This is a genomic window from Algoriphagus sp. NF, assembly GCF_028823735.1.
GTDB lineage: Bacteria > Bacteroidota > Bacteroidia > Cytophagales > Cyclobacteriaceae > Algoriphagus > Algoriphagus marincola.
Genome location: NZ_JAPEIB010000008.1, coordinates 1 through 115,343 on the forward strand (window position 1 = coordinate 1; position 115,343 = coordinate 115,343).

Annotated in this window: 106 protein-coding genes and 1 riboswitch (1 of these 107 running past the window's edge); of the genes, 44 read left to right on the plus strand and 62 right to left on the minus strand. The window is 43.1% G+C overall.

What is annotated here, in order from left to right; translation table 11 throughout:
- Positions 1–187: 187 nt before the first annotated feature.
- The 4 genes from OU792_RS05245 (at position 188) to OU792_RS05260 (ending at position 6,323) form a co-directional block, all read left to right on the plus strand.
- Positions 188–649: a MarR family winged helix-turn-helix transcriptional regulator gene (locus OU792_RS05245; RefSeq protein WP_024284217.1), complete on the plus strand. Its 462-nt coding sequence runs from the start codon at positions 188–190 to the stop codon at positions 647–649.
- A 27-nt stretch (positions 650–676) separates the two neighbouring features.
- Positions 677–3,082 carry a 3-hydroxyacyl-CoA dehydrogenase/enoyl-CoA hydratase family protein gene (locus OU792_RS05250; protein WP_134200147.1) on the plus strand — a complete coding sequence of 802 codons (2,406 nt, stop codon included), beginning with the start codon at positions 677–679 and terminating at the stop codon, positions 3,080–3,082.
- Between the two features lie 167 nt (positions 3,083–3,249).
- Positions 3,250–4,425 carry a thiolase family protein gene (locus OU792_RS05255; protein WP_134200149.1) on the plus strand — a complete coding sequence of 392 codons (1,176 nt, stop codon included), beginning with the start codon at positions 3,250–3,252 and terminating at the stop codon, positions 4,423–4,425.
- A gap of 104 nt (positions 4,426–4,529) precedes the next feature.
- The gene (locus OU792_RS05260) at positions 4,530–6,323 is read left to right on the plus strand and encodes an acyl-CoA dehydrogenase family protein (RefSeq protein WP_134200151.1); all 1,794 of its coding nucleotides are present in this window, start codon (positions 4,530–4,532) and stop codon (positions 6,321–6,323) included.
- A gap of 54 nt (positions 6,324–6,377) precedes the next feature.
- On the opposite strand, the gene OU792_RS05265 is transcribed toward OU792_RS05260, so the two are convergent.
- Positions 6,378–7,502 (minus strand): DmpA family aminopeptidase, encoded by a 1,125-nt coding sequence (locus tag OU792_RS05265; RefSeq protein WP_274669667.1) that lies wholly within the window; start codon positions 7,500–7,502, stop codon positions 6,378–6,380.
- Between the two features lie 100 nt (positions 7,503–7,602).
- On the opposite strand from OU792_RS05265, the gene nth reads away from it, so the two are divergent.
- From nth to OU792_RS05280, 3 genes are read left to right on the plus strand one after another with little or no spacing between them, the layout of a single operon-like run.
- Entirely contained in the window at positions 7,603–8,274 is a 672-nt protein-coding gene (gene nth, locus OU792_RS05270) for an endonuclease III (protein ID WP_026946213.1), read from the plus strand.
- Positions 8,275–10,050, plus strand: coding sequence for an asparagine synthase (glutamine-hydrolyzing) (asnB, locus tag OU792_RS05275; protein WP_274669668.1), 1,776 nt, complete (start codon positions 8,275–8,277; stop codon positions 10,048–10,050).
- A complete protein-coding gene (locus OU792_RS05280; RefSeq protein WP_274669669.1) occupies positions 10,047–11,270 on the plus strand; it encodes a glycosyltransferase family 4 protein in 1,224 nt (407 codons plus the stop codon). The genes asnB and OU792_RS05280 overlap by 4 nt, the downstream gene beginning before the upstream one ends.
- On the opposite strand, the gene gldB is transcribed toward OU792_RS05280, so the two are convergent.
- Positions 11,233–12,237, minus strand: a complete 1,005-nt coding sequence (gldB, locus tag OU792_RS05285) for a gliding motility lipoprotein GldB (protein ID WP_134200159.1) — start codon at positions 12,235–12,237, stop codon at positions 11,233–11,235. The genes OU792_RS05280 and gldB overlap by 38 nt on opposite strands.
- A gap of 243 nt (positions 12,238–12,480) precedes the next feature.
- Between gldB and OU792_RS05290 the strand changes: the two genes are divergently transcribed.
- The 12 genes from OU792_RS05290 (at position 12,481) to OU792_RS05345 (ending at position 26,123) form a co-directional block, all read left to right on the plus strand.
- Positions 12,481–13,356 carry a radical SAM/SPASM domain-containing protein gene (locus tag OU792_RS05290; protein ID WP_274669670.1) on the plus strand — a complete coding sequence of 292 codons (876 nt, stop codon included), beginning with the start codon at positions 12,481–12,483 and terminating at the stop codon, positions 13,354–13,356.
- A gap of 115 nt (positions 13,357–13,471) precedes the next feature.
- Complete coding sequence (locus OU792_RS05295; RefSeq protein ID WP_274669671.1) at positions 13,472–16,060, plus strand: SLBB domain-containing protein; 2,589 nt, start codon at positions 13,472–13,474, stop codon at positions 16,058–16,060.
- A 2-nt stretch (positions 16,061–16,062) separates the two neighbouring features.
- Positions 16,063–17,130, plus strand: a complete 1,068-nt coding sequence (locus tag OU792_RS05300) for an exopolysaccharide biosynthesis protein (RefSeq protein ID WP_134200163.1) — start codon at positions 16,063–16,065, stop codon at positions 17,128–17,130.
- Positions 17,131–17,142: 12 nt separating this feature from the next.
- Positions 17,143–18,432, plus strand: a complete 1,290-nt coding sequence (locus OU792_RS05305; RefSeq protein WP_026946219.1) for an oligosaccharide flippase family protein — start codon at positions 17,143–17,145, stop codon at positions 18,430–18,432.
- Positions 18,416–19,339, plus strand: a complete 924-nt coding sequence (locus OU792_RS05310; protein ID WP_134200165.1) for a glycosyltransferase family 2 protein — start codon at positions 18,416–18,418, stop codon at positions 19,337–19,339. The genes OU792_RS05305 and OU792_RS05310 overlap by 17 nt, the downstream gene beginning before the upstream one ends.
- A complete protein-coding gene (locus OU792_RS05315; protein ID WP_134200167.1) occupies positions 19,330–20,730 on the plus strand; it encodes an O-antigen ligase family protein in 1,401 nt (466 codons plus the stop codon). The genes OU792_RS05310 and OU792_RS05315 overlap by 10 nt, the downstream gene beginning before the upstream one ends.
- The gene (locus tag OU792_RS05320; protein WP_134200169.1) at positions 20,717–21,058 is read left to right on the plus strand and encodes a hypothetical protein; all 342 of its coding nucleotides are present in this window, start codon (positions 20,717–20,719) and stop codon (positions 21,056–21,058) included. The genes OU792_RS05315 and OU792_RS05320 overlap by 14 nt, the downstream gene beginning before the upstream one ends.
- Positions 21,055–21,855 carry an O-antigen ligase family protein gene (locus OU792_RS05325; RefSeq protein WP_342453726.1) on the plus strand — a complete coding sequence of 267 codons (801 nt, stop codon included), beginning with the start codon at positions 21,055–21,057 and terminating at the stop codon, positions 21,853–21,855. The genes OU792_RS05320 and OU792_RS05325 overlap by 4 nt, the downstream gene beginning before the upstream one ends.
- Positions 21,852–22,976: a glycosyltransferase family 4 protein gene (locus OU792_RS05330; RefSeq protein WP_274669672.1), complete on the plus strand. Its 1,125-nt coding sequence runs from the start codon at positions 21,852–21,854 to the stop codon at positions 22,974–22,976. The genes OU792_RS05325 and OU792_RS05330 overlap by 4 nt, the downstream gene beginning before the upstream one ends.
- 3 nt (positions 22,977–22,979) lie before the next feature.
- Positions 22,980–23,870 carry a class I SAM-dependent methyltransferase gene (locus tag OU792_RS05335; RefSeq protein ID WP_274669673.1) on the plus strand — a complete coding sequence of 297 codons (891 nt, stop codon included), beginning with the start codon at positions 22,980–22,982 and terminating at the stop codon, positions 23,868–23,870.
- The gene (locus OU792_RS05340; protein ID WP_274669674.1) at positions 23,863–25,023 is read left to right on the plus strand and encodes a glycosyltransferase family 4 protein; all 1,161 of its coding nucleotides are present in this window, start codon (positions 23,863–23,865) and stop codon (positions 25,021–25,023) included. The genes OU792_RS05335 and OU792_RS05340 overlap by 8 nt, the downstream gene beginning before the upstream one ends.
- Positions 24,999–26,123 carry a glycosyltransferase gene (locus tag OU792_RS05345; protein ID WP_274669675.1) on the plus strand — a complete coding sequence of 375 codons (1,125 nt, stop codon included), beginning with the start codon at positions 24,999–25,001 and terminating at the stop codon, positions 26,121–26,123. Before OU792_RS05340 ends, OU792_RS05345 begins: the two co-directional genes overlap by 25 nt.
- A gap of 818 nt (positions 26,124–26,941) precedes the next feature.
- Here OU792_RS05345 and recG read toward each other — a convergent pair.
- A complete protein-coding gene (recG, locus tag OU792_RS05350; RefSeq protein WP_274669676.1) occupies positions 26,942–29,032 on the minus strand; it encodes an ATP-dependent DNA helicase RecG in 2,091 nt (696 codons plus the stop codon).
- Positions 29,033–29,105: 73 nt separating this feature from the next.
- The gene (locus tag OU792_RS05355; RefSeq protein ID WP_274669677.1) at positions 29,106–30,185 is read right to left on the minus strand and encodes a phosphotransferase enzyme family protein; all 1,080 of its coding nucleotides are present in this window, start codon (positions 30,183–30,185) and stop codon (positions 29,106–29,108) included.
- A 213-nt stretch (positions 30,186–30,398) separates the two neighbouring features.
- Here OU792_RS05355 and OU792_RS05360 point away from each other — a divergent pair, with 213 nt between their 5' ends.
- On the plus strand, positions 30,399–32,174 hold the full coding sequence (locus OU792_RS05360; RefSeq protein WP_274669678.1) for a sodium:solute symporter family protein: 1,776 nt from the start codon (positions 30,399–30,401) through the stop codon (positions 32,172–32,174).
- Here the strand turns inward: OU792_RS05360 and gldD are convergent.
- Positions 32,171–32,743 carry a gliding motility lipoprotein GldD gene (gene gldD / locus OU792_RS05365; RefSeq protein ID WP_222584346.1) on the minus strand — a complete coding sequence of 191 codons (573 nt, stop codon included), beginning with the start codon at positions 32,741–32,743 and terminating at the stop codon, positions 32,171–32,173. The two genes, OU792_RS05360 and gldD, sit on opposite strands and share 4 nt — an antisense overlap.
- 77 nt (positions 32,744–32,820) lie before the next feature.
- On the opposite strand from gldD, the gene OU792_RS05370 reads away from it, so the two are divergent.
- Positions 32,821–33,351: a DinB family protein gene (locus tag OU792_RS05370; RefSeq protein WP_274669679.1), complete on the plus strand. Its 531-nt coding sequence runs from the start codon at positions 32,821–32,823 to the stop codon at positions 33,349–33,351.
- 36 nt (positions 33,352–33,387) lie between these two features.
- Here OU792_RS05370 and OU792_RS05375 read toward each other — a convergent pair whose 3' ends face one another.
- The 4 genes from OU792_RS05375 to OU792_RS05390 are packed head-to-tail and all read right to left on the minus strand — an operon-like array spanning position 33,388 to position 37,220.
- Positions 33,388–33,996 carry a nitroreductase family protein gene (locus tag OU792_RS05375; protein WP_134200189.1) on the minus strand — a complete coding sequence of 203 codons (609 nt, stop codon included), beginning with the start codon at positions 33,994–33,996 and terminating at the stop codon, positions 33,388–33,390.
- A gap of 3 nt (positions 33,997–33,999) precedes the next feature.
- Positions 34,000–35,352 (minus strand): FAD-dependent oxidoreductase, encoded by a 1,353-nt coding sequence (locus OU792_RS05380; RefSeq protein ID WP_274669680.1) that lies wholly within the window; start codon positions 35,350–35,352, stop codon positions 34,000–34,002.
- A gap of 24 nt (positions 35,353–35,376) precedes the next feature.
- On the minus strand, positions 35,377–36,663 hold the full coding sequence (gene kynU / locus OU792_RS05385) for a kynureninase (protein WP_026946230.1): 1,287 nt from the start codon (positions 36,661–36,663) through the stop codon (positions 35,377–35,379).
- A 44-nt stretch (positions 36,664–36,707) separates the two neighbouring features.
- Entirely contained in the window at positions 36,708–37,220 is a 513-nt protein-coding gene (locus tag OU792_RS05390) for a 3-hydroxyanthranilate 3,4-dioxygenase (RefSeq protein ID WP_134200193.1), read from the minus strand.
- 100 nt (positions 37,221–37,320) lie between these two features.
- Here OU792_RS05390 and OU792_RS05395 point away from each other — a divergent pair, with 100 nt between their 5' ends.
- Together OU792_RS05395 and OU792_RS05400 are read left to right on the plus strand one after the other, a co-directional pair.
- The gene (locus tag OU792_RS05395) at positions 37,321–38,295 is read left to right on the plus strand and encodes a dipeptidase (protein ID WP_134200195.1); all 975 of its coding nucleotides are present in this window, start codon (positions 37,321–37,323) and stop codon (positions 38,293–38,295) included.
- Positions 38,295–38,903, plus strand: coding sequence for a thiamine pyrophosphokinase (locus tag OU792_RS05400; RefSeq protein ID WP_274669681.1), 609 nt, complete (start codon positions 38,295–38,297; stop codon positions 38,901–38,903). The genes OU792_RS05395 and OU792_RS05400 overlap by 1 nt, the downstream gene beginning before the upstream one ends.
- 174 nt (positions 38,904–39,077) lie before the next feature.
- On the opposite strand, the gene OU792_RS05405 is transcribed toward OU792_RS05400, so the two are convergent.
- The 4 genes from OU792_RS05405 to OU792_RS05420 form a co-directional block, all read right to left on the minus strand.
- Positions 39,078–39,560 carry a GAF domain-containing protein gene (locus tag OU792_RS05405; RefSeq protein ID WP_274669682.1) on the minus strand — a complete coding sequence of 161 codons (483 nt, stop codon included), beginning with the start codon at positions 39,558–39,560 and terminating at the stop codon, positions 39,078–39,080.
- The gene (gene ribD, locus OU792_RS05410) at positions 39,553–40,578 is read right to left on the minus strand and encodes a bifunctional diaminohydroxyphosphoribosylaminopyrimidine deaminase/5-amino-6-(5-phosphoribosylamino)uracil reductase RibD (protein WP_274669683.1); all 1,026 of its coding nucleotides are present in this window, start codon (positions 40,576–40,578) and stop codon (positions 39,553–39,555) included. The genes OU792_RS05405 and ribD overlap by 8 nt, the downstream gene beginning before the upstream one ends.
- Positions 40,578–41,378: a DUF4382 domain-containing protein gene (locus OU792_RS05415; protein ID WP_134200199.1), complete on the minus strand. Its 801-nt coding sequence runs from the start codon at positions 41,376–41,378 to the stop codon at positions 40,578–40,580. Before OU792_RS05415 ends, ribD begins: the two co-directional genes overlap by 1 nt.
- Before the next feature lie 127 nt (positions 41,379–41,505).
- Complete coding sequence (locus tag OU792_RS05420) at positions 41,506–42,066, minus strand: fasciclin domain-containing protein (RefSeq protein ID WP_134200201.1); 561 nt, start codon at positions 42,064–42,066, stop codon at positions 41,506–41,508.
- Positions 42,067–42,253: 187 nt separating this feature from the next.
- Between OU792_RS05420 and OU792_RS05425 the strand changes: the two genes are divergently transcribed.
- The 4 genes from OU792_RS05425 (at position 42,254) to OU792_RS05440 (ending at position 49,310) form a co-directional block, all read left to right on the plus strand.
- Positions 42,254–43,282 (plus strand): phenylalanine--tRNA ligase subunit alpha, encoded by a 1,029-nt coding sequence (locus OU792_RS05425; protein WP_134200203.1) that lies wholly within the window; start codon positions 42,254–42,256, stop codon positions 43,280–43,282.
- Positions 43,283–43,747: 465 nt separating this feature from the next.
- Entirely contained in the window at positions 43,748–45,814 is a 2,067-nt protein-coding gene (locus OU792_RS05430; RefSeq protein WP_274669684.1) for a T9SS type B sorting domain-containing protein, read from the plus strand.
- 897 nt (positions 45,815–46,711) lie between these two features.
- The gene (locus OU792_RS05435; protein WP_274669708.1) at positions 46,712–47,722 is read left to right on the plus strand and encodes a PorP/SprF family type IX secretion system membrane protein; all 1,011 of its coding nucleotides are present in this window, start codon (positions 46,712–46,714) and stop codon (positions 47,720–47,722) included.
- A 58-nt stretch (positions 47,723–47,780) separates the two neighbouring features.
- The gene (locus tag OU792_RS05440) at positions 47,781–49,310 is read left to right on the plus strand and encodes a cryptochrome/photolyase family protein (RefSeq protein WP_134200207.1); all 1,530 of its coding nucleotides are present in this window, start codon (positions 47,781–47,783) and stop codon (positions 49,308–49,310) included.
- On the opposite strand, the gene OU792_RS05445 is transcribed toward OU792_RS05440, so the two are convergent.
- The 4 genes from OU792_RS05445 to OU792_RS05460 all read right to left on the minus strand — a co-directional run bounded on the left by OU792_RS05445 (position 49,307) and on the right by OU792_RS05460 (position 52,904).
- Complete coding sequence (locus OU792_RS05445; RefSeq protein ID WP_134200209.1) at positions 49,307–49,690, minus strand: DUF2306 domain-containing protein; 384 nt, start codon at positions 49,688–49,690, stop codon at positions 49,307–49,309. The genes OU792_RS05440 and OU792_RS05445 overlap by 4 nt on opposite strands.
- A 9-nt stretch (positions 49,691–49,699) precedes the next feature.
- Positions 49,700–50,767 carry a porin gene (locus OU792_RS05450; RefSeq protein WP_134200211.1) on the minus strand — a complete coding sequence of 356 codons (1,068 nt, stop codon included), beginning with the start codon at positions 50,765–50,767 and terminating at the stop codon, positions 49,700–49,702.
- Complete coding sequence (locus tag OU792_RS05455) at positions 50,764–51,684, minus strand: mechanosensitive ion channel family protein (protein ID WP_134200213.1); 921 nt, start codon at positions 51,682–51,684, stop codon at positions 50,764–50,766. Before OU792_RS05455 ends, OU792_RS05450 begins: the two co-directional genes overlap by 4 nt.
- A gap of 110 nt (positions 51,685–51,794) precedes the next feature.
- Positions 51,795–52,904, minus strand: a complete 1,110-nt coding sequence (locus OU792_RS05460) for a TolB family protein (protein WP_134200215.1) — start codon at positions 52,902–52,904, stop codon at positions 51,795–51,797.
- Between the two features lie 74 nt (positions 52,905–52,978).
- On the opposite strand from OU792_RS05460, the gene OU792_RS05465 reads away from it, so the two are divergent.
- The 3 genes from OU792_RS05465 to OU792_RS05475 all read left to right on the plus strand — a co-directional run bounded on the left by OU792_RS05465 (position 52,979) and on the right by OU792_RS05475 (position 56,246).
- Positions 52,979–54,211 (plus strand): M28 family peptidase, encoded by a 1,233-nt coding sequence (locus OU792_RS05465; RefSeq protein ID WP_274669685.1) that lies wholly within the window; start codon positions 52,979–52,981, stop codon positions 54,209–54,211.
- A gap of 372 nt (positions 54,212–54,583) precedes the next feature.
- A complete protein-coding gene (locus OU792_RS05470; protein WP_274669686.1) occupies positions 54,584–55,786 on the plus strand; it encodes a glycoside hydrolase family 18 protein in 1,203 nt (400 codons plus the stop codon).
- A gap of 31 nt (positions 55,787–55,817) precedes the next feature.
- Entirely contained in the window at positions 55,818–56,246 is a 429-nt protein-coding gene (locus OU792_RS05475; RefSeq protein WP_274669687.1) for a GNAT family N-acetyltransferase, read from the plus strand.
- Positions 56,247–56,262: 16 nt separating this feature from the next.
- Here OU792_RS05475 and rpiB read toward each other — a convergent pair whose 3' ends face one another.
- The 3 genes from rpiB to OU792_RS05490 all read right to left on the minus strand — a co-directional run bounded on the left by rpiB (position 56,263) and on the right by OU792_RS05490 (position 58,903).
- Positions 56,263–56,700 carry a ribose 5-phosphate isomerase B gene (gene rpiB / locus OU792_RS05480; RefSeq protein ID WP_100628613.1) on the minus strand — a complete coding sequence of 146 codons (438 nt, stop codon included), beginning with the start codon at positions 56,698–56,700 and terminating at the stop codon, positions 56,263–56,265.
- A 65-nt stretch (positions 56,701–56,765) separates the two neighbouring features.
- Positions 56,766–57,617: a twin-arginine translocase subunit TatC gene (tatC, locus tag OU792_RS05485; protein ID WP_100628612.1), complete on the minus strand. Its 852-nt coding sequence runs from the start codon at positions 57,615–57,617 to the stop codon at positions 56,766–56,768.
- A 17-nt stretch (positions 57,618–57,634) separates the two neighbouring features.
- Positions 57,635–58,903, minus strand: coding sequence for a serine hydroxymethyltransferase (locus OU792_RS05490; RefSeq protein WP_026946249.1), 1,269 nt, complete (start codon positions 58,901–58,903; stop codon positions 57,635–57,637).
- Between the two features lie 195 nt (positions 58,904–59,098).
- Here OU792_RS05490 and OU792_RS05495 point away from each other — a divergent pair, with 195 nt between their 5' ends.
- Positions 59,099–59,473 carry a UDP-glucuronosyltransferase gene (locus tag OU792_RS05495; RefSeq protein WP_274669688.1) on the plus strand — a complete coding sequence of 125 codons (375 nt, stop codon included), beginning with the start codon at positions 59,099–59,101 and terminating at the stop codon, positions 59,471–59,473.
- Positions 59,474–59,503: 30 nt separating this feature from the next.
- On the opposite strand, the gene OU792_RS05500 is transcribed toward OU792_RS05495, so the two are convergent.
- A complete protein-coding gene (locus OU792_RS05500) occupies positions 59,504–59,731 on the minus strand; it encodes a hypothetical protein (RefSeq protein WP_026946251.1) in 228 nt (75 codons plus the stop codon).
- A gap of 101 nt (positions 59,732–59,832) precedes the next feature.
- Here OU792_RS05500 and OU792_RS05505 point away from each other — a divergent pair, with 101 nt between their 5' ends.
- Entirely contained in the window at positions 59,833–60,741 is a 909-nt protein-coding gene (locus OU792_RS05505; protein ID WP_274669689.1) for an AEC family transporter, read from the plus strand.
- Here the strand turns inward: OU792_RS05505 and OU792_RS05510 are convergent.
- From OU792_RS05510 to OU792_RS05560, 11 genes are all read right to left on the minus strand, one after another.
- Positions 60,733–61,536: an inositol monophosphatase family protein gene (locus tag OU792_RS05510; protein ID WP_026946253.1), complete on the minus strand. Its 804-nt coding sequence runs from the start codon at positions 61,534–61,536 to the stop codon at positions 60,733–60,735. The genes OU792_RS05505 and OU792_RS05510 overlap by 9 nt on opposite strands.
- A 30-nt stretch (positions 61,537–61,566) precedes the next feature.
- Positions 61,567–62,316: a 16S rRNA (cytidine(1402)-2'-O)-methyltransferase gene (gene rsmI, locus OU792_RS05515; protein ID WP_274669690.1), complete on the minus strand. Its 750-nt coding sequence runs from the start codon at positions 62,314–62,316 to the stop codon at positions 61,567–61,569.
- Positions 62,313–62,546 carry a 4a-hydroxytetrahydrobiopterin dehydratase gene (locus OU792_RS05520; protein WP_274669691.1) on the minus strand — a complete coding sequence of 78 codons (234 nt, stop codon included), beginning with the start codon at positions 62,544–62,546 and terminating at the stop codon, positions 62,313–62,315. The genes rsmI and OU792_RS05520 overlap by 4 nt, the downstream gene beginning before the upstream one ends.
- Before the next feature lie 182 nt (positions 62,547–62,728).
- Positions 62,729–63,046: a DUF493 domain-containing protein gene (locus OU792_RS05525; RefSeq protein WP_248602846.1), complete on the minus strand. Its 318-nt coding sequence runs from the start codon at positions 63,044–63,046 to the stop codon at positions 62,729–62,731.
- 18 nt (positions 63,047–63,064) lie between these two features.
- Positions 63,065–65,173 carry a peptidylprolyl isomerase gene (locus OU792_RS05530; protein ID WP_274669692.1) on the minus strand — a complete coding sequence of 703 codons (2,109 nt, stop codon included), beginning with the start codon at positions 65,171–65,173 and terminating at the stop codon, positions 63,065–63,067.
- Positions 65,174–65,258: 85 nt separating this feature from the next.
- Entirely contained in the window at positions 65,259–66,539 is a 1,281-nt protein-coding gene (locus OU792_RS05535; RefSeq protein ID WP_026946256.1) for a hemolysin family protein, read from the minus strand.
- Between the two features lie 6 nt (positions 66,540–66,545).
- Complete coding sequence (locus tag OU792_RS05540; protein WP_026946257.1) at positions 66,546–66,755, minus strand: hypothetical protein; 210 nt, start codon at positions 66,753–66,755, stop codon at positions 66,546–66,548.
- Positions 66,752–67,294 carry an LPS export ABC transporter periplasmic protein LptC gene (gene lptC / locus OU792_RS05545; RefSeq protein ID WP_133390892.1) on the minus strand — a complete coding sequence of 181 codons (543 nt, stop codon included), beginning with the start codon at positions 67,292–67,294 and terminating at the stop codon, positions 66,752–66,754. The genes OU792_RS05540 and lptC overlap by 4 nt, the downstream gene beginning before the upstream one ends.
- Positions 67,295–67,380: 86 nt before the next feature.
- Positions 67,381–68,685, minus strand: a complete 1,305-nt coding sequence (locus OU792_RS05550) for a tetratricopeptide repeat protein (protein ID WP_134200231.1) — start codon at positions 68,683–68,685, stop codon at positions 67,381–67,383.
- A gap of 39 nt (positions 68,686–68,724) precedes the next feature.
- On the minus strand, positions 68,725–70,008 hold the full coding sequence (locus tag OU792_RS05555) for a hypothetical protein (protein ID WP_274669693.1): 1,284 nt from the start codon (positions 70,006–70,008) through the stop codon (positions 68,725–68,727).
- Complete coding sequence (locus OU792_RS05560) at positions 69,992–70,714, minus strand: type III pantothenate kinase (protein WP_134200233.1); 723 nt, start codon at positions 70,712–70,714, stop codon at positions 69,992–69,994. The genes OU792_RS05555 and OU792_RS05560 overlap by 17 nt, the downstream gene beginning before the upstream one ends.
- Positions 70,715–70,814: 100 nt before the next feature.
- On the opposite strand from OU792_RS05560, the gene OU792_RS05565 reads away from it, so the two are divergent.
- The 3 genes from OU792_RS05565 (at position 70,815) to OU792_RS05575 (ending at position 74,929) form a co-directional block, all read left to right on the plus strand.
- Positions 70,815–71,885, plus strand: coding sequence for an anhydro-N-acetylmuramic acid kinase (locus tag OU792_RS05565; protein WP_274669694.1), 1,071 nt, complete (start codon positions 70,815–70,817; stop codon positions 71,883–71,885).
- Between the two features lie 98 nt (positions 71,886–71,983).
- The gene (locus OU792_RS05570; RefSeq protein WP_100628600.1) at positions 71,984–73,210 is read left to right on the plus strand and encodes a Glu/Leu/Phe/Val dehydrogenase dimerization domain-containing protein; all 1,227 of its coding nucleotides are present in this window, start codon (positions 71,984–71,986) and stop codon (positions 73,208–73,210) included.
- Positions 73,211–73,396: 186 nt separating this feature from the next.
- A complete protein-coding gene (locus OU792_RS05575; RefSeq protein WP_134200237.1) occupies positions 73,397–74,929 on the plus strand; it encodes a sodium:proton antiporter in 1,533 nt (510 codons plus the stop codon).
- Here the strand turns inward: OU792_RS05575 and OU792_RS05580 are convergent.
- Positions 74,906–75,508: a DNA-3-methyladenine glycosylase I gene (locus tag OU792_RS05580; protein WP_274669695.1), complete on the minus strand. Its 603-nt coding sequence runs from the start codon at positions 75,506–75,508 to the stop codon at positions 74,906–74,908. The two genes, OU792_RS05575 and OU792_RS05580, sit on opposite strands and share 24 nt — an antisense overlap.
- Positions 75,509–75,575: 67 nt before the next feature.
- Between OU792_RS05580 and alr the strand changes: the two genes are divergently transcribed.
- A complete protein-coding gene (alr, locus tag OU792_RS05585; RefSeq protein WP_134200241.1) occupies positions 75,576–76,748 on the plus strand; it encodes an alanine racemase in 1,173 nt (390 codons plus the stop codon).
- A 6-nt stretch (positions 76,749–76,754) separates the two neighbouring features.
- Here the strand turns inward: alr and OU792_RS05590 are convergent, their stop codons facing one another.
- From OU792_RS05590 to rfbC, 7 genes are all read right to left on the minus strand, one after another.
- Positions 76,755–77,492 (minus strand): shikimate dehydrogenase family protein, encoded by a 738-nt coding sequence (locus OU792_RS05590; RefSeq protein WP_274669696.1) that lies wholly within the window; start codon positions 77,490–77,492, stop codon positions 76,755–76,757.
- The gene (locus tag OU792_RS05595; RefSeq protein WP_134200245.1) at positions 77,492–78,424 is read right to left on the minus strand and encodes a DUF368 domain-containing protein; all 933 of its coding nucleotides are present in this window, start codon (positions 78,422–78,424) and stop codon (positions 77,492–77,494) included. The genes OU792_RS05590 and OU792_RS05595 overlap by 1 nt, the downstream gene beginning before the upstream one ends.
- Positions 78,425–78,476: 52 nt before the next feature.
- Entirely contained in the window at positions 78,477–79,247 is a 771-nt protein-coding gene (locus tag OU792_RS05600) for a phosphosulfolactate synthase (RefSeq protein ID WP_134200247.1), read from the minus strand.
- 26 nt (positions 79,248–79,273) lie between these two features.
- Positions 79,274–80,683: a tetratricopeptide repeat protein gene (locus OU792_RS05605; RefSeq protein ID WP_026946270.1), complete on the minus strand. Its 1,410-nt coding sequence runs from the start codon at positions 80,681–80,683 to the stop codon at positions 79,274–79,276.
- Between the two features lie 129 nt (positions 80,684–80,812).
- Positions 80,813–81,766 (minus strand): NAD-dependent epimerase/dehydratase family protein, encoded by a 954-nt coding sequence (locus tag OU792_RS05610; protein WP_274669697.1) that lies wholly within the window; start codon positions 81,764–81,766, stop codon positions 80,813–80,815.
- 7 nt (positions 81,767–81,773) lie between these two features.
- Entirely contained in the window at positions 81,774–82,520 is a 747-nt protein-coding gene (locus OU792_RS05615; RefSeq protein WP_024284293.1) for a tyrosine-protein phosphatase, read from the minus strand.
- Positions 82,521–82,523: 3 nt separating this feature from the next.
- Entirely contained in the window at positions 82,524–83,078 is a 555-nt protein-coding gene (gene rfbC, locus OU792_RS05620) for a dTDP-4-dehydrorhamnose 3,5-epimerase (RefSeq protein ID WP_274669698.1), read from the minus strand.
- A gap of 170 nt (positions 83,079–83,248) precedes the next feature.
- Between rfbC and hflX the strand changes: the two genes are divergently transcribed.
- Positions 83,249–84,511: a GTPase HflX gene (gene hflX / locus OU792_RS05625; RefSeq protein ID WP_026946274.1), complete on the plus strand. Its 1,263-nt coding sequence runs from the start codon at positions 83,249–83,251 to the stop codon at positions 84,509–84,511.
- Between the two features lie 77 nt (positions 84,512–84,588).
- Here the strand turns inward: hflX and OU792_RS05630 are convergent, their stop codons facing one another.
- The 5 genes from OU792_RS05630 to OU792_RS05650 form a co-directional block, all read right to left on the minus strand.
- Positions 84,589–86,976, minus strand: a complete 2,388-nt coding sequence (locus tag OU792_RS05630; protein WP_274669699.1) for a TonB-dependent receptor — start codon at positions 86,974–86,976, stop codon at positions 84,589–84,591.
- Between the two features lie 133 nt (positions 86,977–87,109).
- A riboswitch (TPP riboswitch) is annotated at positions 87,110–87,206 on the minus strand.
- A 69-nt stretch (positions 87,207–87,275) separates the two neighbouring features.
- Positions 87,276–87,533 (minus strand): Txe/YoeB family addiction module toxin, encoded by a 258-nt coding sequence (locus tag OU792_RS05635; RefSeq protein ID WP_274669700.1) that lies wholly within the window; start codon positions 87,531–87,533, stop codon positions 87,276–87,278.
- Complete coding sequence (locus OU792_RS05640; protein WP_026946277.1) at positions 87,530–87,784, minus strand: type II toxin-antitoxin system Phd/YefM family antitoxin; 255 nt, start codon at positions 87,782–87,784, stop codon at positions 87,530–87,532. The genes OU792_RS05635 and OU792_RS05640 overlap by 4 nt, the downstream gene beginning before the upstream one ends.
- Positions 87,785–87,876: 92 nt before the next feature.
- On the minus strand, positions 87,877–89,400 hold the full coding sequence (locus tag OU792_RS05645; RefSeq protein ID WP_026946278.1) for a magnesium chelatase: 1,524 nt from the start codon (positions 89,398–89,400) through the stop codon (positions 87,877–87,879).
- An 8-nt stretch (positions 89,401–89,408) separates the two neighbouring features.
- A complete protein-coding gene (locus OU792_RS05650) occupies positions 89,409–90,509 on the minus strand; it encodes a vWA domain-containing protein (RefSeq protein ID WP_100628588.1) in 1,101 nt (366 codons plus the stop codon).
- Positions 90,510–90,648: 139 nt separating this feature from the next.
- Between OU792_RS05650 and OU792_RS05655 the strand changes: the two genes are divergently transcribed.
- Genes OU792_RS05655 through corA form a run of 3 tightly spaced genes read left to right on the plus strand, consistent with a single transcriptional unit; the run spans position 90,649 to position 92,951 of the window.
- Positions 90,649–90,876, plus strand: coding sequence for a hypothetical protein (locus tag OU792_RS05655; RefSeq protein ID WP_100628587.1), 228 nt, complete (start codon positions 90,649–90,651; stop codon positions 90,874–90,876).
- Positions 90,877–90,896: 20 nt separating this feature from the next.
- Entirely contained in the window at positions 90,897–91,838 is a 942-nt protein-coding gene (gene queG, locus OU792_RS05660; protein WP_274669701.1) for a tRNA epoxyqueuosine(34) reductase QueG, read from the plus strand.
- A 3-nt stretch (positions 91,839–91,841) separates the two neighbouring features.
- Positions 91,842–92,951: a magnesium/cobalt transporter CorA gene (corA, locus tag OU792_RS05665; RefSeq protein WP_134200268.1), complete on the plus strand. Its 1,110-nt coding sequence runs from the start codon at positions 91,842–91,844 to the stop codon at positions 92,949–92,951.
- Here the strand turns inward: corA and OU792_RS05670 are convergent, their stop codons facing one another.
- From OU792_RS05670 to OU792_RS05680, 3 genes are all read right to left on the minus strand, one after another.
- Positions 92,952–93,356 carry an META domain-containing protein gene (locus OU792_RS05670; RefSeq protein WP_026946283.1) on the minus strand — a complete coding sequence of 135 codons (405 nt, stop codon included), beginning with the start codon at positions 93,354–93,356 and terminating at the stop codon, positions 92,952–92,954. It lies immediately after the preceding gene.
- A gap of 72 nt (positions 93,357–93,428) precedes the next feature.
- Complete coding sequence (nadC, locus tag OU792_RS05675) at positions 93,429–94,286, minus strand: carboxylating nicotinate-nucleotide diphosphorylase (RefSeq protein ID WP_134200270.1); 858 nt, start codon at positions 94,284–94,286, stop codon at positions 93,429–93,431.
- 54 nt (positions 94,287–94,340) lie between these two features.
- The gene (locus OU792_RS05680) at positions 94,341–94,736 is read right to left on the minus strand and encodes a DUF4783 domain-containing protein (RefSeq protein ID WP_134200272.1); all 396 of its coding nucleotides are present in this window, start codon (positions 94,734–94,736) and stop codon (positions 94,341–94,343) included.
- Positions 94,737–94,869: 133 nt separating this feature from the next.
- Here OU792_RS05680 and gpmI point away from each other — a divergent pair, with 133 nt between their 5' ends.
- Both gpmI and OU792_RS05690 read left to right on the plus strand, forming a co-directional pair.
- Positions 94,870–96,393 carry a 2,3-bisphosphoglycerate-independent phosphoglycerate mutase gene (gene gpmI, locus OU792_RS05685; RefSeq protein WP_274669702.1) on the plus strand — a complete coding sequence of 508 codons (1,524 nt, stop codon included), beginning with the start codon at positions 94,870–94,872 and terminating at the stop codon, positions 96,391–96,393.
- A complete protein-coding gene (locus OU792_RS05690) occupies positions 96,393–96,962 on the plus strand; it encodes a hypothetical protein (protein WP_134200276.1) in 570 nt (189 codons plus the stop codon). The genes gpmI and OU792_RS05690 overlap by 1 nt, the downstream gene beginning before the upstream one ends.
- 65 nt (positions 96,963–97,027) lie before the next feature.
- Here OU792_RS05690 and OU792_RS05695 read toward each other — a convergent pair whose 3' ends face one another.
- Entirely contained in the window at positions 97,028–99,883 is a 2,856-nt protein-coding gene (locus tag OU792_RS05695) for an outer membrane beta-barrel protein (protein ID WP_134200278.1), read from the minus strand.
- Positions 99,884–100,002: 119 nt separating this feature from the next.
- Positions 100,003–100,338: a bacillithiol system redox-active protein YtxJ gene (gene ytxJ / locus OU792_RS05700; protein ID WP_134200280.1), complete on the minus strand. Its 336-nt coding sequence runs from the start codon at positions 100,336–100,338 to the stop codon at positions 100,003–100,005.
- Positions 100,339–100,475: 137 nt separating this feature from the next.
- Between ytxJ and OU792_RS05705 the strand changes: the two genes are divergently transcribed.
- A complete protein-coding gene (locus tag OU792_RS05705; RefSeq protein ID WP_274669703.1) occupies positions 100,476–101,792 on the plus strand; it encodes a DUF4403 family protein in 1,317 nt (438 codons plus the stop codon).
- Here the strand turns inward: OU792_RS05705 and OU792_RS05710 are convergent, their stop codons facing one another.
- Positions 101,793–102,461 (minus strand): 3'-5' exonuclease, encoded by a 669-nt coding sequence (locus OU792_RS05710; RefSeq protein WP_100628577.1) that lies wholly within the window; start codon positions 102,459–102,461, stop codon positions 101,793–101,795.
- The gene (locus OU792_RS05715; protein ID WP_134200284.1) at positions 102,458–104,392 is read right to left on the minus strand and encodes a DUF294 nucleotidyltransferase-like domain-containing protein; all 1,935 of its coding nucleotides are present in this window, start codon (positions 104,390–104,392) and stop codon (positions 102,458–102,460) included. The genes OU792_RS05710 and OU792_RS05715 overlap by 4 nt, the downstream gene beginning before the upstream one ends.
- A gap of 97 nt (positions 104,393–104,489) precedes the next feature.
- Here OU792_RS05715 and OU792_RS05720 point away from each other — a divergent pair, with 97 nt between their 5' ends.
- Positions 104,490–104,663: a hypothetical protein gene (locus OU792_RS05720; protein WP_166669364.1), complete on the plus strand. Its 174-nt coding sequence runs from the start codon at positions 104,490–104,492 to the stop codon at positions 104,661–104,663.
- A gap of 33 nt (positions 104,664–104,696) precedes the next feature.
- Here OU792_RS05720 and acs read toward each other — a convergent pair whose 3' ends face one another.
- From acs to OU792_RS05770, 10 genes are all read right to left on the minus strand, one after another.
- Complete coding sequence (gene acs, locus OU792_RS05725; protein ID WP_134200286.1) at positions 104,697–106,589, minus strand: acetate--CoA ligase; 1,893 nt, start codon at positions 106,587–106,589, stop codon at positions 104,697–104,699.
- A 25-nt stretch (positions 106,590–106,614) separates the two neighbouring features.
- On the minus strand, positions 106,615–106,971 hold the full coding sequence (locus OU792_RS05730; RefSeq protein WP_026946294.1) for a response regulator transcription factor: 357 nt from the start codon (positions 106,969–106,971) through the stop codon (positions 106,615–106,617).
- A complete protein-coding gene (locus OU792_RS05735; protein ID WP_274669704.1) occupies positions 106,968–109,703 on the minus strand; it encodes a sensor histidine kinase in 2,736 nt (911 codons plus the stop codon). Before OU792_RS05735 ends, OU792_RS05730 begins: the two co-directional genes overlap by 4 nt.
- On the minus strand, positions 109,696–109,905 hold the full coding sequence (locus OU792_RS05740) for a hypothetical protein (RefSeq protein WP_134200290.1): 210 nt from the start codon (positions 109,903–109,905) through the stop codon (positions 109,696–109,698). The genes OU792_RS05735 and OU792_RS05740 overlap by 8 nt, the downstream gene beginning before the upstream one ends.
- 95 nt (positions 109,906–110,000) lie before the next feature.
- Positions 110,001–111,704: a sodium:solute symporter family protein gene (locus tag OU792_RS05745; protein ID WP_134200292.1), complete on the minus strand. Its 1,704-nt coding sequence runs from the start codon at positions 111,702–111,704 to the stop codon at positions 110,001–110,003.
- A 20-nt stretch (positions 111,705–111,724) separates the two neighbouring features.
- On the minus strand, positions 111,725–111,988 hold the full coding sequence (locus tag OU792_RS05750; RefSeq protein WP_024284321.1) for a DUF4212 domain-containing protein: 264 nt from the start codon (positions 111,986–111,988) through the stop codon (positions 111,725–111,727).
- Between the two features lie 11 nt (positions 111,989–111,999).
- Complete coding sequence (locus tag OU792_RS05755) at positions 112,000–113,397, minus strand: porin (RefSeq protein WP_446698878.1); 1,398 nt, start codon at positions 113,395–113,397, stop codon at positions 112,000–112,002.
- A gap of 188 nt (positions 113,398–113,585) precedes the next feature.
- Positions 113,586–114,008: an IS1 family transposase gene (locus OU792_RS05760; protein ID WP_134200296.1), complete on the minus strand. Its 423-nt coding sequence runs from the start codon at positions 114,006–114,008 to the stop codon at positions 113,586–113,588.
- Between the two features lie 301 nt (positions 114,009–114,309).
- Entirely contained in the window at positions 114,310–115,062 is a 753-nt protein-coding gene (locus tag OU792_RS05765) for a ZIP family metal transporter (protein WP_134200298.1), read from the minus strand.
- Between the two features lie 88 nt (positions 115,063–115,150).
- On the minus strand, positions 115,151–115,343 hold the 3' portion of the coding sequence (locus tag OU792_RS05770) for an FAD:protein FMN transferase (RefSeq protein WP_134200300.1). It continues 872 nt past the right edge of the window; 193 of the gene's 1,065 nt are visible here — the last part of the coding sequence; its start codon lies beyond the right edge, outside the window; the stop codon is at positions 115,151–115,153.

Below are 115,343 nucleotides of genomic sequence, written 5' to 3' on the forward strand. Positions count from 1 at the left end.
TTGTCACTAGCTGTCTAAGAATATTTGGCTACGTGTAGGATTCCGAAGAGTCATATAATATTTTACTAATACCCCGTTTATCAATTAAAAATTTGTGATGCATGCATAACTTTTTTATCAAAATAGTATGCATGCATACAAAATATTTCTAAATTGAGCTTCTCTAAATTCAGGCGAATACTTGTAAATGAAGCGAGAAGAAACAGTAGACTATCACATCAAGAGTGCTTGGCATGCCATATCAAGGATGTACAATCAGCAGGCAGCTGCCGAAGGATTCACCACGGCTATAGGATTTGTGCTGATCAACATTAATTCCAAGGAAGGAACTCCTGCTACCAAGATTGCTCCCATGATAGGATTGGAGACCAGAAGTCTCACCCGAATGCTTAAAACCATGGAGGAGAAGGGATTGATTTTTAAGAAGCAGGACCCTTCTGATAAGCGTTCCGTTCGGATTTTTCTTACTGAAGAAGGAAGAAGAAAAAAGGAGATTTCGGTACAGACGATCAAAGAATTTAATGAACAAGTCCGGGAGGTAATTCCCGAGGAAGATTTGCAAAACTTCTTTCAGGTTTTTGAAAAGCTCCAACTTGTCATTGATCAATTCAGTGGATCGGCTGTCAACAAACCCATATTTGAATTATAAACCTCAGACTACCAAAAACCCAAAAAAATGAACAAAACCATTAAAAAAGTTGCCGTTTTAGGTTCCGGAGTGATGGGTTCCAGGATAGCATGCCATTTTGCCAATATTGGCGTTGAAGTGCTTTTGTTGGATATCGTACCATTTGAACTCACAGAAGAGGAACAGAAAAAAGGGCTAACGAAAGAGCATCCGGCAGTTCGTAACCGAATTGTGAATACAGCTCTTCAAAATACTATGAAATCCAAGCCTTCACCTATTTATGAAAAGAGCTTGGTAAGCAGGATTTCTACAGGAAACTTTGATGATGATCTTCCTAAAATCAAAGATGTAGATTGGATAATCGAAGTAGTGGTAGAGCGATTGGATATCAAGCAGCAATTGTTTGAAAAGGTCGAAAAGTATCGAAAGCCAGGTACCTTGATTACGTCCAATACTTCAGGGATTCCTATGCACATGATGTGTGAAGGAAGATCAGAAGATTTCCAAGTAAACTTTGCAGGTACACACTTTTTTAACCCACCTCGATACCTGAAGCTTCTTGAAATCATTCCCGGTCCTAAGACAAAACCCGAAATCATTGATTTTCTGATGGATTATGGAGATCGCTTCTTGGGTAAAGAAACGGTTCTTTGTAAGGATACTCCAGCATTTATTGCCAATCGTGTCGGTGTATACGCAATCATTTCAGGCATGCATGCTATCGAAAAAATGGGATTGGGCGTATCTGAAGTTGATAAACTGACCGGCACTGTCATTGGTAGAGCAAAATCTGCCACCTTCCGAACCATGGATGTGGTTGGTCTGGATACCACAGTCAATGTTGCCAACAATCTTTATAAGGCTTTACCTCATGATGAATCCCGTGAGAAATTCAAACTGCCAAAAATTGTTGAGGTTCTTTATGAAAACAAATGGTTTGGTGATAAAACCGGGCAAGGCTATTTCAAAATGATCCGTCACAAAGACGGTAGAAAAGAGCTCAAAGAACTTGATTTCAACACTTTTGAATACAAAGATGTAGAAAAGCCAAAATTCAAAGCACTTGAAGCATCCAAAGAGATAGATGATCTCAAGAAGCGAATCAAGTTCTTGGTCAACTTTGATGACAAGGCCGGAGAATTCTATCGGGTTTCTTTTTATGACCTATTCAAATATGTCTCCCATCGTATTCCGGAAATCGCCGATGAATTGTATCGCATCGATCAGGCCGTATGTGCAGGCTTCGGTTGGGAGCTGGGACCATTTGAGACCTGGGATATTTTAGGAGTAAAAGAGACAGTAGAAAAAATGGAAGCGGCAGGTGAAAAAGCTGCAGCTTGGGTTCATGAAATGATCGAAGCGGGTCATGAGTCATTCTACAAAGTAGAGGGAGGTAAAAAGAAATACTACGATATCCCATCCCAGTCCTATGTAGAAATACCAGGAATGGATGATTTCATCATTCTAGATACACTCAAAGCAGCAGACAAGAAAGTCTGGGGCAATGCAGGAGCTTCTATTTACGATATGGGAGATGATGTCATTGGTTTGGAATTCCATACCAAGATGAACTCCATGGGAGCAGAAGTCATAGAAGGTATCAACACAGCCATTTCCATGGCAGAAAAGTCTTACAAAGGCCTAGTCATAGGAAATGAAGGAGCAAACTTCTCAGCAGGAGCAAATTTGGCTATGCTATTCATGTTTGCTGGAGATCAAGATTACGATGAGATTAACTTGATGATTGCACAGTTTCAGAAAACGATGATGCGAGCAAGATATTCATCAGTTCCGGTAGTCGTAGCTCCGCATAATATGGCATTGGGTGGCGGTTGTGAACTGTCCTTACACGCAGATCATATTCAAGCGCATGCAGAGTTGTACATGGGTCTTGTGGAAGTTGGTGTTGGATTGATTCCAGCCGGCGGCGGTACCAAGGAAATGACCCGTCGATTTGCAAATGGTGTGGTAGCTGGTGATGTGGAGCTTAATCAGCTACAGGAATACTTCATGAATATCGCCATGGCCAAAGTTTCTACTTCTGCCGAAGAGGCAAGAGGCCTAGGCTATTTGCGTCCTCAAGATGGAATCACCTTAAACCGAAAGCGACAGTTAGCTGAAGCAAAAGAGAAGGTACTGGCACTTTCTGATGCAGGATATACTCAACCGCTCGAGCAGACGAACATCAAGGTCTTGGGAAAAACTTCCTTAGCGCTATTTGAAGCGGGAATTACAGGAATGATTTACGGAAAATATATTTCTGAGCACGATGCAAAAATCGCCAGAAAGCTAGCTTGGGTCATGTCTGGTGGGGACCTATCCTCTCCAACAGAGGTTTCTGAGCATTACTTATTGGATTTGGAGCGTGAGGCATTCTTGAGTCTAACAGCCGAACCGAAGACGCTGGAAAGGATACATAGTATTCTATTTAAGGGAAAACCACTTAGAAATTAATGAAGTATCAAGTATCAAGATAGTAGTATCAAGACATTGGAAACTGATCATTTATAACTTCAAAGAATGACCATTTGGCTTAAAAACTCATTGGAGTCTAAATTTTGATACTTGATTCTAACCTCTTGACTCTTCAATATCAATAAACCAAAAAATAAAATTACACGATGGATGCATATATAATTAATGGATATAGATCGGCGGTAGGCAAGGCCAAAAAAGGTGGTTTTCGTTTTTACCGTCCAGATGACCTGGCTGCTGACGTCATCAAACACCTCGTTGCAAATACACCGGGTCTAGAAGCCAAAATGGTTGATGACTTGATCGTAGGAAATGCCATACCTGAAGCAGAACAAGGAATGCAAATGGGTAGAATGATTTCACTTTTGGCCCTAGGAATAGATAATCCCGGTTTTGTTATGAACCGCTACTGTGGATCAGGTTTGGAAGCTATCGCATTGGCTGTAGGAAAAATCAAAGCTGGGATGGCCGATTGTATCATCGCAGGAGGTACAGAGTCTATGTCATTGGTTCCTATGATGGGATATAAAACAGCCCTCAACTGGAAAATTGCTTCTGAGACACCTTCCTATTACCTCAGTATGGGATTGACAGCAGAAGAATTAGCAAAAGATTATGATATCACTCGAGAAGCTGCTGATGCTTTTTCGGTAAGATCCCATGAGCGTGCTTTAGCAGCTATTCAAGAAGGCAGATTCAAAGATGAAATAGTTCCTGTCGAAGTGGAAGAGACTTACCTGGATGAAAAAGGAAAGCGCAAGACCAGAAAATATGTAGTAGATACGGACGAAGGTCCACGTGCTGGAACAAGCTTGGAAGTGCTTTCCAATTTGAAGCCTGCCTTCAAAAATGGTGGTCAGGTAACTGCCGGAAACTCATCCCAGACTTCAGATGGGGCGGCTTTTGTGGTTGTCATGTCTGAGCGATTGATGAAATCGCTTAATCTGGATCCGATGGCCCGAATGATGTCCTATTCTGTGGCAGGAGTAGATCCGCGAATAATGGGTATCGGTCCGAAAGAAGCTGTTCCGAAAGCATTGAAGCAAGCCGGACTTTCTCTAAATGACATTGACTTGATCGAATTGAATGAAGCCTTTGCTGCCCAGGCTTTGGCAGTGGTAAAAGCACTCGATTTGAATGAGGATATTTTGAACGTAAATGGAGGAGCAGTAGCACTGGGTCACCCACTAGGTTGCACAGGAGCGAAGCTTTCGGTACAGCTTTTCAACGAACTCCGAAGAAGGAATAAAAAGCACGGCATGGTTACAGCCTGTGTCGGAGGAGGACAGGGAGTAGCTGGGATATTTGAACTGCTTAAATAACATTTATAGAAACAAGACATTAGGGATGAGATCTTTTGACTCAATATTTAAGCTTTAAGCTTGTCTTCTCATTGTCTGATTTCTAATCTCTAAAACTTTAAAACATGACTACTATTTCAAAATCAATTCAGGGAGGAGAGTTCCTCATCCGGGAGACAGAGGCACAGGATGTCTTTATTCCCGAGCAGTTTAGCGAAGAGCAAAAAATGATGGCTCAGGCCTGTCAGGATTTTATCGATACGGAAATCACACCAAATATCGAGGAGATTGACAGTATGAAAAACCCAGATCTCGTTCCATCTATTTTCAAGAAAGCTGGCGAATTGGGCCTTTTGGGTGTATCTGTTCCAGAGCAATATGGGGGCTTGGGAATGAGTTTCAACACTTCCATGCTGATCGCAGATATCATCGGAGCAGCAGGGTCTTTCTCCACTACTTATGGAGCCCATACAGGGATCGGAACACTGCCGATTCTTTACTACGGAAACGAGGAGCAAAAGCAGAAATACCTGCCAAAGCTGGCTACAGGAGAATGGGCTGCATGCTATTGCCTGACTGAGCCGGATGCAGGTTCTGATGCAAATAGTGGTAAGACTAAAGCAACACTATCTGAGGATGGAAAGCATTACCTCATCAATGGGCAGAAGATGTGGATTTCCAATGCCGGATTTGCAGATATTTTTATCGTTTTTGCCAAAATCGAGGATGATAAAAACCTGACAGCATTCATCGTAGAAAAGACCTTTGGAGGTATTACTATGAACGAGGAAGAAAAGAAGATGGGAATCAAAGGTTCTTCTACTCGTCAGGTATTCTTCAATGACTGTCCTGTTCCAGTTGAGAATATGCTTTCTGATCGTCAAAATGGATTCAAGATTGCTGTAAATATTCTCAACATTGGTCGAGTGAAACTCGGAGCCGGTGTTTTGGGCGGAGTTCGTACAGTTACCAGTTTGGCTGTTAAATATTCCACCGAGCGAAAGCAATTTGGTACTAGCATCAACTCATTCGGAGCTGTAAAACGAATGTTGGCAGAAATGGCTGTTCGTACCTACGTTTCTGAATCACTCTGCTACCGTGCCGGTCAGGATATCGAAGATAGAATGGATGCTCTCGAGGCAGAGGGTTTGTCCGATGCGGATGCAAAGTTGAAAGCATTGGAGCAGTTTGCTATTGAGGCGGCTATTGCCAAAGTACATGGATCGGAAGTACTTGACTTCGTAGTGGATCAAGGTGTTCAGGTCTATGGAGGAATGGGATATTCTGCAGATGCCCCGATGGAGCGTGCATATCGTGATGCTCGTATCGCTCGAATCTATGAGGGAACGAATGAGATCAACCGTATGCTCATGGTTGGAATGCTACTGAAGCGGGCGATGAAAGGCGAAATCAACCTTTTCGAACCAGCAATGGCAGTTGCAAATGAGTTGACGGCCGTCCCATCTTTTGAAACAGTAGATACTTCAGAGCTTTTCGCAGCAGAAAAAGAAGTACTCAAGAAGCTCAAAAAAGTCTTCTTGATGGTAGGCGGTAAAGCAGCAATGGCTCTACAAGATAGAATTGAGGACGAGCAGGAAGTAATGATGAATTTGGCAGACGTAATGATTGAAATCTATGCTGTCGAATCAGCTATTCTGCGAACTGAAAAACTGGTAGGAATCCAAGGTGAAGAGGCTTGCAAAAATCAGATTGCTATGTCTCAGGTCTACCTATCTGAAGCTGTGGATAAAATCAATGCTGCTGCTAAGGAGGCAATCGCTTCTTTTGCAAAAGGTGACGAGCAAAAAGTAATGTTGATGGGATTGAAGCGATTTACAAAAATCGACTTGATCAATACCAAGGAGCTCAGAAGACAAATAGCAGACTATATGATTGAGCAGGGGAAATACCCTTTCTAAAGGTCTGTTATTTCTGAAATAAAGAAGCTCAAAGTCGCATAGACTTTGGGCTTTTTATTTTTTGATCCATTCTAGGATTTTTTCCTTTGGAAGAGCATCCACTGTCCTTCCTTCTTTCCCGGTCATACTCTCAGCAGCGAAAAGTGAATTAATGATGGCTTCTTCAGTAGCCTCGATCACCGCCATAAAAAGGGAACTCATATCATCATTTCTGATCGTTTGAAGATTTTCGAGGGATCCGCTTTCTGCATTGTATTTTGACCTGATTTTTTCTGCAGTTGAAAAGGCAATCACATAATCCCCCGAGCCATTGGAAGCAATCCCACCAGTTTTTGCCAAACCCATCATGGCTCTTTTGGCTAGTCTTTCGAGATTTCTGGATTCAAGTGGAGCATCAGTGGCCACTACAATCATGCAGCTGCCATCTGCTTTTTCGATTGCACTTCTAAACGGATATTTTTCCAGCTTCTCTCCTACTGGTATACCGGCAATTTGAAGGTTTCCACCAAAGTTACTTTGAACCAACACGCCTACCGTATATCCGCCTAGAGAATGGGGCAAGACTCTGGAAGATGTACCGATTCCGCCTTTCCAGCCAAAACAAACCGTCCCTGTTCCAGCACCAACGTTTCCTTCCTCGATTGCTCCGGGCTCGGCTGAATGAATGGCTTGAATCACATCTTCCGGCCGAATATGCATGCCACGGATATCATTCAAAAAGCCATCATTCGTCTCTCCTACGACAGCATTGACGGATTGTACGGATTCATTTCCATCTTGAGAAAGCACATAGCGAACAGTCCCTTCAATCCCAGCAGCAACGGAAAGGGTATTCGTCAGAATAATCGGACTTTCGATCAATCCCAGTTCCTGCACCTGAGTGACCCCCGCCAATTTTCCAAAGCCATTTCCCACATAAATTGCTGCGGGTACTTTTTCCTGAAAAATATTTCCGCCATGGGGTAAAATCGCAGTCACTCCTGTCCGAATGGACTCTCCTTCAATTTTTGTCAAATGCCCAACTTTCAACCCTTCCACATCGGTAATAGCATTGAGTTTTCCACTAGGAAGCACACCAAACGGAATCCCCAAATCTCGAGGACGACTCTGACTGTAGGATTCAGAAACGAGCGAGACAAGGAAAATCAGACTGAGCAAATGCAAGGAATGAATCTTCATAGCTAAAGAGATATGGATGTTGAATTTTTCAATCCGTCAAAACGGACAAGTTCTTTCAATATTACCTATCTTAAACCCTTCATCCAACATTAAATAAACAATGCTTAAAAAAGAGCGCTACCAAGCTTTTATAGATTATTTTTCTCAAAATATGCCGATCGCTGAGACGGAACTCCAGTATGAAAGCCCTTTTCAACTCCTGATTGCGGTTGTGCTTTCGGCTCAGTGTACCGATAAGCGAATCAACATGGTGACGCCTGCTCTTTTTCGTGATTTTCCCACCCCTGAGCATTTGGCGAGTTCAAATTTTGATGAGCTTTTTCCCTATATCAAGACTGTTTCCTACCCAAACAACAAAACCAAGCATTTGCTCGGATTGGGGAAAATGCTCGTAGAAGAATTCAATAGTGAGGTTCCCGAGACAGTAGCTGAATTGACCAAGCTTCCTGGAGTTGGCCGAAAAACGGCCAATGTCATCACTTCGGTGGTTTGGCAGCAGCCCAACATGGCAGTTGATACCCATGTCTTCCGCGTTTCTCGTCGTCTGGGTCTAGTGCCGATGACAGCCAAAACCCCACTAGAAGTCGAAAAACACCTAGTTCGTCATATTCCAAAGGAATTTGTACATCAGGCTCATCACTGGTTGATTTTACACGGTCGATATACCTGTTTGGCTAGAAGGCCGAAATGCGAAGAATGCCAAATCACTCATTTTTGCAGATATTTTGAAAAAAATCAAGGCTTGGTTCCCGGCAAAAAACCCAAAAAATAAATGTGTGGAATTCATCTAATCTGGGGTAAGGGTGCCAATGAAGAATCAATTGGCACTTTGATGAAGGATGCCCAACACAGGGGACCTGATCAGGATGCTCGGGTGAGTCCATGGCCGGGAATATGGATTGGTGTCAATCGACTCAAAATTTTACATCCCGGTCCTGAAGCAGATCAACCTTTTTGGTCAACTGAGGGAAATCACTTGCTAGTCTGGAATGGTGAAATCTATAATTTCCAGGATTTAAGAAACCTTTTGCTCAAAATGGGCATAGATCTTTTTACCCAATCTGATACAGAAGTCCTGATGCACTGGTTGAAGACATTTGGAAGCGCTGGCCTGGAGAAGCTCGAGGGAATGTTTTCATTATTTTTTGTGGACCTAACATCCCAAAATGTGCTAGTCGCCAGAGATCCCAATGGGGAAAAGCCACTCTATTATCATCAGACTCCCGAAAGCTTGATTTTGTCTTCCGAATCCCGGGGAATTGCCAAATTAATCCAGTCAGACTTTGATTTTAAGGAGGTCGAGTACTTCCATTATTTTCGTACACCCCAACCCGGAAAGACTTTTTTCAAGGGAGTCAAAGAGTGGAAAGCTGGTAGATTCAGTTTGATTCGTGATCAATCAGCTTTTCGATGGGATGATATTTCTATCAAGGTTTCAAAGGAAAAAGAGCCGAGCCAATCTGGATTTTTGGAGCTATTAAGGGACTCCGTTTTGAATCAGTTTCACGCTGATGTACCAATCGGAATGCTACTCAGTGGAGGTGCAGACAGCACGTTGCTTTATTCGCTGTGGTATGAGGAAACAGGCGTTACTTTGCCAGCATTTACTATTCAGCATGAAGTACAATATCAAAGAAAATACAGCGATGCCAAAGCCGTGGAAAAGCTCGGAAAAAAGCTGCCATTCGAGGCGAATTTTGTACCGGTCAACCAGCAAATTTTTAAAGAAAATTGGCAGGAATACCTGACAAACCTTGACTATCCGGTAGGTGACTCTGCAAGCTTTTTGACTTGGCTCATTGGAAAAGAAGCCAAGAAATCAGTGAAAGTGCTAGTCTCTGGAGCTGGGGCAGATGAGCTTTGGGGAGGCTATCGTCGGCATCAGGCATTTCAAAGTTATCTAAACAACAAAGATTTGGCGCTATCGATAGCACCGTTTTTAGCTAAAATGCCTTTTGGTAGAAGCTTGAAGAAAACCTTTGAAGGCATCCAAAAAGACCCATTGCGAACCTTTTGGAATTTTTCTGCGCTGGAAAACCCTCCTCAGGACCTTTTTATGGATTATGAGCGAATCTTCAAATCGAATCTTTCTACCCTAAAGCAAGCCTTGGACTTTGATCGGCAAGTTTATTTGGTTCAGGATGTGTTGAAGATTCAGGACAATGCCTTGATGGCACATGGTATTGAAGGGCGCTCTCCTTATTTGGACCCTAACTTGATCCAGTTTTGGAAACAAGTACAAAAAGAAGAGGACCTGCTTGGTAAAAAATGGATTCGTCAAAGTTTACGCGAACGTGAATTAGAATGGGTTGCTGATCGTAAAAAGCTTGGCTTTGGACTTCCATTGCTGGAATGGTTTAGTCGAAAAGATGATTTCTCAAATTGGGTATTTTCTACTGTGAAAAATTTCTCCAAAACCTATCAAAAGGAGCTACCCCCAGCTACCTTGGCCTTATGTCAGCAGCCGGAAAGTTATGTGAAATCTCATTTTCTCTCGATTTACAATTTCTTTCTTTTGGCAGAATGGCTGAAATTGCAAAAGCCATGAGAATCTTCTACATACACCAATATTTCAGAGCGCCGGAAGAAGGAGGGGCTGTTCGCTCCTACCACTTAGCCAAAGGACTAGCGGACGCAGGGATGCAAGTAGAAGTGATCACCGGAGGAAATATCAAAAGTTACGATCAGCGCTGGATAGATGGGGTCAAAGTCCATTATTTGCCGGTGGAATACGACCAGAAATTTGGATTTCTGAAGCGGGTTTGGGCTTTTTTAGCATTTGTCAGAAAAGCTAAAAATTTGATTCCAAAGTTGGGTAGAGCGGATCTTTTGTATGTGACTTCTACCCCATTGACGACTGGTTTGATTGGGCTTTGGGCAAAAAAGAAATTAGCCATTCCTTACATATTTGAGGTTCGGGACATTTGGCCGGAGGCACCCATTCAGGTTGGAGCGATCAAAAACCCCTGGCTAATTCAAGCTTTGAAAAGCTTGGAAAAAAACATCTATGAGCAAGCGCTTTCTTTGGTCGCACTTTCCCCGGGAATAGCAGAGCACCTGAGAAATGTAAGCTCGAAAAACAAAATTCAAATCATTCCCAACTTTTCTGATTTGGACCGATTTTTCCCTCAAAAAAAATCAGAGAAGAAGCTTGAACGTTGGAATTTGAAGCCTGAATTGACCATTGCTTACACCGGAGCTCTGGGTCAGGTAAATGGAGTCGAAGAAATGCTGGACTTGGCGGAAATGGCTAGGCAGCAAGATAAAAAATGGCAATTTTTAATCATGGGCGAAGGAAGTCATCGACAGCAGATGATTGATTCTGCCAAAGCCAAAAAGTTGGAGAATGTTCACTTCGTTCCATTTGGACCCAAGGAAAAAGTAAACGAACTGTTGTCTTTAGCAGATTTTGCCTGGATCTCTTTTGCCCATCTTCCTGTGCTGAAAACTAACAGTCCCAATAAGTTTTTTGATGCGCTTGCAGCAGGGAAAGGGATCATTGTTAATCACAAAGGTTGGGTTTATCAATTAGTCAAGCAGCATAATCTTGGACTGAGTTGCTTGCCGGGGAAAATGAGCAAATGTTTTGAGGAGCTCGAAAAGCTGGAAAATCAGCCCATTCGATTACAAAAGATGCAAGCGAACAGCCGACAATTGGCTGAGCGCTACTTTACAAAAGAAAGAGCCATCAAAAAACTCTTATCGGTCATCGATCCCGATAAAAATCCGCCTATGCAGGAGGACGAGGTCTATATCCTGACTGCCTAAATATCTGCTCAGCATCCGGATTGGCCATCAGCATAGGTAGTGAAACTTCTTGATTGAAGACGTAGTCATCCACGATATTCCAACCCAGCCATCTCCCCAATCGTCCCGGCGCTACCGTACTGATCGCATCTGTAAATGGGGCTTCACCCATGTATTTTCGGATTTCGAAGGGATTGGTCTCATAGAGTAATTCATTTTCTACAAAATGAGCCCAGATGAATTCTTCATTGGCAAAGGACTCAGAAATCTGTTCTGGAGTATACCCGATAATAAACTGATCTGAAGTACAGGGAAGAATAGCTTTAGTGAAGTGATAAGCCTTTCCGTAGTAGATCATTTCGGCTAGGAGCGTATTATCATTTGGGTCTGTCCTGTTGAATTGTGAAGATATCGCCGTCACAATCATGGGAACGATATAGTCTTTCTCGTAGCGCTCTGCCATGTAGCGGGGCAAGTCAGGCTGGAAGCTATGACTGGCTGGTAAAAAGTAATCCAATCCGATCACTATCAGGTCTTCAGTGACAACCAAATCTGAATTAAAGCCCGAGACGAAAGTGTAAACCTTCGGTACTTTAAATTGTGGAAAATAATACTTGATGGCTTTCAAGGCATTTTCCAAGTCCTTTTTTACCTCAGAAAAGTCTGCAAACTCTACCTGTACAGAATCATTCAAGACACGCATGGCTGAATCCTGATGGATCTGAACCAAGTCAGCTACCAATGAATCCATGGATTGATATAAGTCTGCCTGAAGGTAGTTTTTGGTGAATTCAGGATACTTTTCAAGAAGGAATTCAAAGTCACCTGCACTTTTAGCCTCGAAAAACTTCTTTTCCAATCGTAGAATTTCTACATCAAGATCTTGGTCCAAAATCTCTGAATCGAGGGAGCAGGAATCTTCTTTTTGTCCGCAGGACTGAAAAAAAATAATTGCTAAGATGACCGCTAGGGCTCCTATGTTTTTCATTTCGTAGGGTTTTGGATCAAAATTACAGAATTCAAACCGTTAGATTAGAACGCAAAGCTTGACTTTTCCTTGTGGACTTTAGTGGATATGGAGGCTTTGCTGTAATTTCAGCATGTGGAAAATACAATCGAAACTGGTCTGGCTTACCTGAGACTCCTCTCCTTTCGAAAGGTTTGGAATATTTTTCTCCTAGGATCTTCCTTTCAAATCAGCCGTTTTCTACAAAAACCCATCATTTGGGGCATGCCCACATCCCTAAGCATCGAACCCACGACAAGTTGCAATCTCCGCTGTCCAGAATGTCCTTCGGGTTTGCGTTCCTTTACCCGCCCTACCGGTATGCTTCAGCCTGAGCTTTTCGAAAAAGTCATCAATGAGTCAAAATCACATCTTTCTTGGCTGCATCTTTACTTTCAGGGTGAGCCATTTCTGAATCCCCGCTTTTTAGAAATGGTCTCGTATGCGCACACACAAGGTGTATTTACTTCCACTTCTACCAATGCTCATTACTTAGACGAAGCTCGCGTGGATGCTGTGATTAATTCCGGCCTGAGACAACTCATCGTTTCGATGGATGGTATTTCACAGGAGGTTTATGAAAAGTATCGGATAGGTGGTGTGCTTTCTAAAGTTGATCAGGGATTGAGATTATTGCTCAAAAAGCGAAAAGAAGCAGGGAAAAAATTTCCCCGAGTGGTTCTCCAATTTCTGGTGACTGGTCAGAATGAGCATCAGATACCGGAATTGAAAAGCTGGGCAAAGGAAGTTGGTGTCGATGAGCTTCAACTCAAGACCACTCAAATCTATGACTTCGAAAATGGTTCTGAGCTGATTCCTTCCGATTTGGGCTATTCCAGATATATCCCGGATGGCAAGGGGAAATGGAAGCTCAAGAAAAAGATCGAAAATAAATGCTGGCGAATGTGGCAGGGAGCCGTGGTCACTTGGGATGGAAAAGTCGTGCCCTGTTGTTTTGATAAGGATGCAGCGCATGTGATGGGGAGCTTTCAGGAAAAAAAGCTCGAAGAAATCTGGCATTCAGCTCCTTACCAATCCTTTAGATGCCAACTTCTTCAGGACCGAACTCAAATCGAAATCTGCAAAAACTGCACGGAGTAAGGGCTAGTGCCTGCTCAAAAAACAGCTTTTTGAAACTATTTTTGGTTTAAAGTAGAAATTGATGGATTTTTAAACCGCATATTTGCTTGAATCTCACCCGTGTCGGCGTTTTCACATGAAGATAACTTTACGAATCACTCATTTTTTCCTGCTGTTGATTTCCCTGCTGATTGCAGTTCCTGCACAGATTCAGGCGCAACAGACTACCGATATCACCAGCATCAAAGTAGACGAACTTTCTGACGATCAATTGCAGGAATTACTTCGCAGGGCGAACGAGGCTGGTCTCGGGACTATGGAGTTTCTTCAAATGGCAGAAATGCGAGGCATGCCCGCTTTGGAAGTAGAAAAGCTAAGGAAGCGTCTCCAGGATCTTGATATGGTGGGCAGCTCATCGAGTAGACAGGCCAATGTCTCCCGCCGTAATCCACGTCAGCAGGTAGGTTTGAATGAAATTACCAAAGGCCTCTACCAACCTCAATCTGAACTGGACGACTCTGAAGGTTCCAGAATCTTTGGAAGCTCACTTTTTTATCAGAAAAACCGTCGACTCAGTTTTGAGCCTAGTCTAAATCAGGCTACTCCGTCCAATTATATTTTGGGTCCCGGAGATATGCTTTATGTGGATATCTATGGGCAATCTGAGCAGTATTACGAAGCGACCGTCAATCCCGATGGTTTTGTGCTTTTGGATAATATCGGTCCAGTTTCGGTCTCAGGCAAAAGCATTCGTGAAGCCACGGGAATTATCAAAAACCGAGTGGCGCGCTTTTATCCTGGCATGTTGGGAGCAAACCCGAATACCTTTTTGCAAGTGACTCTAGGGAATGTACGCACCATTAAGGTGCATATTTTGGGAGAAGTTCGGCTTCCTGGGACTTTCACTTTAAGCGCTTTTTCCACCGTATTCAATGCCCTTTACGCCGCAGGCGGACCCAATGAAAACGGAAGTATGCGTCAAATCAAAGTGATGCGTGATTCCAAGCCCGTTGCCGAAATCGATATTTATGATTTGCTGATCAATGGCACCGCCAACCTTGATTTACAGCTTCAGGATCAGGATGTGGTTTTGGTTTCCCCTTATCTGGCAAGAGTGGAAATCGAAGGAGAAGTCAAGCGTCCCATGATATTTGAAATCAAAGATGGAGATACCGTGGAAGAATTGCTGAATTATGCTGGGGGTTTTACGGATTTGGCTTTCCGTGATCGACTAGCCATTTCGCGTATTTCTGACAATCAACGCTCGGTTTCAGACGTATATGAGAATCAATTTGGGATGTTTATCCTCAAAGGTGGAGATGAACTTACCGTAGGAAAGGTTTTGGATCGCTACAGCAATCGGGTACAAATCAAAGGAGCGGTGTATCGTGAGGGTACTTTTGCACTGAGTGAAGATTTGACTCTTTCAAAATTGATTGAAAATGCTGAAGGTCTTCGTGGAGATGCTTATCTGAAGCAAGCCAGCATTTTGAGGACAAAAAGCGATCTGAGCACCCAAATGATCCAAGTCAACCTGGAACAAATTCTAAATGGAACCGCTCGGGATATTCCTTTACAGCGGGAAGATGTCGTGCGGATCTCCAGTGTTTACGATATTCAAAATGAGCGCTATGTACAGGTTCTTGGGGAAGTGATGCGTCCTGGAGTTTACCCCTATTCCGAGTCCATGACCGTAGAAGACTTATTGATTCAGGCAGGTGGATTTCAGGAGTCTGCAAACCCGAATGATATTGAAATTGCCCGGCGATTGGAAGATTCAGATTTAGGTACCTTGTCCGATATTATTCCAATTCAGGTAAATGCTGATCTTTCGCAAGGCGCCAATCCTGAGATCCTACAACCATTCGATCAGGTGATTGTACGGAGAAAAGCTGCATTTACCATGCAAAAATTGGTGGCTGTAGAAGGTCAAGTCAATTCCCCTGGAATCTTTGCTATTGAAAGCTCAATAGAGCGAATCTCTGATTTGGTAAATAGAGCAGGTGGCTTGAATCAATTTGCTTATGCTAAAGGAGCGACTTTGATTAGAAGGACAGAGTTTTTCAATACCGAATCGGAGCAAATCCGTCGTCAACGAAACTTAGAATCCCTACGATTGCAATTGCTCAAGGACCCGAATAACTCAGAAGCGCAGGAAGAACTTTTACAGCGGCTTTTTGAGAATTTGAATGTAGAAGAAAACCCGGTGGACACCTTGATTGCTAATTCCAAGAAGGAATCACTGGATCAGATAGCTGCCGAAACTCCGGGTTTTGCAGTAAAAATCAAGGAAACCGAAGCTGTAGCTATTGACTTGGAAGCAATTCTATCCAATCCAGGATCTGAAAGTGATCTTTTGCTTGAGGAAGGAGATATTCTATCTGTTCCCAAGCTTCTTCAGACCGTCCGAATGCGAGGGGATGTGGTTTACCCAACCACGCTTCGACATGAAAAGGGTCGTGGACTGAAGCATTACATCAACGGGGCCGGAGGCTTTGAGCGAAGAGCCAATCGTAAGCAGACTTATGTGGTCTATGCCAACGGAGCAGTCAAGCGCACCAAGGGCTTTTTGGGAATCCGAAATTACCCTCCTGTGGAGCCGGGAGCTGAAGTGATTGTGCCGACTAAAGGACCGAAAATCCCTCTCCGATTAGGGGATGTGGTTGGAATCACTACCGGCTTGGCTACTTTGGCCTTGGTGCTTTCGCAAATCAACTGGAACTAAGTATGACAGAGAATAAGCACTTTTCGGATAGCCAGTTTACCTTGAAAGAAGTCATTCAAAATCTTCGGGATTGGTTGCTTTTTTTTATTTCTCAGTGGAAAATTTTGATTGCTGCGGGCCTAATCGGGATGGTTTTGGGAGCTTTGGTTTCAATTTTCAAAAAACCGGTTTTTCACGCAGAAACTTCCTTTGTTTTGGAAGAGGGAGATACCGGAGGAATCAGTCAAATGTCAGGATTGGCTTCCTTGGTCGGGGTGAATTTGGGTTCTTTGGGTAGTACCAGCGGACTTTTTCAGGGAGACAATATCATGGAGCTGTACAAATCTGACCGTATGCTCGGAGAGACTTTGTTGAGTCCTTTTGATCAAGAGAAACTTTTGATCGATCGATTCGTGGAATTCGAGGAACTGGACAAAAAGTGGGCCTCCAAGGTTGATATTTCCGGGATGGACTTCTCCTTAGAGCGGCGGCAGTTTACAGTAGCGCAGGATTCAGTAGTGCAGCAAGTTTCCAAGCTTATCCGAGAAAGACAGCTCTCTGTGGTCAAACCTGATCGAAAGCTAAGTATCATCCAGGTTAGTATTTCATCCAAAGACGAAGCATTTGCCAAGATTTTCAACGAGACATTGGTGGATAAGGTCAATACCTTTTACCTGGAGACAAAAACAAAAAAAACCGGAGAAAACCTTCGGATTCTTCAAACGCAGGCAGATTCGGTTCGATCCATTTTGGATGAAAGTATCGCAGAATATGCGACTGCTACGGATCGGGTACCCAATGTGAACCCCCTGCTCAATTCCGCTCAGGTCGAAAGCCGTAAGCGACAAATCGACGTGCAGGCGACGGCAGCTGTCTATCAGGAGATCGTCAAAAACTTAGAAATTGCCAAGGTCAATCACCGCAACAATTCTCCTTTGATTCAGATTATCGACTCTCCGAGATTTCCCTTGAAAAGAACAGAAATCCGATTGGTGAAAGGAATCGTTTTGGGAGCAATCATTGGGGGTTTACTGACACTTTTTGCCTTATACTTTCGCAGGCTGTATCAAAAACATGTGCAGGAAAGCTAAACCCCAGCTGCCATGTTTGAAAAGCTCACATTACTTCCTCTCAGCAATTTTATCCGAAACAAATCGATTCAGAACTTCCTGTTTCTGGCGATTATCCAATCATCCAATGTGCTGATTTCCATTATTTCCATGCCGCTTTTGATTCAGAGTATTGGTGTGGATCAGTTTGGTTTGGTAAACCTGGCTCTATCGGTCATCATCCTGCTGAATATTTTGGTTGGTTTTGGGTATAACCTCAGCGCTCCTCGTGAGGTTGCTGTCAACCAACAAAACAAAGAGGCCCTATCGCATCTGGTTTCTAATGTCTTTTCGGGAAAGGCCATGTTGGCAGCGATTGCTACCCTTTTGATTTTGATTGGCGCTTTTGGACTCAACCTTTTTCAGGAGTATCAATTGATACTGGTTTTTTCCTCTCTGCTCCTATTCTCAGAAGCGACCTTACCGCTTTGGTTTTTTCAGGGAATGGAAAAAATGAAACTGGTGTCCATCGCCAATATTTTCTCCAAGCTGCTCTTTTTGATGGGGATTGTGCTCTTTATCCACAGTCCTGAGCAAAGTCAATGGGTGAATTTTATGTTGGGCTTTTTTGGGCTTTCCATTAATCTGATGCTGCTTTTTTATATCCATGCTTTTATGGGAATCAAATTTTATCGTCCTGAGTTTTCGGCCATTTACCGAAGCCTCAAGGAGAACATACTCCTTTTCTTTTCCAATCTGGCCAGTCATATTTCTATTAATGGAGGACTGATTATTCTGAGTTTCTTCTCTGCTGCAGAGACCTTGGGTATGTATAGCTTGGCGGAGCGAGTGGTGATGGTTTTGAGACTATTTCCTGCTTTGATCATTCAGGCCATTTTTCCCAATGCTTCTAAATTGCTCAAAGAAGATAGACCTGCATTTTTTCGCTTTTTAAAAAATGTCTACTTGAGAGTTCTCTTGGCGGGTATGCTGATTTCCGCAGGAGCACATTTCACGGCACCTTGGATTATCCGAGTCCTTTCCCGTTCCGATTTGGCGGAGTCTGTGCTTTATTTGAAAATCTTGGCTGCAGTCCCCTTTTTGGCTTGTCTAAATGTGGGAAATGTGACCTTATTGCTTGTGGCAGACCTGAAGGAATTGCTCTTTAAGGCTAGCTGGATGATGTGCTTGTACATGATCGTGGTTTCAGCAATTTTAACCAGCTATTTGGGAGGTCTTGGCCTTTGTATCGGAATTATCTCCACAGAAATCATTGTATTTTTGATTTGCCTTGTACTGCTTTATCGGCATAAAAAAGATCTAGTCCGTGGCTTTTATACCTAATCCATCCGTAGCAATTATTTTGATCAATTGGAATGGGCTGGAGTTTACCCGGGCCTGCCTAAGCTCTTTGGAAAAAGTAGACTTTCCTGATTTTCAAGTCATTTTGGTAGATAATGACTCCAAAAAACCCGAAGGACAGGTGCTGAAGAAGGAATTTCCAAAGCTTGTGCTTTTGGAGAATGAGCAAAACCTAGGCTTTGCCGGAGGAAACAATGTTGGTATCCGAAAAGCACTGGAAATGGGTTTTTCTCACATCATGTTGCTAAATAATGATACCCTAGTGGAGCCGGATTTTTTGGGAAAAATGATGCTTGCCTTTTCAAAAAATCCCAAACTAGGCCTGCTGCAGCCAATGATTTGCTTTTTGGATGAACCCGAAAAAATCTGGTCGGCCGGTGGAAAATTCATCTCCCTGCTCGGTCGTGCCAAAACCCTAGGGGACCGAAAAACCTTAAAAAATTATCAGCCATTTTCGAAAAAACTAGACTGGGCGACTGGCTGCTGCATGTTGTTTACTCGAGAAGCCATTCTACAATCAGGACTCCTCAATGAGCAGTATTTTGCCTATTTCGAAGATGTGGAATGGTCCCTGAGAATTCGGAATCAGGGCTTTGAAATCGGGTTGGTGCCTGAAGCAAAAATCTACCATGAAGCCGGAGGCTCTTCCAAAAAGTCACACTCTGAGGGAACCTTGAGTGCAAGGGTGTTTTATTACCATGTGCGGAATCAGTTTTTTCTGCTGAGAAGTCAAAAAGCTGGCTTAGGTTTTCTCTATCATTTGGGTAGGTTTAAGCTCTGGATATTTTATTTCCTGCTGAGAGGCCGTTTTCGAAAACTAAAGGCCGTGGCAAAAGGAATCAAAGACGGGCTATTTACTCCACTTAAATCTGCTCCAAAATGGCCTTGATCATCTTCTTTTTGATTGCCTTAGCCGTAGGAGTTGGGTTCCTCTGGACACTGGAAAAGATGATTTTTCAGGGTAAATGGACTTATGCCATTTTCTTTCTTGCCGCATTTCTTCCATTTTACATTACCAGCTTGAGTGTGGTGTACCTAGCTACCCAGTCGGCTGCCGTGGTGAGTATATTTCAAATCCTCAAGGAGTTGGTAGTCTTGGTAGCGCTGCTGGTATTTGTCCTGTATCATCGGAAAATCGCCCTGTATCCCTTTCGTTTATATTCCACCGATTGGTTCTTCTTGGCATTCCTGAGTTTGGCTTTTGGCTATCTCTTGCTTCCGATAGGACAAGCTTCATTTCTAAACAAAGCCCTCTATTTCAAAAGCATGCTGATTCCCGGCTTGGTTTATTTTCTGGGGAGAAATACTTCCTTTTCAGACTTCGAAATTCAACGGGTTTTCAAGATTATCTTTTTTGTAGCTATTGGAGCTTTTCTGGTCAATCTGGTAGAAAATTTCCTGCTCAATGCCCACTTGCAGCAGTTTACGGGTTATGCTTTGTACAATTTTGCGATCAATGACATTGAACCCACAGGAAATTTTGGCCTGACCTGGACCTTTGAAACCCAAGCGGTAACCAAGCGCTTGGCCAGCTTTTTTTCAGATCCTTTGGAGATGGCCAGTTCGGTTTTGATGGGATTTGCGGCAGGATTGATTTGGTTTTTGACCAGTAAAAAAGAATACAACTGGCTTTACCTTCTGGTGATGGCCTGTTCACTGGGCAGTTTGGTTTTTTCTGCTTCTAGAGCTGCCTTTGGAGCCTTTTTCGTCATGATTTTCTTTATTGCTTTGGTCTTTCGCTTGTACAAACTGATCGGTGCGGGCTTTTTGGCTTTAGTGGCATTTGGTATTTACGTGGTCTTTTTTGCCTCTGAGGATTTTTACTTTTTTGTAATCGATACCCTGACCTTTGAGAATACCTCCAGCATCGGGCATGTGGTGGAATGGCTATTGGCTTTGGACTCGATGGTTGCAAATCCCATAGGAATAGGCCTGGCCATGAGTGGGAATTTTGGAAGTGTAGAAGATGAACTCAGAGTGGGTGGAGAAAACCAGTTTTTGATTTATGGGGTGCAGTTGGGCTGGATCGGGATGCTTTTATACATTGGGGCACTTTTTACAGGAATTAGAACTTCAATTAATGCATTCTACCAATCAGATCAAATAAATATAGCTCGAATAGCATTTGTGGGAGCGACTGTGAAGGTGGGCTTATTGCTCCCATTATTTACAGCAAATGTTGAAATATACACCTATGTTTCTTGGATAACATGGTGGATGATAGGAGTAGGCGCTAAAGAATATTCAGAGATAAAAAAAATTAAGTATGAAATTACATAGAAACTGTCCCATCTGTGGATCAGAAAACCTAAAAGGATATGCAATTGACACCTTCAGAAAAGGACCTCATATCTCCCGAGTAAAGTGCCAAAGTTGCGAATTAGTATTTGCCAACCCAATGGCAGATGCTGAAGAACTTAAAAACTATTATACCAACTATTATGACAAAGAACTCTATGAAGCTGTAGGTTATAAGAATATTATAGTAAATCACTTTAATAGGATTTCTTCCTTAGGTGAAAAAGAGATTAAAGCAGAGGCGAAATTCAAACTACACCTAGTCCCAATCAAGCACCTTCTACACCCAGAAGAGGAAATTTTGGATTGACCTGGACCTTTGAAACCCAAGCGGTAACCAAGCGCCTGGCCAGCTTTTTTTCAGATCCTTTAGAGATGGCCAGTTCGGTTTTGATGGGCTTTGCGGCAGGATTGATCTGGTTTTTGACCAGCAAAAGAGAATACAACTGGCTCTACCTTTTGGTGATGGCTTGTTCACTCGGAAGCTTGGTTTTTTCTGCTTCCAGAGCTGCATTTGGCGCCTTTTTTCTGATGATTTTCTTTATTGCTTTGGTCTTTCGCTTGTACAAACTGATTGGAGCCGGATTTTTGGCTTTAGTGGCATTTGGAATCTATGTGGTCTTTTTTGCCTCTGAGGATTTTTACTTTTTTGTAATCGATACCCTGACCTTTGAGAATACCTCCAGCATCGGGCATGTGGTGGAATGGCTCTTGGCTTTAGATTCAATGATTGCCAATCCCTTGGGGATAGGCTTGGCCATGAGTGGTAATGCCGGAAGTGTGACGGATGAATTGAGAGTTGGCGGAGAAAATCAGTTTCTGATCTACGGGGTGCAGTTTGGTTGGATTGGGATGCTGCTTTATATGCTAGTCATAGCCTCGGGGGTGATCTTGAGTTTACGGGTTTTTTACGGAACAGATTCTACTCCCAAGGCCCGAATTGCTTTTGTCGGAGCGGCTACCAAAGTTGGATTACTTTTACCCCTATTTACGGCCAATGCCGAAATGTACACTTATGTAGCTTGGGTAAGCTGGTGGATGATTGGGTTTTCGGTGAGGGAGTATGGGAGAATCCAATTATCTTTGAGTAAACCCCTAGATTTTTGAAAGTACTCTTCGATCTTCAATACCTCAATGTCGCCAGCACTGGCATCAAAACCTATATGGTGGAATTGGCGAAGGGTTTTCGAAAGTATCCTCATCCCGAGATTGAATTTATTTTTACCCATGAGCCTGATGAGCAATTAAAAGATGAAAGTTTCAAAGGTCCACAAAGCAAAATTCAGCGACTGAACTACCACTTGGACTATTTCCGTTGGAAGGAGTTTCAACTTCCGGATCTGGTGAAAAAATACAAACCGGATGTTCTCATTTGTCCGGATTTTGTCTCTCCGGCGGCTTCATTGCCTTGTCGTCGCTTGACGGTCATTCACGATGCCTTCTTTTGGCAAATGCCGCAAAACTACCCCCGATGGTGGCGAAAGTATTTTCTGAGTCTGATTAAAAAAGGCCTGAAAGAGCATACAGAAATCATTACCACGACAGAATACTCCAGGAAATCGCTGCTGGACAATTTGGGAGATGATTTCCCGATTTCTGTCATTTATCAATGCCCAAAAAGCCTCAAATCTCCTTCCGAACTGGGGGTTTTTTCGAAGCTAAACTTAGAGAAGAAAAGCTATTTTCTACATATCGGTACCTTTGATAAGCGCAAACAGCTGCTGCTGCTGACCAAGGCATTCGCAGATTTTGTCGAGCAAACTGGCTCGGACAAGAAATTGCTTCTGGTAGGTGGTCCCGGGCAAAGTGATCAGATGAATGACTTTCCGAAGGTGGAGGCCCTGATTCAGGAATTAGGTCTGGCCCAGCAGGTTTTACTTCCTGGGTATTTAAGCGACGGAGAGATCAAATCCCTGTACGAGGGAGCTTTTGCTTATGTGTTTCCTTCCGAAAATGAAGGATTTGGAATTCCGATTCCTGAGGCGATGGGCTTTGGACTTCCGGTAATCCATTCGGATCAAAAGGCACTGATGGAAGTGGCGGGAGGTGCTGGGCTTCCTTTCCAAACCGGAAATCAGCAAGATTTACTGGAAAAAATGATACTTTTGGAACAGGATTCTGCCCTTCGCCAGAGTCTTAGCGAAAAAGGGAAAATCCGCTCTGCCGACTTTTCCCCTCAAAAATTTGTAGAAGCTTTTCATCAGATTATTCTGAAATCCGGATCTTAATCCATGCGGCAAACTCACTGTCCTCTTTGTCAAACTCCCCCTCCTGCTAATCTCCTTCCGCTTTCCGTCCATACCTGTGCTTCCTGTGGGGTCCGCTGGACTTATTTGCCAGAGGAAATTGAAATGGGAAGGCTATACGAGGATGAGGTATATGCGGTGGTGGATAATCGGCAGTCGATTTTTGAAAAAATCATTTTCAGAGAGGCCAAACAAGTGCTACGAAAGGCACGAAGAATTTACCCGCAAGCAAAAAGTCTTTTGGATTTTGGGTCTGGAAAAGGACAGTTCTTGAAAGTGGCTCAAGATTTAGGATGGAAAGGTTTGGGAGTTGAAACAGCCCAAGAACGAGCTAGATTTGCTGCTGAGAAATATGGCGTCTCTGTCATTTCTGAATTTTATCATGGGGGTAAAATCGGATCAGAAAACTATGACTTAATCACACTCAACCATGTTTTGGAGCATTTGCCTGAACCCCTGGATTTACTCCAAAAGCTTCTGGATCAGAATGCTCAGAAGCTTGTTTACATCGAGGTGCCAAGGGCTGACTCCTGGCAGGCACAAATCGCTGGAGGCAATTGGATGCACTGGGATATTCCTAAACATTTGACGCATTGGACAGAAGAAATTTTAGTCGAAAATGTAGAAAAATTGGGTTTTCGTAAAGTTGCTACACGCTCCTATTCTATCCACTTGGGAGTCTTGGGGATGTTGCAGGCCTTTTTATCGCGTTTGGGGTTTAAAGAAAATCTGATTTTGCGACTCAAGCGAAAAAAGACCATTGGATTGATGCTGATTGTGGGTTTGGTTTTGCCTTTTGCATGGATTTTGGAAGTAGTTTCGATTCCTTTCGGAAAGTCCGGAATTGTGGGAGTTTACTTCGAAAAGCATGACTAAAACCCGAAATGTACTTTTTCTTCAGAGTTCTTCTGAGCACTATGGCTCGGGAAAAATCATCTTGCAGGTTCTTCGGGTATACCAAAATCAAGGCTTCCAACCTGTAGTTGTTTTAACGGGTTCAGGACCTATCGAGGTGGATTTGAAGAGGTCTAAAATTTCCTATCATATTCAGAATTTGGGCATTTTACGCAGGAAATATGTCAACCCCATTGGCTTTGCCAACCGAATTTCCAAAAACCTTAAAGCCTACCAATTCCTCAATAAGCTTCATCGGCAGTACCAATTTGAATTGGTCTACTCCAACACCCTGGCGGTGGTAGTAGGCGCTTACTGGGCCAAGCGAAAGCAAATCCCTCACTGCTGGCATATTCACGAAATTTTACCCGGGCCGGCACCTTTGGTCAAGTGGCTGAGTAATCTACTGGATCAGACCACCCCTGCTCCGATTGCAGTATCTCAGTCGGTCGGAAATCATTGGGGAAGTATGCTGAAGAAGTCGGAAATTGAAGTCATTCCGAATGGAATTCCTTATGGTGAGTTTTTGAAAGCGAAGGGTAAGTTGAAAGAGGAATTGAGATTGAGTCAGGAAACGCTGCTAATTGGAATGGTCGGCAGAATCAATCCCGGAAAAGGACAGCTGTTTTTTCTGGAAATAGCTCAAAGCTTGCTTAAATCCCACTCCAATCTTCATTTCGTCTTTGTTGGAGACCCATTTCCCGGCTATGAACCGATTTTGGAAGAAATTAAACAAGAGATTATAAATAAGAAGTTAGAGACAAGAGTGAGTTACTTGGGTTTTCGAAAGGATATTCCTGAGTTGATGGATTCCCTGGATATTTTTGTGCTTCCTTCGGTTTTGCCAGATTCTTTTCCTACCGTCATTTTGGAGGCGATGGCTGCATCCAAACCCGTGGTAGCCACTCGATCAGGTGGTGCTTCAGAAATGGTAGTAGAGGGAGAAACTGGTTTTCTCATTCCGATTGCTGAGGTGGAAGCTGGAGCAAAAGCTTTGGGCCAATTGATCAGAGATAAGAAACTCAGAATAGAGATGGGCCAAGCTGGAAGAGCTCGAGTCTTAAAGGAATTTAGCCTGGAAGCTTTCGAAGAAAAAATCAAAAATCACTTATGGCAGCATCTGAGAAAAAACTGAAAGTTGCTATCATGGGCGCAAAAGGCTATCCATACGTATATGGTGGCTATGATACGATGATCAAAGAACTCGGAGAGCGATTGGTAGCCAAAGGAGTGCATGTGCGAGTCTATAATCACCGGGCACTTTTTAAAGAAAGACCTCGCTTCGTCAATGGGATCGAATGTATTTATACGCCTGCGATCGAGTCCAAAAGTTTAACGCAGTTGACGCATACTTTCTTTTCTATGCTACATGCCTGCTTTTCGGATGTGGATGTGATTTTTGTGGTGAATTCGGGGAATGGTCCTTTTGGAATTATTTCAAAAGTTTTCCGAAAGCCCACCGCTATCAATGTGGATGGCTTGGAATGGCTAAGACCGAAGTGGAAAGGTTTGGGTTCCAAATATTTTTACTGGGCTTCCAAGATGGCAACCAAACTTTATGATCAAATCATCAATGACTCTGATGAAATGCGGAGAGTTTATTTGGAGCTTTTCGATACGGACTCCAAAGTCATCGCCTATGGTGCAAACCCTAGGGAAAGCGTAGGTTCCGAGCCATTGAAAAAGTGGAATTTAGAAAGCCGAGACTATTTTTTGATCGTAGGAAGGCTGGTGCCGGATAACAATGCGGACTTGATTATTGAAGGTTTTTTAAAGTCCAATTCTGATCGGAAACTTGTCATTGTGGGCGATGTGCCTTTCACGGATGCTTGGGCCAATCGTCTGAAAAACATACAGGACCCCCGCTTACTTTTTACAGGTTATGTCACCGACCCAAATGAGTTGGCAGCGCTATACTCCCACTGCTATGTGTATTTCCATGGGCATGAATATGGGGGCACCAACCCGGCGATGCTGAAAGCTTTGGGTTATGGCTGTGCGATTTTGGCTTTGGACACGCCTTTCAATCAGGAAATGTTGAAAAACGGAAAGCATGGCAGGTATTTTGAAAAAAAGGCCGAATCGGTGAAAGAAACCGTGGAAAAAGCTGAATCAGAACCGGAGGAAATGGAGAAGCTTCGAAAAACAGCTAAGTCGGGATTGACTCAAAAGTACAATTGGGACCATGTCACAGAGCAGTATTTGGAGGTGTTTCGAGCTCTGGCCAAGAAATAATTTTTACCACGGAGGAAGGGAGAGCGAGTGAGCTTTTTGTTTGCAATAGAATAGACTGCCACGCTTCGCTCGCAGTGACGGACCACTTTAAGTTCGATTTACTGATTTAGTATCAATCTTATTCTGCGCCAACGTGAGTGTCCCCACTTACGTCTGACCAACAGAAGATTCAGTCTCCAGATTGCTATGTGCTCTATGCCTCTATTTGGTTTAAAAAAGATGAACCACATAGCCACATAGAAAAGAACGATAAATGCGCCAACGTGAGTGTCCTCAATCACGTCACCAACAGAAAATTCAGTCTCCAGATTGCTATATGTACTATGCCTCTATGTGGTTTAAAAAAGATGAACCACATAGCCGCATAGAAAAGAATGATAAATGAGCCAACGTGAGTGTCCTCACTCACGTCTGACCAACAGAAAATGCAGTTTCCAGATTGCTATGTGCACTATGCCTCTATGTGGTTTAAAAAAGATGAACCACATAGGGATATAGGAAAGCTATTTTTTCTCTTTTCTATCCCGCTGATCATCGCAGAAAAATCCGCTGATTTTCGTGGATTCAGATTCTGGAGGCATTTTTTTTGGTCAAAAAATCAGCGAACTTCAGCGCAGCTAATCTGTGGAAATCTGCGGGAGATCCTATGAATTATTGGTCTTGTGCTAAGCGTACTATGTTTCTATGTGATTAAAAAAAAGAGGGACCACATAGCCACATAGAAAAGAATTAGTAATTGCTCTAAGCCAATGCTACAATACACTTCTAGCTACAAAGGCCAATTGAAGCAATCTCCCAATTCTGAAATTTTTCAATTCTCAGGAAATTCTACTCCAATTGACCGCTGATTTTTTCTGTTGTCGTACCTGTCTAAGGATAGGAGCATTTTCAGGTTGGGAAAGATTGGGGTCATTTGCCAAAACCTGCTGTGCTGCATCCCTGGCCAAAGTCAAAATGGGCGCATCCTTACTTAGGTCAGCAATCAGTAAATCCGTGATCCCGCTTTGTTGAGTGCCCATCAGATCTCCGGGACCGCGTAGTTTCAAGTCAACATCCGCTATTTCGAAACCATCATTGGTTCTCACCATCGTCTCTAACCGTACCCTAGAGTCCTTACTCAACTCATATTTGCTCATTAGGATGCAATAGCTTTGCTCTGCACCCCTTCCTACCCGACCTCGTAGCTGATGGAGTTGCGATAGGCCAAATCGTTCCGCATTTTCGATGACCATGACGGATGCATTGGGAACATTCACCCCAACTTCGATGACCGTGGTTGCGACCATGATTTTGGTTTCCCCTTTGACAAAACGCTGCATTTCATATTCTTTTGCATCAGCTTTCATCGCTCCGTGGACAATGCTCAAAGGATATTGAGGAAATGCTCGGGCAATACTTTCATATCCATCCATCAGGTTTTTAAGATTGAGTTTATCCGACTCCTCGATCAGGGGATAGACGATATAAACTTGCCTTCCTTTTTGGACTTCTTGATTGATAAAACCAAAGACTTTCAGCCTGTCCTTGTCATATCGATGGACTGTTTGGATTGGTTTTCTTCCTGCAGGCAACTCATCGATGACAGATACGTCCAAGTCTCCGTAAAGCGTCATGGCCAAAGTTCTGGGGATGGGTGTGGCCGTCATGACCAGCACATGGGGGTAGAAATTTTCATTCTTTGCCCAAAGTTTGGCCCGCTGCGCTACACCAAAGCGATGCTGCTCATCGACGATGGCCAAGCCTAGGTTTTGAAACTGTACCACATCTTCCAAAAGCGCATGCGTACCGATTAGGATTTTGAGCTCTCCAGATTCCAAGCCTTCGTGAATTCCTCTACGAGCGGATTTTTTTACTGAGCCAGTGAGCAGGGCAATCGAGATTCCCATCATATCCGCATATTCTTTGAGCCCTTCGAAGTGCTGATTGGCCAAAATCTCCGTAGGAGCCATCAAACAGGCCTGAGAGCCCGAGCTGATCGCAATCAGCATGCAGATAAAGGCTACCATTGTTTTACCGCTCCCAACATCGCCTTGAATCAAGCGATTCATTTGCTTGCCTGACTTCATGTCCTGATAAGCTTCGCGAATTACTCTTTTCTGTGCACCGGTGAGTTCAAAAGGGATATGGTTTTCGTAGAAATCCTTCAGTAATTCGGTGTTTTCCAAAAGCTGACCACGATACTTTTCCGTTCGGGTCACTTTCATTTTAAGTAGGCGGAGCTGAAGGAAAAAGAACTCCTCAAACTTCAGTCTTTTTCTCGCTCGTTGCAGTCGGGCAGGGTCTGTGGGAAAGTGAATTTCCCGGACCGCATCTTGTTTACCAATCAATTGGAATTGCTGGAGAAGGTCCTGTGGCAGCGTTTCCTGAATGTGCGGTAGACAAACTTGGATCAACTGCTCCATGATTTTGGAGATGCCACGGGAATCCAAGAATCGAGCGCGCAACTTCTCGGTAGTGGAATAGACAGGCTGAAAACTGTTTCGCTTCTCAGCTGATTGGCTCAAAGGCTCCATTTCAGGATGGGCTATACTCCATTTTCGACCAAACTGGGCAGGCTTTCCAAAGAAAATATAAATAGTACCGGGTGGAAGTTTTTTCTGAATCCATTGGATTCCCTTAAACCAGGTCATTTCCATCTCCCCGGTTTCGTCCGCTACATGCGCTACAAGCCGCCTTTTCCCTGTTCCCACGAGTTCCACTCGCATGACTTTGGCGATAATCTGGACATTTTCTAAGTCCTGATGAAGGTCGCGGATTTTAAAAAACTTGCTTCTATCCTCGTAGCGGAAAGGATAGTGCTGCACCAAATCCCCATAGGTAAAAATGCCCAACTCTTGATTGAGCAGAGCGGCCTTTTGTGGGCCTACTCCTTTGAGAAACTCTATTTTGGTATCAAAAAAACGGGACAATGATGAATATTTTTTGCGGCTAGGCAATTTAGCCCCGCATGGAAATTAATTGCAAGTTTTGTCAGTATTTGTCTTAAAGAGAGGAATGTTTCGCAGCCTTAATCCAGAGTTTTTTCAAAAGCTCCCGCTTCGCTTGAAGATCTCGTAATAAAATGGATTGATTTTTTGCCCGATGAAGGTTTTGCTCGGGATAGTTGACCCGATAGTAGATATTTCCCTGTAGGTGATCTGTGAAAAAGCGAAGCCCCATCATGCAAGTCATCACCTCTCCTCCCAGCAGTAGCGATTCCTTTTCCTCCTTTTCAGCCAAATTTCCCAACCCCGACAAGTAACCCTCCATCAATGCTTCAAAAACCGATTCCTCCAGACGCAAATTTTCCCAATCTGTACTAATCTCCGTTCGGGTACAGGCCACAGTCCGCACCAGATCGCCAAAATCATAAAGTAAGTATCCAGCCATTACGGTATCCAAATCGATGAGAGCCTTTACCTGTTCCAGATTTTCCGAAAAAATGAGATTATTGATTTTGGTATCATTGTGGGTAAGTCGTTGGGTAAGCCTTTGAATGGTTTCCTTATAGGATTCAATTAGCGGTTTTTGATTTAGGTAAAACCTAAGTAAGCTTTCCTCTTCGGAGTCAAGTTTTCGCTTAATTCCAGAAGCGATCGCACAAAAACGTTCAAAGCGTAGATCGAGACGATGAAAATTGAGAATGGTTTCTTTCAATATGTCAACCTTCAATTCTGCACCTGCCTTAGAAAACTCAGCAAAAGCGGTTGCAGCAATTCGTGCTTGATCCTTAGAGGAAATATGCTCCAATGTCTTGCCTTGTACAAAAGGGAATACTCGCCAATTCTTCCCATCGACTGCACTTAATTGTTTTCCGCTTTTATTTAAGAGTGGAAGCGGTAATTCAAAGGGCAGTTTATCCGCAATTTGATTTTTAAATAGCTGCTGAAGGTTGAAGGCAATTCGATCTGGGTATTGAAAAACCTCCTGATTGAAGCCTTGAAGGACGTATTTGCCATTTGGACTTTCTATCAAAAATGTTTCATGAATAAGCCCTGCCCCCAGAGGCATTATTTGACATGCATCTAGAACTTCAAAAAATTCATATTGCCTCAAGACCGGGCTTAGTTTCTCTAAGTTCATAGCCAAAAGTAGGCAGATTTTAGTTTCTGGAGAAAGCCACTTTTTCTTACCTATTTCAAATATTTTGAAGATAGAGTCTAAGGGTTTTGTAGAAATGCGGGGTCGAAGGAGCTTTATTCAATGTTTAAATTATAAGTTTTTAAAATTTATTAAAAAAGTCTAAAGCTGTTTGGGTAAAAATTTGTTTATTGGAAAAAATTTTCCCAGAAACCTATGAATATCACCGCTATTGATTGGGCCATCATCGCAGCCTTTTTCATAATCTCGCTTCTGATCGGAATTTTCACTTCAAAAAAAGCAGGCTCTTCTGCCAAGGAATTCTTCCTTTCGGGTAGAAATATGCCTTGGTGGCTTTTGGGAGTGAGTATGGTAGCGACGACTTTCTCTGCAGATACGCCCAATTTGGTCACAGACATCGTTCGTAAAAACGGTGTTAGTGGTAACTGGGCCTGGTGGGCATTTTTGCTTACCGGTATGTTGACAGTTTTCGTCTATGCCAAGCTTTGGAGACGTTCTGAGGTTACGACTGATCTGGAGTTTTACGAATTGCGGTACTCAGGTAAGGGAGCTGCCTTTCTACGTGCTTTTCGGGCGATTTATCTAGGAGTCTTCTTCAATGTGGTCATCATGGCTACGGTTTCCCTGGCAGCAATTAAAATCGGGGGAGTCATGCTGGGTCTTTCTCCTGTGCAGACACTTTTGATGGCGTCGGTGGTGACAGTAATCTACAGCTCCTTAGGTGGATTGAAAGGGGTCTTGTTGACGGACTTTTTCCAGTTTTTCATAGCAATTATCGGCTCCTTTGGGGCGGCTTATTTCATTCTGGACCTGCCTGAGGTTGGAGGCCTACAGAATCTACTCAGCCATCCGAATGTCTCGGACAAATTGGATTTTGTGCCTGATTTTGATGATCCCAATGTCTATATCCCGCTTTTCATCCTTCCTATTGCCATCCAATGGTGGGCGACTTGGTATCCTGGAGCCGAGCCAGGTGGAGGGGGATATATCGCTCAGCGAATGCTCTCTGCGAAGGATGAAAAAAATGCAGTCGGTGCTACCTTGTTTTTCAACATTGCACATTACGCACTCCGCCCTTGGCCTTGGATTATTATTGCACTTTCTTCATTGATCGTTTTCCCAAATATCTCCGATATGCAGGCTGCTTTCCCGGATGTAGCTGTGGACAAGCTTGGAGATGACTTGGGTTATCCGGCTATGCTGACTTATTTACCTACAGGTTTGATTGGAATTGTACTAGCTTCCCTGATTGCGGCGGTGATGTCCACTTTATCTACTCATTTGAATTGGGGATCTTCCTACATCGTAAATGACTTCTACCTTCGATTTGTGAAACCTGAGGCCTCTGACAAGGAGTTGGTGGCGGTAGGTAGAATATCTACTGTCAGCTTGATGGTTTTATCAGCCTTCTTAGCGCTTGCACTTTCTTCCGCATTGGGAGCCTTCAATATCCTTCTTCAAATAGGTGCGGGTACAGGCCTTATTTTTATTCTTCGGTGGTTTTGGTGGAGAATCAATGCTTACACGGAGATCTCTGCCATGGCTATTTCCTTTGTGGTTGCCATTTTCTTTGAGGTGATCAATCCCAATTTAGGCTTGATAGACATTCCAGAGAATCAGGCTTATTTGAAGTTGGTATACTCCGTTTCGATTACCACAGTGGGGTGGTTGTTGGTGACTTTTTTGACCCAGCCGGAAAAGGATGAAATTCTTTTGAAATTCTACAGAAAAGTACATCCAGCAGCTTTTGGATGGAAAAAAGTATTGGATTGCTATCCAGAAGAGAAGCAGGAAATGGGTCAGCTTCCAAAGGAAATTGGCTTGATGCTGATCGGCTCAATTATGATTTACGCAGCACTCTTTGCAACCGGGTTTTGGATCTATGGAGAATCGCTGAATGGCACTATCGCCACAATCGTTTCACTGGTCTGTGGTGCTGTAGTGATTGCCTCTTGGAAAAAGCTGCGCTAGTCTTTAAACTCCACGCTATTCATCAAATTTGCCAGATCGATTTTGATGTATTCGATTAAGGGTGATAGTGAATCATTTTTCATCGCTGTTTGGAAATAAAGGGCTCCCCGGAGAAAGTGCTCAGTTGAGTCAGTGACAAAAAACTGAAACTGAGTAGGTACTTCTCCCTTGAGTTCTGCAACAACCCCCGTGTATCCATTCGGCGTGCGAAGGATGGACTCTTCTATTCCATAGGCTTTGATTTGATGCTTGGCAGTAAGCTTGAAAGCATCTTCCGAAAGGGATCGAAAATCAGCCTTTCCATCGATGTTTTTGTAGGTCAAATGTACCTTGGCATCAAAATCCGCATAGTTGAGATTGATCCAATTTTTTTCCTGAAGATTGAAAGAATCCGGCTCCACTTTACTGTGAACAGAATAATCAAAGGTGTAAGCATATTCACCGTTCAATTCCTGGTAAAGATGCTCAGGAAGATCGATCCGGTTATATCCTTTGGGTTTTGGTAGGTAGGCATTTTCACAACCTACTAGTAAAATTGGGAAAATTAGGGTAGACAACAGTTTCCGCATGGGGTAAAATTAGGCCTTTGTGTTTGATTTCCACGGGGAATGATGGAACTTTAACATCTAACCAAGCCAGTACGAAAATGAAAAATTATTTTAAGTATCCGTTTTTATCCATTGCTGCCTTTTTGATTTTAGGATTTTCCTCCTCTCTTCAGGCACAAACGACCATGGAGGAATTCATGTCTAAGTGGAATAATAGTAAGCAGTTTACCATTGATGTGCTCAATGCGATGCCAGATGATGGGATGGACTATAAAACCGACCCAGAGGCCATGAGCTTCAAGGAACAAATTCATCACATCGGAACAGCGATTGTTGGAATCTCACAAGGATTTCTGATGGGAAAGGATCCTGGGTTTTCTATTGATTTGGCAACTGCCAGCAAAGCAGATTTGGCAGATTACATTGCTAAGTGCTATGATTATGGCGCAGCTACGATTCAGGCTCTTCCTTCAGATAAAGCAGGGGAAGTCATCGAAGTCTTTGGAAATAATGTCAGCAGAAGACAGGTAATGGCTCTCCTGATGGATCACAGCACCCATCACAGGGGCTCTGCGATAGCCTATCTTCGGGCAAATGGCGCGCAGCCACCGGCATTTGTAGGGTTTTAAAAAAATATAACCGCTGAAAAACTCAGCGGTTATTTTTTATTCTCTAATCCATCCGACCTTGTCGGCAATGGGTTCTCTTTTGCCAGTGGGCCAGCGATCGCTAGCAGGCTTAGCGACGTAAAAAAAGCCCATCAGCATATCCTCACCTTCTAATCCAAAATCTTCCCGTGCTTCCTCCCAAAAAGTCGGTCCTCCGGTGCCCCAATAGGCAGCTAGTCCATGCGCTGAGGCAGTAAGATACATGTTTTGAACAGCCATCGCGGTAGCAGCAATTTCTTCCATCAGTGGTAGTCCAGAACTCTCAGTTCGCTTCATCAAGATGGCGATAACGTGTGATGCTTTGGTTGGATTTTCCTTAAACTTATTATATGTCGCCTCAATGAACGGGGTACCATTTTTCTCAGCGCGCTTTTTGTAGAGCTCTGCCTGGTAATTAGCAAATGTTTTCAGCCCTTCTCCTGTGTAAACAATAAATCTCCAAGGCTGAGTCAACTTATGCGTAGGCGCCCAATTGGCATTTTCGAGCATTTCTTCGATGATGGCATCATCTACAGGATCATTTTCCTTAAACTGCGCCACAAACATGGATCTACGTCCACGAATGATTTTATTAACTTCTTCTACGTTGAAATTTGGTTTTTCCATTTGTTAGACTGCTTTTGCGGTTTCCATTTTGTTGATAATCTCTTCGTAGTCCAATCGGTTCCAATTTTCAGTAATTAATGGATCTGCCATCACTTGGCGCATGATTGAATCTTGTAATTGACCCTGAGCATAAGCCTCAGAGTAGCTCATATCCGAGAAAGTCACCATGGAATAAAGTGGTACCCAATCCTTCGGATAAAGTTCGTTCAGCTTGGTTTCGATCTTTTTCCGAATCAGAAATTTGGGGTCTGCAACAGTGTCCCGCATTTCAACGAAGTTTTCCATTGCCAATTGGCAGATGGCGTCGGTATCAGGCTTTCTGGTTTTCTGGAATTTCTCAAAAACCAAATCCCAAGAGTTGTGACCGTATTTATTGATCAAGCCATTTAACACACGACAATCTTCAAAGCCACAATTCATTCCCTGCCCATAGAAAGGAACCATGGCATGCGAAGCATCTCCTATCAAAAGACTATGCCCTTGTACCCAAGGGTAGCATTCGACATTGATTAGCGCAGAAGTGGGATTTTTAAAATATTCTTCCGTCAAGTCTGGCATCAATTCGTATGCGTCAGGGAAGAAGGCCCTGAAAACGGATTTTAGATCTCCTGCATCGTTTATTTTGTCAAAGCAAACCTTGGTGCCTTCAAATGGTAAAAAAAGTGTGCAGGTAAAGGATTTGTCAGGATTTGGGAGCGCAATTAGCATGAACTTTCCCCGCGGCCAAATATGAAGCGCGTTGGGATCCATGGCAAATTCTCCATCCGCAGAGGCTGGTATAGTCAGTTCCTTGTAGCCATGGCTAATGTATTCCTGCCTATAATTGAATCGAATCTGCTTTTGCATAGACATTCGCAGAGAGGAATAAGCGCCATCAGCCCCGATGATCACAGGAGCTTCTTTTTTGAAATTTCCTTCAGGTCCAGAAAAATGAATAGTCTGATCTCTGAAGTCCACTTCTTCACACTTATGGTCAAAAAGCATTTCTACGCCTAGATTTTCAGCTTCCTCGACCAAAAGTTGATTGAATTTGCCACGGGATATGGAATAGATGGCTTGACCTTCTTTCCCATACGGGATGAAGGAAGTTCCACCATGTTCATCGTGAATTCTTCGCCCATACATAGGAATTGCAAGGGGTAGTACCCGATCCTTGAGACCTACCTCTTCGAGGCTTTTCCATCCTCGATGGCTTAGGGCCATATTGATGGAGCGACCGCCTTCGTATCGCTTGCTTTTCCGCATATCAGGTCTCTTGTCATAGATTTTGACTGGAAGACCTTGCTTTCGGAGGTATATACTCATCAGGGTTCCGATCAGTCCGGCACCCAAGATGGTTATTTCTTCTTTTTTCATTTTGGAAAGATTTCCTTCGCTCTTTTAAGCGAATTTATTGAGGGATTGTTCCAAAATCTTTGCGAATCGAAACACATCCATGAAGCTGTTATACAGTGGAGTAGGAGCAAGACGAATGACATTGGGGTTGCGCCAGTCTCCCACTACACCATGCTGATACCATTCGTCGAAGACGGCTTTCCCGCCTTGATGAATCAGCAAAGATAACTGACAGCCACGTTCACTTGGGTTTTCTGGGGTTATAATTTCCAAAATCCCTGATTCTCCGCTGATTTCACGGATCAAAAATTCTAAGTATCCTGTCAAACGCTCACTCTTTTTTCTCAGGTTTTTGATTCCTGCCTCATGGAAAATATCCAAGGAAGCCTGATGAGCGGCCAAGGCCAACACATTGGAATTCGCCAGTTGCCAGCCATCAGCCCCAAACATGGGAATGAAGCCTTTCTCCATCAAAAAACGCTGTGCCTCATCATGGCCCCACCATCCTGCAAATCGAGGGAGGTCAGGTCGCTCGGCATATTTTTCATGGATATAGATGCCTGAGACATTTCCAGGACCGGAATTGAGGTATTTGTAACTGCACCAAGTAGCGAAATCCACCTCCCAATCATGAAGGGATAGCGGAGCATTGCCAACAGCATGCGCTAGGTCAAAACCTGCCAGTGCCCCTACCTCGTGAGCTGCTTTGGTGATGGCTTTCATATCAAAAAGCTGTCCGGAGTAATATTGAAGGCCCGCCATGTTGACCAAGGCCAGCTCTTTTCCGTGCCGCTTAATCTCCGCCACAATATCTTCCGTCCTCAGCGTATGCTCCCCTTCTCTGGGTTTAATTTCGATGATAGTAGTGTCCGGGTCTAATCCATGCCATTTGACTTGACTTTCCAGCATGTATTGATCGGAGGGAAATGCTCCGGCCTCAATCAGAATCTTGTATCGCTCTTTTGTGGGCTGATAAAAAGTCACCATTAGCAAGTGGAGGTTGACCGTGAGATTATTCATCGCCACCACCTCATGCTCCTGTGCTCCGAGTATTTCAGCCAATGCAGGTTTGGACTTTTTACGAATGTGATACCAGGCATCTTCTCCGTGAAAATGCCCGTCTACTGCCATTTCAGCCCAATTATTCAATTCCTTATTCAGGTAATCTTTAACAGATTTTGGCTGAAGACCTAACGAATTACCACAGAAATAAAGTGCCTCCTGACCATTGACTTTCGGAAAGAAAAAGTGCCCTCTGAATTTTCGAAGTGGATCATTTTGATCCATTTCTTGAGCAAAAGCTTCAGTATATGAATAGGAAAGTGTTTTCATTTGAGGAAGAAGATAGGTTTAGAGAGTTTTTGAAAGGAAAAGGTTTACTTCTCCATGTAAGTACCGCATTTTTTGCAAGTCCTTAATTCATCACTACTCCAAAAGCGCTCCATGATTGGGGGTAGTTGATTGACAATGTCGGTAAGCTCGACATATTCTTCGTGAAGTTTGTGATTGCAGTTTTCGCAAAACCATAGAAACCCGTCCTTTTCACCTGGTCTGCGATATCGTTCTATGACTAGTCCGACCGTATTGGCAGGTCGCTGTGGTGAGTGTGGGACTCTCGGAGGAAGCAGAAATATTTCCCCTTCCTTGATAGAAATATCCTTAGGCTTGCCATCTTCGATGACTTTCAGCACAATGTCACCTTCCAATTGGTAGAAGAATTCCTCCCCTTCCTCGTAGTGATAGTCTTTTCTGGCATTGGGACCACCGACGACCATGACAATAAAGTCATCATTTCCCTTGTAAACCTGCTGATTTCCCACAGGAGGCTTAAGCAAGTGTCGGTTTTCGTCAATCCATTTTTTGAAATTAAAGGGGGAAGAGAGTGCCATAGTTTTGTTTTAAGGTCAGTGAAACTCTAACTCATCAAGGGGCTAAAAGTATTAAAAAACACGCATTTTTTTGATTTACTTTGTTTCAAACCCCAATTCCATGCATCTACCGATTTTTGACCTTCATTGTGATTTGCTATCCTACTTGGCGAAGATTCCCGGAGCAAGTCCCTCCAATGAAATTGATATTGCCTGTGCTTTACCTTGGCTGCGCAAAGGCAACGTAAAGCTTCAGGTTTTAGCGATTTATACGGATGTGCGCCCAGGTTCCATGGATTTGGCACTCAAGCAAGCAGAAATATTCCAATCGCTAATTGATGAAGGAGCTTTTTCCGCATTTCAAGCGCAAAGTTGGAAATCTTCCGGTCCAATTGCAGCCCTTGCATCCATTGAGAATGCAGCAGGCTTGGGGGAGGAAAATTCATCATGGGAAGCCATAGAGCGACAACTCGATCAGATTCTATCCAAAGTTGGGCGTTTGGCATATGTGAGTTTGACTCATCATACCGAAAATCGATTTGGTGGAGGAAATTACACGGAGGGAATCGGCCTAAAAGATGACGGGAGAAGATTGCTTGACCTTTTGATCGAAAGAAATATTCCCATCGATCTTTCTCATAGTTCTGACCTCCTGGCAGAGGGGATTTTAAATCATATCGATCAGCATCAGCCTCAGTCCCCTATCATTGCTAGCCATTCAAACTATCGAGCCATTTGGGATCATGTACGTAATCTGAGTGATGAATTTGCCCAGGAAATTATTCGGCGAAAAGGGATCATTGGGGTTAATTTTCTACGGGCATTCTTAGATAATGACGTCCCAGAGCGGCTTTTTGAGCATATTTTGCATGGTTTTGAGATTGGAGGGGAAAATGCACAGAGTTTTGGAGCAGACTACTTTTATACTCAGGATTTTCCGGATAAAAGTCGACATCCTTTCTACTTTCCTCTTGCTGAAAACGCTTCCAAGTACCCTGAGATTTTGGAGGCCTTGGCTGAAAATCTCCCTGCCGAGCAATTGGAAAAACTCGCCTACAAAAATGTTCTTCACTTCTATCAAAACCTCTTCAGCTAATGTCTTCACATCATTTCGTCAAAGAGCAACAGGAACCCGCCTTAGTAATTTTGGACCTTCAGGACTTTTCTTGGGAACGGCTTTCCGGACTTCTTGAATGGGTACCTACCGTCTTGGTAGCTGAGGAAGCTGTAGACCAAGTGCTGTCCTGGGGCATCAAAATCGATGTCATTATCAGTTCAGAACGCTTTCGAAATAAAAACACTCAGCTAATGGAGGAGCAGTACCCGCTTCGGTTTTTGGTAAGTCAATCGGGTGAACATTTGAAGGAAGCATTGTACTATTTGCTTGCTTCGGATCACAAAGCGGCTCATTTGATCGGTTTTTCCAGACAGGATTCCAAGCAGTTGGATGAATTCCTGGACAAAATGGATTTGACCCTATTTGATGAGGGAAGAAAGTACTATCCCGTACAGGGAAGAAGTTTCAAAAAGTGGTTTCCAGCGACTACGGTGGAAATCTTTGGTCCCAATGGCCTTCCTGTTCAAATCAGAAACTCTGAAATGGATATGATTTTGCCCTTGGAATTTGTCACTCAAATAGAATTGCCTGAGGGATTTACTGAATTCTCAGCCGCAACTTTAATTTGGATTGGAGAGGAAGTCTGATCAATTAAACCCGAAATATGCATTAGATTTCTTATTACGAGCTCAAACTGCTTCAAAATCAATCGCTTTGCTGCATTTAGCTCAATCACCTTAGCCGTGCTATGCCTCATTCGCTAAATGCTTGATTTTATTGCGGTTTGAGCTCTCACTACAGATTCTAATGCATAATCCGGGTTAAAGAGTTTCGGAAAGCTTCTTACATAGCTCTTCCAAATAGGCTTGATCCACTTCATCAAAATCATTCAGCTGATCGCTGTCTACGTCTAAGACCATCATAACTTCTCCGTTTTTCAGAACAGGAACCACGATCTCCGAACGACTAGCTGAGCTACAGGCAATATGTCCTGGAAAAGCATCCACATCAGGAACTAATTGCGTTTTTCCTTCTTTCCAGGCAGTTCCACAAACTCCTTTTCCAAAAGCAATTCTGGTACATGCGATAGGTCCTTGGAATGGTCCCAATACAAGCTGCTCCTCTTTCACGAGATAAAAACCTACCCAAAAGAAGCCGAAGCCCTGCTTGAGTACTGCAGAGATATTGGCCAAGTTGGCATAGAGATCAGGCTCTCCCGTAATCAGCGCTTCGATCTGTGGAAGAATGGCTTCGTATTTTTCTGCCTTGCTGGCTTCAGTAGGAATAAATAGATTTTCAGACATGGAAATAATAGGACAAAAGGTCTTCCTGAATCGAAATTTGACCTGAAGGAGGCTGTTGCATAATTGGTGCCGCTATTCCATTTCCAAATTTCGATGATCCTGTAAACACTCGAGCCTCGTCCCAAAGTTCGGCATCCAGGAAATTTTTTAAAACGAAAGCCCCACCTTCTAGGATCACACTCTGGATTTTTCTTTTTTGTAGGTCAGCCAAAATTTCTTTGGGGTGAAAATTTGGTTCAAGCTTTACAAACTCGAGGTTTTGGTGCTCCTCATTTTTAAGCAGGTTATAGCAGATGGTCGGAATACTTTGATCAAAAATTTTCAATTGACGATCTAGGTGCAGTTGGGGGTCAATTACAAGGCGGATAGGATCTTTTCCGCTCCAGTCACGAACATTTAAGCTGGGGTTGTCATAGTAGGCTGTATTTTTCCCTACCAAAATAGCGTCTTCTTCGGCACGCCATTTATGAACAAATTGGCGGCTGAGGGGATTGGAGATCCATTTGGAAGAGAAATCCTTTCTGGCAACAAAACCGTCAGCGGTTTGTGCCCATTTCAAGATTACGTAGGGACGATTTTTTTCGATTTGGGTAAAAAACCGTCGATTTTGCCATCGGGCTTCTGTTTCCAAAAGGCCTGTTTCGACTTCGATTCCGGCGTTTTTTAGGATTTCAATTCCTTTGCCGCCGACCAAGGGATTAGAATCCATGGCGGCAATCACGACTTTTTTTACTCGCTTCTCTACCAGCAGATTGGCACAGGGAGGCGTTTTACCGTAATGGGCACAAGGCTCCAAGGTCACATAGACGGTTGCTTCGGGAAGTAAGTCTTGATTTTTGACAGAATGGATGGCATTGACCTCTGCGTGAGGGCCTCCATATTTTTGATGGTAGCCTTCTCCGATAATCCGATCATGATGCACGATCACACACCCCACGAGTGGATTGGGACTGACTGAGCCAAGTCCTAATTCGGCGAGTTCCAAGGCCCTTCTCATGTAGTTGATCGGATTTTCCATTAGGGATTCGAGCGAAAGTTTATTCGATCCAAAGTCAGTGTTTCACGAAGTCTTACTTCAACACCCCGGATGGTATCCGCCAGAAAGGCTTCATCTTTAGGATCCAAATAGAGATCGTAAATGCCGGGCTGAAGTCGAAATAGGAAAGCACCTGCGGTATTGGTGTGGGTGCTGATGCTATCTCCATTTAGAATAGCTGTAATCGATGGCCGAAGGGTAGTTGGAGAAACACTTCCCCTAATTTCCCCGAATGTCCCGGGCAAAATGGCTGTTACAGTTGGTGTAAGTTCAAAGGCAAATGGCTCTGTCCGAGTAGTCTGAATAGATTTTTCCAGATCAAAATCCAAAATCACATCATAAGAAAGCCCTCCATCCAGATCCAATGAGACAGGAATATTGACAAGAGCCTCTTCGTCTGTAGGAAGTGCAATTGGATACACGTTTTCATTTTCCCATAACGAATGCTCCGTTCCCAATCGCATTTCTAGCTCGATAATTCTTCCCGGAGGTAAGGTGCCTCGGCCAAGCAATAAGACTTCGCCGCCAACTAGGTCTGAGACACGAACCCGCTTATCTCCCAATTCATAGGGAATAAAAAATGATTGCTCCTCAGTATCCCTTCCTTCCACATTCATGCGGACATCCACCCCCAAAATTTCTATAAAAACAGAATCGTAGGCAGGAGGCGCATCTACTAAGACCAAATTGAGCAATGCTCTTGGCTCATCCGAAAGGTCTGAGCAGGAATAAGAAAATGTGATGGCTAGAATGCCGATAATCGAACGCAGTAGATTTCGCACAGGACAAAGTTAGTTCAAATCTTCGCTTCACGGCAAGTGCCCAAAAAGAACTTATGATTCAATCAAATAAAAAAGTCCGACTGAGAACATCCCAATCGGACTTTACAACCAAATCAACTACAACCTATTACATTTTTGGTAAAACTACACTGTCAACCGAGTGGATTACTCCATTTGACTGCCACACGTCGGCGATGGTTACTTTGGACTGTCCACCATTTTCGTCAGTGATGTACAAGTCTTTTCCTTTCATCCAAGCTGTCAATTTTCCACCTTGTACAGTAGTCAAGACTGCTTTTCCATTTCCTTTTTTGATTGCCGTGGCGATATCTTTTGATCCCATCTTTCCAGCTACTACATGGTAGGTCAAGACAGCAGTTAATTGTCCTTTGTTTTCAGGCTTCAAAAGTGTTTCCACCGTACCGTCCGGTAATTTGGCGAAAGCAGAATTTTCAGGAGCAAAAACTGTGAATGGACCTTTCCCTTGCAAGGTCTCGACCAAACCGGCTGCTTTGACTGCAGCAACCAAAGTGGTGTGATCGGCAGAATTTACCGCATTCTCCACGATGTTTTTAGAAGGGTACATAGGGGCTCCACCTACCTCGACGGTTTTTTCCATTTGGGCAAAAGCAAGGTTTGCACTGAGGAAAACAAATGCTAAAAGCGCTGTTTTTAAGAAATTTTTCATAATTGATGTGTTTTTTGATTTGGAAGGAATTACGAGGCCTGTAAATCATTTGGATCGATGATGAGGAGATTTTTTTGAAATAAGTCCAAGAATATTCCCGCTCTTCGGAAGATGTTAAAAATGAATTACCTTGAATTCTGCTCAAAAAGCTAAAAATTGTAGCTTTGTGCCTTTAGAATAAATTTCCATGAATCAGGACAAAATAGTAGCCATCAAAAAAGCAATAGCTCAGGCTAAAGCCAAGAATAAAGAAGAACTGGAAGCTTTTCGGATGAAATTCATTTCCAAGAAAAGCGTGGTGGGCGAACTTTTTGCTGAAATGGGCAAAATTCCTAATGAAAAGAAGCGCGAGTATGGGCAGCTGATCAATGGGGTCAAGCAGGCGGCTGAAGCAAAATTTCAGGAGCTTATAGATCGGGTCAATGAGTCCTCTAAAAAGTCTAAGTCTGCTGACCTGGATCTTACCTTGCCCCCTTCTAATCAATCCATAGGGGGAATTCATCCACTTACGGCTACAAGACAACGGATCATTGAGATTTTCGAACGTATCGGTTTCAACCTTTCGGAAGGTCCTGAAATCGAAGACGATTGGCATAACTTCACCGCACTCAACTTCCCGGAAAATCACCCTGCCCGCGAGATGCAGGACACCTTTTTCATCGAGAAAAACCCGGATATCGCCTTGCGGACGCATACTTCTTCCGTACAGGTACGGGTGATGGAAAATCAAAAGCCACCGATTAGAACGCTTTCTCCGGGAAGAGTCTATCGAAACGAAGCTATTTCCGCGCGTGCACATTGCATCTTCCATCAGGTCGAGGGGCTTTATGTAGATGAGAATGTTGGTTTCGCCGATTTAAAAAATACGCTCTATCATTTTGCGAAGGAGATGTTTGGAAAAGGGACTAAAGTTCGGTTCAGACCCTCCTATTTCCCTTTCACTGAGCCAAGTGCGGAGATTGATATTTCTTGTCTGCTTTGTGGAGGTAAAGGCTGCAATGTCTGTAAGGGTACCGGCTGGGTCGAAATCGGAGGCTCCGGCATGGTTGATCCTAACGTTCTGGAAAACTGCGGAATCGACTCGAATAAATATACCGGCTTTGCCTTTGGTATGGGAATCGAGCGGATTGCTATGCTTAAGTATCAGATCAAGGATCTACGACTATTCACTGAGAACGACGTAAGGTTCCTGAGGCAATTCAGACCCCTACTTTAATGTAGCATTTCAAATCATTAAGAACCTCTTCCACCTAGAAGAGGTTTTTTTGTTGTTTTTACTTTTTCTGATATGGGGTGTATTTCTATGAATCTCCTTCGAAAGGACCTGTTTCTCAGTCAGTAGTGACATTTTTCAAAAAAAATTGAAAAAATTTTAAAATTTTTTTCGCCCTTGATTTTCAGCGCTTTTACATTTTATCACCAGAAAAAAGCTTCATTTATGACCTTTTTTGATAATGGTACAATTTGAAGAAAAATAAGACAATTTTTAGCTGGAATTGATTTCTTGGCCATGATAAAAATCACTTGTCCAAAAGAATAAATGATATAAATTTCCATCGAACAGAAGAATATTTAGAATATCATTTTGCTGTATTCGATATACAAAAAATAATATTCTAAAATTTGAAATACAGAAATATCAATTCATAAGGCAAAATAGACCTGTTGAAATCTACATTAATTGAAAAGCTTTAAAACCACATATTATTTCGTAACGCTAGCTCTCCTCTTGAGCTTAGTCGTGGTTTCCAACGCCCTTGGACAATATGCCTTTGAAATTCCAAAATCCGAGAATGACCGGATCTTGAGTTTTAACGGAATCCAAGTCGATGTAAGTGGAAAGCTTGCTCTATGTTCACACAGCGAACGAGGATCTATCATTTTAGATGTCACGGGAGGAGTTCCTCCTTATACTTTCCTATGGAACACCAAGGAAACAACTCAAAACAGAGGCAATCTGTATGCGGGTACTTACACAGTTGAGATTACAGACTCTCAAGGATTGAAGCACATTGAGAATATAGTGGTACAGCCTCCATTTCCATTAATCCTCAATCCAGTGGAAAAAACTGACGCATCTTGCGGTTCTTCTGCTGATGGCTCAGCGAAGATTTCCGTCAAAATCGGTCGTGGAGAGCCATATAAAGTGACTTGGAGCCATGGTCTTCAGGATTCTTGGGAGGCTAATGACTTGAAGCCAGGAACTTATATAGTCACAGTAGCCGATAGATACAACTGTGATGTGTCTATGAGTTTTCAAATCAACTCAAAGGAGGCTGGGATGCAGGTCACTGAATCGGTTGTTGATGCAAGCTGTGCAGGTAAAAATGATGGGTCTATCACCTTGAATGTTTCTGGCGGACAAGCACCATACACTTATATATGGAGTAATGGGATAAAGTCAAAGGATCTATCAAATGTATCTGCTGGAATCTACGATGTGCTTATTCAAGATCAAGGCGGATGCACCATGCAGGCTAGTTATCGAGTGGAAGAGCCCAAGTCCATGGAAGTAGAAGCAGAGTTTATCAATCCAAGTTGCTCTTCTGATTCCAATGGTACAATCGATCTAAATGTAATCGGTGGTACTGCGCCTTATACGATTACTTGGAATAATGGGGCCAGTGGAGCGGAATTGGAAAACCTTCCTGCAGGAATTTATTCTGCTAGAATTACCGATGCTTCTGGTTGTTTTATAGATCAGCAAGTAGAATTGAAAGCTGAATCTGCATTGAGTCTGGATCTAATTGAGATTTCAAATCAAAGCTGCACCGGCGAAGCAGACGGAGCAATAAAAATCGCTCACAAAGGAGGCAAGGGCCAAGTCACCGTTACATGGGCAGACGGAGTATCTGGTGAATTGAACCGAACAGGTTTAGCTGCCGGTACTTATGAAGTAAGCATAACTGATGAGTCGGGATGTACTATTAGCGGAAGTTATAGTGTGTCTCAATCTGAAGCTGTCACTGCTCGGATAGAATCTGCACTAGATGTGAACTGTGAGCAGGGAAGTGTCACCGGTCATGCATGGGTTTCCATTACAGGAGGCAAGGAGCCTTTCACGATTTCTTGGAGTTCCGGGGAAAAGAACACTCGAGAAATCAACTATTTCCAAGCGGGTGTGGTGGAAGTGACCGTAACTGACGCTACGGGTTGTAGTTCAAATGTTTCTGCAGTTCTTGATTTTCCTTCTCAAATCAATCAAAGTGGAAGATTAGACTTTAAGTACAGAAAGCTTCAAATTACCACAGAGCCTGAGGTATTTATTGATGAAGAAATCCTTTTTGAGAGTCAAATAAGTCCAGAGATAATCGCGTGGGAATGGAGCTTTGGAGACGGTGTTTCTTCCACAGAAAAAGATCCAATACACGTTTATCAAGACCCAGGGACATACGAAGTGAAACTTACCGGGTATGATATCTTTGGTTGCTCCACCGATGAGGTGAGCAGTGTTCAGGTAATTACCGCTGAAGCTCAGGTAGTGATTCCAAACGCCTTTACTCCAAATGGAGATGGATTAAATGACACCTTTATTCCTAAAATTAAGAATATCAAATCCTTTACTCTGGAGATTTTCAATACTTGGGGAGAGAAAATGTTCTTCACCAATTCTCCCGAAAGCAAAGGATGGGACGGTACCTATAAAGGTCAACTCCTACCTGCTGGGAATTACCTCTATCGAATCACCTATACCGATCAAGACTCCAACCAAAAGGAGAAAACAGGAGGAGTCACCCTAATCCGATAAATCAGAGTAAGGGAAGAGTTTCCATTTCTCTTGTTTTGATAATTTTCAGCTGGAGTATTTCTCATGCTCTAGACTGCTTTTTGACTTTATCCCCTCCAGCTATTCCACAGCTATTGGCTACCATCCTGGACAAATAGGTTATTATTTTTTCGGGCTTGATCTACTTATTCAAGATTACCAAAGCCTAAATACTTACTAGCTCTTTCCTACACAATTTATGCTTTCGAGATTTTTCTGGAGAAAGTATTTAAGCAAATTATACAGCTGATTAAAAACTGATTCTCATTTATTCGGGGATCCTTACAATTCTTTGGGGTGATTTCTTCTAAAATGTAGGATTCCAGACGGGTCAAAAAATTTTATAATTGACAGTAAATCAAATGATTTTCTGATTGTTAGGTTGTTTCCAAATTATTTTTTTTAAAAAAATTCAAATTTTTTTTAAGCCTGATTTTCAAGACAATTTCATTTCATATCCAGAAAAAAGTTTCATTTATGACCTTTTTTGATAATGGTATAATTTGAAGAAAAATAAGACAATTTTTAGCTGTATTTCATTTTTTCGAGCTAATTGAAAATGCTTGTTTTAAAGAATAATGTACATATATTTAAATCGAACAAGGCAATTAATAGAATATCATTTTGCTGTATATGATTTACATAAAATAATATTCTAAAAAATGAAATACAAAATATTCGATTTATAAATCAAAAACACCATCCTGAAATTCTTCAAAAGTGAAAAACACACGGCTACCATATCAATTATCGATTTCCGCTCCTTTTCAGGATGGGGTAATCAAATCTGATGGCTTGGCTCAGTTTGCATTTGAATCTCTTCAAGTAGAAAACCTCAAGCCTCACCATAATCAGCAAAGATTATTAAGAAGGCTTTATTTGTTGATCGCCTTTTGTATTGCCAGCTTGAGCCTTCAGGCCCAGGATGTGCAGTATTCTCAGTTCTATGCTAATCCACTCTATCTCAATCCAGCTATGGCCGGATCTACTGAGATGACTCAGATTGGTGTCAATTATCGAAACCAGTGGCCAGGATTGGATCAGTCCTTCAATTCTTATTCTGCCTATATTGATCATTATATTTTTGGAGCAAATAGTGGAGTGGGTTTGATTTTCAACCAGTCTGATCAAAGCATGGCCAATTTGAGTATTACGGAAATAGGTGCTGCTTATTCTTACCGTGCTCGCTTAGGCTTCCGTTCCTTTCTCCGTGTAGGTGGTCAGGTGAGCTACCAAGATCGAGATGCCTATTTCGGCGATATGATTTTCGGTAGTCAAATAGATGATCAAACTGGTGCAATTGGTGATTTTTCGGGTGAAAACCTAGGAGAAGATATGCGTCATCAGTTTGTGGACTATAGTTTCGGAATGCTTTTCCACAATGAAAATATTTGGTTTGGAGCTTCTGCACACCATGTAACCCAGCCGAACATTTCATTCATCGATGGAGAAATCAGCGAGTTGCCGCTCAAGCTATCTGCTCACGGTGGAGTCAAATTTGATCTTTCTGGAGGAAATTCCCGTGCATTCTATAATCAGCGAACTGGTACAAGAGAATTGACCTTTGCTTTCAATTATAAGAATCAAGGACCCTTCACACAGCTTGATCTAGGAACACAAGTAAATATCCAGCCTTTAGTTCTTGGAGTTTGGTATCGAGGAATCCCTGTTGGTCAAAGCGCTCTTCCAAATAATGAAGCAGTCATTGCATTGGTGGGTATTTCGCTAGGTGGAGGATTGGATGTGGGTTATAGTCATGACTTTACACTTTCATCATTGGGCAATGCAAATACCGGTGGTGCTCACGAAATTTCTATTCGATATAGTTTCCTTGCAGGTAATGCCAAAGGAGCAGGCCGAAAGTCCTCCATGCCTTGCTTCAAATATTAAGTTTCTCATAAACAATGCTTGGTTAAAAGGGCTTTAATTATCATAAAGCCCTTTTTTTATGCCAAAAACGCTACGCTTAATTCTTGGAGATCAATTGAATCAATCGCATTCTTGGTTTGAGGAGAAAAGTGATGATCACATTTACCTCATGGCCGAGATGCGACAGGAGACGGATTATGTAAATCACCACGTTCAAAAAGTCTTGGCCTTTTTTGACTCGATGCGGAATTTTGCTTCCGAAATCGAAACTCAGGGCCATCAAATGCGCTATTTCAAATTAGATGATCCGAAAAACCCGCAGGATCTCGAAAAATTGATTCAGCAGCTTGTGAATGATGAAGGGATCGAAAAGTTTGAATACCAACTGCCCGATGAATACCGCCTCGACGAGCAATTGCGCTCAATTTGCAAGAACCTGAAGATTTCTACCGATTCGGTCGATTCAGAGCATTTTCTTACTAAAAGAGCATTTTTGGAAGAATTTTTCAAAGGAAAGAAAACCTACCTGATGGAGTCATTCTATCGGGAGATGCGAAAAAAATATGACATCCTGATGGATGGCAAGGAACCTGTGGAGGGAAAATGGAATTTTGATCATGAAAACCGCTCTGCTCTCAAGGATTCCAAGCTCCTAAAAAAACCCAAAGCACATCCAAAGGATCTTTCGGGACTATTGGAAATGCTGGAAAAATCCGGTGTGAAAACCATCGGGAAGGTTGATGCTGAAAATTTCCCCTGGCCTACGAGTAGAAAAGAGTGTTTGGAGGTGCTAGACCATTTCTGCAAAAATCTACTGATTCATTTCGGAGATTATCAGGATGCTTTGACAACTTGGGACGCCTTTTTATTCCATTCCAGATTGAGTTTTGCGATGAATAGTAAGATGCTGTCTCCGCTGGAGGTGGTACAGAAAGTAGAAAGCTATTGGGAAGGTCACCGAAAGGAAATTTCTATCTCTCAAGTAGAAGGTTTTATCCGGCAAATTATTGGTTGGCGAGAGTATATGAGAGGTGTGTATTGGGCCAAAATGCCCGATTATGCAGAGATGAATTTCTTCGGCCATGATCGTAAGCTTCCGGATTGGTTTTGGACTGGAAAGACCAAAATGAAATGTCTTTCGGAGGCCATCGGTCAATCGCTTGACTTGGCCTATGCACATCATATTCAGCGATTGATGGTCACGGGTAACTTTGCTTTGCTAGCAGGAATCCATCCCGATGAGATTGATAAGTGGTATTTGGGTATTTACATCGATGCGATCGAGTGGGTGGAGATTACCAATACCCGGGGCATGAGTCAATTTGCAGATGGTGGAATCGTTGGCACCAAGCCGTATGTTTCCTCTGCCAATTACATTAAAAAACAAGGCAATTACTGTGATCATTGTGCCTATAATCATAAAGAGAAAGTGGGCGACAAGGCCTGTCCCTTCAATAGCTTGTATTGGCATTTTTACGAGAGAAATCGGGAGAAATTGGAAAAGAATCCACGGATTGGAATGGCCTATCGGACACTTGATAAGCTGAAAAACAAGCAGGAAATTTTAGAACAGGCGGAGAGCTATCTTTCAAATATTAATGAGCTTTAGAAAAAGAGCTCATGAAGGAACCTTCCCGGTGAAAAGGTAAACCCTCCAGCGATCAAAATTGCACCGATGTAAAGCAACACCATTTTGCGCTGATGGCTTTTTACTTTTCCTTTTCGAATGGCTAAGAAAGCTGTCGGCACAGTCCAAAGCACTAGAAAACAGAAAAGGTGAATCCAACCAAAATGTCCTAGGAAAACGGGTCCAACACGTGCCTCCATAAACAAAGCCAGAATCGCTGTGATAATCATCAAGACCATGTAAATGGCACCCAACTTTCGATGAAAAAGTCCACCTTTCTTGGCAAGTAATAAATATGCGCCCAAAAATACACATGGAACCACTGTGGCTAAATGCAGGTACATTAAAATCTCGTAAACCATTGGCTTAATTTAATTGAAAGATAAAGCAAAAGACCCCAAGAGAAAATAATTATCAGAATTGCCGCTATCAATACCCAGCACCGGCCCTGTCAGCCAACGCCCCTCTAATCTGAAGGTGGCAATTTTTCCCAATTTCCAGTCACCATTCAGTGAAATGCCACTTGTCTGGATTCCTTGGTCGATGAGGCTCGTAGCGATAGCCTGAAATGGATCATTGTAATATTCGAAGCGAAGGGCTGAAGCTATTTTTTCTGAAAACTGTCTCTGTAGAATGGCAGACATCCCCCACCAATTACGATCAAAATCAAAGGCCAAAGTCCTTCTACCTCCATCCAATCCGGCGATGAGTCTCCAGCCTTCACCAAGCTTAAAATCCCCATAGAAATTAGTAAAGTACAGCATCGTTTCAGCTTCCAAGGGTTGATCAGTTCCTATGAATGTGCTCCAATTCAATTTGATGTTTTCGTTGGGAGTATATGTGGCTTGAGTGCCAAAAGAAGGTCTATTTCTCCCTGGAATGGCTCTAATGCGCTGCCAGCCATTCAGATACAAAAAGGCAAAGTACCAGCGCTCATCCTTTTGCCAGCTTAGCTGTAAGCCCGTTTCAAAATAGGGACTATTCTCGGCAATGATCGATCGAGATAAAGTCAGGTTTTCTGTCGATACGGCATTTTCAAAGCCAATGTGTGATGGAAGCACTCCAGCATCTATCCAAAACTTTCTGTTCTTGTCCAGAGCCACGCCCACATTCGCCTGATGAATCCATTGAAAGAGTTCGGGTTCGTTGGCATAATTATCCCGGGCATAGGTTCCCTGCTGAATTCCCAAGTTAGCCCGAAGGTAGTCGGTTTTTACCCCCAGCGTTACCAAGGCCAAATTGATACCCATCCGGTTTTGGTTGGTATGATTGTAAAGAAAAGGAAGCCTGTTTTCCACACCCATTTGATCGACAAAATCATATCCATAGTAGACATCCAAAAAGGCCGAGATATCAAATTGTAATGAATTTGTAGAATTCTCTTGAGCAAAGGCAGGCGATGAAAAAACAAGAAGGAATATCAGGAGTGATTTTCTCATGTCTTTTTGTTTTCCTCTAGAACGACTCGGGTTCGTGGAAGTGCGGCAGGGTAGTTTTTCTGCAAGAATTCAATCATTTTTTCCCGGACGTGCACACGCAAGTCCCAAGCAGTCGGCGAGTTCTTGGCAGAAACTAAGATTCGACTCTCCACGGTGCGCTCCTTAGCATCTGTCACCTGTAAAACCTTTACTTTTTTATCCCAAAGCGGGGTATTTTCAAGAATCCGATCCAGCTCTTCACGAAGTGCATCGAAAGGAACCGAATAATCTGTATAAAGAAATACCGATCCAATGATGTCCGCTGAGGTCCTAGTCCAGTTTTGAAAGGGTTTTTCCAAAAAGTAGGTTGTCGGTAGCACCAGTCTACGTTGATCCCAAATCCTGACCACAACATAGGTCAGATTGATCTCCTCGATCCAGCCCCATTCACCTTCGACCACCACGGCATCATCCAGCCGAAAAGGCTGAGCGAATGCAATCTGAATTCCTGCGACCAATGTGCCGATGGCTTTCTGAGCTGAAAAACCAATGATGATACCAGCTACTCCTGCTGAGGCAAAAAGCCCGACACCGATTTTACGGATGGGTTCAAAAGAGACCAAAATCAACCCAATTCCAAGAATGATAATAATAAAATTGACAATCTTTTGAAGGATGTTAAGCTGGGTGTAGACTTTTCTGGCTCGGAGATTATTCTCTTGACTGATATCAAACTGCTTCAAGAATACTCGTTTCAAAATACCTGTCAAGACCAAGAGACACCAGGTAAAACCTAGAATAATCAAGATGGTATTGATATGGGGTAGGACTGAAAATAAACCGGTCCAGTTAGCAGATTCTTCACGGAAGTAGATTTTTGCAAGTACTAATACCAGCGTGACCAAAAAGGGAATTATTAGTCGTCGGAAATTTTTCATGTAAAAATAGGTTGAGCGAATTAGTAAAATAAGGAAGGATCAGGTCTAATCAAAAAAAAGCCCTTCTTGCCTAAAGCAAGGAGGGCTCTTGTGAATTTTTTATGGATCAATTAATCACCAATCCATTCTGCTACAAATAAGTTGGTATCTCGTGTACCGCCATTGTTTCGGTTGGATGAGAAAACTAGGTGTTTTCCATCATTAGAGAATACAGGGAAGGCATCGAAAGTGTCATTTTCGGTAATTCTCACTAGTCCTGTTCCGTCCAAATTAATCATGTACAGATTAAAAGGAAATCCTCTTTCTGTATGATGATTGGAGGCGAAAATGATTTTTTCTCCCGAAGGATGAAAAAACGGTGCCCAGTTAGCCTGACCCAAATCGGTGATTTTCTGAATATCACTTCCATCCACATTGGAAACATAAAGCTCCATTTCGGTCGGCTTCACCAGTCCTTCAGCCAAAAGCTCTAGATATTCGGCTTTTTCCTCCTCTGTTTGTGGGCGAGAAGCACGCCATACTAGCTTGCTGCCGTCAGGTGAGAAAAAAGCTCCTCCATCATATCCCAGATCAGAAGTGATTTGCTTGACATCCGATCCATCAATATTCATAGTGAAAAGCTCCAAATCACCGGTTCGCATGGAAGTGAAGACGATTTTGTCCCCTTGGGGAGATAGAGTGGCCTCTCCGTCATAGCCAGGATCATTGGTGAGTTGAGCTAAAATATTGCCCTCCAAATCTGCGGTGAAAATATCATAGCTATCATAGATCGGCCAAACGTACTTGCCATCTGATCTTCGCTCGGGTACAGGAGGGCAGTCATCTCCTCCCAAATGGGTGGAGGCATAGACGATACTTTGGTTTCCCGGAAGAAAATAGGAGCAGGTAGTTCGCCCAAGTCCTGTAGAAAGGCGTTGAGGCATAATGTTTTTGAGGTCGTCTGTTTTCCAGTTGGTGTAGAAAATTTGATCGCACTCAGCTCCCCAACCTGAATAATCGGATTGGAAAACGAGCATTTCATCATCAAATGACCAGTAAGCTTCAGCATTATTCCCTCCGAAAGTCAACTGCTTGATATTTCGAAGGTATTTCATTTCATTTTCCGAAAGAAGCGCGGAATCCAAAGCCGTATGTGTTGGAGTGCTCTCTGCCGTTTGCTCGGAATTTTTTGGCACACAGGCGATGATTAAAATCAATAAAAGCGGGAAATAGAAACGCATAGAAATCTTCAGTTTGTATTTATTGCAGCGCGAAGATACCAATTATTATCTTTGGGCTAAATCAAAATAGAACCATGAAGCAATATCAAATAGTTGGACTTATTGGAGCTTTGGCTTTTGCCTGCCAATCCGCCCCGAGTGATACAGATTTAATCAATGATCTTAAAAAGGATGTGACCTACTTAGCTGCTGACCAATTAGAGGGTCGGGCCATTGGTACTGATGGTGAAGTAAAAGCTGCGGAGTATTTGGCTGAGCGCTTCAGTGAGATCGGGATTTCGCCCAAAGGCACAGACGGTTTTTTTCAGGAATTTACCGTTTCTAAGCCAAGCAATCCTCATGAGGAGGCAGTGATTGGTACAGATGGGGAGGGTGTCACAGGCCGAAATGTGATAGGTTTTATCGACAACCAAGCTGCTCAGACTATCGTGATTGGAGCTCATTTTGATCACCTTGGGTATGGTGGATCAGGCTCTCTGCATCGAGGTGACTCTGCGATTCATAATGGTGCGGATGATAATGCTTCCGGGACGGCTGCCTTAGCAGCATTGGCTGAGCTATTGGTGGATGAAAAGCGCCAGTCTAATTTTCTGTTTATCGCCTTTTCCGGAGAGGAAAATGGCCTTTGGGGTTCCAATTATTTTGTAAAAAACCCTACCATCGATCTAGAAACAGTCAATTATATGATCAATATGGACATGGTTGGCCGTCTAAACGAGGAAAAAACTTTGGCGATCAATGGAGTTGGTACCAGTCCTAGCTTTGTTCCGGCATTGGATCTGGTCAATAGCGACAGTCTCAAGTTGGTTATTTCAGAATCTGGCGTAGGTCCTTCAGACCATACGTCTTTTTATCTGCAGGACTTGCCGGTTTTACACTTTTTCACCGGTCAGCATGAAGACTACCACCGTCCCTCGGATGACTCTGAGAAGATCAACTATGAGGGCTTACTTCAGGTGGTTCGATACATTGATCGACTGATTGAGCAGCTTGACACGGAGCCAAAATTAGCTTTTACTAAAACGAAAGACAGTTCCGGTGATTCTCCAAGATTTACAGTTACACTTGGGGTAGTTCCGGATTATTTATATGATGGAAAAGGAATGCGAATTGATGGAGTATCCGAAGATAAACCAGCCCAAAAAGCAGGTTTGCAAAAAGGGGATATTGTAGTTCAGTTGGGAGACTCTACGATCGTGGATATGATGAGTTATATGCGGGCTTTGGGAGCTTTTCAACCGGGACAAGAAACGCAGGTGGCTTATGAGCGGGATGGTAAAAGAGTAGAGACTAAGGTGAGGTTTTAGTTTAAGGTTCAGGGTTCAGGGTTCTGAGTTCAAGGTTCATTGTTCATCAACGCATGATGGCTGATAGAAAAGATTGAGGTTTCCATTCCCCTCGTAAATCGTAGTTCGTAAATCTTACTTTTCCTATGTGCCTCTGTGGTGAAAAAAGACCACTGTTATGGACCTTCTTCGATATTCAGTATTCATCATTCGATGTTCGAAATTTTTCCCATTCAAAGAGTTCTGATTCTAAGGATCAGGGTTCATTGTTCATCTACACTTGATGGCTGGTAGAAAAGATTGAGGTTTCGTTTCCGTCGTTAATCCTTCTTCCCTCTTCTTATTTATTTTTAACTTTATTAAAAATTTTAATCAAGTTAAATCCCATTTCCCTTGTCTAGATCCGCCAAGCTTCTCTTTTTCTTTTTTATTTCCAGTATCCTATGGAGTTGTTCCAATTCTACTTCCAATGAATCCGAAGATGTTCCTTCAAAAGGGCCAGTAATTATGGCCTACTATGTGCCGGAGCGGAATTTTCAGCCAGAGGAAATTCCTGTAGAAAAGCTGACACATATAATTTTTTCTTTCACACACGTCGTTGATGGGGAAATGAAGTTTAGAAATCCAGAAAATTCAGGTCCCAAATTAGAGGCTTTGGTCAGGCAAAAAGAGCGAAATCCAAATCTGAAAGTCATGATCGCTTGTGGAGGTTGGGGTGCTGATGGATTTTCGGACATGGCTTTGACAGCCGAAAGCCGTACCAAATTCATTCAAAGTGTCCGGGATTTCATTGCCAAATATCAACTAGACGGTATGGATATGGATTGGGAATATCCAGGGATATCCGGAGCTGGAACCAAAGCACGGGATGAGGATACGCAGAACTTCACGGCACTGATGAAAGGGCTTCGGGAGATGTTGGACAGTTTCGAATCACCCAAAATATTGACCTTTGCCTCGGCTGGCTGGAAGCGATATTTTGATTTTGTGGAAATGGAAGAGGTCATGAAATATGCTGATTTCACCAATGTGATGACCTATGATCAAGTATCTGGCGTGTCCATTTACACAGGGCATCATACGCCCCTGGGCAAAATGAGCGCGAATGATGTAAATGAGACTCCATTTGGGTCTCACTTGGATAGCTTGTATCAAAGTGGAGAAAACTTGGATCCTCATCCCAGATCAGCCCAGAAAATTGTCGATTTTCTAATTGAAGAAGGGGTAAACCCAGAGCAAATTGTCATAGGCGGAGCATTTTATGGCCGAGTTTGGAAAGGTGTTCCTCCAGCCCATAATGGTTTGTACCAGCTAAGTGGAGGCTTACATATTGGTTGGATGGCCTATCACCGGATTCGTGATGAATATGAGGTTGATGCTAGTTTCGAGCGATTTTGGGATGAAAAAGCCCAAGCTCCATACATGTATAATCAAGAGGATAGTCTTTTTGTCTCCTACGATGATACAGTTTCAGTTGCCTTGAAAACCAAGTATGCTATGGAAAAGGGTTTGGGAGGCATCATGTTCTGGGAATTGGGTAACGACACCAAAGAATCGGGTTCTTTGTTGGATGCGATTTATAAGGCAGCTAATTAATGTATCAAAAAGTCGAATAAATCTATCAGTGGTGAGAATAAGCGAAATATCAATAGAGCCTTGCAATGGTCAAGAAATAAAATTTATCTCAGATGGTTTGAATGAGTTCAACCTCAGTCAGGTGCCCCCTCTTGCTCCAAACTGGACCTCTTTTGATTTTGTGGCAAAAACGAAGGAAGGAGTGGAGATCGGTGGGATTCTTGGGGGAATAGGTTACTGGAATGGGTTGGAAATTCGGGCCCTTTGGGTCCATGAAAAATATAGAGGGATGGGCCTTGGAAGCCGGATTTTAGCCTATATCGAGACTCTTGCTAGAAAAAAAGGAGCCGTAATCGCTATGCTGGATACATTTGATTTTCAGGCAGAGAAATTTTACTTAAAAAATGGTTATCAGCCTATCGGAGAGATCAAGGACTTTCCAATGGGCCATAGAAGAATCTATTTTTCGAAAAGGCTTTGATTAAATCCTTCTCAGGTTAGCTGCAGGCAATTTTATTTACTCGCTTGCTATGGCGACCTCCTTCAAACTCAGTCGTCAGAAAAATATCCACTTGGTTTTCTGCTTGCTCATAGGGGATAAAACGGGCGGGAATGGCGATCACATTTGCGTCGTTGTGACGTCGTGCAAGTGATGCAATGGCTTCATTCCAGCAGAGAGCAGCTCGAATTCCCTGATGCTTATTGGCAGTAATGGCTACCCCATTTCCACTTCCACAGATGACGATGCCTTTTTCAAATTCTCCACTTTCCACAGCGCTGCAAAGCGGATGTACATAGTCAGGGTAATCGACTGAAGCATCAGAGAATGGGCCAAAATCTTTGACCTCATAGCCAGACTTTTCAAGCTTCTGGATTAGTTGAGTTTTATATTCAAACCCGGCATGGTCACCGCCAATTGCTATTTTTCTGGACATAGTGGATAAGATTTTATTTATCAATTAGATGGTTTTAAGCTATAGGATACAAAATATGTATTCAATTACTCGTCGTCAAATTGTCTTTCGTACTCAGCTTCTTTGAGTGCACGTTTCTTTTCCAGGCGCTTCGCAATGGTAATCCCTGCCTCATACAGCACCAAAATCGGCATCGCAATCAGCAACTGAGATATCACATCAGGAGGGGTAATTACCGCTGCCAATACCAATATCACAACAATGGCATGCCGACGATAAGTTCGGAGCATTCCTGAAGTCACCAAACCACTCATAGACAGAAAATAGATCACTACCGGAAGCTGAAACATGATAGCTGATGCAAGCACCAACATAGTCAAAGTCGTCACATAGGAAGTGATATCGAATTCATTGAGAATGGAAGGGTCCAGTCTATAGTTAGAAAGGAAGTTGATCGAAAGCGGAGATAGGATATAATATCCAAAAGCAGCACCAAGGAAGAACAGCAAACTCACGAAGAAAACAGCTCCTCTTGCAGCATTTTTTTCTTGATCGTAAAGCCCTGGACTGATAAATCGCCAAACCTCCCAAAATACGTAGGGAAAGGCCACAATAAAACCTACCACAAAACTGGAAGTCATGTGCATGGAGAACTGTCCAGTCATCTGCCTACTTTGGATGGTGAAAGGAAGTTCATCGATGCAAAGCGCCGGTATATTGAGTGACATGGCGATGTCACACAAGACTCGGTAAGTCAGAAAATCAATTTTGGATGGGCCCAAAATGATGATTCCAAATACGATGCTTTTGGAGAGAAAGGCTATGACTGTGAAAATCAAAATCGCAGCTACCGATCGCAATAAGTGCCATCGTAGTGCTTCCAAATGATCCAAGAAGGACATTCCTTCTTCCTCTTCCTGTAGTTGGTCTAATGCCACGATTTAAATTTGGGTAATTAATACAATGGAAACTGAACCATCCATTCGTTTACTTCTGATCGGATTTGATTGAGAATAGCCTCGTCACTATGATTCATAAGGGCTTTGTCGATCAATTGGACGATTTTAGTCATATCCTTTTCTTTCAGACCACGGGTCGTCACGGCAGCAGTACCTACGCGCATGCCGGAAGTCACAAAAGGGGACTTAGTGTCAAAAGGCACCATGTTTTTGTTGATCGTGATATCTACCTTACCGAGTGTCTCTTCAGCGATTTTTCCAGTCAGATCCTTATTCCGAAGATCAATTAGCATCAGGTGGTTATCAGTCCCTCCAGAAATTAGCTTATAGCCTAATTTCACAAATTCTTCTGCCATGACAGCAGCGTTCTTTTTCACCTGAAGAATATATTCCATGTATTCGTCAGAAAGTGCTTCCTGAAAAGCCACCGCCTTAGCAGCAATGATGTGTTCCAATGGTCCACCCTGAGTACCCGGGAATACGCCCATGTCTAGTAAAGAAGACATTTTTCGGATTTCACCTTTGGGAGTTTTAATACCCCATGGATTATCAAAATCCTCCCGCATCAAAATCAAACCTCCTCTAGGTCCACGCAAGGTTTTGTGGGTAGTAGTCGTGACAATATGACAAAACTCCAATGGGTCATTCAAAAGGCCTCTGGCAATCAGTCCTGATGGATGGGATATATCTGCCAATAAGATGGCTCCTACTTGGTCTGCGATATCTCGAAGACGCTCATAATCCCAATCTCTTGAATAGGCAGAAGCTCCGCAAATCAACATTTTGGGTTTTACTTCCAATGCAGTGGCTTCCACCTTGTCATAATTAATGACTCCCGTCTCCTCTTCCACACCGTAAAAGTGAGGTTCATATAATTTTCCCGAGAAGTTGACAGGAGAACCGTGAGTCAGGTGTCCACCGTGAGCAAGGTCAAATCCCAAAATAGCGTCACCAGCCTTTAGGCATGCAAGCATTACTGCTGCATTGGCCTGAGCTCCTGAGTGAGGCTGCACGTTAGCCCAAGTAGCTCCGAAAAGCTCTTTGGCACGATCGATAGCAATTTGCTCAATTTCATCTACTACCTCACATCCTCCATAATAGCGCTTTTTGGGCAGGCCCTCCGCGTATTTATTTGTCAATACGCTACCTGCTGCCTCCATCACCTGCTTTGAAGTGAAGTTTTCGGAGGCGATCAATTCGATTCCGCGCTTTTGTCTGTCTTCTTCTCTGTCGATGAGATCAAATACTACCTTATCTCTTTGCATAATTTGTGGGATTGATTGCCTACTGGAAATTTGCTCCTGAGGGCTTAACACTTACAAGGTTCAAAAATAGCCCGAAACTCCCGATAATCCAATGTAGCAAGCAAGGGAAATGAAGATGGATTTTTTTATCCAAAAGAAGGTCTTTCTCAAAGCTTTGGAAGGATGTCTCCATCACATTTTTGCTAATTTCGCTATATGCTTGATTTCAAATTCCGACCAGAAACCTATTTCTCAGAAGGCAGCAATTCAGTGCTACTGGTGAAGCTTCACTATCCGGAGAGTCAATGGGGAGAGCAAATCAGTATTTACGCCCATGCACTCGATCGAATGATACAGCTTGAGGTCGTTGATTTTTATGGAAATGAGTATCTATTATATCCTTCGAAGGTGGAAGAGCCGATGAATTTAGAAGATTTGATTTATCTGATCGAAGGAATGCAGGTCAATCAGGATGAAATGGATGGAAAAATGGAATTGGTGCTGGATGGGATACCTGAGGCTAGTAGTGACTTTTATCCCGATTTGGAAACTTATTTTGCCGAAAAGCGAAAAAATTTTGGGCTTGAATAATTCAAGCCGAGTATGAATAGCAATGCTTGCTTAAAAGTCTGAAAGCCCAAGCTTCGGCTCAGCTACCTGCTGTGTTCGAAACCAAAGCTCATAAGTCTCAAAATCCAGGCAGTCCTTCAAAAGCAATCCTTGATAGCGAACACTCTTCAGACAATTTTTGGGAATCCAAGATCTCAACTTTCGGGCTTGATCTCCCTGAAGTTGGGAAAGCTGAATCCAGTTAGTTCCGTTGATAAAAATCGGTATAAGTTTGGTCATGGCTTTTTATCTTGATACAAAACTAGTCTGATTATCAAGCTGCTACAATGATGCCAAATTATTTTTATGTTAATAAAAGTTGAGATTTATAAATTGCCTCAATGATCGCCCCTTTCATCGCTTTAGCTTGTCTCTTTTTAGGTTTGTATCTCCAGCGAAAGCCGGGTTTTCCAGTGGAGCGGGCGATTTTTTGGGTCAATAGCTATCTATTTAACCTAGTACTTCCTGCCCTAGCCTTGCTTTACATTCCGCAAATTGAACCGGGATGGAATTTGCTAATTCCTATTTCGGCAGCTTGGTTGACCTTTTTTCTCTCCTGGGCGTTATTTGGTATCCTGGGAAAAGTACTGGGTTGGACACGGGAAGTAACCGCTTGCCTTGCCATTGTTGCCGGTTTGGCAAATACTTCCTTTTTGGGATTCCCGGTGATTGAAGCATTGTATGGAAAAGCAGGCTTGCCGGTGGCTTTGCTAATGGATCAAGGTGGATCCTTCTTGCTAGTTTCCTCGATGGCTATTGTCATCGCCTCCCTATATAGCCATCAAAAGGGAAATCTCAGTGCTATTCCCTTGAAAATTATCAAATTTCCTCCCTTTGGTTTTTTGATCGGTACACTTGTGATGAGTTTGTTGGGATTGAAAACGCCGGAAGGTCTTATTCCGATTTTGACTTGGATCGGAAAGACCATGGCTCCGATTGCTTTGTTGGCAATTGGCCTCCGATTTCGGATAGTTAAAGGAGACCTGAAATCCCCCTATTTCTGGTTAGGATTGAGTTATCGACTGATTTTGGCTCCTGTGATTGTCTTTCTGATTTATCGGAATTTTCTAGACCCGCAGGAACTGACATTCAAGGTCACCGTATTGGAATCGGCCATGGCACCCATGATCACTGGCTCCATTGTTGCTATTAATTATAATCTGGCACCTAGATTAGCTGCTTTACTTTCCGGCTTGGGAATGGTGATCTCCGTTTTTACTCTTGGGATTTGGTATTGGTTTTTAGGCTGACCAGATTCGATTCAATTCAATCAAAAACTCATCGTGAATTTTAGAATTGGTCGCGACAATCTGCCGGCCGAAGATATAATCTCCTCCTCCTAGAAAATCCGTCACTTTTCCTCCAGCTTCCTGCACGATCAAAGCTCCCGCCGCTACATCGTAGGAATTCAGGTTATATTCAAAAAAGCCCTCCAATCTTCCCGATGCGACATAAGCTAAATCAACAGCAGCAGAGCCAAATCTTCGAAGCCCATGCGTCGATTGCATAAGCGATTTCAGAGCCGCTAGGTATTTATCGATTTGCTCAAAATTGTAATAAGGAAATCCCGTAGCAATCAGGGACGCGGCCAAATTTGGAGCGGCACTCACCTGAATCGGTGTTTCATTGCAGAATGCTCCTCCACCTTTGATAGCGTAAAAGCACTCGTGGAGATTAATTTCATATACTACTCCCAAGATCACCTCATCCCGTTCCATCAAAGCAATACTGACAGAAAATACCGGAATACCGTGGATAAAATTCGTAGTACCATCCAAAGGATCAATTACCCAATTGTAAACTTCCGAACGTGTAGTATTGGTGCCTTCTTCGGTGATAAAACCAGCTTCAGGAAAAATTTTTGATAATTGATCCACGATTTGTCGCTCAGCCTCTTTATCGACATAGGATACCAAATCATTGAAGCCCTTGTGCTCCACATTTTTGACATCAAAATGCTGCCGTTCTTTGCGGATAAATGCACCGACTGACTTGGCCACCTCTTGGGTTTGCTCCAAGAGTCTCTTTAATTCCGAATCTTTCATACTCTGGTGGCTTTCTAAAGCTTAAAATATCTATTTGCTGTTTTTACTTTTCCCGTATTTAGCCATTCGCTTTTCTTCGCGGCTTTCCTTCTGCTCGGGTTTTCCTACTACGGTCAGGACGATTTCTCCTTTGAGGATATTTGTCTGATAGTATTCGATGAGTTCATCGAGACTACCTCTGACATTTTCCTCATGGAGTTTGGTCAGCTCGCGGGATACACAAGCTTGACGATCCCCACCAAAAGCTTCTGCAAGCTGCTCCAAAGTTTTGATTAATCGATGGGGGGATTCATAAAAAATCATGGTGCGACTTTCTTCCATCAAGGCATCAATTCTAGTTTTCCGGCCTTTTTTATGAGGAAGAAATCCTTCGAATACAAAACGGTCATTAGGTAGTCCTGAATTGACCAAGGCAGGTACGAAGGCGGTTGCTCCCGGTAAACTTTGTAGCTCCAGTCCAGCCGCAATGACCTCTCGTACTAATAGAAAGCCAGGGTCAGAAATCCCCGGAGTACCCGCATCGGAAACCAAGGCAAAGATTTCCCCTTTATTCATCCGTTCCACCAATTTTTCAACTGCTTTGTGCTCGTTGAAAATGTGGTAGGATTGAAGATTATTGGAGATTTCCAGATGCTTGAGCAATTGCCCCGTAGTGCGGGTATCTTCAGCGAGAATCACATCTACGGACTTGAGAACCTCCAGCGCACGAAGGGTAATATCCTTTAAGTTGCCGATTGGAGTCGGTACAAGGAAGAGACTGATAGTCGGTGATTCACTCATCCTAGGATGGCATCTATCGCTTTAGCCAGTTTTCGATCTTTATCCGTGACAGTATTTCCTTCATCGTGGGTGGTCAGCTCGATTTCTACGGTATTGTACACATTGCTCCAGTTGGGATGGTGCTGCTGTGCTTCCGCCAAAAATGCCACTCGGGTCATGAAGGCAAATGCCTCTTGAAAATCATTGAATTTGAATGTTCGCTTGAGTCGGTTATTTTCTTCTTTCCACATTGGATTTTGGGTTTAAACCCGAAATATGCATTAGACTTCTTATTATGAGTCCAAACCGCTTTAAAATCAATCGCTTTGCTGCATTTAGCTCAATCACCGTAGCGTAGCTATGCCTCATTCGCCAAATGCTTGATTTTATTGCGGTTTGATCTCTCACTACAGACTCTAATACATAATCCGGGTTAAAGTGAAATTACTCCCTCTATATTCGAGGCTTTTTCATAGTAGCTGATGACCTCATCAGCGCTTTGAACCATCATCTGAATGGTGGTACTAATGTATTTTCCTCCTGAACTAGGCTTGATTGTTAGTTCATTTTTTGGAAAAATCGCAGCTACTTCTGATTCCTGCCCATTGGGCACGATGAATTTAAACATATACAACATAGGAAAATCCCCATGCGCTTCTAGTTTCTCTTTGAAGTTGGTTTTGTTAAATGGCTTTTGCATTGTATTCCTTTCTAAACCTATACTCAAAAAGAAACCCATGTCGATCGACATGGGTTCCCGTTTTGATTCTTAGAAGAATTTATATCGATAGTCTTTCACATCGGCGAGCTCTTCGAGAGCCATCATCACTTGATAGCTGACTCGTTGTGCTCCGCTTTGTGCTAGCTGTGATTGATAGGCTGTATAATCAGCGATTTCGGCAGCCGGTGTAAGGGCATTAAGCTTTCCTACCAAGACTCCGATATCCTCTTGGATTGGTTGGGTAAGTTGTCCTTCTGAAAGCCCGAAGATCGCTCCTACTGCCTTTGGTGCAAAGCCAATTCCCGGAATCACAGAAGAGCTAAGCTTCAGATCAGGAATTTCATTTAATGAAGCATCATCTCCATAGACAGCCTTCATTTCTTCTAAAGTAGACTTTCCTGCAAGGGCTTCTTTGATCAAAGCTGCTTTCTTGTCATTTCTTACCTGACCTTCTACTTGATCTCTCACATCAGCAAGTTCTGCGTCGCCTTCCTCTTTCTTGCTTACTAGGGAAGCTACGATGTAGGCATTGTCTAGTTCAAAGACAGGAGATACTTCACCTTCTGAAGCTTCTGCGAAAGCCCATCGAATGATTTCGCGTGCATTCTGTAGGTTGTTTAGGTTTCTTGCACCAGCATCTACATTATTTGCCTGAAGTACTCGGTAGTTCTGATCAATAGCGTTTTCAGAAAATTCATTTCTATTTCCAGACTCTGCTGCGAAAGCATCTGCATTTCTGAATGCTTCATTGCGAGTAGCATCTGAGGCGATCAATTCCTTTTGAAGAACTGCGATAGAAGTGTATTCAGATTGTGGCAATTCAGTCACCTCGATGATGTGGAAACCATATTCTGTCTCAACTAGATTTGGCAATAAGCCGGTAGATCTTCTCGCATAGGTTGCGTTTGCAAATTCTTCCACAAACTCCTCTTTGGCAAACCATCCTAGGTCTCCGCCCTGCTGAGCCGTACCATCTTGACCATAGGTTCTTGCTGCTGCCGCAAAATCACCACCTTCTTTCAAGTCCTGAAGAACTTCTTCTGCTTGTGATTTGATACCAGCTTTGGCTACATCATCCATTCCTTCTGTACTGAAAAGGATGTGCGATGCTCTCATTCTTGGAGTGCCTTCGTACTTCTTGGTCACCTTGAAGCTGATGTAAGTAGAATTAGCTGTTACAAAAGGACCGTAAGTCACACCTTCTACAAACTCATCTGTATTTCTAGTGAAATCCTGAGGAAACTCATCTCCCGGACGGAAAGTGTAGAATGCCGGACGGATATCTGAGTTTCTGTTTACAAAAACAGAATCCTGCTCGCTGTTGCGAAGTTCCTCAGTCAACTGAGTGATTTCTTCAATTACCTCCGCTGAATCAGCAGCACTTGGTAGGATGGAGAAATTCACATATTCGATATTGGCTGTATTTCCAGTCTGAAACTTCTCCTTGTTTTCACGGAGGTAAGTTTGCATTTCAGCTTCGCTTACGCTTACCGCTGAATCAGGGACAGCATAGTAAGGGACAAAAAGAATGGAAGTCTCAGCAATGGTATTTGCTGCTTTGTATTCCATTTTGCCTTCTGCTGAAGTTGCATATTCGGAAGTCCCAAGAAGATTATCGTATTTGATACGAAGACGAGAGTCTGCGAAAAGTTGCTCTTGCTGCGCCCAGAAAGCTTGCTGAGCAGGATCTGCTGTTTCTAGAGACTGAAGAAAGCTGATTAGCTGTGTTTTGTCGAATTGACCAGTCTGTGGATTGACCAATTGCTGACGAAGCTCAGGGACGATGTTTTTTCCTTGCACCATATCGACCAATTCTTCTGGAGAAATGGTAAGACCAAGTTTTTCATATTCTTCTTTGAAAACCTTGTCTACAATCATGGACTGCCAAGCTTGCTCACGCACAGAGAACATTTCTACTTCAGAAGGAGCTCTTCCTGTTCGTTGCTGATAAGCTATTCGAAATTCCTCCACCTTATCCACATACTCTTGGTAGGTGACATCTTCGCCTGCGATCTCACCGACTACAGGGTTATTGTTTCCGAGAAGGCTGGAGTTTGGGCTTAGTAAATCCCCGCCCAAAAGGAATAGAATCAACCCGCCTGCGATTACGCCGATAGCGAGACCTGTCCGCTGTCTTATTTCTTTAATTAATGCCATTAGTTTTAGTACACTTTTTTAGAAGAGACGCAAAATAACGGCATTGCGAACGATTTTCAAAATATATTCTGAATCAAAGCTTTATCTATAAAATTGCTGAATGGTTGATTTTCAGGCGAAGTGAATCGATTCGGTGCTCTTGCTTAGATACAACAGAGAAAGTGTAAGGCCCGATGATGATGGATTCACCTTTTTTAGGAAGGTTTTCTGTGTAGGAAAGAATCAAGCCGGATAGGGTCTCATAGTCTCCAAGAGGCAATTCCCATCCATATTTATCATTCAGATAGTCGATTTCATGTCGGGCGCTCAGGAGAAATTCGTGCTCGGAAATTTTCTGCTCGATCAGATCGTCGCTGTCATACTCATCTTCGATCTCTCCAAAAATCTCTTCAATAATATCTTCCATCGAGACGATCCCACTCGTACCGCCAAACTCATCTACGACCAAAGCGAGACTTTTGCGCTCTTGGATAAATTGGATCAGCAGCTCATTGGCAAGTGCAGATTCTGGTACGATGATAATTGGCGTCAGGATTTCCTCGATGGTTTTGGGCTTTTTGAAAAGCTCTAGCTGATGACAGTAGCCGATTACATCGTCGATGGTTTCCCGATACACGATGATTTTCGAGTGTCCACTTTCTGCAAAGACCTCTTTGAGTTCTTCAATGTCGTCCTCTACTTCCACTGCTACGATGTCTGTCCTTGGAATCATACATTCCCGGACTCGGATGGTTTTAAACTCCACCGCATTGTCAAAAATCTTGGTATCAATTTCGGGGTTTCCTTCAGATTTGTCCTGCTGCAAGTGGTTTTGGATAAAGCTATTAAGGTCCGTAACAGTAAAAACCGGCTTGTCCTCGCTGTATTCTAGCCGTAGGATTTTTGTGATAAAAAATCGGGAAAGTCCCACTACTGCCCAAACTACCGGATACATCAGGTAATAAATGATCAAAAAAGGTAGGGCGAAAACGTTTAACATGCTGTTTGGATTGAGCATGAAAAGGCTTTTTGGCAAGAACTCAGCTGTCACCAAAACAATGATGGTGGAAATCACTGTTTGCAAAATCAAAATGACTGCCTGCTGATTGAATCCCTCCGGTAGCCATGCCGCCAAAGGAGGCTCCAGAAGAAAAGCCATGAAAATACCATAAAGGACCAAGGAAATGGTATTTCCCATCAAAGTAGTCCCGATAAACTGACCCGGCTGCTGCACAAATCCACTCAGCACTTTACCTGCAAAGGCGCCCTGCTTGCTCTGTAGCTCGATCTGAAGTTTGTTGGCTGAGATGTAAGCGATTTCTATCCCCGAAAAGAAAGCCGAAAAAAGTAGGGTGATGATGACGTAAATCAAATAGCTGGTTTCCATGAATGCTTATCGCTTATTTTTCTTTTTTCCCTGTGGGGGCTCATTTTGCTGTTCTTCAGCACGTTTGGTTTTTCGATACTGAAACCAAAATAGCAAGGCCACAGCAAACATAAAAATCGTGTATGAAAAACCGATTCCTACTGTCATGGTCTGATGTACTCCAATGATAATCAGAGCCAAAGCGAGGGAAAGGATTAGGACATCTGCTAACTTCATAAATTTTCTCCGGGAAGTACCGTCCGACTATCACGGACATTCTTCAGGGTGTAATTGGTAAAACTCTCATCAGCGACCATACCTGTACCGTTGAATAGCGTTTGCTTATCTCGAACGGTCACAAAGGTCTCTGTGTAAATGATTTTTTTATTCGGATCCCAAAAAAGCTCCTCTGCCTGTAAGTGCTGATCTTCGATTTCGTTGTCCACCTGGACATTTCCCTGCCCACGGTATAGGTTTTCTTTTTTATCAAAGAAGGCCTTATCTGCCCGAATTTTAGTGCTTGGAGTCCCGTCTTTTTCAAAAAACTGTATTTCGATTCCTTCCGGAAACTCCATGTCTCCTTCCAAGAATTCCATTTGCTTGGGAGCCCGAATTTCGGACCGTAGCAGTGCAGAGTCAGATTCTATGATATGAATATTCGTGGCGACATTGATCGGGCCATCGTACACTTGTAGCGCGGATGCATCCACATCCTCCCGGCAGGAAATGATGGAAAGGCTAAAGAATAGTAGAATTGCTGCAAACAACTGCTTCATCACGCAAAGATACGAGACATTTTTTGATGGGGTTTAATAAAAAAAGGCAGCCCAAGGACTGCCTTTCAAATATGTTTTGTGTTGGATTAGTCTCTTGTTGCCAAGGTGACGGTCTCTCCGATCCAGCATCCGGTATTGATGGTGGATCCTGCCTGAAGGCCTTCTGTGAAGAGCTCTTCTTTGGAAGGGAATCTAGATCGAGCACTAGCCATACCTTGAGAGTCTCCTGCCCGCTGATAGGCATTGTAAGCTGCGATGTAGATAGAGTAATCTTTAGCGCGTGACTGACCACCTCTACAATCGTTGAACGAGTTCATGTAAAGCTGCGCAACCAAGGTATACGCATCCTTCACCAATTCTTCGTTTAGAGAAGCGGCTTGCTTAGCAGCATTTCTCGCGTCAGACTTACGGCCCATATTTCCATAGATCTTAGCCAATTCCATCTGCATCTCGCCACGCTGCGTGTCGTTTTCAGCCAGCTCCAAAGCTTTTTCCACTACAGGAAGCGCTTTTTCATAATCTTGAGCCTGCATGTATCGCATCGCACGGACTTGAGAAGTAGAGTAAGTTGGATTCTTGGAATCAATCAATTCCAAAGCTGTCAAGAAAGCATCTGAAGAGAAGCACTTATATTGTACAGAGTATTTGAAGATCTGATTAGCGAGGGCTTCATTAGTAGGGTCAGCTGCTAGCTTTGGACCCATCGTATTTTCGATAAAGTCACAATCAATCAGCTTCATGGCCACAAGAATTGTTTCTGTGGTGCTTTTTGGACGAGAAACATCTTTTCCTTCAGCAGCCATCTTATCAAGATCTACCTGAATTTTATCATAGATTGCCAATACCTCTTCTGGCTCGTAAGCTTTGTTGTAGGCATTGTGACGATAAACTGCATCGAAATAAGCAGAGTATAGATCGACCAAAGACAGTTCTCCATTCAATTCCATAGCACGCTCAAAGTCGGCTACAACATCTCCTAGCTTTTCTTTTGTGCCTTTGTAAAAGCCATAACCGAAATAGGCTTTGTTCTCAATCCACTTGGGTGCATTGTCATAGATCTGATCACGCTTATCGTAGATAGCCATCACAGAGTCCTGATATACTCGTTTCTGAGCTTCGTCAGCAGTCGCATCAGCAGCACCTTTATAGATGGTCACACCGTTGATATAGATAGACTCATTGAGTTCCGGTACATTCACCAATAGCCAATTGAGTGGTCCGGTCGCCTCAATAAATTGCTCGGCTTTCATGTAGTCGGTGTAGGCTGCGTTTAATTCTCTAGCCTTGGCTTCTTCCGCAGAATCAGCTGGCCAGTTCCATCCATCCTGGGCCTGCACCATGCCTGCCAGGAGTAAGGCTGAAAGCCCCAGTAAGGTTGATTTAATTTTCATGGTTTCTAATTGGTTTTTATTCGGTTTAATAGTTTTATCTTATTCAAATACCCGCTTGTAGAACCAGGTGTTATCATTCAAAGAGAATCCTAGGGAGAAGTTTACGTAGGTTTCTCTGACAAGCCCTGAGTCCACGGTTCCTCTTTGACCAATCTTCATGGCCAAGTTCACTACGGACAGTTGATTAACACGAAATGAAGTTCCAAAGTTAATGCCAAGGTCATTGATCTGTGTGTTGTTCAGTACATACGGAGTCTGCTGAAATTCAAATCCTGCCCGGTAAGTAGAGCGCTTAGCAAGGTTGTCCACAGACAGATAATCAGGAACATATTCAAATCCCAGCCCCACTTTGATCGCCTGCTGAAGTTGAAGTGGATCACCTAGAAAGCTTCTGAAATCTGCAAAGTCTTGATACTGACCCTCTAGCCCTACGATAAATTTATTGGCTCGCTCATAACTCACTCCAAATCCGTAACGATTTGGTATTGAAACACTTCCCCTCAAATCATCTGCAAGCAGGTCCCCCGGCGTTTCGGGGTCGCTAGCTTGGCCAAATGCTGCTAGTTTGGCAAAAGCTTTTCCACGGAGATCGCCTATTCTCTGATAAATGGCGCCCAGATGAAGGTTTCCATTTTCACTTACAGGGAAAAAGTAGTGTGCCCCAAATTTGAAGCCCACATCACTGATTGTTAATCTTTCATAAAATTCGGAAGTGTTCCCTACTTGAGTTCCTAAGGTGTCGAAAATAGACAGCTGATTGGTTCGGATCGTAGATCCAAAAAAGTAGGATGCATGGAATCCAAGGCTCAGGTTTTTAGCAACCAAAAACCCACCACTAAGGTAGGCTTCCGAGATTCCACCGTCTCCGGTAATAGTATTGAAGCTGCTGAGATCTGTGCCTGCCACCTGACTAGTAATCTCCAAGTCATAGTTTACCGAGGTGAGTTGATTGAGACCCATACCCATGGTAAACTTTGTAGGCTTGAATGGAAGCGACATGGCGATGTAAGAAAGTCCTCCTCCATCTACATCTGCTGTCTCAGAGCCGTTATTAGCATTGATTCGCTTGTAATTCAGTGCCGCCTGAAAGTTGAAAATCGTATTTCGGGTCTGAAGGGCCGGATTGACATAGTTGGGATTCCAGCCTGTACCGAAGCTTATTCCAAGTCCACCGTTTCCTTGATTGTGAGTGAGTCCTGAATAATTGAATTCACCGATTCCAAGGGCCGAGTAAGTGGATGCACTCGACTGTGCCTTTACCTCAGTAAATAATAAAAGGGTGCAGCAAACACCCAACAACTGCCATTTAATTTTGCTCAACATGGTGGTTTAGAATGCAATTCAATCCGCGCAGGACCAAATTTGGGACTACAAATATGTGTGCTTTTGCCAATGAATCAAAAATTTGGGCATCCCCTCCACAAATAAATACCTGTAAATCGGGATATTCTCGGAGGTAATGTCTGATTTGCCCCTCAATCTCATAGGCTATACCATACCAAATTCCTGATCTCATTCCATCGACAGTCTTTTTTCCCAAAGGATTAGTGATTTTCTCATTTACCTGAACCAATGGGAGCCTAGCGGTGAATTCATGCATGGCTTTTGCCCGCATTTGAAGGCCTGGACTGATAGCCCCTCCTTGGTAGACATTGTGTTCGTCCACGAGCTCAAAGGTCATGCAACTGCCCAAGTCCACGCTAAGACAAGGCTTCTCTCCAGATAGCTTCCATGCTCCTACAGCTGCGGCAATTCGATCCAATCCCAGCGTTTGAGGCGTTTCATAGCCGTTTTTGATGGGTATAGGAGTAGCATGGGTCAGGAAAATGAATGGGAAATCCAGTTCCGATTCCAATTCTTCTTTGCTCCACCGGACAGAGGAAATTAGGCAATTCTCAAAGGACTGAGATCGCCAAAATCCCCTTGCCTCAGCCAATTCCTGAAAGTTTTTTTCCCATATCAAATCCTCTCCCGAAAAGAGAGCGGACTTAATTCGGGAATTACCGATATCGATGATGAGATTTTCCATTTGGATTAAGCTTCGCAAATTAGCCAATTCAAAAAAGAGGGCATTTTCTTAAATCTAAAATTATCTTTATTCCTCGTTTCACTTAACAAACATTAACCCCATGGAGTACGCTGCAGATTTAATCGGCCTGATGTCCGGAACTTCCGGTGATGGATTGGATATTGCCTATTGTCGATTTACGAAAAAGGAGAATTGGAGTTTTGAGATTCTTCATGCGGAGACGGTACCCTTTCCGGAGGATTTGGTGAGTTTGTTGAGTAAATCACATCAGTTATCAGGGGAGCATTTGGCCCTATTGGATGTGGATTTTGGAGCTTGGATGGGACTGCAGGTGCGAGAATTTTGTCAGAAAAGAAACTTACAGCCTTTGGCAGTCTGCTCTCATGGGCATACTGTTTTTCATCAACCTGACAAGGGCTTATCCCTTCAAATTGGGAATGGTTGGTCCCTGCATCAATACAGCGGATTGAAAGTAGTCAATGACTTCCGGATGCTCGATTTGCAATTGGGAGGTCAGGGTGCTCCTTTAGTCCCAATCGGTGACCGCATGCTTTTTTCGGATATGGATTTTTGCCTCAATTTGGGAGGAATTGCCAATATTTCCATGGAGTATGCAGGAAAGAGACTGGCCTTTGACACCTGTCCTTTCAATCTATTGCTAAATCCCCTCGCCGAGCAGCTTGGCGCAACTTACGATGATAAGGGTGCATGGGCCGCTGAAGGAAGAGTGGATGATGAGCTTTTGAATCGCTTAAATCAAGTTTCTTTTTATCAAAAAACCGGAGCCAAATCATTGGGAAGAGAAGACATGGACCGGGACTTTTTTCCCTTGATCGACCAGGTAGCACTTTCTCCAAAGGATATTCTCGCTACGCTGGTTGAGCATTATGCCATTCAAATTGCTTCTGTCATTCGAAAAAATGCTTCCACTCCAAAACCCAAAGTGCTGATTACCGGCGGCGGTGCCTATCATGAATATTTCATAAAAAGACTGGATTCAAAATTGGATTCTAACTGGGAACAGGTTGCGGCATCCAATCAATTGATTGAATTCAAGGAAGCCCTTGTTTTCGCCTTTTTAGGCTACTTAAGAATTTTAGGGATCGATAATGTCCTTTCGGATGTGACAGGAGCATCAAGGGATTCCTGTTCAGGGACAATTTATGGCTAGATAAGTCTGTGGGAGCCAAAGATTCCCCTTATGTATTTTTTCTGGGTCAGGCTCGAATATTTTCTATTTTTGCAGAGCAGATATAAACCCAATAAACGATGCAAGAATTACTCAAAAGGTTTGAAAATAAAAAACCTGAAATCATTTTTGAATGGTCAGATTCCGAATCCGAGGCAGAAGGCTGGGTCGTGATTAATTCACTCCGTGGAGGAGCTGCCGGCGGCGGTACCCGTATGAGAAAAGGCCTAGACAAGCGTGAGGTAGAATCATTGGCCAAAACAATGGAAGTAAAATTTACGGTATCGGGTCCGGCGATTGGCGGGGCCAAGTCGGGTATTAATTTCGATCCAAAAGACCCGCGCAAGGAGGACGTTCTGAAGCGCTGGTACAAGGCCGTAACACCCCTTTTAAAGAATTATTACGGGACCGGAGGAGATATGAATGTGGACGAAATCCATGAAGTCATTCCCATCACAGAGTCCTATGGCATCTGGCATCCTCAAGAAGGAATTGTCAACGGGCATTTTCATGCCACCGAACCGGAAAAAATCCGGAAAATCGGTCAGCTTAGACAAGGAGTCTCCAAAGTCTTGGAAGACCCTAAATACACTCCAAATGGTGCAAAAAAGTACACCGTGGCAGATATGATCACGGGTTTTGGGGTGGCAGAAGCAGTGCGGCATTATTACCAAATATGGGGAGGTAACCTAAAAGGAAAGCGAGCAGTTATCCAAGGATGGGGTAATGTAGGCTCTGCGGCTGCATGCTTTTTAGCAGTCGAGGGTGTTAAGATTGTCGGAATTATCGATAAGAATGGAGGTCTGATCAATACGGAAGGCTATTCTTTGGATGAGGTCAGAGAACTATTCCTCAATCGAATTGGAAATACGCTCGTTTCAGATGATTTAATTCCATTCGAAGAGATTGATGAAAAAATCTGGGATCTCGAAAGTGAAATCTTCATCCCCGCAGCGGCATCGAGATTAATTACTAAAGAACAATCCGATCGAATGATCAAAGCGGGCTTGGAAGTAATCTCTTGTGGAGCCAATGTTCCATTTGCAGACCCTGAGATTTTCTTTGGGCCGATAGGAACTTGGACTGATCAGCAGGTTTCGGTGATTCCTGATTTCATAGCCAACTGCGGTATGGCGAGGGTATTTGCCTATCTGATGAGTCAGGAGGTCGAAGTTACGGATGAGGCAATCTTTGCCGATGTCAGTCAGACGATCGAAACAGCTTTGAAGAATACTTTCGCAGAAAACCCAACAAAAACCAAACTGGCAGAAAGCTCCTTTAAAATAGCTTTGGCTCAACTCGTGTAAAACTATTCTTTCAGAAAGCCCAGAAAGCATTAATTTTTCATTAATTCTGCTGGGCTTTCCCATTTATGAGTTGGGCGATTTCCGGCAAAATCAGTAGCTTAGCAAAGCTACTCAGCCATATTTGGGCAATTAAAATTTTGCTTAAATTACCCCCAGATAAAACGCAGCACACCTATTATCAGAAAAATGAGGAATTTTATACCAGTAGTTACCCTACTTTTCGGAATATTATTTTTTCAGGCTTTCTCAGTACAGAAAAGTTTTGCGAAGGAAGCGGTTTCCTTAGAAATCCTTGCTGACCAAGATCATCAGTCTACGGAATCCTCGAATACTGAGCATGGACAAAGTGCTGAAGATCATGGAGGAGACCATGGAGAGGAAGCACATCATGCACCTCCAGGTTGGTTGGTGATTCCTTTTGTTGCCTTGCTGCTGATGATTGCCACTGGCCCTCTTTTTTATGAGCATTTTTGGCATCACAACTATCCTAAGATTGCTGTGGCCTTAGCCTTGTTGGTCGTTTCCTATTACTTATTCATCCTTCAGAATGTCCATGGTCCTGTTCATGCCTTGGCTGAGTATGTGCAATTCATAGCCTTATTGGCATCACTTTACATTGCCTCAGGAGGGATTCTGATAGAAATTGACAAGAAAGCCACGCCACTGGCAAATGTCAGTTTGCTTTTAATCGGTGCTTTAATTTCCAATTTGATTGGTACTACAGGAGCATCCATGCTTTTGATAAGACCTTTCATCCGATTGAATAAAGGAAATATTCAAGCTTATCACATCATCTTCTTTATTTTCATGGTGAGTAATGTGGGAGGTTCTCTGACTCCGATCGGTGACCCGCCACTTTTCTTGGGTTTCTTGAAGGGAATTCCATTCTTCTGGACCCTAGAACATAACTGGCCTGCTTGGATTTTCGCTTTGGCTGTGCTAGCAGTAGCATTCTATTTTATCGATCGCAAACTGGGACGTGCCGGAGATGATAGTGAATTGGAAGAAACTACCTACACCAATAAGTTTACCCTGATCGGAGTGAAGAACTTTGGATGGCTTTTCATCGTGATTTGTTCGGTCTTCTTGGATCCGAATGTGATCGAGTGGGTACCGGCAATTGTCTATGACGGACAAAAATTCTCCTTCCTGCGGGAAATCATTATGCTATCCGTTGCATTTCTGTCCTATCGCTTTGCTGATCAGCGCGCGATCAAAGGGAATGAATTTAACTTCGAACCTATCCGTGAGGTGGCATTCATCTTTATTGGGATTTTCGGCACGATGATGCCTGCCTTGGAGTTGGTAGGCAACTTCGCCAAGTCTCCTGAAGGTTCAGCGTTGATCACTCATAATACCCTCTATTGGGGAACGGGTATTTTATCAGGGTTCCTGGACAATGCCCCAACCTATTTGAATTTCTTAGCGGCCGCTATGGCTTCCAAAGGAGCTTCGATTAATAATATTGAGGAGGTGCGGCAGTTTGCTGCGGATGGATTCCATGATTCTGCTTTTGAACTGATGGCTATTGCCATTGCCTCGGTATTCTTTGGAGCGATGACCTATATCGGAAATGGACCCAACTTTATGGTGAAGTCAATCGCCGAGCAAAGCGGAATCAAAATGCCATCCTTCTTTGGCTATATCATCCGCTTCTCACTTCCGATTTTGCTTCCACTGCTCTTTATCGTTTGGTTAATTTTCTTTGCTTTCGTTTAATTCCAAAACTTCCTTATATCGAAAGCAATCCACCAAATGATCATTCACCAAGCCCGTGGCCTGCATATGGGCGTAGATTGTCGTAGATCCTAAAAATTTAAAGCCTCTTTTCTTTAGGTCTTTGGCGAGACGGTCTGATTCGGTCGAGGTAGCCGGAGCATCTTTCATGCTTATCAGTTGGTTTTGGATGGGTTTTCCTCCTACGTAAGACCAGATATATTCGCTAAAAGAACCAAACTCCTTTTGTATTTCCATAAATCGCTGGGCATTGTTGATAGCCGCTTTGATCTTGAGCTTATTGCGGATAATACTTGTGTCTTGCAGCAATTCCTCCACATAGCTATCAGGAAATTCAGCGACGATTTGGTAGTCAAAATCCGCAAAAGCTTTGCGATAGCCTTCCCGCTTTTTCAGAATCGTCGCCCAACTCAAGCCTGCCTGCGCTGATTCCAAAACTAAAAACTCAAAATGCAACCTATCATCATAGACGGGCACGCCCCATTCCTTATCATGATATTCGATGTATTGTGGAAAGCCCAAGCACCAAGGGCATCTGATTTTATCTTTTTGCTCTTCCATCATCCTGATTTTGAATAAAAGTAGGAAAGCTTTGGGATTTGGAGGTAATGAGGCTTAATTTTTAGCCATGCAAGAATTACCTGATGGCATACCGACTTCCCGTTTAGAAATAAGTGCGAAAGCTTACCGACAGAATATCCGCTATATCCGCTCGGAAATTGGGCCTAAACCAACCATCTCTGCGGTGGTCAAGGGAAATGCCTATGGACACGGCATTGCTCAGATGGTCGAAATCGCTGAGCGTGCAGGAATTCGACACTTCAGTACCTTTAGCTCTGATGAGGCATGGCTCGTTCGTAGGCATTCCACGCGAAAGTCCGAGATTATGATTTTGGGCATGCTGTATGATTCCGAGCTTCCGGATTTGATTCAGGCTGGAATTAGCTTTTATGTCTTTGATTTTGATCGGCTTCAGAAAGCTATTCAAGTCTCCCAAGACTTGGGAATTGCAGCTAAAATTCACGTGGAATTAGAGACAGGCTTTCATCGGACAGGTTTTGATTGGGAAGATCGAGCTCAGCTCGTTTCGCTTCTGCAAGAGGCAAAGGATTATGTCATTTTAGAGGGTTTATGTACACATTATGCCGGAGCTGAAAGTGTCAGTAATTATGTTCGGGTCAAAAACCAAATTGCTGTCTACTATGATTTCAAAAATTTTCTTTCCGAAAATAATCTCTTTTTCAACCGATACCACACGGCCTGCTCTGCAGCAACTTTAATTTTTCCGGAAACGATCATGGATATGGTTCGAATCGGAATAGCGGGCTATGGCTTCTGGCCGACCAAGGAAACTTTCTTTGCGAAGCTAAAGGATCTTCCGAAAGCCAATAAGAATCCTTTAAAGCGGCTGATCACTTGGAAAAGTCAGGTAATGAGCGTCAAAAAGGTCGAAATGGGTGAGTTTGTTGGCTATGGAAATAGCTTTATGGCCTTGAAAAATATGCTTTTGGCCATCGTACCTGTTGGATATGGACATGGCTACAGCAGGTTACTTTCCAATTCGGGCCTGGTTTTGATTGGAGGGAAGCACTGCCAGGTAGTGGGGACGGTCACCATGAACGCCATAGCTGTAGATGTCTCTCACGTCAAGGATGTGCAGATTGCAGATGAGGTAGTGATGATTGGAAAGCAAAAAGGGAAAGAGATTACCGTAGCTTCCTTTTCGGAGTCTACCCAGCAGGTGAACTACGAATTGCTCACCCGATTGCCGCGGGATATTCCACGCAGAATTATTGATTGACCCTAATTAGGAATTCCAGATTTTCCAGGCAGCTTCAGCCTGACCTTCGAGCATTTCTAGGCCGTTTTTGGCTTTTCCACCCTTGTCCAGACAAGTTTGCATGAGCTTCGTAACTGCCGGATTATAGACCAGGTCATAAACGAGGGTATTTTTGGTAAAAGCTTCCTTTGAAATTGATGGCATGGCATCTGTGTTTGGAAAAGTACCTAATGGCGTGCAGTTGATGATCAACCGGTACTTTTCAAAAAACTCGGGTTTTCCAGCCAATTCCTCATAGCTGATACTCGAATCAGTGGTTTTGCGTGATACAGACAAAGATTCGATCTCTAAATCCTCCAATGCTTTGGAGACAGCTTTGGACGCACCGCCAGTCCCCAAAACGATGGCAGAGACGTTTTTTCCTTCAAGCCAAGCTTCGAGTGAATCTTTGAACCCGATGTAATCGGTATTGTATCCGATGAGCTTTCCATCCTTGATTTGGATACAATTCACTGCGCCGATAGCAGCGCAAGCAGGATCCAAATCATTCAAAAGTGGAATGACCGCTTGCTTGTGGGGAATGGTTACGGAGAGACCTTCTAGAGAAGGGTTTTCGGCAACAATTTTTTTGAGTTGGTCGGCTGTTTCGATTTCAAAAAGCTCAAATTGACAATCGTCTAGTCCTTCTTTTTGAAATTTTTCTGTGAAATATTTCTTTGAGAAAGAGTGTCCCAATGGAAAACCAATTAAGCCAAATTTTCGCATTATTTTTTCAGATAGTCAGCAACTAGATCAATTCCCAAAACCAGGATAATTCCTCCGACAAAGCCAGCTATTGCCAAACCCAAATTTGGCTCAAGGCCTACTTGCTCAAAATATTCAGAAGGCCAGAGATTTTCAGTCAAAAAGGGCTTTTGCTCACCTGAGGAAGAGGTTCGGTATTGGGTGACTACTTTCCAAGGCCAGAGTTTGTTGATCGAGCCAAGCATAAATCCTGAAAGTAAGCCAATCGTGGTTGAATAGAATTTCTTCAAAAGCCAGGAAATCACTCGGCTGAAGGACAAAATTCCAACTACGCAGCCAGCTGCAAATACCCCCAAGGTAAAAAGGTCTCTCTCGGAAATAGCAGTCATAATGTTTTCATATTTACCTAAAATGAGCAAAATGAAACTTCCGCTGATCCCTGGCAAAATCATGGCACAGATGGCGATCGCCCCAGCAACAAAGGTAAACCAGGTTGCGTCAGGAGAGCTCGTAGGCGGAAGCTCAGTCACCCACCAAGCTAGTGCTGTTCCCAAAACTACAGCAAGCACCACTCCTAGATGCCAGCGTTTGATTTCCTTTAGGATCCAAAAGGCGCTGACTAAGATCAAGCCACAGAAAAAAGACCACAGCGGGATGGGGTGCTCATCCATCAAGTAGGTGATTAGCCTCGAGAGTGTAAATGCACTCGTCAAAATCCCCAAAACCAGGCTCAATAAAAACTTACCGTTTACCGACTTGAAAAAGCCTTTGAGCTCAAACTTCAGCAGAAGGGAGAGATTTTCTTTGTTGAAGGAATTGATACTGTCGAGCAGCTGCTGGTAGATACCTGTAATAAGCGCAATGGATCCGCCGGAGACACCGGGAACGATATCTGCGGCACCCATAGCCAGTCCTTTCAGGTAGTTAAGGAGGTACTTTTTGATCGATCTCATAGAAAAATAAAGGCTGACCGATGGATTCGATCAGCCCGAAATAATGTAAAATTTACAGCTTGATATCGCCTAGGAAATGGTCGAAGGTGTCGCCTCTCAATCCCAAGCGGATTGTTTCCAAGGGAATCACTTCTGAAGGGCTGATATTTCCCAAGTTTACATTGGCTCCAAGGAGTTTGATAAACCAAACTTGCTGAGACTTGATAGGAGCTTCCCAGATGATTTTTTCCTCTGGAATTTTGGTTAGAATCTCTTCTACCAATCCTTGTCTCACTTCTCCGGAATCACGGAAAAGCCCAACATTTCCGCCTTCTCTAGCCTCACCGATTACTTTCCAAGCTCCTGCGTCAAGTTCTGTTTGCATTTGCTCGATCCATTTGTAGGGAGGAATGATTTTGGCGGCATCTTTAGAGCCCACCTCAGAAAGAACGGTCACTTGCTGCGAAAGCGTAGAGATGAATTCACACTTTTTATCGTGATTGAGGGAAATCGAACCGTCAGAGACTTCGCAATATTCTAGATTATACTTGTCTAGGACTTTTCGGTAGTCATCAAACTGACCACGGACGATGAAAGCTTCAAACAAAGTACCACCCAAATAAACAGGGACACCAGCTTCTCGGTAGATTTCAATCTTCTCTTTGAGATTTTTGGTCACATAGGAGGTGGCCCATCCGAGTTTGACAATGTCAACATAGTCAGAGCAGATGCTCATAAAGTCTTCTACTTCTCTGATGCTAAGGCCTTTGTCCATAGCCATGGTGAATCCCGAGGTACGTGGCTTTTCAGTTCGTACCGGGATATTCTTCAGCACATAATTCATGGAGGTGAAATTTTTAAAATAACAAGCTAGGGGTTTTCTTCTTTGTACTGGGCAATGAGCTTGTAGATCGCCTTCTGCTTCTGGAGTTCGGGCATCAAATCATACAAAATCGTATGCCTGTCGAAGTCCAAAGTTAAGGCATTTTCCAAATATGAAAACGCTTCCTTGTATTTACCCATTTTTATTTGGTAGACGACCATTCGATAATAGAGCTCTGCAGCCTCGGGAAGTTCCTCAATTCCCTCATTGATGACGTCGATGGCTTCTTCAAAGCGGTTTTGGTCAAAATAAATTACAGAGAGGTTCACGTAGGTCTCCATGATACCCGGCTCAAGATTGATCGCCTCTTCATAGGCCTCGGAGCTTGCTTGCAGATTTCCCAAATTAAATTCTGCATCTGCCAGCCCAACCCAATAATTCGGATTTTCTTTGCTCAGGTTGAGTGCTTTTTTGAAATAATGAATGGCCTCGAAAAACTTTTCTTTTTTCAGCATGCACATCCCTAGCCCAAACCAAGCATCGTCATATTCCTCGTCTAGCTTAGCCGATTTTTTGAAATACTTGAAAGCCTCGTCGATTTGACCCAGCTTTTCATAGGCGGCGCCTAAATAGCAGCAGTTTTCGGCGTTGGCTCCTTCACAATTGATCGTGTTTTGATAAGCTTCACGTGCCTGCTCGAATTGCTCGGTATTCATCAGGGCATTTCCCAAATTGAAATACGCAGAAGCAAATGACTCATCAATTAGCAAGGCATAGTCGTAAGCCTTGATCGCTTCCTCGAATTTTCCCAAGCGATTGTAAACTACCCCGAGATTGTACCAAGCTCCAGCAGAATAGGGGTCTTGATCGATAAATTCCTGATAAAAATGCAGGATTTCATCAAAGGAGCCTTCCTCCTCCGTGATCATTGCGAGCTGGAAAAGTGCATCTTCATGATTGATTCGGAGCTTGACAGCTTCTTTGAAATAATGGCTTGCTTGCTTATTGTCTCCTTTGGCGCGGAAAAGATTGCCCAAAGAATAGAAAACCTCCGCTTTATCCTCCGCTAGTGGTAAAAACCGCTCCAGTAGCTCAATTCCTTCTTGGGGATTTCCAGAAATGATATGGGCATTTGCTAAAGCGAGGATGATCTCCTCGTTATTTGGAGAGATATTATTGATATTTTCCAACAGGGAAAGTCCTTCGTCGACCTCATCCATAAAGATCAGACTTTGAGCTTTAAGCAGCTTGATTTCTATCGAAAAAGGAAACTTTTCCAGAGCATGATCGGCTGCTTTCATGGCTTTCATAAATCGCTGCTGATCAAAATAAAATCGGATGATGTCTTCGAGTTCTTCCTCGTCAAAAAACAGATCCAAATTGGCTTTTAGGGAATTTTCAAATCGCTCAACAAGCTTTTTGTCGCTTTCCCAATCGTGATCGTGATCTCCTGTCATTCGAGTAGGTTAAGGTTTTTATAAGTTACCAAATAAATTGATGCAGCAATACCTCGGATTGGTAATTTTTGTGAAAAAAAACAGATCCGATTCTGGCAGACTTTGCAACGAACAGAATGAGAATTAAGTTTACTTGGCCCATTGAAATGATTCAGCAAGGCTTTTGAAAGAATAGCCCGTTTCAGCTTTGACTTTCTGATTGTCATAGTGGATTTCTAATCGGGAGAGCATTGCTGTTTTTTTATTGAGTGGAATCTTGGAAATTCTCAAAAATCGGCTGAACCCTGCATACCAAACGGCCAGTCTGAGCAAATTATCTGGCAGGGCTTTGCTGGGAGCTTTTTTCCCAAAGGTATGGGCCATTTTTTCAAAAAAGGATTGGTAGGAAACAGATCCTGCACTGAGAATATAGCGTTGACCCCATTTTTGTTTTTCAAAAAGGATCCGGGAGACTTTCGCCGCATCCCGCACATCGATATAGTTGACGCTTCCCTTGGGATAATAGCTTTTCTGCTCCAAAACATAGTCATAGATCGCAGTGCTGCTTCGCTGATGGGAGATCTTGCCTAAGATGATTGAGGGATTTACAATTAATACCTGAAGTCCTTCCTGCTCTCCCCGCCATACTTCCAACTCTGCCTCATACTTGGAGCAGGCATATTCGGTATTCAGTGGAGAATCGGTCCATTTGAATTTTTCATCTACGCGATGGATCTCTGAACTTCTTCCGATTGCTGCCACGGAGGATACATGGATCAGCTTAGGAATCCCAACTTGGATCATGGCATTCACCAGGTTCCGGGTTCCTTTGACATTCGTCTGATACAGAGTATCAGAGTCTTTTGGATTAAAAGATACCAATCCGGCTGCATGGATGACTAGGTCCATCCCTTCTAATGCTTCCTCTAGAGACTGCTGATCATTTAAGTCCGCTTCTTTCCATTGAATGGATAGATTGAGTTCGTCCACCAGTCTGGTTGAAGAATTGGGTCTTTTGATGCCGTGAATTTTTCCAAGAGAAGAAAACTCAGCTGCTAAAAAACTACCGAAAAGTCCCGTGATTCCCGTAATGAGGATATTCATCGAAGAGTTAGAGTTGGGTGTTGAGCCAGGAAGATTCTTTGATCTTGGAGTAGTATCGGGTTGCCGAAAGGGTTTTGAGCATATCCACGTATCGCTGATTGTGACAGTCTGAGCCTAAAAACCTAACATTCCCGGTATCGATGAGGCTTTCTGCAAAGTCTTTGACATGCTTAGAATAAAAGCCAGTCAAAGAAAGCATATTCACTTGAAGAAGAATATTGCGCTCGAGGATTTCCTCTTGGAGTTTTTTATCAGCGATCAGGTATTGATATCTTTCAGGATGGGCAAATACAGGCTTATAACCGGCCATTTCCATTTGAAAAAAGGATTCGAGAAGCATTTGGGGCTTATTGATAAATCCTGTCTCGACTAGGACATAGTTGTCACCAAAAGAGAGTAATTTTTCTCCGGATTTTACTTTCTCCAAAAAGATCTCGTCCATGTAATACTCCGCGGCAGCTTCGATCTCAATATCCAAACCCTCTTTTTTCACGGCTCTTCGCAGGTCTTCCAGACCCATCTGAATAGTTTCTGGGGTGTTTCGATAGTATTCAGACATGACGTGAGGAGTCGTGATCAGCTTGCTGAGTCCTAGATCTGACAACTCACGGATAAGAGTCAGGGATTCCTCCATGGTCTTTGAGCCATCATCGATGCCCGGGATCAAATGGGAGTGCATATCTGCTCTCAACCAACTCAAATCAAGTTCCTCTACCTCTACCGGTTTACGCTTTAGAAAATCAAGTATTCCCACTTCTTATAATCCTCCTCCAGATTGTTCTTTGAATTCCTGCAAACTTGGCCATTTTTGATCTTTTTCGGAAATAATTGGCTCACTCACTTTCCAATCGATTTCCAAAGCCGGGTCATTCCATCGAATTCCCCCTTCACTTGGAAAGTGATAATATTCAGAACATTTGTAAAGAAAAATCGCGTCCTCTAAAACAGAAAACCCATGAGCAAAGCCAACAGGAACGTAAAGCAAGTTGTGAAGCTGTGCATCCAGCAGGACCGTGTGAGACTGTCCAAAAGTTGGAGAGCCCTTTCTTAAATCTACGGCTACATCCAACACTTTTCCTTGTACAACTCGGACCAATTTTGCTTGTGCGTATGGGGCTCTCTGAAAGTGAAGTCCTCGAACGGTTCCCTTTTGAGAAAAGGATTGATTATCTTGTTTCCAATCGACGGATATTCCCACTTCATCAAACCAGTCTTTTCGGAAAGATTCAAAGAAGTATCCTCTTGGGTCCTCAAAGATTTTTGGTCTTATCTCGACCAAGCCGTCGAGTTTGGTGGTAATAATATTTGGCATGGGGGTAGAGTTTGAGGCTTTAAAATAAGTATTCCGTAGACGAGTATCCTAATCAATATCGTGGAATTATCCCGACATTTGTTGTTAAAACTTGACTTGCTGTCGATTGAGACTTTAGAAAAGCTGAACTATTGACGCGAAGTCTACATTATTCAAGAAGAAAAGATACTATGAGTAAATATTCAAGAAAACTTCAAAAACTGTTTGATACCGCGCCTAGGCAGGAGACTGCTGTGTTGGTTTCGCTGATTCGTCAGCAGCAGTCGGACTTTGAAGTAGAAGAACATCTGGAAGAGCTGTCTTTTTTGGCAGAGACTTTAGGCGTAAAAGCGGTTTATCGCTTTACCCAACGGATGGAAAAACCAGATATACGCACATTTATCGGTAAGGGAAAGCTGGAAGAAATTTTGGCCTATATCACGCATTTTGAAGTGGATATGGTCATTTTTGATGATGACTTGAGTCCTTCACAGATGAAAAACCTTGAAAACGAACTCAAGGTGAAAGTCTATGACCGCTCCTTATTGATTTTGGATATTTTTCTTCAACGCGCCCAAACCGCCCAAGCCAAAACCCAGGTTGAGCTAGCTCGCTATCAATATTTGCTTCCCCGTCTTACCCGAATGTGGACACACTTGGAGCGTCAGCGAGGAGGTACATCGACTCGTGGTGGTGCCGGTGAAAAGGAGATCGAGACGGATAAGCGGGACATTCGAAACAAGATTACGCTGCTGAAGCAAAAGCTCAGACAAATAGAAAAGCAAGGTGAGACTCAGCGAAAAGGAAGAAAGGGGATTGTCAGAGTGGCTTTGGTTGGTTATACCAATGTGGGAAAAAGTACGCTGATGAACCTGATTACCAAAACGGATATTTTGGCTGAGAACAAGCTTTTTGCTACGGTAGATTCTACTGTTCGCAAGGTAGTGTTGGAGCAAATTCCATTTCTTCTCTCAGATACAGTTGGTTTTATTCGAAAGCTGCCGACCCACTTGATAGAGTCATTTAAGTCCACCCTGGATGAGATTCGTGAGGCCGATCTTTTGGTCCATGTGGTGGATATTTCTCATCCAAACTACGAAGACCATATTGCAGTGGTGAATCAAACACTTCGGGAAATAAATGCCGGTGATAAACCCATTCTTTTGGTTTTCAATAAAATAGATCTTGTTGAAACCATGCCTTCTGAAGAGAAAATCATGGAAATGTCCGAGATGGATCTTCAGGATGCAGACTTTAAGGATTTTGGGGCATTGGCAGAAGCATATAAGAAAAAGACTGGAATTGAACCTGTATTCATGGCTGCCGGTTCTGGACAAAACGTGGATTTATTCCGAGAACGCCTGACCGAAGAAGTCAAAAAGCAACATTTAAAGATTTATCCACACTATCTGGGTGATGAAGTAATTTCATTCGAAGGAAAAGAGAATGCATAAAATCATATTAAAAAATCAATAACTATTGAAAAAGGGTCCTGTAAATTAGAATGCAGGACCCTTTTATTTTACAAGGTTTAGAATTTCAATTTCAACCCAAGCAAGAAATTGGTTCCTGCCTGAGGATAATAGAAGTTCTCTGTGATCAATTCACGTCCATTTCCTCCTGGTACAAAATAGCTAAAGGTGTAGCCGTTTGGCTCGTAGAGTTCATTGAAGATATTATTGATGAGTAAGTTGATCTCCAACCCTTTGAAATAGCGAGGTTGGACCGAATAGCTAATTCGAAGGTCGTTGGTAAAGAAGGCGTCCAATGAGCGGTCCACATTCGAGGTGTTGTCAAGGAATTGTCGGCCTACATATTTGCTGAACCAATTGACTGACAGATTTTTAGTAGGCTGGAATTCTATAATAGCCGACCCGACCACATTCGGTGAGAAAGCAATATCGGTGTCCGTGTAGGTAAAAGTCTCTTGCTGAAACTCCTCTACGGAATAGTCATCGATGTATTCTGTGAACTCAGCGATTTTATTTTGGCTAAAGGCAATATTTCCTCCCAAAGTCCACTGCTTTGAAAGCTGATAGGCACCGTCTAGCTCGATTCCTGCTCGATAGGAAGACTCCACATTTTCACGGATATAGGCTCCTACATCATTGATCTGTCCAGTCAGGATGAGTTGATCCTGATAGCCCATGTAGTAGAAGTTGGCATTGTAGGTGAAATTTCCACTTCTGGATCTGACACCAGCCTCGATGTTGTTTAGACGCTCAGGCCGGGGCACTTCTGTGATGGGGTTGTCGGTAAAGTCAGACCGGGTTGGTTCACGATTTGCCACTGCAAAACTTGCATAGTAGGTTCGTTCTCCTTTTTCATAAGAAAAGCCAAATTTTGGATTGAAAAAGGTGTAAGACTCTTGGCCATCTACTATTCTCAAATCATCATTTATCCCTTTGAAAGAATAGTCAATTCCCCGGACTTGAAGGTCTCCGAAAATATTCAATCCCGGCTTGATTTCGTAGGTTGCTTTAGCATAGATATTCCGATCGTCTTTGATTGCATTATTATCGTAGTATCGATCTCGGATATTGGTATTCCCTGCAATTCTTGCCCAAATAATCTCGCCAAAGTGTCCTCCATCGTAGCGATTGGCTCCACCTCCTAAGATAAAGTCGAGTTTACCATTGTCAGATATATAATTAGCTGAACCGATAAAACCGTAGAAATCATTGTCTAGCCATCTTCTTCTAATGAAATCAGTGCTGCTGATTACTTCTTCACCGATTTCTACATTGGGCAGATTGTAGCTTGCAAAATCATCATCCTCTCTGAATTGCTCGTAGTACCCTCTGCCATAGGTGTAGTGAAGCGCGAAATTTGTTTTCCAGTTGCTTCCGATTTGTCCGGTGTAGATTAATTGGTAATGATCCTGCTGATAATTGTCCGTTTCATTGTCGTAGGTGTAGTAATTCCATGTCCGATCATCTTCCAATTTATCCTCTGGAAGTCCCCACCAAGATTGATAGGTTTGTTCTTTACCAGAGAAAGCAATCAATTTGATCACGCTTTTTTCACCGTAGTAGCCACCAGAGACAAACCAGCTGCGGAGATCCGAAAAGGAACGATCCACAAAGCCATCGGAGGTAATTTGAGAGAGTCTTGCATCCACTGCAAAGCGATTGTTGAGAAGACCAGTACCAGCTTTGACAGTATGTCTCCAAGTATTGAATGAGCCAAATCCATTGTCGATTTCGGCATAGGCATCATCTCTTCGGGTATCGGTCTGGAAGTTGAGACTGGCCCCGAAAGTGGCCGCACCGTTGGTGGAGGTTCCTACGCCGCGTTGTATCTGTACATTTTCTACAGAAGAAGCAAAATCCGGCATATTGACCCAGAATACTCCATGGGATTCTGCGTCATTAAGTGGGATTCCATTAATGGTAGCATTGATTCGTGTTTGATCCGAACCCCGAATACGAATCCCGGTATAACCTACTCCGGCCCCAGCATCCGAGTGAGAGACCACAGAAGGAGTGAAATTCAGTAGAATCGGAATATCCTGACCTAGATTTCGCTTGGCCAATTCGGCCTTATCGAATGTTTTGAAGGTCGTTGGAGTCGTTTCTGATGCCCGAGTGGCGGATACAATGAATTCCTCTGAAAGGAAATCTTTGCTTTCAAGCTTGAAAACAAGCGTCTCGGAATAAGGCAAAGTAATTTCCTCCGTGAGGGATCCATAGCCTAGGTAGGATACGCGGATGGTTACTTTTCCATCAGGGAGCTTGCTTAGAGTAAAATTCCCATCGGAGTCTGTCACTACTCCTCTACCCGTTCCTTCAGCCCAAATAGCCGCTCCAATTAGTGGAGTGTTGGAGGATTGATCTACTACTTTTCCCTTGATTTGCTGCTGTGCAAATGCAGCAGATAAAGTCAGGCAAAACGCCAGACTTAGCCATAAATTTTTCATGATACTTTTTCCCTTGCGGGTGATTGGATGAAACATGGGAGGACTTAGGGGAAGTCATCCGTATTTGTTTACCCGTTTTGCAAAAGTGGACGACAAAAAAGCCAGTTGGTACCAGTCCTGCCTTCAGTGTGTATACTTTGCTTGCTCATTTCCCTTCGCCGGCACTACCCGGATCAGGTAATATGGGTATGATCTCAGCCCGTGATTTTAGGGCACCCCTTATGATCTGATGCAAAGGTATGGAGTAAAAGTTTGAAAGCAAAAAAGGCATTTAAGTCTTCTTCAGCTTTTTTTTAGAATCAATCGTAATGAAATCTACACTTGGCAATTAGAATTTCATCATTTTTTACCTGATAGATTAATCGATGTTCTTGGTCTATTGTTCTTGACCAAAATCCTGAATATTTGAATTTTAATGGTTCTGGTTTTCCAATTCCTTCAAAAGGGTGTCTGGAAATATCTTTTAACAGCTCGTTGATTCTTTTCAGTTTCTTTTTGTCGGTTTTTTGCCAATAGAGATAGTCCTCCCAAGATTCTTCAACGAATACGAATTTCATTCTTCAAGCAGTTGTTTCTCGAATGATTTTCCAGATTTTAGCTTTTGAATAGCAGCATCGAGTCGCTCTTCATTTACTTTAGAGGAAAGTTCATGATGAGTGGCTTTTAGGGAATTGTATTCGGCCAAAGACATGATCACAATTCCACTATCTTTTCCTCGGTTTATAATCAATGTTTCAAAATTTTGGGAAATTTGATCAAAGTATCTTTTGATATCTTTCCTGAAATCAGATAAAGTCGTCGTTAACATATCAAAATTATTATGTACACAAATATGTACATAATTTATTACAAAATTGTTGTCAGAGGATTTTAAATGAAAAAAGGGCCAAAGCCCCTTTCTTATAAATCATCTTCGTCAAAATCCTCATCCTCTCCAGGACCCATATTGAACATGGAGCTGAAGAGATCCTTGAACTGTAAGCCGGTGTCTAGTAAATTTTTACTAAGCTGAGAGTATTCAGCCAAGCCATGAAGGGCAAATTCCATGAAGAATTCCTTCTCTTTCTCCGGTAAATTCTTGACTAATCCGGTCACTACTTCTTCAAGGCCGGGGACCTCATGGAGTGCTTGCTTGTATTCTTTATCTGATTGGGAAGCAAGAATGTCCAATTCATTTCCTTCACCAAACCAAGCCAAAGGAATCACATAAGGGTCTCCTTCTTTTGATTTCTTTTTCGACTCAGGCGATGGGAAATAGTTGATAAACTGAGAACGTATCGCTTTTCCAATTAAATTGTACGCAACCAAACCCGCGCCTTCTTGTTCTCCCTCGTAGACTAATTCTACCTTCCCCGTAATGGCTGGAATCACGCCAATCAAGTCCGCAATTCGTACGGTTGTATTTTCTTCCCCATTCAGGTAAAGCCTCCTTTCTGCTGCTGAAATCAAGTTTTCATAAGCAGAAATCGTCAATCGGGCCGAAACTCCTGATTTTTCATCTACATACTCTGAACCTCTTGCTTCGACTGCAATCTGTTCGATCAAGTCTTTCATCAGTTCCGGAATGTAAATGTTATCCACAGGCTTACCCTTCAGGTTGGCCTCTTGAGCAGTGATCTTTTTACCTATTTCGATGGACTTCGGATAGTGGGTGATGATCTGACTCTCGATCCGGTCTTTTAGAGGAGTCACGATACTTCCACGGTTGGTGTAATCTTCAGGATTCGCTGTGAATACAAATTGAATATCCAGTGGTAATCGCAATTTGAAGCCTCGAATCTGAATATCCCCTTCCTGTAAAATATTGAACAGAGCCACTTGGATTCTCGCCTGCAAATCCGGCAATTCATTGATTACGAAGATGGAGCGATGTGATCTTGGAACCAGGCCATAGTGGATAACTCGCTCATCATTGTAGCTGAGTTTCATAGTAGCGGCTTTGATAGGGTCCACATCCCCAATCAAATCAGCTACAGACACATCGGGAGTTGCTAATTTTTCTGTGTAGCGATCATTTCTATGCCACCAAGTGATCGGTGTATCATCTCCCCGCTCTTCGATTAGATTTCTGGCGTAGGAAGTCAATGGTGCCAAAGGATCATCGTTTAATTCGGAACCGTACACAAGCGGTACGTATTCGTCTAGAAGGAGGGTCATCATCCTGGCAATTCGGGTTTTTGCTTGACCACGAAGACCAAGGAGGTTGATGTTGTGCCGCGACAAAATAGCGCGTTCGATATCAGGAATAACTGTATCCTCATATCCCCAGATTCCTTCAAAAACATTTTCCTTTTGCTTGATTTTAGCGATTAGATTGTCTCGAAGTTCTTCTTTAATAGATTTGGGTTGATATCCGGCGGCCTTCAATTGGCCTAAAGTTCGGATTTGGGTTAGTTCTTTTCCGGTAAGTTTTTGGTAGTCCATGCGTTTGTTTAAAAGCGTTTGGTTCGGTTTCTTCTATAGTCTTCAAAAATCAAATCGCCCAGTCCTTTCAACGAACTGTAATAGGCGTTTCCATTATTGACTTGTGTAAATTCTTTCACAAATTCTTTCAGATAGGGGTCCGAGGCGATCATAAAGGTCGTCACCGGTATCTTCAGCTTTCGACATTGAGCAGCGAGTTTGAGGGTCTCATTTAATATTTTGCTGTCAATTCCGAAGGCATTTTTGTAATACTTAATTCCGACTTTGAGGCAGGTAGGTTTTCCGTCGGTAATCATGAAAATCTGCTTGTTTGGATTTTTTCTTCTTCGAAGTAAATCCATCGCCAGTTCCAGTCCTGCCACAGTATTGGTGTGATAGGGTCCTACTTGTAGATAGGGTAAATCTTTGATTTCGATCTGCCAGGCATCATTTCCAAAGACAATCACATCCAGGGTATCCTTTGGATAGCGAGTTTTAATCAATTCGGCCAAGGCCATTGCCACTTTCTTTGCAGGGGTGATGCGATCCTCACCATATAGAATCATGGAGTGGGAAATATCAATCATGAGCACGGTGGAAGTTTGCGATCGGTATTCCTGCTCAACTACTTCCAAATCATCTTCGGTCAGCAAGTAATCTCCTGAAAATCCGTGATTTGCCTGTGCATTCCGAAGCGAATCGGTCAGTGCGATTTGATCTAGATTATCACCAAATTCATAAGCCCTACGGTCAGTACCCCGCTCATCACCAGGACCAGAGTGGGTGGTTTTGTGCTGTCCTGATTTTCCTCGTTTTAGTTTGCCAAAAATTTCCTCCAAAGCTGATTTTCGGATCGTTTGCTCAGCTTTTCCAGTGATTTTGAACTCCCCTTTTTGATTTTCTTCAGTGAGGTACCCTTTGGTTTTGAGGTCTTCAATGAAGTCCCCTATCCCATAATTGGGATTGGTGAGATTGTATCGTTTGTCCAGATTAGAAAGCCAGTTGAGTGCCTCTGCCACATCTCCTCCGGTCATCGTGACGAGTTGAAGGAAAATATTGAGCAGATTCTCAAAGGTATTTTTCTCTGGATCTTGGGGTGGGATATATTGAGTAAAGCGAAAGCCTTTCATAGTCAGATTTTTAGATACTAGACTCGAGAAGCAAGACAGGCCTTGCTAAAAATCGAGCTAATCAAATCATAAGTTACACGTCTGGATAACAATCTGAAAGGGAATGGAGTTTTCATTATCCACTAAAAACACGAAAAAGATGAAGAATTATGAATTTGCGGTAGGTTTTGTGACGGGAGCTCTGATCATCTTCGTGACGCTGATTCAATTGAATGTAGCCCTCCCATTGGTATGGTTGCTATTTATGGCAGGACCTTTCTTGGTCATCTGGATGGTATGGTCTGTGTTGGTTGCACCGGTTCAGATCGAAGAGACTTTTGAAGAGCAATGGTATCAGGATAGACCGGATTTGAGGCGAGAGGAATAAAGTCATAAATTGGGGTCTGCATGACCTCATTAGAAAAAAAAGCCCAAACCATCAAATCGACTGCCAAGCGATTGGGCTTCGATTTTTGTGGAATCGCTAAGGCAGAATTTTTAGAAGAAGAAGCGCCTCGATTGGAGGATTGGCTGAATCGCAACTATCAGGGCCAAATGGCTTATTTAGCAAATCACTTCGACAAACGACTGGACCCTCGCAAACTCGTTCCGGGCGCAAAAACTGTCGTCTCCCTGATTTACAATTACTTTCCCGAGAAAAAACTTCCTGAAAAAGCCGAGGATATCAAGATCGCAAAATATGCCTATGGCCAAGACTATCACTTTGTCATCAAGGATAAGTTGAAGACTTTTTTGGAGGATCTCCGGGAAGAAATCGGGGAGATCGAAGGGCGGGCTTTTGTGGATTCGGCACCTGTGATGGAGCGACAATGGGCACAAAAGGCCGGGTTGGGTTGGATAGGTAAAAACAGTTTGCTGCTCAATCGGGAGATGGGAAGTTTCTTCTTTTTGGCCGAATTGATCATCGATCTAGAAGTAGAGCCTGATTCTCCAATAGCCAAAGATTATTGCGGCACTTGCACAGCCTGCATAGATGCCTGTCCTACGGATGCAATCGTACAGCCCGGAGTGGTGGATGGTTCGCGTTGTATTTCCTATCTGACGATTGAGCTGAAGGATTCCATCCCAAACGATTTCAGAGATAAAATGGAAAACTGGGCTTTTGGTTGTGATATCTGCCAAGACGTATGCCCATGGAATCGCTTTTCGCGTCCACATCAAGAGCCCGCCTTTGATCTTCATCCGGATTTAAAAGATTTTACAAAAAAGGACTGGATAGAAATGACAGAAGAAACTTTCCGGAAAGTTTTTAAAAAGTCTGCTGTGAAGCGTACCAAATTTGTAGGACTCAAAAGAAATATCGAATTTCTAGGTGAAAAGAAACCATAGCCTATGCCTCGTCCTCAGTCCACCTTGAAGCAATTTCAAAACCTTTTTAAAACTAAAAAGAGAAAAAAGCGCTCTCATAAAGTGGGGCTTCCTCCTGCATCCTTGGTATATGGAGGAGAGAAAAAGCAGGAAGAGGTTTTTATCAATCTGATCACCTATGATGAGTCAGAATTTTTAGAAGAACGAATCGAATTTTCGCAGCTTCAAGATCACCTCAATTTGCAAAAGAAAGTAATCTGGATTGATGTGGTTGGCTTGCATGATATCGCTTTGCTGGAGCAAATCGGAAAGCTCTTTGGGATCCATAAATTGACATTGGAGGACATACTTAGCGTAGAGCAACGTCCCAAAATGGAGGTTTTTGACGAGTACATTTTTGCTACGCTAAAGATGATTCAGTGCAATTCGCATGAGTCACCCATCACGGAAGAGCAGGTGAGTTTTTTGATGGAGAAAAATATTTTGATCACCTTTCAGGAAAAAGCTGGAGACGTATTTCAATTTGTCAGAGACCGTCTTCTGGACCAAAAAAGGCCTATTCGCCATAGAGGTACTGATTACTTGCTCTATGCTTTGCTTGATGCAGTGATTGACAATTATTTCTCTGTCATGGAAAATATCGGCGAGCGAATTGAAAACCTGGAATCTCAAGCTATGCTCGAACCTGGAAATGAAACCCTAAATGCGCTGTACCTTCAGCGAAGGGAGATGATGGATTTACGCCGCTCTGTTTATCCACTTCGGGAGGTGATTGGTGCTTTTGACAAATATGCCGAGCATAAAATTTCTCCAGAAGTCCGGCCTTTCATCCGGGATTTATATGAAAATACCATTCAAGTCATTGAGACTATGGAAGTATTTCGGGATATGTCATCCGGTGTGTTGGACTTGTATATGAATAGTCTTTCGAACCGGATGAATAATGTAATGAAGGTCTTAACGATCATTTCGACGATTTTCATTCCTCTTAGTTTTGTCGCAGGTGTTTACGGAATGAATTTCGAATACATGCCCGAACTGAGCTCCCAAAATGGATATTTTTATGTTTTGGGAGGAATGGGTATTGCTGCGTTTGGAATGCTCATAGCCTTTCGACTCAAGCGCTGGCTCTGATTATTGAAGCCGGATGATTTCTGTACCAGCACCATTTTTCAAAATGAGCTGACCCTCTTCGTAAGCGTAACTTCGAACCGCTCGAATCGCTTCTAAGAAGGCATTTTCAAATCTGCTATCCGGACAGGCCATCATGGTCGAACCTAAATTGCCGAATTGTAGTTGCTCATTCTTTTCAATTTCGTAAGGCCCAAAAATCCGATTACATCCACCATTCCCGCTGATTTGCTTTGACTCGGCATCAAACTGAATGTGGGCATCTTTGTCTGTACCTGATACCTGAACAGGGTTTCCGTTCAGCTCGATAAGTACCCACTTCTTCCCTTCCCAATTACTATCCGGAAAAGATTTGGGGCTGCAGGCGATAAGCCAGATAAATGCCAGGGTATAGGTGAAGCCTTTCATAGTGGTATTGCTTTTCCAATACAAAAGCAGATTAAAGGCCAAAAAAATTGAGATGGTGATTTTTAACCTTTTTTAAAAAGCTTTTAAGCTGATATCCATGCTGTTCACTGAGTGAGTCAAAGCACCCATGGAAATAAAATCAACTCCGCATTCAGCCACAGCTGCCAGGGTTTCTTCTGTAATTCCTCCAGAAGCTTCAATACTCATTTTTCCATCTACTAAATCAACCGCCTCTCGCATGGTATCGTAGTCCATATTATCCAACATGATATAGTCTACACCTCCTACTTCCAGTACCTCAGCGACCTCTTGAAGATTTCTGGTTTCTACCTCGATTTTTAGATTGAGCGAATTCGCTTTGAGGTAGTTTTTGGTATTAGTGATTGCTTGTCGGATTCCTCCGGCGAAGTCCACATGATTATCCTTCAGCATAACCATATCGTAAAGGGCAAAGCGGTGATTTACCCCTCCTCCGATGTGAACAGCCCACTTTTCCATCAATCGGAAATTGGGAGTTGTCTTCCGGGTATCCATCAGCCGAGCTTTGGTATGAAGGATTTTTTGGGTAAGACGGTGAGTCTTGGTGGCAATCCCACTCATTCGTTGCATGCAGTTGAGGACTAGTCTTTCAGAAGAAAGAATGGAAGCCGCCGGACCTGAGACTTCTAAGCCAATTTCACCGAAAGAAACAGCCTCTCCGTCTTTTTTGAAGACTTTTACCTCCAATCGAGGATCAAAAGCTTTGAAAATTCGCTCAGCCAATTCAACTCCAGCCAAGATGCCATCGCCTTTGATGAGCAATCTTGCCCTGCCTTGTTTATCCGATGGAAAGGCAGAGAGTGAAGAATAGTCTCCTGGACCAATGTCCTCGGCAAAGGCAGATTGTATAAATTGATCTAGGGCTGAATCAGATAGATAGGCAGGCTTCATGCCACAAAAATAGGCATATTGAAAGGTTTAGTCGCTGTTTTTGGAAAAATTACCTTAAGCTTTTACAAAGCCAAGGCTGTAAATTTTCAAATCTGTATCGAGTTGGTTGATTTTTATAAAGACTCGATAGCTTGCCTGACCACTTTGATATTCACCGATGTAGGAACTCAATTTGGGATTGGTTTCACTTCTGTAAACTAGCTGAAACCTCAAGGGAGGGTTTTTTTTGAAAAAATCTCTGATGACCTGTTCTGCCTGGTTTTTGGAGAAATCCCCTTGTTGGCCATTGATATTCAGGGATATACTATTTTCGAAATAGCGAGCTAGTTCACTGCTGCTCCCAGAATCAATAGCCAAAATCACTGGATCGATGGATTCATTGAGATCTTCCTTGTCCATCAAGGGCATGAAAATCAAGAATAAACTTAATATAAACGGGAGGGCATTCATTTGGGAATCAATTAGACAAATACTAAGCCAAAAAAGTATTAGGAAGTAGCTTTCCTGCTTTTTGAAAAAATGAATCTGAATCGGAATGGGAACTGCCCCTCACAATGGTGAGAAAAATAATATATTTGCCCCTATGGAAAAGAATGTACTTTTAATGATCCTGGATGGATGGGGCATAGCTACCAACCCGGCTGTATCTGCCATAGACAAAGCGAAAACGCCTTTTGTAGATAGTCTGTATCAAAATTATCCCCATGCCAAACTGGATGCTTCTGGCTTGGCTGTTGGATTGCCCGAAGGACAAATGGGCAACTCCGAGGTGGGACATATGAATATCGGTGCCGGTCGAGTGGTCTATCAAGACTTGGTAAAAATCAATCAGGCAGTCAAAAATGGTGAATTAAAAGATCATCCGATTTTGACGGAAGCATTTGAAAGTGCCAAAAAGAATAAGAAAAAGGTACACTTTATGGGTCTGGTATCCGATGGAGGAGTCCATGCCCATATTGACCACTTGAAAGGACTCTGTGATGCAGCTAAGCATCATGAGCTGGAAGATGTATTTATTCACGCTTTTACCGATGGACGGGATACGGATCCTAAAGGTGGAGTCAAATACCTTCAGGACTTGGAAAATCACCTTCAAAAATCAACCGGGAAAATCGCATCTGTGGTAGGGAGATACTATGCGATGGATCGAGACAATCGCTGGGAGCGTGTCAAGCTAGCCTATGATGCTCTGGTAAATGGTGAGGGAGAGAAGTCCAAGAATATTTTAGCAGCCATCCAAAAGTCCTACGATAATGGAGTGACGGATGAATTCATTCGACCCATCATCCATGTTGGTGCAGATAATAAACCGCTTGGTATCATGACAGATGGTGATGTGGTGGTTTGTTTCAATTTCCGTACTGATAGAGGAAGAGAAATCACTCAGGTACTCACGCAGCGAGACTTTGAGGATTTCAACATGAAAAAGCTGGATCTAGACTATATCACTTTCACCAATTACGATGATACTTTTCAGGGTATCAAAGTGCTTTTTGAGAAAGACAATCTTAGCAACACTTTAGGAGAAGTCCTGGAGCGAGCAGGCAAAAAACAGATTAGAATCGCAGAGACTGAGAAATATCCTCACGTCACATTCTTCTTTTCTGGAGGAAGAGAAAAGGAATTTGAGGGTGAAAGCCGAATTCTCTGCCCTTCACCCAAGGTGGCTACTTATGATCTCAAGCCAGAGATGAGTGCCTATGAGATTGCTTCGAAAATCAATCCGGAACTGAAGCGAAAATCAGCCAATTTCATCTGCCTCAATTTTGCCAATGCAGATATGGTGGGACACACCGGAGATTTTGATGCGGCTGTGAAAGCTTGTGAAGCAGTAGATGAGTGCGCAAAAAGCGTGATCGAAACTGCCTTGGAAAATGACTACACGATCATAGTGATTGCAGATCATGGAAACTCGGATATGATGATCAATGAGGATGGCACACCAAATACAGCCCATACGACTAATTTGGTACCTTTCATTGTAGTCGATAAGCATGATCGATTTGAACTTGCCGATGGCAAATTGGGAGACTTGGCACCTAGCATCTTGAAATTGATGGGAGTGGCAGTCCCTGAGGAAATGACCGGAAATATCCTGATCAACTAATGAGAATTAGCCTATTTGTTGTTTTTGGGTTTGTTCTGACCCTTTTGAATTCCTGTGAAAATGCTCCTGGAATTGCTAAGCCAGGAGAATTGGATGTCTTACCCTACTATGATGTAGCCGGTTTTGTGGAGGCTGAAATTTCCAAATTGGGAAATGAGACAGTCCGGAAGACCACTCGGATCAACGGAAAGGAGGAATCCACGGAAGTGACACTAAGCCAAGAAGAATGGAAGGAGGAGCTAGATGCTTTTTTCAGAGCTGATATCAACAAGCCTTCTATGGTTTCTGCATTTTCTACAGAGGTAAAGGGAGATGTATTGGTCCATATGCTTTTGCCTGGAGAAAAAAGCCCTGTCAAGGAAATAAAAGTTAGAATAATTGATGATCGACCTATTTGGTTGACATTTAAGATTTCTAAGGAAAATATTTTCTATACCTCAACCATTCTTGGGGAGATTTATATGAATCAACGAACCCAAAAGATCGATCACTATTCCATCGAAACGACCCAAAAGATTATGTTTTTGGATGCAAATAATTTGAGAATCAAAGGAGCTGTTCAGCCATAATCAATTTACCAATTCATAAAAAATCCCGACTTTCTGATGAGAGTCGGGATTTTTTTGTGGTGTGTTTACCAAGTTCTACCTCCGCTTGGCCGGGCTCTTCTCCAAGGGCTGTCATCCGGTTCAGGCTCCTTGAAGTTGCCGATGATATAGGTAAAGGTCAGCATTCCGTATCGGGTCAAAACATTGGTAAATACATCTGTAATAGCTACATCTGACACGGTTCGGCTGATGCTGTTGTTCTGATTTAAGAGATCAAAGATCACCACCTTCAATTCTGCTTTGTTATTCTTGGCAAAGCGGAAGCCTCCCTCTATATTCCAAAGCCACACTGACTGATCAAAGCCTTCCGAAAGTCCGCTGTATAGCATGTTATTCACTGTATTTCCTACAAATAGCTTTCCGTTGTTTGGAGAGTAATACAAGCGAATATTAGACTCTTGCACGTAGAAGTTCTGATCCAGATTGGCCTGCAAGCTAGAGTTTACAATCGTATAGGTACCGGTAGTGCTGACCGAGAAGTCGACATTCTTACTGATATTAGAACTGATCGTGATTCCTTGACTTAGGTCGATATTATCATTCAGGTTTTTCTCCCCGTTGATCATACCCGGAGTTCGGTTGAAACCGATTCGTGTATTGGTATTGAATTGGAGTTTCAGTTTAGGAATGGGCATTCCATAAGTGGCAAAGGCTCGCAATCTCCAATTACCATCCAAATTGACCGGCTGGGAAATCTGACCACCGGGTCTCAGCAATACCTCACCATTGATCAGTGTATCTTGGGCAGCAACAAAGGTGCTGTTTCCGATAAAGTTACTGGTAGCTGAGTAATTGATGAAGGTGAAGAAAGTCTTTGATTTCTCCAGATTCACCTTTGCTATATTGGCGAAAATATTGTGATTATAGCTCTGCCCAAGATTGGGATTTCCCACACTGAGATTGAGCGGGTTTTGATTGTTAATCACGTTTTGCAATTGATTCACACTTGGTTCATCGGTATCTGTTCGATAGCGAATTCTCCAGCTAAACCCTGATTCTCGATTTCTGTAATTGATATTGGCACTTGGTAGGATATTGTTGAAATCCCGACGGAAAACGCCTGGCTCGGGGAAAAAGGCCTCATTGTCCAACCTAGCGAACTGATAATCCAAGTTTAAGTTGATGCTATAACCATTATTGTTGTAAGCATAGCCACTTCTCAGGCGCTGCGTGATAAATTTATTATCAAACTCATTACTCAATGCCGTATCCAAAACGGGGAGGTTTTCTTCGTTGAAAACTCGTGTTTTTTGATCAGCAAGGGTTTTGTTGTTGGAAACTTGGTAGCCAAAGGTTCCCATGCCTTTTTCTCCCAATGGCTCCGTAAAGGTGACATTCACCCGATAGTTGAAGCCATCATTCAATGCGTCTGTCTTTTGAATGGTAGTGTCTAACTGATTTCGTTGAAAATCCCTGCTTGCAGCTTCTAAGTCAGAAAGTTGATCCCGATTACTCCAAGTAGTAGAAATGTCCGTAGAAAGTGTTCTTCGGGGTTTGTCAAATTTATAGCGATAGGTAATATTATTTGAAATATTGAAAGCTTTAGTCTCCGCTTCCGAGACTGAGCGAAGAGCGGAAAGAGAATCTCCCTCATTGCCTAGTGTCAAGGCATCGCGGTCGCTGAACGTCCGGTTGTTTTGAATTGAAAAGCTTGGCGTGATGATGATGCTGTTTTTATCATTCAGGTCGGCTTCAATTCTGGCGTTTGCCCGGTGATTGAAGTTTTCGACGTTGTTGATAAGGCTTTCTTGATAAAACTGACTCGTGCTTTCGTTTATAATCCGTTCTTCATTTGTGATTTGACGGAGTGTATTGTTCGTGTTGTTGAAGAAGTAAGAACCGGTGAAGTTTACCTTTTTACCCCATTTATCGCTGTAATTTAAACCCAATGCATTGGTAGCAATGATACCGATGTCATTGCCCACGAAGAAGTTATTATTTCCCCCGCCGCCCCATCGGCCACCTCCGCGTCCACCACGTCCGCCGCCACCGGAGTTAGCACTCAAGCCGGCCAGATCCTGTGAGGAGAAATTTTGCTGATTTATGTTATTGGTCAGGCCTAGAATGGAGAATCGCCGATCTCCGTTGAAAAAGTTTAAGCTACCCCCGCCAGAATATCGCTCATCTGTTCCATATCCGCCATAAACCCTTCCAAACTGACCGTTTTTACGATCCTCTCTCAAAATGATATTGATAGTCTTGGAGTAGTTGCCATCGTCAAAACCTGTCAAACGGCTCTGGTCTGAGCGCTGATCAAGTACTTCGACTCGCTCAATAGCATCTGCAGGTAGGTTTCGTAAGGCAATACTTGGATCCGAACCAAAGAACTCTCGACCATCGACAAGCACCTTTTGAACTGCTTCGCCCTGCGCTTGGAGTTGACCTCCCTGCATCGTGATCCCGGGCATTTTACGAATCAAATCTTCTGCTTGGGCATTCTCCATGGTTTTGAATGCATTCGCATTGAAAGAAGTCGTGTCGCCTCGTTGCTCCCCGACGGGGACCTGCCCTTCGATCAATACTTCTCCCAATTCTTTGGTGTCCTCCATCAATACAAGCCTTCCTAAATCGCTTGCATCTCGCAGATTGTGGACTTTGGATATCTTTTCATAGCCTATGAAGGTGATTTCGATTTTCACCTGAGGGATATCAGGCCGTACAATTTCAAATTTTCCCTGTCCGTCTGTTACTGCTCCCCGAAGCAGGGAGTCGGCCAGTGTTTTTATTTGGACATTAGCTCCAACCATCGGCTGGTTAATGGTTCCGTCTATAACGATCCCGGTCAGTTTTCGCTCGGGCTGAGTTTGGCTTCGCTGGGCAAAAATAGAGTTGCTAGATAAAAAGCTGACAACCAATAAAATGAGAGGTATAATTTTTTTCATAATGAGCAAAGTTCAACTACTTTGACTCAATGAAAAAGCCTAGGGTTTAAACTAATCTGAAGAAAAAATAAGAATGGATTATCTTGGGGATAAAAGGCAAAATACGGGTATGGTTTTCCCTAAATTTTAGCCATGATACTATTGTATGAAATCCCAAAATGGCTGTCCTCAAATACGACCTTCCCATCTTTAATGAGAATGGCTTGAGGAGATTGATGAGGAACTCCAAAGTCAATGGCAACTTGATCGGATAGCGATCGGAAAGCAATCAGATCTAAAAAATAGGGTATCAGACGCTGCTCATCTTCTTTCTTCCAATTGCGTGCTAGTCTGTCGAGTGACATACTGCTGATGGAGCATCGCGTACTATGCTTGAAAATCAAGACTGGCATGTCTTTACTCTGCTGCTTGATTACATCAATTTGTCCGGGATCGGTAAGTTTTTGCCAATTCATACGTTATTCTCCTAATTTTGACCTGAATCTCAATTGAAAATTTACTAACCTTCATGCGAATTAAAAACGCAACATATTTGCAAAAATACAGTCTACTTCTAATAAGTTCCTTATTTTTCTTCTTTTCCTGTAAAAGTTTGGATATATCAAGTCTAGGAACTTCTCCGATTGTACCGGAGGCCCTATCGGAAGTATCCCTACCTGCACAAATGCCGGCGGCGTCTTTCGACCGTTTGATCAATTCACAGATTCCACAAATCTTGGTAGAAGAAGATGATTTAGATCTGGGAAATGGTTTGGAGGGGAATCTGCAGATTAGACGGGCTGGAAAGGTAACCTGGAAGACCTTAAGCAAGGAGCATTTAGAATTGAGAGTTCCTTTGCAGATACAGGGGGAAGTCGGCTTGAAACAAGGAGGACTCGGGAGTCTTTTCAGGAGAAGAGTTCCTTTGGACGAAAATTTTGCGCCTCTGATTCGAATCAATCCTGAGGTCAACCCTAATTGGTCTCTATCGGTCCACGATTTTGAATTGGTTGAGCTTGGTGGAGATTTGACACTGGAAGTTTTGGGCATAGAACTGGACTTGACTGGCACGCTTGAGCGTCAAATCCGGCGATGGGCAGCGATGAATCTAGGTCCTGAGCAGGAATTGGTTCAATTGAAACCCTGGATTGATATTCTTTGGCAGCAGGTAGGAAAGCCTTTTGAGGTGAGTTGGCAAAACCAAAACCTAGCATTCTCGATTCAGCCTCAAGAAGTAGGTTTTGATGAGCAGTTTTCTGGGAATAATGCGCTGGATTTGTTCTTAGGTTTGAAGGGAAAAATCCAGAGCCACCCAATGGAGGCAAAGCCTTCGAGAGCTTTTCCACTTCCGAATTTGACTCAGCGAAGAGAGGAGAAAAACCTTATTTCAGCGCGAGTTCCTATTGGAATAGGATATGAATTTCTCGATCAGGAACTGGGCAATTTCTTAGGCAGTTCGCCTATCCGAGTGGATAAAAAAACCACCATGCAGCTATCCAATCTGCAGACCGGTCCTTTTGGTGAGTTGCTTATGGTTCGAGCAGACTTTTTGGCTATCCGATCAGATGGGGAACAGTTGGAAGGAGAGATCTACGTGGTAGGTAAACCCTCTTTTGATCAAGTGGAACAGCAGTTAGAGCTACAAGATATCAACTTCAAAGTGGTCACAGAAAGTACCAAAGTAAAGTGGGCGGTAGCTTTCAAAAAGGGGAAGATTATCCGAAGGATAGAAAGACAGGCAAGGTTTCCCATTGATGAATTATTGCAGGGCACTTTAGACTCTTTTCAGGGGCAACTAAAACTAGAAACTCCCATTGCAGATCTTCGCTTGGAGGATTTGAGTCTAGCACCCGGTGGATTTTATCCTTTAGTCGATGAATTGCTGATTCACATGCTGATCGAAGGGAAAGTTGATATCAGCTGGAAGTAATTAGCGAAAAAGCTTTCCAAAGCTATCTATTCCTTTTGTCTCGGCCGACTTGAGCATTTTGATTAAAAGCTGAGCTGTCAAAAAAGCATCACCAGCAGCTGTGTGTCGGTCTTCAGTTTGAATTTGATATCGCTCACAAAGTTGGTCTAGCCCGAATTCCCGCATCGGTATTTCATTCCAGTTGATATGTGGTCCGTACTCCAGTCGGACAGCAAGGTCTAAGGTATCCAAATGTGGATTGGGAAAACTCTTCAAACCAAAAGGTGAGGATATTTTTTGAAGCATTTCCAGATCAAAATTCACATGATGCCCAACGATTATTCCTGAGCCCAGATAGCTCAGCAGTTTTTGGCTGAAAGTCTTTGGACTGAGCAGGTTTTCCCGATTGATCAATCCGTGAATTTTTGCGGTATTCGCGAGACTTTTTGAAGACTCAGGATAAAGTTCAATCGCTGAATCAACCCGGATTTTTCCCTGTTTGATTTTTACCGCACCAAAGGAAATGATATGATCTTTTTTGACATCCAAGCCTGTGGTCTCCGTATCTAAGACGATGAATTCCAGCTGGTTGATTTTTCGGATTGGAGGAATAGACGATTTAAAAAGAGCCAAATATTCTTCGACAAATGACTCTTTTTTTTCCTCCGGTCGAAATGGCCACCAGCTCATGAGCGGAAGAAGTCAAGTTGGAATCTGACCTGGATAATATCCTGAAGCTCTCCGATAGGGCCAAAGGTGTTTTTGAGAAGCTGACGTTGTATTTTCCCCAATTTTTCGGGAGCAATATAGCGTCCACTATTGCCATTTTGAAGACCTTCAATGGCCCGCATACGCATCAGAATTTCATAGGCTTTGGCTGCTTGGGTAAAAAGCTCCCTATAGTTGGGTTCGATCTCAGCGAGTTTTTCGAATCGTTTGAAGGTATTGTTAATACCCGATACGCCATGATACAACACAAGAAGCCTCGCCAAATCGGTAAGCGGCATCATTGCTCGGGCTTTGATGTCAAATTGATCCCGATGCTCACCTGATTTTTCTACCAGAAAGTTTCGGAAAAAACCCAATGGCGGAGGGTTTTGGAGGGCATTTTTTGCTAAGAAATTTAAAAAGACCGGCTTCTTTTTGATTTCTTCGAAGACATGAAAGCTCAACTCATCACCGAGAGCCAGATTACCTGCTATCACTCGAAAATCAAAGAAAATGGATGATCTCAGCAAGGCTTCCGGGCTTGGGTGAAGAATCCATTCGGTAAATTTGGCTTTCCATTTCGAAAGGGGTAAAACAAAATCCGCATTGGAAGCCATGATATTTGCCGGGCATGCGCTAAATCCGCAAGTAAGCATGGCCTCTACCACATAGCTTCCCAGTTGCTGAAAGTATTCTTGTGCTTTTTCTTTAAGGTCAGCTTCTACATTCCCATAAAGTATGGCATTATCCTGATCGGTGCGAAGCAACTGTTCTTCCCTTCCTTCTGAGCCTAATGAGAGAAAAGCAAATGGCACCTTTTCCATTTCCGGGTAGTCTTTTCTCAAGTATTTTTTGCCAAAAGCAATGGCTTGCTGAATGATGACATCATTAATTTCTGTCATCACACCCGCTACGAAATCCATGGCCACCTCATTTTCTAGATAGTAGCGGAGCATAGTTTCTGCACGATCCCGGATTTGCGCCATTTCTTCAATGGTGCCGGCATTGTTGAGAGCATGGATGAGCACAGCAGGAGAGTTTCCCATGGAAAGTAAAATATCATGATCGGAAAGAATTCCAGACACGGGACTCTCTGCTGTGCCATCCTCAGTGAGAATGAGGTGGTGAAGGCGGTTTTTGATCATGCTGAGATATAGATCAGCAAAAGCCGTATCCGGTTTTCTGGTAATCACCGGGCTAGACATGATCTCCGAACAGAAATCATCAGGAGAAATGCCTTTAGAAAGAACCTTACTTCGTAAATCCTTATCAGTAATAATCCCAAGGGGATACCCGTGCTCATTGCAGATAACAATACTGCTGACTTGACGCTCATCCATAAACTGAGCTGCTTCTCGGATGGTGTTTTCAGGCTGGCAAGTCAGGACATTTTTGGAAATACGGAAGGCACTCTGCCCCGAAAAAATCAATAACGAATGGTCCTCAGACTTGCGGCTAAATTCCATTCGGGCCTCCTGCCCCTTTTCCAAATCCGCTTTGAATACCACCTGTCCCGCAGCAAAGCCCGCAGCAAAATAGAGCGATACCTTTGGGTTTTTCTCCAAAAGCTTTTCAAAAATAGCTACCGGTATTGCATAGATAAGGCAATTCTCTCCCGCAAGTGCGTCAAGCACGTAGGGTCTTTTCCCCAGCAAAGCCAATATTCCAAATACATCACCCACATCACAGTATTCTCGGATTTCACCAGCTTCTTGAAGCATGATTTGTCCTTCTTTGAGAATGAAGAAATGAGGTCTTGCAGGTTCTCCCTGATGAAAAAGCCATTCATCTTTAGATAGGTAGCTGATTTCTACCGATTGAGCCACAGATAGCAGGTCGCCCTCTTCCAAAAATGAAAACGGAGGATGCTTTCTGAGAAATTCGGCTACCCGATTGATGATGACATTACTCATTGGAAAAGGAAAGAGTGTATTTTGGAATTTTTTCTGCCAAACTGGCAAAAATTAATTTGGTTAACTTTTTGTACTTGACTTGATTCAAATTATTTAAATGAAATCATTTTCCCAATTCATCCGACCAATTAAAAGGCTCTTTTGGGCCTTGATTGTCGCTTTTATGGTTGGTGTTCATAATTTCTACAAGCAGGAAATGGATTCTCAGGATTCAATTGTTTCTTCCATTGAACTAGAGGCAGAGGAGGAGGATTCTTCACCTAAGGACTAAAAAAAGGAGCTGATTTTTTAGCTCCTTTATTGTTTATTTCCTTCCTTCAATAATCTGATTGACTACTTCCGGATCGAGTAGTGTACTGGTATCCCCCATATTTTCGGTGACACCTTCTGCTACTTTTCTAAGAATTCTACGCATGATTTTACCCGATCGGGTTTTGGGTAGCCCAGGCACGATTTGAATTTTATCCGGTTTGGCGATCGGACCGATTATTTTGGAGACTGTATCCTTGATCTCAGCGACCAAATTTTCTTCAGTTCTGTTTTTCATATCGCAGATGACGTAGGCGTAGATTCCCTGACCTTTGACTTCATGCGGATACCCGACCACTGCTGATTCGATGACAAGTGGGTGCTCGTTGATGGCGTTTTCTACTTCGGCCGTACCCATTCGATGTCCGGAGACATTAATGACGTCATCCACACGGCCTAAAATTCTGTAATATCCATCATGATCTCGTTTTACGCCGTCTCCGGTGAAGTACATTCCTTTGTAGGTAGAGAAGTATGTTTGCTTGCACCGCTCATGGTCTCCGTAGGTCGTACGAATCATCGATGGCCAAGGGAATTTGATGCAAAGATTTCCCTCTACTCCATTTCCAGTGAGCTCTTTCCCATCGGCATCTACGATGGTGAGTTGGATTCCTGGTAGTGGAAGCGTGGCATAGGCAGGTTTCGTTGGGGTAATTCCAGCTAGTGGAGATACCATGATTCCTCCTGTCTCCGTTTGCCACCAAGTGTCTACGATCGGGCACTTTCCTTTTCCGATATGAGTGTGATACCAATGCCAAGCTTCTTCATTGATGGGCTCTCCGACTGACCCAAGTACCTTCAGCGAGCTAAGATCATTGCCTTCAATGGGCTCAGTTCCGTAGGCCTGTAAAGCGCGAATTGCAGTCGGGGCAGTGTAAAACTGATTTACTTGATGCTTCTCTACCACTTGCCAGAAGCGTCCGGCATCCGGAAATGTCGGTACACCTTCAAACATCAAGGTGGTAGCCCCCGCCAATAATGGACCGTAGACGATGTAGGAATGCCCTGTAATCCAGCCAATGTCAGCCGTACACCAATAAACATCACCGGGGGAGTATTGGAATACGTTTTCAAATGAATATTTGGTATAAACCATGTATCCACCTGTCGTATGGACCACTCCTTTGGGCTTGCCTGTTGATCCGGAAGTGTAAAGGATAAATAGCATGTCCTCAGAATCCATCTCTTCTGCTTTGTTTTCAGTAGATTCGTTTGCTACCACCTCGTGCCACCAGAAGTCTCGACCTTCTTTCATGGTCACCTCTTGATTGGTTCGCTGATACACAATGACACTTTCGACGGAGGCTTTTTCCAAGGCTTCGTCAACGACGGCTTTCACAGGAATTTTCTTCGCTCCTCGGAAATTGCCATCAGAAGTCAAAACAGCCTTTGCTTTACAATCGATGATTCTATCGGCTAGCGCTGAAGCACTAAATCCTGCAAAAACAACGGAATGAATGGCACCAATTCGGGCGCAGGCCAGCATAGCCACTGCTGCCTCGGGCACCATGGGCATGTAGATAATGACCCGATCTCCCTTTTGTATACCCTTGGATTTGAGGGCATTGGCAAATCGATTCACTTCTTCATATAATTCCCGATAGGAAAGGGTTCGTGTTTTTTCATTGGGATCATTGGGCTCCCAAATGATGGCAGCCTGATCTGCATGGGTAAAAAGTTGTCTCTCGAAAATATTCTCAGTGATGTTCAACTTTCCTCCTGCAAACCATTTCACGTCTGGCTTTTCGAAGTTCCATTCCAGCGTTTTGTTCCAGCGTTTTCTCCAGAAAAATGAATCGGCAATTCTTGCCCAAAATTCCTCAGGCTGGCTCACACTTTTTTGATATTCGTAGAGGTACCCGCTCAGGGTATGCAATCGATCGCTCATGGGTTTTTATTTTAGGTTTATTTAATTAGTTCAATATTGCTTTTACTTTTGCTACCAAGTCTTTATTGACAAAGGGTTTGGTCAAATACAAATCCGCCCCGATAGCCAATCCCTTCTGAATATCTTGCTCCTTACTTTTTGCAGAAAGAAAGATCACTTTGACAGATGGGTCCTGATTCTTGATGTATTTACAGACCTCATAGCCGTCCACTTTGGGCATCATAATATCCAAAATTACCAGACTTGGGGAATCCTTGTCCACTATGCCAATGGCCTCTTCTCCATCACGAGCGATAAAAACGCGATGTCCATCTTTTTTTAAGAGGTATTCCAGTGACAGGAGAATATTTGGTTCGTCATCGACGATTAATATCTTACTCATAGTGTTTGGGTCAGTTTTTCTTGTGGTTTAGTAATCAAAATCGGCAGCTTGATCTCAAAGTAGGTCCATTCATTTTTTCGATCAACGCTTAGTTCTCCCTGATGGGATTCAATGATTTTTTTGGAAATAGCCAGCCCCAACCCACTTCCTACCGGCTTCTTACTGTTTTGATTTCTGGCTTGAAAAAACTTATCAAAGATGTAAGGGATCTCCTCTGAGGGAATACCCGGGCCATCATCCCAAACCGAAATCGTCCAAGAATTGCCTTCAAATTGAGCTTTGATTTTTACCTCAGAGCGGGCAAATTTTGATGCATTGGAAAGTAAATTCAGCAAAACTTGCTTGATTCGGTCTGGGTCCAAGTTTTGCTTTTTTATGCTTTCAGCTAGCTGAAGCTCAAACTTCAATCCTTTTTCTACCATCACTTGGCGGATTGATTCTGCAGATTCTCTGATAAGTTCAAGTAGATCAACTTCCCGGAGATTCATTTTCTGCTTTCCTGAGTCGAAACGCTCCAAATCCAGCACTTGATCGATCAATCGGCTCATCCGCTCAGTTTCCTGAATGATTATTTCCAAAAATCGATTACGCTCTTCTTCGGGTAGCTCATCTTCTTTTATTATCTCCGAAAATGCCCGAATGGATGTGATGGGTGTTTTCATCTCATGGGTCACGGTAGAGATAAATTCGTCCTTCAGTAGATCATTGATTTGAAGTTTTTGGATCAATTCCTGAAGCTTTTTAGAGGCCTTTTTGAGTTCTCGGCTTTTTGCTTCAAGCTCTTTGTTGAGAGCCTTGATTTCGCTGGATTCCTTTAGAATATCCAAGACCTCTTCCATTCGGATTTCCTCCTCTTTGACTACGGATGCAACCAAGATTCGAGCTGAGGCCGCACCGATGACGCCACTCAGAAGACGCTCTGAATAATTGACAAATTCAGGATCGGCCAAGGCCTTTTCATCCAGTTCTTTTCCTGTATTTGTAGTGAAGTCTTTAAGAGCTTTGGCTGTTTTCTTTTCCCCGAGAAAATTGGTTAAGAGTGTTTTCAAATCCAGTAAATAAGCTTGTCCTTTCCAGACTACTGACGAATCCATAGACTTACTGAGTCGGAAAATATCCACGAACACAACGGCTTGATTGTGCTCTTTTGAGCTTTGAATAGTAAAAAGGCTGACTCCTACGAAGCAGAAAATATTCATTGCCAAGCTGAAAAAAAGTCCATGAGAAATGTAACTCAGATCCGAAAGGCCCAAAAGCGCCTCAGGCCTTAAAAAACTCAAGCCAAATGGGCCATGCTGTAGAAGGCTTTCCGAAAAGTATCCCACATTCACCATAGTTGGTAAGACCAAGGTGTAAAACCAAATAGCAAAACCAACCAAAATTCCTGTTTGAGCCCCTCTTCTGCTAGCCTGTTTCCAGTAGATTCCACCGATAAGGGCAGGGGCGAATTGGGCTATGGCTACAAAAGAAATAAGGCCAATGGAGACTAAAGTGAATTGTGCTGCGACTTGATGATAATATGAATAGGCGGCAAGTATCACTAGAAGGATGGATAGTCTTCTTGAAAAAAGTAAGATTTGTCCCAAGCGGTGTTGATTCCTTTTCTGAAATCCAGGAAAGGAAAGTAAGATCGGCATTACCAGATAATTACTGATCATGGTACTCAGGGCGATGGTAGATACTATAATCATTCCGGTTGCAGCCGAGAATCCACCGAGATAAACTAGGATGGCTAGCCACTTTTCGCCCAAGGCTAGTGGAAAAGCCAGTACAAAAGTATCCGACTGAAACAAGCCCTCTGGAAAATACACCATGCCACCGAATGCGATGGGGAGGACAAATAGATTGATCAAAAGGAGGTAGAGTGGGAAAAGCCACATCGCCGTATCGATATGCTTTTCACTCGTGTTTTCGATGACTCCTATTTGAAATTGCCTCGGCAGAAATAAAACCGCCATCATGGACAGCAGACCCATCAGAAACCACTCCATGGCACCATTTTCACCTTGAAGAGTGAATAGGCTATCAAGACCTTGCTGAGCACTTTGATTGAAGAGATCCCCAAAACCTTCAAAAACGAAAAAGCTAACAAAAACCCCTACTGCCAAGAATGCGATGAGTTTAAAGACAGACTCGAAGGCTACTGCCATAACCATCCCTTCATGTTTGGCGGTAGCCTCAATTGCCCGTGTGCCAAACAGGATGGTAAAGGCTGCCAAGACCAAGGATAAATAGAAGGCTGTGTCTTGGTAAAAAGGAATTCCCATCGCCAAATCGAAACTCTGTGAATCCTGTAGCATCTGAAAGGAAGAGGAAACCGCCTTAATCTGAATGGCGATATAAGGTAAAATCCCCACCAAACTCAAAATAGTGACCATTCCTCCCAGGGTTACATTTTTGCCATAGCGACTGGCGATGAAGTCAGCGATGGAAGAAATATTTTGGACTTTGGAGATGCGGATAATCTTCCTCAAGACGATCCACCAAAGTGGTGCTGCCAGGCTTGGCCCTATGTAAATGGTCAAAAAATCTAGTCCGTGAGTAGCTGCTCTTCCCACCGATCCATAGTAGGTCCAAGCAGTACAATATACGGCCAGACTCAAGGCATAGATTGCAGGATGATTGGAGAGCTTGCGGCCGGTTTTGGCTTTTTTCTCCGAAAACCATGCAATGGCAAATAACAGTGCCAAGTATCCGAAGGTGAACGATATGATCAGCAGATTACTAAACATTCGCTTTTGAATTCGACTTTCGAAGGAAGATTACCATGGCTATGATTAGAAAAAGCCAAATTCCGAAGACCATCAAATACAATAATGGTATGCCCAGCCAGCGCTCGGGGATGTCATAAATCGCCAGCACCGGATAGTTCAGTAGGAAAAGGCCAAAAATAAAAATAGCCCAGAGAAACTGCTTTTTCCGTTCTTCTTTCATGGTTTTTGGGTCAAATCAAACACTTAAGATAATCCTTTTGGGAGGCTAAAAGAAGAGAAAGCACGGGTATTCCTCCGGCTTTCTCTTTTTTAGGATTAATGGTCGTGTGCCTCACCCGCACCGCGAGGAATACGGATTTCCTGAATCATGTCCTGTACATCCTGAGGCGGAGCTGGTGTGAATTTGGATACACCATAGCAGATTAGGAAGTTGAGTACCATTCCCACCGTCCCAATTCCTTCCGGAGAAATACCAAAGAGATACTTATCCGCAGAAACCGCTTCGGGACTAAGTCCAAATAAAGTCACTCCAAACTTGAAATAAACGATGTAGATTAGGGTGAAAAGTAAGCCTGAGACCATACCTGCAATGGCTCCTTCCTTGTTAATTTTGGTGGAGAAGATTCCCATGATGATTACCGGGAAGAAAGATGAGGCTGCCAATCCAAAAGCAAAAGCTACCACTTCGGCGACAAATCCAGGAGGGTTCACTCCAAAATAGCCGGCCAATACAACCGCTCCCGCAGCAGAAATACGTGCAATCAAAAGCTCGCGCTTTTCGGTCATATCTGGCTTGAAGGTGCGGAAAAGATCCCGTGATACAGAAGTAGATATAACTAGGAGAAGCCCAGCTGCAGTCGACAGTGCAGCTGCCATTCCACCGGCTGCCACGAGTCCGATTACCCAATTGGGTAGCTCAGCTATCTCAGGACTGGCAAGCACCATGATGTCTTTGTCGATGGAGAGTTCGTTAGTGGCCGGATCAGCAGCATATTGGACAATTCCGTCTTGGTTTTTATCATCGATCGCAATCAAATTGGTTTTTTGCCAATTACCGACCCATTCGGGAAGATTGTCTATAGGCTTTTCAGCCACCGAATCTAAAGCATTATATATTCCAAAAGCTGCTACTGCGGGGGCTGTGGTGTATAATATAGCGATGAATACCAAGGCATAACCTGCCGAAAGTCTTGCGTCTTTCACCCTTGGGACGGTAAAAAACCTTACAATTACGTGTGGAAGACCAGCCGTTCCTACCATGAGTGCAAGGGTAATCGCAAAGATGTCAATTGTGCTTTTCCTTCCAGAAGTGTACTCCGCAAAGCCCAAATCACCCAAGACTCCGTCTAATTTGTCCAAAAGGTAAGTACCATCTGCGACTGTGCTACCCAAGCCTAATTGTGGAATTGGGTTGCTGGTCAATTGCATGGAGACGAAGATGGCAGGAACCATAAAGGCAAAGATCAACACACAATATTGAGCGACCTGTGTGTATGTGATTCCTTTCATGCCTCCAAGAACAGCATAGAAAAAGACGATACACATCCCGATCACTACTCCCCATTCGATGGGCACTTCCAAGTATCTGGAGAAAACAATACCCACTCCACGCATCTGCCCTGCCACATAAGTGAAGGAGATGAAAAGGGCGCAGATGACTGCGACCACCCGGGCTTTATTCGAATAGTATCGGTCTCCGACAAAGTCAGGCACGGTAAACTTTCCGAATTTTCTTAGATATGGAGCAAGTAATAGTGCCAAAAGCACATAGCCTCCGGTCCATCCCATCAGGTAAACGGATCCGTCATAGCCAGAAAAGGCTATCAAACCAGCCATCGAAATAAATGAGGCAGCAGACATCCAATCAGCTGCTGTAGCCATTCCATTGGCCAAAGGAGAAACTCCACCTCCAGCCGTGTAAAATTCTTTGGTGGAACCTGCCCTAGTGTAGATGGCGATTCCGATGTAGAGGGCAAATGATAAGCCCACCAGTATATAGGTCCAAGTTAAAATATCCATGTTATTTGGGGTTTAGGGGCTTATTCTTCGTTTACATCAAATTCCTTGTCGAGCTTATTCATCTTGTACACATATACAAAAATCAAAAGCACAAAGGCATAAATAGAGCCCTGCTGGGCAAACCAAAAACCGAGTTTAAATCCTCCGATTTTAATGGCGTTTAGCTGATCGACAAGTAGGATTCCGAATCCGAATGAAACGGTAAACCAGATGAGGAGGAGAATCCCCAGAAGTTTGAGGTTTTTCTTCCAGTAGGCTTCTTTACTGAATTTGTTTTCTGTCATGGTTATTGGGTTTAGAGAAATATTTGTGTCTGCAAAATGAATTCACCGGCAGAACCTGATCTTCTGAAATTGTCGAAAATAGGGCGCTGACTGTACTGGAAGGTGATTTTGGCTTGATGTGCATTGATGTAGTAATTCATGCCGAGGTCATATTGCCAATTCCCTTCCTCAAAGTATTCAAAATTCTTGTGGGTGATCGCTCCGAATGGCTGTAATTTTCCTTTGTCTCCTAAGATATTTTCAGGTAAAAGGAAGCCTCCCTGCGTGTAGAATATTTGCCCTGTTCCGATCATTGGTTGAGCATTTCCAGGGCCATTTTGGCTACTTCCACGTCCATAGCCCACATTCATGATTCCTACATTTCGGATGTAATTGGGGCCGAAATTATAGTGATAATAGACTGAGTAAAGGGTGAGCGCAGTTCCTGTTGCCTTATTGAGAGGCATGTCTAAAAAAGCGTCCAGCCCAAATAGTGAAATAGCGTGGTTTTGAGTCTCTCCGGCAGCGTTTTTTGAGCTAGTCGCATCGCTATGATGATGCCAGCCAAAACCCAAATTGAATACTCGTTTTGTTCCCAGGTAAGTACCTACAAAATAGGGGAGCTTGTTATTTTCTTTATCCCAAAACTGATAGTCAAAGTAGCCTTGAGTAGCCCAATGATCATTGATCACATTAGCAGCTATTGGGCGTGAAGTAGCTTCGTCGTATCTGCCTCCAGCTCCCACAGAAAATGGTTTGTTGAGAGCCATTCGGTAGTTGAGCTTACCGAGCATTCCTTTCGCATAGAAGCCAAACTGTCTCGCAAATTGATCCGTAAGTTCGATTAGTGGCCAATTGAAAATCGGCGCATCGACAGCCATAAAGTTAAGCGTACTATGACTGGTCATTCTTGAGATTCCATTCCAGTAGTGGAGGCCCATCCCGAGATAGAGCTCATTGGTGACTTTAAACTCTGTCCATACGTCGTGAAAGAAAAGCTGAGGTTTTTTGGCAGACATACCTGAGGCAGAGCCCAAACCTGTTTCAGGATCCACTGTCACAGGATTGCTCCCTGGATTACCTGTCAGTCCTCCTCCGGGAATTCCCCCATTGGTAAAGGTTTGATTATTGATGCCAAAATGACTTAGGATCAGAAAGCGAGGGGAAATTTCTGCATAAGCAAGAACTCTCGCTCTTCGAATGCCAATATCCGCTGTAGTGGATTGTGGGTTTCCGGCTACATCGAGGGTTCCAGGATTGTTTTGGATGACTCGTGCCCACATTTGATTCCAGAGTAGGAAGCGGATATATTTTGATCCGTCATCATTGAGCTTCAGCGTGAGGGGTTTGTAGGTATGGTCTACAAAATCCTGGTTTGCTTTTTTAGGCCTTTCGGTTTCTTGGGTTCGTTTTTGGGCATAGGTGGGCATCCCTAATAAAAGGACTCCACACATGCTCAAAAGCACGGTGACATTGTTTTTCATGGTTATCTGGGTTGTAGGTGCCTCTTTTCCAGGCCTGTAGAAAAGAGGTGACCCAAGATGTGGAGTTGGATTTCAAATCAAAAAACAGATGTCTTTTTTTGCTAAAAAAATATAGCTACCCAAATATTATTTGTTTAGCTATTTTTAAATCGCTCCCATTTGATCATCATAAACTTATCACCCAACTCTGTGAGCAGCATTCCTGACCCTTGTAGATTTTCCTTTTTAGTCATGAATTTCACTAATTCATCATGACTGAGCACCTTATAGGTAGGTCGATAGTCATATTGCTCAGGGGCTTTGACCTTGTATTGCCTGACCCAGTTCATGACAGATACATGACTCACACCTAATATTCTTTCGATTTCCCGAAAGGAGATTCCTTCTACATATAGCTGTAAAGCTTTGACTACATAGTAGGAATCAATGCCTTTCCCAATTTTATTCACCGAAAAGTGATAATTGCATTTTTTGCACTTGAATCGCTGCCGCCCGCCTACAATTCCACTTTTTACTACTTTAGGATGATTGCATTTGGGACAAAAAGGCTTTTCCATATTTCATTTTCATTATGAACTATAGAAAATTAGCGAAACTATATCTATTTAGCAAATATTCATTTTCAAATAGAAAAATCAATCCGAAACAGAAAGAAATTTGGTGATTGAGACTTATATCTAGTCGAATCTTTCTAAAAAATGATTATTTGCTCCCCTGCCAATATTAAAGCTAAACGGTCTAAAACAAGCTTTTATATGAAGAAGCCTAATACTTCGATCTTCTTTCTTCCTACTTCCAGCCTGATTTCAAAAGAGATTGAGGATACGGGCATGATTCCGTATTTCCATATTTTTAATCTCAAATCAAAAACTCTGAAATAATTGCTAAACCTGCCGCCAGAAAGCTGACCAAGAGTTTATTGAGTTGTAATTTGTGATGAGGGCTACTTTCAAAGAAAATGGTGGTGGATATATGCAAGAATCCTCCTGAGACCAAGCCATAGAGTACTCCAATCCACTCTTTTTCCAAAATTCCTGATTGGAAAATAAGCGAGCTCGAAATCATACCCAGTGGAGATGCTAAGGCAAATATCACCAGTAAAATCAAGGTCCATCGCTTACTTAAGACTTGAGATATTACAGCCGCTAAGGCAAAAGCTGCAGGACCTTTATGCAGGATAATACCCAGTAAAAGCGTGTTTTCACTGTGCACATGCCCGATGTGTGCATCCGTTTCGCCCATCAAAGTACCATGAGAAAGAAGTGTGCCTTCCAGAAATGCATGAATAAACAAACCCAACATCACGGTCAAAACGCCTTTGGACTTTGGACCATGTGGCAAATGGATATGACCGTGCTCGATACCACTCGATAGAAACTCCAGAATCTGCTGTAGGAGAAAGCCAATCAGGATATATAGCCCCATTTTGGCACTATCAAAGCCACTATCAAATAGCTCCGGAATGATATGTAAAATCGTGATCGAGAAAAGATAAGATCCTGCAAATACCAGGAAAAGTTTGAAATACTTATCCTTCCAACTAGGCGCAAAAAACACCAATGAGCCAGCCAGGAGTACTGTGAAAAAAAGAAGAATAAAGTTTAATACCATGTCGGGACAAGGCCAGTTTTTTCCGGCCATGTTTGAAAACCATGGCAAAGGTAAGAAAATTCAATAATGTTGCATTTATTTCCTCTTATCAGTTGGTAGGAAAGGATAAGTATGGCTTAAGCCCTTCACTTACATGAAATTGATATTCACCATTTGAGTCGCTATAAATCAAAAATACTTTGATCTCCTCAGTCTCTTCATCGAGAGCAATAGCTTTTTCCAGTCCCATGACCATCATAGCTGTAGCATAGGCATCGGCGGTCATACAATCAGGCCCTACG

Coding starts and splice junctions, on each gene's coding strand:
- OU792_RS05560 (WP_134200233.1), bottom strand. CDS start 70,714: ATGGAAAATCTCATCATCGATATCGGTAATTCCCGAATTAAGTCCGCT.
- OU792_RS05425 (WP_134200203.1), top strand. CDS start 42,254: ATGAATCAGGACAAAATAGTAGCCATCAAAAAAGCAATAGCTCAGGCT.
- OU792_RS05360 (WP_274669678.1), top strand. CDS start 30,399: ATGAATATCACCGCTATTGATTGGGCCATCATCGCAGCCTTTTTCATA.
- OU792_RS05250 (WP_134200147.1), top strand. CDS start 677: ATGAACAAAACCATTAAAAAAGTTGCCGTTTTAGGTTCCGGAGTGATG.
- OU792_RS05720 (WP_166669364.1), top strand. CDS start 104,490: ATGAAATCATTTTCCCAATTCATCCGACCAATTAAAAGGCTCTTTTGG.
- OU792_RS05695 (WP_134200278.1), bottom strand. CDS start 99,883: ATGAAAAAAATTATACCTCTCATTTTATTGGTTGTCAGCTTTTTATCT.
- OU792_RS05755 (WP_446698878.1), bottom strand. CDS start 113,397: ATGCCCACCTATGCCCAAAAACGAACCCAAGAAACCGAAAGGCCTAAA.
- gpmI (WP_274669702.1), top strand. CDS start 94,870: ATGGAAAAGAATGTACTTTTAATGATCCTGGATGGATGGGGCATAGCT.
- OU792_RS05345 (WP_274669675.1), top strand. CDS start 24,999: ATGGCAGCATCTGAGAAAAAACTGAAAGTTGCTATCATGGGCGCAAAA.
- OU792_RS05605 (WP_026946270.1), bottom strand. CDS start 80,683: ATGACAGGAGATCACGATCACGATTGGGAAAGCGACAAAAAGCTTGTT.
- OU792_RS05510 (WP_026946253.1), bottom strand. CDS start 61,536: ATGAAAGATTCGGAATTAAAGAGACTCTTGGAGCAAACCCAAGAGGTG.
- rpiB (WP_100628613.1), bottom strand. CDS start 56,700: ATGTCCAGAAAAATAGCAATTGGCGGTGACCATGCCGGGTTTGAATAT.
- OU792_RS05265 (WP_274669667.1), bottom strand. CDS start 7,502: ATGAAGATTCATTCCTTGCATTTGCTCAGTCTGATTTTCCTTGTCTCG.
- OU792_RS05280 (WP_274669669.1), top strand. CDS start 10,047: ATGAGAATCTTCTACATACACCAATATTTCAGAGCGCCGGAAGAAGGA.
- OU792_RS05320 (WP_134200169.1), top strand. CDS start 20,717: ATGAAATTACATAGAAACTGTCCCATCTGTGGATCAGAAAACCTAAAA.
- OU792_RS05460 (WP_134200215.1), bottom strand. CDS start 52,904: ATGCGTTTCTATTTCCCGCTTTTATTGATTTTAATCATCGCCTGTGTG.
- OU792_RS05570 (WP_100628600.1), top strand. CDS start 71,984: ATGCAAGAATTACTCAAAAGGTTTGAAAATAAAAAACCTGAAATCATT.
- OU792_RS05315 (WP_134200167.1), top strand. CDS start 19,330: ATGGCCTTGATCATCTTCTTTTTGATTGCCTTAGCCGTAGGAGTTGGG.
- OU792_RS05730 (WP_026946294.1), bottom strand. CDS start 106,971: ATGAGTAAGATATTAATCGTCGATGACGAACCAAATATTCTCCTGTCA.
- lptC (WP_133390892.1), bottom strand. CDS start 67,294: ATGAAGCAGTTGTTTGCAGCAATTCTACTATTCTTTAGCCTTTCCATC.
- OU792_RS05635 (WP_274669700.1), bottom strand. CDS start 87,533: ATGAAATTCGTATTCGTTGAAGAATCTTGGGAGGACTATCTCTATTGG.
- OU792_RS05630 (WP_274669699.1), bottom strand. CDS start 86,976: ATGAAAAATTTATGGCTAAGTCTGGCGTTTTGCCTGACTTTATCTGCT.
- OU792_RS05645 (WP_026946278.1), bottom strand. CDS start 89,400: ATGGACTACCAAAAACTTACCGGAAAAGAACTAACCCAAATCCGAACT.
- OU792_RS05765 (WP_134200298.1), bottom strand. CDS start 115,062: ATGGTATTAAACTTTATTCTTCTTTTTTTCACAGTACTCCTGGCTGGC.
- OU792_RS05610 (WP_274669697.1), bottom strand. CDS start 81,766: ATGAATATCCTCATTACGGGAATCACGGGACTTTTCGGTAGTTTTTTA.
- OU792_RS05600 (WP_134200247.1), bottom strand. CDS start 79,247: ATGAATTATGTGCTGAAGAATATCCCGGTACGAACTGAAAAGCCACGT.
- OU792_RS05760 (WP_134200296.1), bottom strand. CDS start 114,008: ATGGAAAAGCCTTTTTGTCCCAAATGCAATCATCCTAAAGTAGTAAAA.
- OU792_RS05380 (WP_274669680.1), bottom strand. CDS start 35,352: ATGAAAAAAGAAGAAATAACCATCTTGGGTGCCGGACTGATCGGAACC.
- OU792_RS05525 (WP_248602846.1), bottom strand. CDS start 63,046: ATGTCGATCGACATGGGTTTCTTTTTGAGTATAGGTTTAGAAAGGAAT.
- OU792_RS05395 (WP_134200195.1), top strand. CDS start 37,321: ATGCATCTACCGATTTTTGACCTTCATTGTGATTTGCTATCCTACTTG.
- OU792_RS05505 (WP_274669689.1), top strand. CDS start 59,833: ATGATCGCCCCTTTCATCGCTTTAGCTTGTCTCTTTTTAGGTTTGTAT.
- OU792_RS05565 (WP_274669694.1), top strand. CDS start 70,815: ATGGAGTACGCTGCAGATTTAATCGGCCTGATGTCCGGAACTTCCGGT.
- OU792_RS05300 (WP_134200163.1), top strand. CDS start 16,063: ATGACAGAGAATAAGCACTTTTCGGATAGCCAGTTTACCTTGAAAGAA.
- OU792_RS05710 (WP_100628577.1), bottom strand. CDS start 102,461: ATGAGCTGGTGGCCATTTCGACCGGAGGAAAAAAAAGAGTCATTTGTC.
- OU792_RS05245 (WP_024284217.1), top strand. CDS start 188: ATGAAGCGAGAAGAAACAGTAGACTATCACATCAAGAGTGCTTGGCAT.
- OU792_RS05260 (WP_134200151.1), top strand. CDS start 4,530: ATGACTACTATTTCAAAATCAATTCAGGGAGGAGAGTTCCTCATCCGG.
- OU792_RS05715 (WP_134200284.1), bottom strand. CDS start 104,392: ATGAGTAATGTCATCATCAATCGGGTAGCCGAATTTCTCAGAAAGCAT.
- OU792_RS05290 (WP_274669670.1), top strand. CDS start 12,481: ATGCCCACATCCCTAAGCATCGAACCCACGACAAGTTGCAATCTCCGC.
- OU792_RS05580 (WP_274669695.1), bottom strand. CDS start 75,508: ATGGAAGAGCAAAAAGATAAAATCAGATGCCCTTGGTGCTTGGGCTTT.
- asnB (WP_274669668.1), top strand. CDS start 8,275: ATGTGTGGAATTCATCTAATCTGGGGTAAGGGTGCCAATGAAGAATCA.
- OU792_RS05440 (WP_134200207.1), top strand. CDS start 47,781: ATGCCAAAAACGCTACGCTTAATTCTTGGAGATCAATTGAATCAATCG.
- OU792_RS05540 (WP_026946257.1), bottom strand. CDS start 66,755: ATGAAGTTAGCAGATGTCCTAATCCTTTCCCTCGCTTTGGCTCTGATT.
- OU792_RS05490 (WP_026946249.1), bottom strand. CDS start 58,903: ATGCAAAGAGATAAGGTAGTATTTGATCTCATCGACAGAGAAGAAGAC.
- OU792_RS05295 (WP_274669671.1), top strand. CDS start 13,472: ATGAAGATAACTTTACGAATCACTCATTTTTTCCTGCTGTTGATTTCC.
- OU792_RS05400 (WP_274669681.1), top strand. CDS start 38,295: ATGTCTTCACATCATTTCGTCAAAGAGCAACAGGAACCCGCCTTAGTA.
- acs (WP_134200286.1), bottom strand. CDS start 106,589: ATGAGCGATCGATTGCATACCCTGAGCGGGTACCTCTACGAATATCAA.
- OU792_RS05750 (WP_024284321.1), bottom strand. CDS start 111,988: ATGACAGAAAACAAATTCAGTAAAGAAGCCTACTGGAAGAAAAACCTC.
- OU792_RS05670 (WP_026946283.1), bottom strand. CDS start 93,356: ATGAAAGGCTTCACCTATACCCTGGCATTTATCTGGCTTATCGCCTGC.
- OU792_RS05640 (WP_026946277.1), bottom strand. CDS start 87,784: ATGTTAACGACGACTTTATCTGATTTCAGGAAAGATATCAAAAGATAC.
- OU792_RS05370 (WP_274669679.1), top strand. CDS start 32,821: ATGAAAAATTATTTTAAGTATCCGTTTTTATCCATTGCTGCCTTTTTG.
- hflX (WP_026946274.1), top strand. CDS start 83,249: ATGAGTAAATATTCAAGAAAACTTCAAAAACTGTTTGATACCGCGCCT.
- kynU (WP_026946230.1), bottom strand. CDS start 36,663: ATGAAAACACTTTCCTATTCATATACTGAAGCTTTTGCTCAAGAAATG.
- OU792_RS05495 (WP_274669688.1), top strand. CDS start 59,099: ATGCTTGATTTCAAATTCCGACCAGAAACCTATTTCTCAGAAGGCAGC.
- OU792_RS05690 (WP_134200276.1), top strand. CDS start 96,393: ATGAGAATTAGCCTATTTGTTGTTTTTGGGTTTGTTCTGACCCTTTTG.
- OU792_RS05255 (WP_134200149.1), top strand. CDS start 3,250: ATGGATGCATATATAATTAATGGATATAGATCGGCGGTAGGCAAGGCC.
- OU792_RS05445 (WP_134200209.1), bottom strand. CDS start 49,690: ATGGTTTACGAGATTTTAATGTACCTGCATTTAGCCACAGTGGTTCCA.
- OU792_RS05305 (WP_026946219.1), top strand. CDS start 17,143: ATGTTTGAAAAGCTCACATTACTTCCTCTCAGCAATTTTATCCGAAAC.
- OU792_RS05575 (WP_134200237.1), top strand. CDS start 73,397: ATGAGGAATTTTATACCAGTAGTTACCCTACTTTTCGGAATATTATTT.
- OU792_RS05535 (WP_026946256.1), bottom strand. CDS start 66,539: ATGGAAACCAGCTATTTGATTTACGTCATCATCACCCTACTTTTTTCG.
- gldD (WP_222584346.1), bottom strand. CDS start 32,743: ATGCGGAAACTGTTGTCTACCCTAATTTTCCCAATTTTACTAGTAGGT.
- OU792_RS05340 (WP_274669674.1), top strand. CDS start 23,863: ATGACTAAAACCCGAAATGTACTTTTTCTTCAGAGTTCTTCTGAGCAC.
- OU792_RS05450 (WP_134200211.1), bottom strand. CDS start 50,767: ATGAGAAAATCACTCCTGATATTCCTTCTTGTTTTTTCATCGCCTGCC.
- queG (WP_274669701.1), top strand. CDS start 90,897: ATGACCTCATTAGAAAAAAAAGCCCAAACCATCAAATCGACTGCCAAG.
- OU792_RS05420 (WP_134200201.1), bottom strand. CDS start 42,066: ATGAAAAATTTCTTAAAAACAGCGCTTTTAGCATTTGTTTTCCTCAGT.
- OU792_RS05390 (WP_134200193.1), bottom strand. CDS start 37,220: ATGGCACTCTCTTCCCCCTTTAATTTCAAAAAATGGATTGACGAAAAC.
- corA (WP_134200268.1), top strand. CDS start 91,842: ATGCCTCGTCCTCAGTCCACCTTGAAGCAATTTCAAAACCTTTTTAAA.
- OU792_RS05745 (WP_134200292.1), bottom strand. CDS start 111,704: ATGGATATTTTAACTTGGACCTATATACTGGTGGGCTTATCATTTGCC.
- OU792_RS05550 (WP_134200231.1), bottom strand. CDS start 68,685: ATGAAAATTAAATCAACCTTACTGGGGCTTTCAGCCTTACTCCTGGCA.
- OU792_RS05735 (WP_274669704.1), bottom strand. CDS start 109,703: ATGTTTAGTAATCTGCTGATCATATCGTTCACCTTCGGATACTTGGCA.
- OU792_RS05655 (WP_100628587.1), top strand. CDS start 90,649: ATGAAGAATTATGAATTTGCGGTAGGTTTTGTGACGGGAGCTCTGATC.
- OU792_RS05530 (WP_274669692.1), bottom strand. CDS start 65,173: ATGGCATTAATTAAAGAAATAAGACAGCGGACAGGTCTCGCTATCGGC.
- rfbC (WP_274669698.1), bottom strand. CDS start 83,078: ATGCCAAATATTATTACCACCAAACTCGACGGCTTGGTCGAGATAAGA.
- OU792_RS05355 (WP_274669677.1), bottom strand. CDS start 30,185: ATGAACTTAGAGAAACTAAGCCCGGTCTTGAGGCAATATGAATTTTTT.
- OU792_RS05590 (WP_274669696.1), bottom strand. CDS start 77,492: ATGCGAAAATTTGGCTTAATTGGTTTTCCATTGGGACACTCTTTCTCA.
- OU792_RS05595 (WP_134200245.1), bottom strand. CDS start 78,424: ATGAGATCGATCAAAAAGTACCTCCTTAACTACCTGAAAGGACTGGCT.
- ytxJ (WP_134200280.1), bottom strand. CDS start 100,338: ATGAATTGGCAAAAACTTACCGATCCCGGACAAATTGATGTAATCAAG.
- ribD (WP_274669683.1), bottom strand. CDS start 40,578: ATGGAAAATCCGATCAACTACATGAGAAGGGCCTTGGAACTCGCCGAA.
- OU792_RS05740 (WP_134200290.1), bottom strand. CDS start 109,905: ATGAAAGAAGAACGGAAAAAGCAGTTTCTCTGGGCTATTTTTATTTTT.
- OU792_RS05465 (WP_274669685.1), top strand. CDS start 52,979: ATGAAGCAATATCAAATAGTTGGACTTATTGGAGCTTTGGCTTTTGCC.
- OU792_RS05335 (WP_274669673.1), top strand. CDS start 22,980: ATGCGGCAAACTCACTGTCCTCTTTGTCAAACTCCCCCTCCTGCTAAT.
- rsmI (WP_274669690.1), bottom strand. CDS start 62,316: ATGAGTGAATCACCGACTATCAGTCTCTTCCTTGTACCGACTCCAATC.
- OU792_RS05405 (WP_274669682.1), bottom strand. CDS start 39,560: ATGTCTGAAAATCTATTTATTCCTACTGAAGCCAGCAAGGCAGAAAAA.
- OU792_RS05455 (WP_134200213.1), bottom strand. CDS start 51,684: ATGAAAAATTTCCGACGACTAATAATTCCCTTTTTGGTCACGCTGGTA.
- OU792_RS05555 (WP_274669693.1), bottom strand. CDS start 70,008: ATGTTGAGCAAAATTAAATGGCAGTTGTTGGGTGTTTGCTGCACCCTT.
- gldB (WP_134200159.1), bottom strand. CDS start 12,237: ATGAAAAACATAGGAGCCCTAGCGGTCATCTTAGCAATTATTTTTTTT.
- OU792_RS05500 (WP_026946251.1), bottom strand. CDS start 59,731: ATGACCAAACTTATACCGATTTTTATCAACGGAACTAACTGGATTCAG.
- nadC (WP_134200270.1), bottom strand. CDS start 94,286: ATGAAGCCTGCCTATCTATCTGATTCAGCCCTAGATCAATTTATACAA.
- alr (WP_134200241.1), top strand. CDS start 75,576: ATGCAAGAATTACCTGATGGCATACCGACTTCCCGTTTAGAAATAAGT.
- OU792_RS05680 (WP_134200272.1), bottom strand. CDS start 94,736: ATGAATGCCCTCCCGTTTATATTAAGTTTATTCTTGATTTTCATGCCC.
- OU792_RS05375 (WP_134200189.1), bottom strand. CDS start 33,996: ATGGAAAAACCAAATTTCAACGTAGAAGAAGTTAATAAAATCATTCGT.
- OU792_RS05520 (WP_274669691.1), bottom strand. CDS start 62,546: ATGTGGAAAGAAGAAAATAACCGACTCAAGCGAACATTCAAATTCAAT.
- OU792_RS05650 (WP_100628588.1), bottom strand. CDS start 90,509: ATGAAAGGCTTTCGCTTTACTCAATATATCCCACCCCAAGATCCAGAG.
- nth (WP_026946213.1), top strand. CDS start 7,603: ATGCTTAAAAAAGAGCGCTACCAAGCTTTTATAGATTATTTTTCTCAA.